This window comes from Gilvimarinus sp. F26214L, from assembly GCF_054401055.1.
In genome coordinates this window covers 1-114,441 of sequence record NZ_JBTIYG010000002.1, presented here as the reverse complement: position 1 = coordinate 114,441, position 114,441 = coordinate 1, and the positions used below count along the sequence as shown (strand labels likewise).

Annotated in this window: 106 protein-coding genes (1 of these 106 only partly in view); 58 read left to right on the top strand and 48 right to left on the bottom strand. The window is 59.9% G+C overall.

The genetic code is table 11. The features are described from left to right. Positions 1-197, top strand: the 3' end of a protein-coding gene (gene yihA / locus ACURWW_RS02755) for a ribosome biogenesis GTP-binding protein YihA/YsxC (protein WP_445615493.1). It extends 439 nt beyond the left edge of the window; the window shows 197 of its 636 coding nt (coding positions 440-636); the start codon falls outside the window, past its left edge; it ends in the stop codon at positions 195-197. Positions 198-736: 539 nt separating this feature from the next. Here yihA and polA read toward each other — a convergent pair. Then, complete coding sequence (polA, locus tag ACURWW_RS02750; RefSeq protein WP_445615492.1) at positions 737-3,463, bottom strand: DNA polymerase I; 2,727 nt, start codon at positions 3,461-3,463, stop codon at positions 737-739. Between the two features lie 123 nt (positions 3,464-3,586). Further along, the gene (locus ACURWW_RS02745) at positions 3,587-4,489 is read right to left on the bottom strand and encodes a zinc ABC transporter substrate-binding protein (protein WP_445615491.1); all 903 of its coding nucleotides are present in this window, start codon (positions 4,487-4,489) and stop codon (positions 3,587-3,589) included. Between the two features lie 62 nt (positions 4,490-4,551). On the opposite strand from ACURWW_RS02745, the gene ACURWW_RS02740 reads away from it, so the two are divergent. From ACURWW_RS02740 to znuB, 3 genes are read left to right on the top strand one after another with little or no spacing between them, the layout of a single operon-like run. After that, positions 4,552-5,031 (top strand): transcriptional repressor, encoded by a 480-nt coding sequence (locus ACURWW_RS02740; RefSeq protein WP_445615490.1) that lies wholly within the window; start codon positions 4,552-4,554, stop codon positions 5,029-5,031. Further along, complete coding sequence (znuC, locus tag ACURWW_RS02735) at positions 5,028-5,768, top strand: zinc ABC transporter ATP-binding protein ZnuC (RefSeq protein ID WP_445615489.1); 741 nt, start codon at positions 5,028-5,030, stop codon at positions 5,766-5,768. The genes ACURWW_RS02740 and znuC overlap by 4 nt, the downstream gene beginning before the upstream one ends. Next, positions 5,768-6,553 carry a zinc ABC transporter permease subunit ZnuB gene (gene znuB / locus ACURWW_RS02730; RefSeq protein WP_445615488.1) on the top strand — a complete coding sequence of 262 codons (786 nt, stop codon included), beginning with the start codon at positions 5,768-5,770 and terminating at the stop codon, positions 6,551-6,553. Before znuC ends, znuB begins: the two co-directional genes overlap by 1 nt. Before the next feature lie 16 nt (positions 6,554-6,569). On the opposite strand, the gene ACURWW_RS02725 is transcribed toward znuB, so the two are convergent. The 4 genes from ACURWW_RS02725 to ACURWW_RS02710 are packed head-to-tail and all read right to left on the bottom strand — an operon-like array spanning position 6,570 to position 9,591. After that, the gene (locus tag ACURWW_RS02725; protein WP_445615487.1) at positions 6,570-7,220 is read right to left on the bottom strand and encodes an SCO family protein; all 651 of its coding nucleotides are present in this window, start codon (positions 7,218-7,220) and stop codon (positions 6,570-6,572) included. A gap of 38 nt (positions 7,221-7,258) precedes the next feature. Continuing rightward, the gene (gene cyoE, locus ACURWW_RS02720) at positions 7,259-8,182 is read right to left on the bottom strand and encodes a heme o synthase (protein WP_445615486.1); all 924 of its coding nucleotides are present in this window, start codon (positions 8,180-8,182) and stop codon (positions 7,259-7,261) included. 46 nt (positions 8,183-8,228) lie between these two features. Next, a complete protein-coding gene (locus ACURWW_RS02715; RefSeq protein WP_445615485.1) occupies positions 8,229-8,831 on the bottom strand; it encodes an SCO family protein in 603 nt (200 codons plus the stop codon). A gap of 34 nt (positions 8,832-8,865) precedes the next feature. Continuing rightward, the gene (locus ACURWW_RS02710; RefSeq protein WP_445615484.1) at positions 8,866-9,591 is read right to left on the bottom strand and encodes an SURF1 family protein; all 726 of its coding nucleotides are present in this window, start codon (positions 9,589-9,591) and stop codon (positions 8,866-8,868) included. A gap of 97 nt (positions 9,592-9,688) precedes the next feature. Here ACURWW_RS02710 and ACURWW_RS02705 point away from each other — a divergent pair, with 97 nt between their 5' ends. Further along, positions 9,689-9,910, top strand: a complete 222-nt coding sequence (locus ACURWW_RS02705; RefSeq protein ID WP_445615483.1) for a DUF2909 domain-containing protein — start codon at positions 9,689-9,691, stop codon at positions 9,908-9,910. An 82-nt stretch (positions 9,911-9,992) separates the two neighbouring features. Here ACURWW_RS02705 and ACURWW_RS02700 read toward each other — a convergent pair whose 3' ends face one another. The 4 genes from ACURWW_RS02700 to coxB form a co-directional block, all read right to left on the bottom strand. Beyond that, positions 9,993-10,895 (bottom strand): cytochrome c oxidase subunit 3, encoded by a 903-nt coding sequence (locus ACURWW_RS02700; RefSeq protein ID WP_445615482.1) that lies wholly within the window; start codon positions 10,893-10,895, stop codon positions 9,993-9,995. Positions 10,896-10,981: 86 nt separating this feature from the next. Beyond that, a complete protein-coding gene (locus ACURWW_RS02695; protein ID WP_445615481.1) occupies positions 10,982-11,539 on the bottom strand; it encodes a cytochrome c oxidase assembly protein in 558 nt (185 codons plus the stop codon). 65 nt (positions 11,540-11,604) lie between these two features. Next, complete coding sequence (ctaD, locus tag ACURWW_RS02690) at positions 11,605-13,158, bottom strand: cytochrome c oxidase subunit I (protein WP_445615480.1); 1,554 nt, start codon at positions 13,156-13,158, stop codon at positions 11,605-11,607. Between the two features lie 12 nt (positions 13,159-13,170). Next, positions 13,171-14,286, bottom strand: coding sequence for a cytochrome c oxidase subunit II (gene coxB / locus ACURWW_RS02685; protein WP_445615731.1), 1,116 nt, complete (start codon positions 14,284-14,286; stop codon positions 13,171-13,173). Positions 14,287-14,989: 703 nt separating this feature from the next. Between coxB and ACURWW_RS02680 the strand changes: the two genes are divergently transcribed. Then, positions 14,990-15,694 carry a hypothetical protein gene (locus ACURWW_RS02680; protein ID WP_445615479.1) on the top strand — a complete coding sequence of 235 codons (705 nt, stop codon included), beginning with the start codon at positions 14,990-14,992 and terminating at the stop codon, positions 15,692-15,694. 45 nt (positions 15,695-15,739) lie between these two features. On the opposite strand, the gene ACURWW_RS02675 is transcribed toward ACURWW_RS02680, so the two are convergent. Next, entirely contained in the window at positions 15,740-15,997 is a 258-nt protein-coding gene (locus ACURWW_RS02675; RefSeq protein WP_445615478.1) for a YheV family putative zinc ribbon protein, read from the bottom strand. Beyond that, the gene (gene prlC, locus ACURWW_RS02670) at positions 15,994-18,090 is read right to left on the bottom strand and encodes an oligopeptidase A (RefSeq protein ID WP_445615477.1); all 2,097 of its coding nucleotides are present in this window, start codon (positions 18,088-18,090) and stop codon (positions 15,994-15,996) included. The genes ACURWW_RS02675 and prlC overlap by 4 nt, the downstream gene beginning before the upstream one ends. A 110-nt stretch (positions 18,091-18,200) precedes the next feature. Between prlC and ACURWW_RS02665 the strand changes: the two genes are divergently transcribed. Then, the gene (locus tag ACURWW_RS02665) at positions 18,201-18,731 is read left to right on the top strand and encodes a gamma carbonic anhydrase family protein (protein WP_445615476.1); all 531 of its coding nucleotides are present in this window, start codon (positions 18,201-18,203) and stop codon (positions 18,729-18,731) included. Here ACURWW_RS02665 and aroE read toward each other — a convergent pair whose 3' ends face one another. The 5 genes from aroE to ACURWW_RS02640 all read right to left on the bottom strand — a co-directional run bounded on the left by aroE (position 18,732) and on the right by ACURWW_RS02640 (position 23,677). Further along, complete coding sequence (aroE, locus tag ACURWW_RS02660; protein WP_445615475.1) at positions 18,732-19,580, bottom strand: shikimate dehydrogenase; 849 nt, start codon at positions 19,578-19,580, stop codon at positions 18,732-18,734. Positions 19,581-19,591: 11 nt separating this feature from the next. Then, a complete protein-coding gene (hemF, locus tag ACURWW_RS02655; protein WP_445615474.1) occupies positions 19,592-20,506 on the bottom strand; it encodes an oxygen-dependent coproporphyrinogen oxidase in 915 nt (304 codons plus the stop codon). A 160-nt stretch (positions 20,507-20,666) separates the two neighbouring features. Continuing rightward, entirely contained in the window at positions 20,667-21,230 is a 564-nt protein-coding gene (locus ACURWW_RS02650; protein ID WP_445615473.1) for an L-threonylcarbamoyladenylate synthase, read from the bottom strand. A gap of 176 nt (positions 21,231-21,406) precedes the next feature. Beyond that, the gene (gene dprA, locus ACURWW_RS02645; protein WP_445615472.1) at positions 21,407-22,561 is read right to left on the bottom strand and encodes a DNA-processing protein DprA; all 1,155 of its coding nucleotides are present in this window, start codon (positions 22,559-22,561) and stop codon (positions 21,407-21,409) included. Positions 22,562-22,627: 66 nt separating this feature from the next. Beyond that, positions 22,628-23,677 carry a LysM peptidoglycan-binding domain-containing protein gene (locus ACURWW_RS02640; protein ID WP_445615471.1) on the bottom strand — a complete coding sequence of 350 codons (1,050 nt, stop codon included), beginning with the start codon at positions 23,675-23,677 and terminating at the stop codon, positions 22,628-22,630. Between the two features lie 223 nt (positions 23,678-23,900). Between ACURWW_RS02640 and def the strand changes: the two genes are divergently transcribed. The 5 genes from def (at position 23,901) to ACURWW_RS02615 (ending at position 29,688) form a co-directional block, all read left to right on the top strand. Further along, the gene (def, locus tag ACURWW_RS02635) at positions 23,901-24,407 is read left to right on the top strand and encodes a peptide deformylase (protein ID WP_445615470.1); all 507 of its coding nucleotides are present in this window, start codon (positions 23,901-23,903) and stop codon (positions 24,405-24,407) included. Between the two features lie 99 nt (positions 24,408-24,506). Continuing rightward, on the top strand, positions 24,507-25,463 hold the full coding sequence (gene fmt / locus ACURWW_RS02630) for a methionyl-tRNA formyltransferase (protein WP_445615469.1): 957 nt from the start codon (positions 24,507-24,509) through the stop codon (positions 25,461-25,463). Next, complete coding sequence (rsmB, locus tag ACURWW_RS02625) at positions 25,460-26,752, top strand: 16S rRNA (cytosine(967)-C(5))-methyltransferase RsmB (protein WP_445615468.1); 1,293 nt, start codon at positions 25,460-25,462, stop codon at positions 26,750-26,752. Before fmt ends, rsmB begins: the two co-directional genes overlap by 4 nt. A gap of 99 nt (positions 26,753-26,851) precedes the next feature. Next, entirely contained in the window at positions 26,852-28,237 is a 1,386-nt protein-coding gene (trkA, locus tag ACURWW_RS02620; RefSeq protein ID WP_445615467.1) for a Trk system potassium transporter TrkA, read from the top strand. 2 nt (positions 28,238-28,239) lie between these two features. After that, entirely contained in the window at positions 28,240-29,688 is a 1,449-nt protein-coding gene (locus ACURWW_RS02615) for a TrkH family potassium uptake protein (protein ID WP_445615466.1), read from the top strand. Between the two features lie 32 nt (positions 29,689-29,720). Here the strand turns inward: ACURWW_RS02615 and ACURWW_RS02610 are convergent, their stop codons facing one another. After that, entirely contained in the window at positions 29,721-30,626 is a 906-nt protein-coding gene (locus tag ACURWW_RS02610) for a lysophospholipid acyltransferase family protein (protein WP_445615465.1), read from the bottom strand. A 172-nt stretch (positions 30,627-30,798) separates the two neighbouring features. On the opposite strand from ACURWW_RS02610, the gene glyQ reads away from it, so the two are divergent. The 4 genes from glyQ (at position 30,799) to ACURWW_RS02590 (ending at position 35,235) form a co-directional block, all read left to right on the top strand. Continuing rightward, positions 30,799-31,752 carry a glycine--tRNA ligase subunit alpha gene (gene glyQ, locus ACURWW_RS02605; protein WP_445615464.1) on the top strand — a complete coding sequence of 318 codons (954 nt, stop codon included), beginning with the start codon at positions 30,799-30,801 and terminating at the stop codon, positions 31,750-31,752. Beyond that, positions 31,752-33,824, top strand: a complete 2,073-nt coding sequence (gene glyS, locus ACURWW_RS02600) for a glycine--tRNA ligase subunit beta (protein WP_445615463.1) — start codon at positions 31,752-31,754, stop codon at positions 33,822-33,824. Before glyQ ends, glyS begins: the two co-directional genes overlap by 1 nt. A 131-nt stretch (positions 33,825-33,955) precedes the next feature. Further along, positions 33,956-34,507: a D-glycero-beta-D-manno-heptose 1,7-bisphosphate 7-phosphatase gene (gmhB, locus tag ACURWW_RS02595; RefSeq protein ID WP_445615462.1), complete on the top strand. Its 552-nt coding sequence runs from the start codon at positions 33,956-33,958 to the stop codon at positions 34,505-34,507. Continuing rightward, positions 34,507-35,235: a lysophospholipid acyltransferase family protein gene (locus ACURWW_RS02590; protein WP_445615461.1), complete on the top strand. Its 729-nt coding sequence runs from the start codon at positions 34,507-34,509 to the stop codon at positions 35,233-35,235. The genes gmhB and ACURWW_RS02590 overlap by 1 nt, the downstream gene beginning before the upstream one ends. Before the next feature lie 189 nt (positions 35,236-35,424). On the opposite strand, the gene gyrB is transcribed toward ACURWW_RS02590, so the two are convergent. The 4 genes from gyrB to dnaA all read right to left on the bottom strand — a co-directional run bounded on the left by gyrB (position 35,425) and on the right by dnaA (position 41,763). Then, positions 35,425-37,842, bottom strand: coding sequence for a DNA topoisomerase (ATP-hydrolyzing) subunit B (gene gyrB, locus ACURWW_RS02585; RefSeq protein ID WP_445615460.1), 2,418 nt, complete (start codon positions 37,840-37,842; stop codon positions 35,425-35,427). An 82-nt stretch (positions 37,843-37,924) separates the two neighbouring features. Beyond that, positions 37,925-39,016, bottom strand: a complete 1,092-nt coding sequence (recF, locus tag ACURWW_RS02580) for a DNA replication/repair protein RecF (RefSeq protein WP_445615459.1) — start codon at positions 39,014-39,016, stop codon at positions 37,925-37,927. Between the two features lie 76 nt (positions 39,017-39,092). Next, on the bottom strand, positions 39,093-40,196 hold the full coding sequence (gene dnaN, locus ACURWW_RS02575; protein ID WP_445615458.1) for a DNA polymerase III subunit beta: 1,104 nt from the start codon (positions 40,194-40,196) through the stop codon (positions 39,093-39,095). 118 nt (positions 40,197-40,314) lie between these two features. Continuing rightward, the gene (dnaA, locus tag ACURWW_RS02570; RefSeq protein WP_445615457.1) at positions 40,315-41,763 is read right to left on the bottom strand and encodes a chromosomal replication initiator protein DnaA; all 1,449 of its coding nucleotides are present in this window, start codon (positions 41,761-41,763) and stop codon (positions 40,315-40,317) included. Positions 41,764-42,516: 753 nt separating this feature from the next. Here dnaA and rpmH point away from each other — a divergent pair. From rpmH to mnmE, 5 genes are read left to right on the top strand one after another with little or no spacing between them, the layout of a single operon-like run. After that, the gene (gene rpmH, locus ACURWW_RS02565) at positions 42,517-42,651 is read left to right on the top strand and encodes a 50S ribosomal protein L34 (protein ID WP_445615456.1); all 135 of its coding nucleotides are present in this window, start codon (positions 42,517-42,519) and stop codon (positions 42,649-42,651) included. 25 nt (positions 42,652-42,676) lie between these two features. Beyond that, entirely contained in the window at positions 42,677-43,057 is a 381-nt protein-coding gene (gene rnpA / locus ACURWW_RS02560) for a ribonuclease P protein component (RefSeq protein WP_445615455.1), read from the top strand. Continuing rightward, positions 43,045-43,317 (top strand): membrane protein insertion efficiency factor YidD, encoded by a 273-nt coding sequence (yidD, locus tag ACURWW_RS02555; RefSeq protein ID WP_445615454.1) that lies wholly within the window; start codon positions 43,045-43,047, stop codon positions 43,315-43,317. The genes rnpA and yidD overlap by 13 nt, the downstream gene beginning before the upstream one ends. Continuing rightward, positions 43,301-45,007, top strand: a complete 1,707-nt coding sequence (yidC, locus tag ACURWW_RS02550; protein ID WP_445615453.1) for a membrane protein insertase YidC — start codon at positions 43,301-43,303, stop codon at positions 45,005-45,007. The genes yidD and yidC overlap by 17 nt, the downstream gene beginning before the upstream one ends. A gap of 17 nt (positions 45,008-45,024) precedes the next feature. Then, complete coding sequence (mnmE, locus tag ACURWW_RS02545; RefSeq protein ID WP_445615452.1) at positions 45,025-46,377, top strand: tRNA uridine-5-carboxymethylaminomethyl(34) synthesis GTPase MnmE; 1,353 nt, start codon at positions 45,025-45,027, stop codon at positions 46,375-46,377. A 141-nt stretch (positions 46,378-46,518) separates the two neighbouring features. Here mnmE and ACURWW_RS02540 read toward each other — a convergent pair whose 3' ends face one another. The 4 genes from ACURWW_RS02540 to kaiC are packed head-to-tail and all read right to left on the bottom strand — an operon-like array spanning position 46,519 to position 50,520. Then, positions 46,519-48,180 carry an ATP-binding protein gene (locus ACURWW_RS02540; RefSeq protein WP_445615451.1) on the bottom strand — a complete coding sequence of 554 codons (1,662 nt, stop codon included), beginning with the start codon at positions 48,178-48,180 and terminating at the stop codon, positions 46,519-46,521. Next, positions 48,155-48,448 carry a circadian clock KaiB family protein gene (locus ACURWW_RS02535; protein WP_445615450.1) on the bottom strand — a complete coding sequence of 98 codons (294 nt, stop codon included), beginning with the start codon at positions 48,446-48,448 and terminating at the stop codon, positions 48,155-48,157. The genes ACURWW_RS02540 and ACURWW_RS02535 overlap by 26 nt, the downstream gene beginning before the upstream one ends. 4 nt (positions 48,449-48,452) lie before the next feature. Beyond that, entirely contained in the window at positions 48,453-48,773 is a 321-nt protein-coding gene (locus ACURWW_RS02530) for a circadian clock KaiB family protein (RefSeq protein WP_445615449.1), read from the bottom strand. A gap of 4 nt (positions 48,774-48,777) precedes the next feature. After that, on the bottom strand, positions 48,778-50,520 hold the full coding sequence (kaiC, locus tag ACURWW_RS02525) for a circadian clock protein KaiC (protein WP_445615448.1): 1,743 nt from the start codon (positions 50,518-50,520) through the stop codon (positions 48,778-48,780). A 788-nt stretch (positions 50,521-51,308) separates the two neighbouring features. Between kaiC and mnmG the strand changes: the two genes are divergently transcribed. The 16 genes from mnmG to glmS all read left to right on the top strand — a co-directional run bounded on the left by mnmG (position 51,309) and on the right by glmS (position 67,450). After that, on the top strand, positions 51,309-53,225 hold the full coding sequence (gene mnmG, locus ACURWW_RS02520; protein WP_445615447.1) for a tRNA uridine-5-carboxymethylaminomethyl(34) synthesis enzyme MnmG: 1,917 nt from the start codon (positions 51,309-51,311) through the stop codon (positions 53,223-53,225). Beyond that, positions 53,222-53,905, top strand: coding sequence for a 16S rRNA (guanine(527)-N(7))-methyltransferase RsmG (rsmG, locus tag ACURWW_RS02515; RefSeq protein WP_445615446.1), 684 nt, complete (start codon positions 53,222-53,224; stop codon positions 53,903-53,905). Before mnmG ends, rsmG begins: the two co-directional genes overlap by 4 nt. A gap of 61 nt (positions 53,906-53,966) precedes the next feature. Beyond that, positions 53,967-54,758: a ParA family protein gene (locus tag ACURWW_RS02510; protein ID WP_445615445.1), complete on the top strand. Its 792-nt coding sequence runs from the start codon at positions 53,967-53,969 to the stop codon at positions 54,756-54,758. 45 nt (positions 54,759-54,803) lie between these two features. Continuing rightward, the gene (locus ACURWW_RS02505) at positions 54,804-55,700 is read left to right on the top strand and encodes a ParB/RepB/Spo0J family partition protein (RefSeq protein ID WP_445615444.1); all 897 of its coding nucleotides are present in this window, start codon (positions 54,804-54,806) and stop codon (positions 55,698-55,700) included. A 174-nt stretch (positions 55,701-55,874) separates the two neighbouring features. Next, complete coding sequence (locus tag ACURWW_RS02500; protein ID WP_445615443.1) at positions 55,875-56,276, top strand: ATP synthase subunit I; 402 nt, start codon at positions 55,875-55,877, stop codon at positions 56,274-56,276. A gap of 25 nt (positions 56,277-56,301) precedes the next feature. Continuing rightward, entirely contained in the window at positions 56,302-57,234 is a 933-nt protein-coding gene (gene atpB / locus ACURWW_RS02495) for a F0F1 ATP synthase subunit A (protein WP_445615442.1), read from the top strand. A gap of 52 nt (positions 57,235-57,286) precedes the next feature. After that, positions 57,287-57,526 (top strand): F0F1 ATP synthase subunit C, encoded by a 240-nt coding sequence (atpE, locus tag ACURWW_RS02490; protein ID WP_445615441.1) that lies wholly within the window; start codon positions 57,287-57,289, stop codon positions 57,524-57,526. A 71-nt stretch (positions 57,527-57,597) separates the two neighbouring features. After that, positions 57,598-58,068: a F0F1 ATP synthase subunit B gene (locus tag ACURWW_RS02485; protein ID WP_445615440.1), complete on the top strand. Its 471-nt coding sequence runs from the start codon at positions 57,598-57,600 to the stop codon at positions 58,066-58,068. Positions 58,069-58,109: 41 nt separating this feature from the next. Then, positions 58,110-58,646: a F0F1 ATP synthase subunit delta gene (locus ACURWW_RS02480; RefSeq protein ID WP_445615439.1), complete on the top strand. Its 537-nt coding sequence runs from the start codon at positions 58,110-58,112 to the stop codon at positions 58,644-58,646. A gap of 45 nt (positions 58,647-58,691) precedes the next feature. Continuing rightward, entirely contained in the window at positions 58,692-60,236 is a 1,545-nt protein-coding gene (atpA, locus tag ACURWW_RS02475; protein ID WP_445615438.1) for a F0F1 ATP synthase subunit alpha, read from the top strand. Between the two features lie 41 nt (positions 60,237-60,277). Next, positions 60,278-61,147 (top strand): F0F1 ATP synthase subunit gamma, encoded by an 870-nt coding sequence (gene atpG, locus ACURWW_RS02470; RefSeq protein WP_445615437.1) that lies wholly within the window; start codon positions 60,278-60,280, stop codon positions 61,145-61,147. A gap of 75 nt (positions 61,148-61,222) precedes the next feature. Beyond that, positions 61,223-62,626, top strand: a complete 1,404-nt coding sequence (gene atpD, locus ACURWW_RS02465) for a F0F1 ATP synthase subunit beta (protein ID WP_445615436.1) — start codon at positions 61,223-61,225, stop codon at positions 62,624-62,626. Positions 62,627-62,674: 48 nt separating this feature from the next. After that, the gene (locus ACURWW_RS02460) at positions 62,675-63,100 is read left to right on the top strand and encodes a F0F1 ATP synthase subunit epsilon (RefSeq protein WP_445615435.1); all 426 of its coding nucleotides are present in this window, start codon (positions 62,675-62,677) and stop codon (positions 63,098-63,100) included. A gap of 211 nt (positions 63,101-63,311) precedes the next feature. Next, positions 63,312-64,673, top strand: coding sequence for a bifunctional UDP-N-acetylglucosamine diphosphorylase/glucosamine-1-phosphate N-acetyltransferase GlmU (gene glmU / locus ACURWW_RS02455; RefSeq protein ID WP_445615434.1), 1,362 nt, complete (start codon positions 63,312-63,314; stop codon positions 64,671-64,673). A gap of 143 nt (positions 64,674-64,816) precedes the next feature. Then, positions 64,817-65,587, top strand: a complete 771-nt coding sequence (locus ACURWW_RS02450; RefSeq protein ID WP_445615433.1) for a DeoR/GlpR family DNA-binding transcription regulator — start codon at positions 64,817-64,819, stop codon at positions 65,585-65,587. A 27-nt stretch (positions 65,588-65,614) separates the two neighbouring features. Then, entirely contained in the window at positions 65,615-67,450 is a 1,836-nt protein-coding gene (gene glmS / locus ACURWW_RS02445) for a glutamine--fructose-6-phosphate transaminase (isomerizing) (RefSeq protein ID WP_445615432.1), read from the top strand. Positions 67,451-67,469: 19 nt separating this feature from the next. Here glmS and ACURWW_RS02440 read toward each other — a convergent pair whose 3' ends face one another. Then, the gene (locus ACURWW_RS02440) at positions 67,470-68,054 is read right to left on the bottom strand and encodes an isochorismatase family protein (protein WP_445615431.1); all 585 of its coding nucleotides are present in this window, start codon (positions 68,052-68,054) and stop codon (positions 67,470-67,472) included. Between the two features lie 521 nt (positions 68,055-68,575). Between ACURWW_RS02440 and ACURWW_RS02435 the strand changes: the two genes are divergently transcribed. Then, complete coding sequence (locus ACURWW_RS02435; protein ID WP_445615430.1) at positions 68,576-70,618, top strand: LTA synthase family protein; 2,043 nt, start codon at positions 68,576-68,578, stop codon at positions 70,616-70,618. A gap of 99 nt (positions 70,619-70,717) precedes the next feature. Here the strand turns inward: ACURWW_RS02435 and ACURWW_RS02430 are convergent, their stop codons facing one another. From ACURWW_RS02430 to ACURWW_RS02420, 3 genes are all read right to left on the bottom strand, one after another. After that, positions 70,718-71,353, bottom strand: a complete 636-nt coding sequence (locus ACURWW_RS02430) for a hypothetical protein (RefSeq protein ID WP_445615429.1) — start codon at positions 71,351-71,353, stop codon at positions 70,718-70,720. Beyond that, complete coding sequence (locus tag ACURWW_RS02425) at positions 71,346-72,524, bottom strand: sialidase family protein (RefSeq protein ID WP_445615428.1); 1,179 nt, start codon at positions 72,522-72,524, stop codon at positions 71,346-71,348. Before ACURWW_RS02425 ends, ACURWW_RS02430 begins: the two co-directional genes overlap by 8 nt. Positions 72,525-72,916: 392 nt before the next feature. Beyond that, positions 72,917-73,732, bottom strand: coding sequence for an ion transporter (locus ACURWW_RS02420; RefSeq protein WP_445615427.1), 816 nt, complete (start codon positions 73,730-73,732; stop codon positions 72,917-72,919). Between the two features lie 694 nt (positions 73,733-74,426). On the opposite strand from ACURWW_RS02420, the gene ACURWW_RS02415 reads away from it, so the two are divergent. The 3 genes from ACURWW_RS02415 to ACURWW_RS02405 all read left to right on the top strand — a co-directional run bounded on the left by ACURWW_RS02415 (position 74,427) and on the right by ACURWW_RS02405 (position 79,515). Next, a complete protein-coding gene (locus ACURWW_RS02415) occupies positions 74,427-76,370 on the top strand; it encodes a copper resistance system multicopper oxidase (protein ID WP_445615426.1) in 1,944 nt (647 codons plus the stop codon). Further along, complete coding sequence (locus ACURWW_RS02410; protein WP_445615425.1) at positions 76,367-77,068, top strand: copper resistance protein B; 702 nt, start codon at positions 76,367-76,369, stop codon at positions 77,066-77,068. Before ACURWW_RS02415 ends, ACURWW_RS02410 begins: the two co-directional genes overlap by 4 nt. Positions 77,069-77,199: 131 nt before the next feature. Continuing rightward, positions 77,200-79,515, top strand: coding sequence for a heavy metal translocating P-type ATPase (locus ACURWW_RS02405; protein WP_445615424.1), 2,316 nt, complete (start codon positions 77,200-77,202; stop codon positions 79,513-79,515). Between the two features lie 20 nt (positions 79,516-79,535). Here the strand turns inward: ACURWW_RS02405 and ACURWW_RS02400 are convergent, their stop codons facing one another. Next, positions 79,536-79,793, bottom strand: a complete 258-nt coding sequence (locus tag ACURWW_RS02400; protein ID WP_445615423.1) for a hypothetical protein — start codon at positions 79,791-79,793, stop codon at positions 79,536-79,538. Positions 79,794-80,151: 358 nt separating this feature from the next. Here ACURWW_RS02400 and ACURWW_RS02395 point away from each other — a divergent pair, with 358 nt between their 5' ends. Next, positions 80,152-80,631: a hypothetical protein gene (locus ACURWW_RS02395; RefSeq protein ID WP_445615422.1), complete on the top strand. Its 480-nt coding sequence runs from the start codon at positions 80,152-80,154 to the stop codon at positions 80,629-80,631. Here the strand turns inward: ACURWW_RS02395 and ACURWW_RS02390 are convergent. Then, entirely contained in the window at positions 80,603-81,664 is a 1,062-nt protein-coding gene (locus ACURWW_RS02390; RefSeq protein ID WP_445615421.1) for a hypothetical protein, read from the bottom strand. The two genes, ACURWW_RS02395 and ACURWW_RS02390, sit on opposite strands and share 29 nt — an antisense overlap. Positions 81,665-81,860: 196 nt before the next feature. Here ACURWW_RS02390 and ACURWW_RS02385 point away from each other — a divergent pair, with 196 nt between their 5' ends. Beyond that, the gene (locus tag ACURWW_RS02385; RefSeq protein ID WP_445615420.1) at positions 81,861-82,337 is read left to right on the top strand and encodes a GrpB family protein; all 477 of its coding nucleotides are present in this window, start codon (positions 81,861-81,863) and stop codon (positions 82,335-82,337) included. 62 nt (positions 82,338-82,399) lie between these two features. Here ACURWW_RS02385 and ACURWW_RS02380 read toward each other — a convergent pair whose 3' ends face one another. Then, positions 82,400-83,839 carry a hypothetical protein gene (locus ACURWW_RS02380; protein ID WP_445615419.1) on the bottom strand — a complete coding sequence of 480 codons (1,440 nt, stop codon included), beginning with the start codon at positions 83,837-83,839 and terminating at the stop codon, positions 82,400-82,402. Positions 83,840-84,190: 351 nt separating this feature from the next. On the opposite strand from ACURWW_RS02380, the gene ACURWW_RS02375 reads away from it, so the two are divergent. The 4 genes from ACURWW_RS02375 (at position 84,191) to ACURWW_RS02360 (ending at position 86,637) form a co-directional block, all read left to right on the top strand. Then, positions 84,191-84,595, top strand: coding sequence for a VOC family protein (locus tag ACURWW_RS02375; RefSeq protein WP_445615418.1), 405 nt, complete (start codon positions 84,191-84,193; stop codon positions 84,593-84,595). 181 nt (positions 84,596-84,776) lie between these two features. After that, the gene (rnk, locus tag ACURWW_RS02370) at positions 84,777-85,193 is read left to right on the top strand and encodes a nucleoside diphosphate kinase regulator (protein ID WP_445615417.1); all 417 of its coding nucleotides are present in this window, start codon (positions 84,777-84,779) and stop codon (positions 85,191-85,193) included. A 75-nt stretch (positions 85,194-85,268) separates the two neighbouring features. Further along, on the top strand, positions 85,269-86,006 hold the full coding sequence (locus ACURWW_RS02365; RefSeq protein ID WP_445615416.1) for a DUF2459 domain-containing protein: 738 nt from the start codon (positions 85,269-85,271) through the stop codon (positions 86,004-86,006). A gap of 103 nt (positions 86,007-86,109) precedes the next feature. Continuing rightward, positions 86,110-86,637, top strand: a complete 528-nt coding sequence (locus ACURWW_RS02360) for a c-type cytochrome (RefSeq protein ID WP_445615415.1) — start codon at positions 86,110-86,112, stop codon at positions 86,635-86,637. Positions 86,638-87,084: 447 nt separating this feature from the next. Here ACURWW_RS02360 and ACURWW_RS02355 read toward each other — a convergent pair whose 3' ends face one another. The 3 genes from ACURWW_RS02355 to ACURWW_RS02345 form a co-directional block, all read right to left on the bottom strand. Further along, positions 87,085-87,690, bottom strand: a complete 606-nt coding sequence (locus ACURWW_RS02355) for a GNAT family N-acetyltransferase (RefSeq protein WP_445615414.1) — start codon at positions 87,688-87,690, stop codon at positions 87,085-87,087. Beyond that, on the bottom strand, positions 87,663-88,118 hold the full coding sequence (locus ACURWW_RS02350; RefSeq protein WP_445615413.1) for a hypothetical protein: 456 nt from the start codon (positions 88,116-88,118) through the stop codon (positions 87,663-87,665). Before ACURWW_RS02350 ends, ACURWW_RS02355 begins: the two co-directional genes overlap by 28 nt. 197 nt (positions 88,119-88,315) lie before the next feature. Then, positions 88,316-88,819 (bottom strand): GNAT family N-acetyltransferase, encoded by a 504-nt coding sequence (locus ACURWW_RS02345; protein ID WP_445615412.1) that lies wholly within the window; start codon positions 88,817-88,819, stop codon positions 88,316-88,318. 179 nt (positions 88,820-88,998) lie between these two features. Between ACURWW_RS02345 and hisC the strand changes: the two genes are divergently transcribed. The 4 genes from hisC (at position 88,999) to ACURWW_RS02325 (ending at position 93,095) form a co-directional block, all read left to right on the top strand. Beyond that, positions 88,999-90,060, top strand: a complete 1,062-nt coding sequence (hisC, locus tag ACURWW_RS02340; RefSeq protein ID WP_445615411.1) for a histidinol-phosphate transaminase — start codon at positions 88,999-89,001, stop codon at positions 90,058-90,060. A gap of 57 nt (positions 90,061-90,117) precedes the next feature. After that, entirely contained in the window at positions 90,118-91,017 is a 900-nt protein-coding gene (locus ACURWW_RS02335; RefSeq protein WP_445615410.1) for a DMT family transporter, read from the top strand. Positions 91,018-91,114: 97 nt separating this feature from the next. Next, the gene (locus ACURWW_RS02330) at positions 91,115-92,299 is read left to right on the top strand and encodes an acyl-CoA dehydrogenase (RefSeq protein ID WP_445615409.1); all 1,185 of its coding nucleotides are present in this window, start codon (positions 91,115-91,117) and stop codon (positions 92,297-92,299) included. Between the two features lie 238 nt (positions 92,300-92,537). Further along, complete coding sequence (locus ACURWW_RS02325; protein ID WP_445615408.1) at positions 92,538-93,095, top strand: NnrU family protein; 558 nt, start codon at positions 92,538-92,540, stop codon at positions 93,093-93,095. A gap of 110 nt (positions 93,096-93,205) precedes the next feature. Here the strand turns inward: ACURWW_RS02325 and phoU are convergent, their stop codons facing one another. From phoU to ACURWW_RS02300, 5 genes are all read right to left on the bottom strand, one after another. Continuing rightward, positions 93,206-93,922, bottom strand: coding sequence for a phosphate signaling complex protein PhoU (gene phoU, locus ACURWW_RS02320; protein WP_445615407.1), 717 nt, complete (start codon positions 93,920-93,922; stop codon positions 93,206-93,208). A 42-nt stretch (positions 93,923-93,964) separates the two neighbouring features. Continuing rightward, complete coding sequence (gene pstB / locus ACURWW_RS02315) at positions 93,965-94,711, bottom strand: phosphate ABC transporter ATP-binding protein PstB (protein WP_445615730.1); 747 nt, start codon at positions 94,709-94,711, stop codon at positions 93,965-93,967. Positions 94,712-94,877: 166 nt separating this feature from the next. Next, positions 94,878-96,176: a phosphate ABC transporter permease PstA gene (gene pstA, locus ACURWW_RS02310; protein ID WP_445615406.1), complete on the bottom strand. Its 1,299-nt coding sequence runs from the start codon at positions 96,174-96,176 to the stop codon at positions 94,878-94,880. Further along, a complete protein-coding gene (gene pstC, locus ACURWW_RS02305) occupies positions 96,169-97,554 on the bottom strand; it encodes a phosphate ABC transporter permease subunit PstC (RefSeq protein ID WP_445615405.1) in 1,386 nt (461 codons plus the stop codon). Before pstC ends, pstA begins: the two co-directional genes overlap by 8 nt. Positions 97,555-97,677: 123 nt before the next feature. Beyond that, positions 97,678-98,721, bottom strand: coding sequence for a PstS family phosphate ABC transporter substrate-binding protein (locus ACURWW_RS02300; protein WP_445615404.1), 1,044 nt, complete (start codon positions 98,719-98,721; stop codon positions 97,678-97,680). A 207-nt stretch (positions 98,722-98,928) separates the two neighbouring features. Between ACURWW_RS02300 and ACURWW_RS02295 the strand changes: the two genes are divergently transcribed. The 3 genes from ACURWW_RS02295 to ACURWW_RS02285 are packed head-to-tail and all read left to right on the top strand — an operon-like array spanning position 98,929 to position 101,309. Next, positions 98,929-99,498 (top strand): TRAP transporter small permease subunit, encoded by a 570-nt coding sequence (locus tag ACURWW_RS02295; RefSeq protein WP_445615403.1) that lies wholly within the window; start codon positions 98,929-98,931, stop codon positions 99,496-99,498. After that, positions 99,495-100,856 carry a TRAP transporter large permease gene (locus ACURWW_RS02290; RefSeq protein WP_445615402.1) on the top strand — a complete coding sequence of 454 codons (1,362 nt, stop codon included), beginning with the start codon at positions 99,495-99,497 and terminating at the stop codon, positions 100,854-100,856. The genes ACURWW_RS02295 and ACURWW_RS02290 overlap by 4 nt, the downstream gene beginning before the upstream one ends. Before the next feature lie 48 nt (positions 100,857-100,904). After that, positions 100,905-101,309 (top strand): acyl-CoA thioesterase, encoded by a 405-nt coding sequence (locus tag ACURWW_RS02285; protein ID WP_445615401.1) that lies wholly within the window; start codon positions 100,905-100,907, stop codon positions 101,307-101,309. A 261-nt stretch (positions 101,310-101,570) separates the two neighbouring features. Here ACURWW_RS02285 and ACURWW_RS02280 read toward each other — a convergent pair whose 3' ends face one another. The 3 genes from ACURWW_RS02280 to ACURWW_RS02270 form a co-directional block, all read right to left on the bottom strand. Beyond that, positions 101,571-102,701 carry a TRAP transporter substrate-binding protein gene (locus tag ACURWW_RS02280; protein ID WP_445615400.1) on the bottom strand — a complete coding sequence of 377 codons (1,131 nt, stop codon included), beginning with the start codon at positions 102,699-102,701 and terminating at the stop codon, positions 101,571-101,573. 47 nt (positions 102,702-102,748) lie between these two features. Continuing rightward, the gene (gene uvrD / locus ACURWW_RS02275) at positions 102,749-104,932 is read right to left on the bottom strand and encodes a DNA helicase II (RefSeq protein WP_445615399.1); all 2,184 of its coding nucleotides are present in this window, start codon (positions 104,930-104,932) and stop codon (positions 102,749-102,751) included. An 87-nt stretch (positions 104,933-105,019) separates the two neighbouring features. Further along, positions 105,020-106,297 (bottom strand): M48 family metalloprotease, encoded by a 1,278-nt coding sequence (locus ACURWW_RS02270; RefSeq protein ID WP_445615398.1) that lies wholly within the window; start codon positions 106,295-106,297, stop codon positions 105,020-105,022. Positions 106,298-106,489: 192 nt separating this feature from the next. On the opposite strand from ACURWW_RS02270, the gene ACURWW_RS02265 reads away from it, so the two are divergent. From ACURWW_RS02265 to ACURWW_RS02255, 3 genes are all read left to right on the top strand, one after another. Next, entirely contained in the window at positions 106,490-106,972 is a 483-nt protein-coding gene (locus ACURWW_RS02265) for a DUF4265 domain-containing protein (RefSeq protein WP_445615397.1), read from the top strand. Between the two features lie 69 nt (positions 106,973-107,041). Then, positions 107,042-107,818, top strand: coding sequence for a peroxide stress protein YaaA (gene yaaA / locus ACURWW_RS02260; protein WP_445615396.1), 777 nt, complete (start codon positions 107,042-107,044; stop codon positions 107,816-107,818). A gap of 190 nt (positions 107,819-108,008) precedes the next feature. Continuing rightward, complete coding sequence (locus tag ACURWW_RS02255) at positions 108,009-108,599, top strand: DUF938 domain-containing protein (protein ID WP_445615395.1); 591 nt, start codon at positions 108,009-108,011, stop codon at positions 108,597-108,599. 48 nt (positions 108,600-108,647) lie between these two features. Here the strand turns inward: ACURWW_RS02255 and ACURWW_RS02250 are convergent, their stop codons facing one another. From ACURWW_RS02250 to ubiA, 4 genes are all read right to left on the bottom strand, one after another. Beyond that, on the bottom strand, positions 108,648-109,820 hold the full coding sequence (locus tag ACURWW_RS02250; protein ID WP_445615394.1) for a GNAT family N-acetyltransferase: 1,173 nt from the start codon (positions 109,818-109,820) through the stop codon (positions 108,648-108,650). Positions 109,821-109,879: 59 nt separating this feature from the next. Continuing rightward, the gene (phoR, locus tag ACURWW_RS02245) at positions 109,880-111,199 is read right to left on the bottom strand and encodes a phosphate regulon sensor histidine kinase PhoR (RefSeq protein ID WP_445615393.1); all 1,320 of its coding nucleotides are present in this window, start codon (positions 111,197-111,199) and stop codon (positions 109,880-109,882) included. A 32-nt stretch (positions 111,200-111,231) separates the two neighbouring features. After that, the gene (gene phoB, locus ACURWW_RS02240; RefSeq protein WP_445615392.1) at positions 111,232-111,936 is read right to left on the bottom strand and encodes a phosphate regulon transcriptional regulator PhoB; all 705 of its coding nucleotides are present in this window, start codon (positions 111,934-111,936) and stop codon (positions 111,232-111,234) included. A 62-nt stretch (positions 111,937-111,998) separates the two neighbouring features. Beyond that, entirely contained in the window at positions 111,999-112,880 is an 882-nt protein-coding gene (gene ubiA / locus ACURWW_RS02235; protein ID WP_445615391.1) for a 4-hydroxybenzoate octaprenyltransferase, read from the bottom strand. Between the two features lie 136 nt (positions 112,881-113,016). Between ubiA and ACURWW_RS02230 the strand changes: the two genes are divergently transcribed. Beyond that, positions 113,017-114,333: a dicarboxylate/amino acid:cation symporter gene (locus ACURWW_RS02230; protein WP_445615729.1), complete on the top strand. Its 1,317-nt coding sequence runs from the start codon at positions 113,017-113,019 to the stop codon at positions 114,331-114,333. Positions 114,334-114,441 lie beyond the last annotated feature (108 nt).

Below are 114,441 nucleotides of genomic sequence, written 5' to 3'. Positions count from 1 at the left end.
AGGCGGACAAACTCAAGAGCGGCCAGCGCAAGAACACTCTGTTCAAGGTCCGGCAGCACCTGGAAGCCGCTCAGGTGCATGATCTGGTTACGGTCCAGTGCTTCTCGTCATTGAAAAAGGAGGGCTTGCAGGAGCTTAAGGGGGTTCTGAACCGGTGGCTGGAGGCGGATCCGGAGCAGAATGCCGCAGATTCCTGAGGAATTTACTTGCCAGGCGCGAATTTCAACTATACTCGGCAGAAGAGTCGCGAAGGCGTTGACCGGGCAAAAAAAAACCCGACAGCTTGGGGCAACCGCCGGGTTCAAATACCAGCACTCTTGGGGCCGAGCACTGGAATCCGACTGAAACACATTGGGCATATGCTTCAGTACGCCACTTAGGACTGGACGGGCTGCAAAATGTTCCGACCGGTCTGGCGGATTCATGAACAATTGGGCGCGAATCGCTGACGCAGGCACAAAAAAAAGCCCTGACCAAGGTGGTCAGGGCGCTTTGCTATCGAGTCAAGTGCTAAGCAAGGCTCACTACAAGCCAGTAATAGGAGAGTAAGACACCAATCGAATTGGTAACTCCTCAGACTGGGTCCTTTGGTTAAAGTTCTCCACAGCCGGCAAATCTTGCCAACTGCATCACAGTGGACGATGTTCTCAAGAGGACAGTCGGCCTTTGCTCAGTGATCCGGGTTGCCGGGCCCCTGAAGCTCAGGCGCCCGCCATTCGAGCACGAGCCAGCCGGGTCAGTGGGCTTCGTCCCAGTTGTCCCCGGTTCCGGCCTCCACCAATAAAGGCACCTTCAGCTCCGCCGCGCCGGTCATCAGCGCCGCCAGCCTTGCGCTGACCGCAGTCACGGCGTCGGCCTTGACCTCCAGCACCAGTTCGTCGTGAACCTGCAGGATCATGCGGGCCGGGATGCTCTCCTCTCGAATCCACTGGTCCACCGAAATCATGGCCCGCTTGATGATATCCGCCGCGCTGCCCTGCATGGGCGCGTTGATGGCCGTGCGTTCGGCGGCCTGGCGGCGCATACCGTTGCGGTCGTTGATTTCCGGCAGGTAGAGCCGGCGCCCGAATATGGTTTGCACGTAGCCCTGCTCCCGGGCCAGCTCCCGGGTATCGTCCATGTAGCGGCGCACGCCGGGATAACGTTGGAAATACAGGTCAATGTACTCCTGCGCCTCCTTGCGGCCGATTCGCAGCTGACGGCCGAGGCCGAAAGCGGACATGCCGTAGATCAGGCCGAAATTGATGGCCTTGGCGCTGCGCCGCTGCTCCTGACTCACCTGATCGAGAGGCACGCCAAAAACTTCGGCTGCGGTCGCCTGGTGGATGTCGAGCCCGTCTGCGAAGGCTTTGAGGAGCCCTTCGTCGCCCGAAAGGTGGGCCATGATCCGCAGCTCGATCTGGGAATAGTCCGCCGCAACAATCTGGTGACCGGGCGGGGCCACAAAGGCCTGACGGATGCGCCGTCCCTCTTCGGTCCGAATAGGGATGTTCTGCAGGTTGGGGTCCGAGGACGACAGTCGACCGGTGGCCGTCACAGCCTGGTGGTAGGACGTGTGCAGGCGACCGGTGCCAGGGTTCACCATCAGAGGCAGTTTGTCCGTATAGGTGGATTTGAGCTTGAACAGGCCACGGTGGTCCATGATGACCTGGGGCAGGGGGTAGTCCAGGGCAAGTTCCTGGAGCACTTCTTCCGCGGTCGACGGAGCGCCTTTGGGCGTCTTCTTGAGCACTGGCAATTTCAGCTTTTCGAACAAAATGGCGCAGAGCTGCTTGGGCGAGCTGAGATTGAAGGTCTCTCCGGCCAGTTCGCAGGCTTGGGCTTCAAGCTGGCGGAGCCGTTCGTCCAGCTGAGCGCTTTGCCGCGCCAGGGCTTCCCGGTCCAGCAGCGCGCCCTGGCGCTCGATGCGCGAGAGCACCGGCACCAGAGGGATCTCCAGATTCTCGAACACACCGCGCAGGGGGGCGATCTTTTGCAGCTGTGGCCAGAGAGCCTGGTGCAGGCGCAGGGTGATGTCGGCGTCCTCTGCCGCGTAGCGGGAGGCATCCTCCAGGGGAATGGAATTGAAGGTCAGCTGTTTGGCGCCCTTGCCCGCGATGTCCTCAAAACGCACGGTCTCATAGTTCAGATGTCGGCTCGCCAGGCTGTCCATATCGTGGCGACTCGCCACGGAATTGAGCACGTAGGATTCGAGCATGGTGTCGAAGGCTATGCCGCGCAGCTCGATGCCGTGATTGGCGAGCACGTTCCGGTCGTACTTCAGGTTCTGCCCCAGTTTGAGCTTATCCGGGTCCTCCAGCAGTGGGCGGAAGCGCTCCAGTACCGTTTCGCGGTCCAGCTGCCCGGGCGCCCCGACATAATCGTGACCAAACGGCAGATATGCGGCCTCGCCAGCGTTTACTGCAAAAGAGAACCCCACGAGACGGGCTTCCATGTAGTTGAGGCTGGTGGTCTCGGTATCGAAGGCAAAGAGAGGCGCGTCTTCCAGCCGCTGGAGCCATTTGCACAGCGCCGCCTCGTCGAGAATGGTTTCGTAGTTGACCGCAACCTTCTCCAGGCTCTGGGCGTGGGCGCCGGGATCGCCGCCCAGCTCCTTCAGCCACTGTTTGAGCTCGTAGCGCTCGCACAGCTCGATGAGGCGGGCGCGATCGGGGTCCGACGCCTTCAGGTCGGCGGGGCCGAACTCCAGTTCCACGTCCGTCTTGATGGTGGCGAGCCGGTGAGACAGGTAGGCCTGCTCCCGGTGCTCCTCCAGCTTTGCCGGAAGGCTCTTGGCGCCCCGTATGGGCAATTGCGGGACCTCTTCCAGACGGCTGTAGATTGCGTCCAGCCCACCCAGACCCTGCACCAATCCCACGGCCGTTTTTTCGCCCACTCCGGGCACGCCGGGAATGTTGTCGGATTTGTCGCCCATGAGGGCGAGGAAGTCGATGATGTGTTCAGGGGGAATCCCGAATTTCTCCACCACGCCGTCCCGGTCCAGGACGGTGTCGTTCATGGTGTTGACGAGGGTAACGTGAGGACTCACCAACTGGGCCATGTCCTTGTCCCCGGTGGAGACCACGGTATGGTGGCCTTCCCGGCTGGCCTGGCAGGCCAGGGTGCCGATCACGTCGTCGGCTTCCACGCCCTCCTCGATGAGAATGGGAAGGCCCATGGCGCCGATCAGGTCGTGGACCGCCTGCACCTGACTGCGGAGCTCGTCCGGCATGGGCGGTCGATGGGATTTGTATTCTGCGAAGATTTCATCGCGGAAGGTCTTGCCCTTGGCGTCGAAGACTACAGCGATCTGGCTGTCCGGATAATCCTTCTGGAGGCGCCGGATCATGTTGGTCACGACCAGGATGGCCCCGGTGGGGCGCCCGTCGGCCGTACGCAGATTCTGACGCTGCATTGCGTGGTATGCCCGGTAGAGGTAGGAAGAACCATCCACCAGTACCAGGGGGTTGTTGCTTGAAGTCATAATCGTCGTCTTCGATGGTAAATAGTTTGCGTGGGTTGAAACGGTCGCGTTAATGGCTGGGGTACAGAACTGCCCATTTTTTCATACCCGGGACCAAGGCGCGACGCACGTTCGCCGATTCGATCAGCGCCCCGAGAGGCAGGACACCATGTCGTTCGCCAATTGCTCCATCAGATCAGAGTAGCTTTCGGCGCCGAGCCCGAGAATGTCCAGGGCTTGCACCTCCAGGCCAAGCTGGCGAGCGAAGCTCCGGGCGGTGGCGGATTCGTGCCCGGTTTCCACAAACAGGCAGCGGGCTTGTTCCCCTGCCGGGAGCTCCCGCAGGCGTTTTTCCAGGTCGTAAAGATGACGTACGCCGGGGGATTGCTCCGGACTCAGGGAAATCCAATCCAGCTGGGTCAGTCCATAGGCAGCGACCAGGTATCCATAACCCCGGTGCTGGACCACGAAGCTCTGTTCTTTCACTTTTGCAAAACGCTCCTCCAGGGTGTGATCGAGGTCCGCGTAGCGCGCAGACAGCGCGGCGAAACGCTGCTGAATGTCATTGGAGCGCCCGGGATACAGTTGCACGAGGCGCTCTGCGATGGCGCGGGCCATCTCGATAGCGTATTCCGGGTCCAGCCACTGGTGCAGGTCCGGGCCGTGCCCGTGGTGCCTCCGGTCGTCGGTATGGGGTTCGGATTCGGACTGGCCGAGCGCCAGGACCCGCTCCTCCGGCAGGGAGTTCAGGGTTTTCGTCAGAAATCGCTCGAGGCTCGGGCCCATCCAGATCACCAGTTCGGCTTGCTGAATCTTCTGACGGTCGGAAACACGCAACGCGAAGTCATGGGGAGACGCCCCGGGGGGCACCTGAATTGCCACCTCTCCGAGACCCGCCAGCAGGTCATTGGCAATGAGGCCCACGGGCTGGATACTTGCCAGGAGTTTAATCGAGGAGGGCTCCTGAGTCCGCGCATCAGCGAGTTGGCTAGCACTCACCGACAGCAGCAGGGACAGCAAGCCCGGAAGGATGCGTAAGCGATACATGATAGGAATCCTTAGTGCGGGTGTTATACAATAACATAACATTTCCACCTGGCCCGCCTTTCATGGACTCCAACCCGTTCACACGGCACGACCATCGGCACTGCATCGAATCCGCGCTTACCCAGGCGCGGCAGCTCTGTGCGGATCGCGGCGTGCGCCTGACCCCACAGCGGGAGCAGGTGCTGCGCCTGGTCTGGCAAAGTCACAAGCCGCTTGGAGCCTATCCCATCATGGACATGCTTGCCGATGCCACCACCCGGCCGGTTGCGCCGCCCACGGTCTACCGGGCTCTGGACTTTTTGACCGAGCAAACCCTGATCCACAAGATTCACTCCCTCAACGCCTTTGTCGGATGTCCCAACCCGGGGCGTAGACACCAGGGGCATTTTCTCATCTGTCGCTCCTGCCGGGTGGCACTGGAATGCGGGGGTGTGGAGCTTAACAACGCCCTGGCGCGGACTGCTTCCACGGCGGGCTTTACCGCGGAACAACAGTCGGTGGAAATTCTGGGACTCTGCCCCGCGTGCAAGGAGTGTCCGTGACTTCGGTCCTGGTCTCAGCCGAGCATGTGGGCGTTCATCGCAATGGTCGTGAGCTCCTGTCCGATGTGAACCTTTCCGTTTCGCGGGGGGAAATGGTCACCCTGATTGGCCCCAATGGGGCCGGCAAATCCACACTGGTTCGCACCATTCTGGGCTTGTTGAAGCCCGACCGGGGCCGGGTGACACGGGCGCAGAACCTGCGGATCGGCTACATGCCCCAGCAGGTTGCCATCGATCCCAGTTTGCCGCTGACCGTGGAGCGCTTTTTGACCCTGCCGGGGAACAATCCCGCCCAGCTCACGCGGTGCCTGGAGCGGACGGGTACCAATCACTTGCGGCGCCAGCCGGTCCAGGCCCTGTCCGGCGGGGAGATGCAGCGGGTACTGCTGGCCCGGGCGCTCTACCGCTCACCGGAATTGCTGGTCCTGGACGAACCGGTACAGGGTGTGGATGTATCCGGCCAGGCGGCGCTCTACGGGCTGATCGGTCAGATCAAGCACGAACTGCATTGCGGCGTACTGATGGTGTCTCACGACCTGCACCTGGTAATGGCTGCGACGGACCGCGTGATTTGCCTCAATCAGCACATTTGTTGCGAAGGAAGCCCGGATAGCGTCAGCAGCAGCCCGGAGTTTCTCAAGCTCTTCGGGGAAAGCCGTTCGGTGGGCATCGCACGCTACACCCACCATCACGACCACACCCATGACAGCCCGGAACCCCCGGTGGAGAAGAACTGATGCTGCCGGAATTCCTGATCAATGCGGTGCTGGCAGGCCTGGGGGTGGCGCTGGTTGCGGGCCCTCTGGGTTCGTTCGTGGTCTGGCGAAGGATGGCTTACCTGGGGGATACCCTGGCCCATTCGGCCTTGCTGGGTGTGGCACTGGGCCTCGCCTTATCAGTGAACATCAACGCGTCGGTGGTGATTGTCTGCGCCAGCCTGGCCCTTGTTTTCGTAGCTCTGCAACGCAACCGAAATCTGGCCACGGACACGCTGCTGGGAATCCTGGCTCACTCCAGCCTTGCACTGGGGCTGGTCTCCGTGGCACTGCTCGGCGGCACCAACGTGGATTTGTACAGCTACCTTTTCGGCGATCTGCTTGCCGTTTCCCGTGACGATGTGGTGGCGATCTTTGCCGTCAGTGCTGTGGTCCTGGCCCTGCTGGGAGTGTTCTGGCGCCGACTGCTGGCCATTACGGTTCACGAAGAGCTTGCGCAGGTTGACGGGGTAAACGTCCCTCTGGTCCGCACGATCCTGATGCTGATCATGGCACTGGTCATCGCCATGGCCATGAGGGCGGTGGGCGTCTTGTTGATTACGGCGCTGCTGATCATTCCCGCGGCGGCCAGCCGCCGTGTCGCCCGGAGCCCTGAGCAGATGGCGGTGTTCGCAGCGGTAATCGCCGCGCTAGCGGTACTGGGCGGGCTCACTGCATCCTTCTACGTGGACACGCCGGCCGGACCGTCGGTGGTGTTGGCAGCGGGAGCCCTCTTTGTGGTCTCGTTACTGAAACCGCAACATTGAGGGACTGATCACTCTTTCACTCGCCGCCGTGGCTGATCACGATGGATTGATAGGTTGCCTTCAGGCGCGCCAGAGTGTGGGGGGGCTTGAAGAAGCCCTGGTACTCGCCCCGCGGATTGATCAGTACGATCTGCTCCCCATGGCTCACCTGGTAGTCCTCTCCCGCATTCGGTGGCTTCTGAAAGGGTACGTTGAGCTGGTTGGCAAGCAGCTTGATCGGCAGGAATTCGCCCGTAACTCCAATGAACCCGGGGTTGAATTTGGGCACGTACTCCGCGAGGACTTCAGGGCTGTCCCGGGAGGGGTCGACACTCACCATCACCACCTGGGTTTGCTCCCGAATCGAGTCTTCGAGCTGGTCGCTCACCGCGTCCAACAGGGCCAGGGTGGTCGGGCAGAAGTGGTGACAGTGGGCGAACCCGAAGAACAGCAGCGTCCACTGACCTTCCAGGTCGTTGTGGGTGAAAGGCTCGCCGGTGTGGTCGACCAGTTCGAAATCGTCGATTGGCCGCGGCTCCTCGAAGGTGATTGCACCGTTGTTCACCAGTTCTTTCACCGACATGACCCGCGGGCTCGTCATGGTGTATACGAAAGCAACCAGCACTGCGACGATAATCAGCAGAACGATTGCAACAGTTTTCAGAATGTTGCGACGAGTTTGATCCATGGTTTCAGAACTTCTCGGATGGGCGAGCGGCTACCGGCTCAGAAGACCGGCGGCCGGGCAGGCACGGGTAAAAGGTAGTGGTCCAGCAACATAATCACGAACAGGACCATGAGGTAGACGATTGAGTATTTGAAGGTGTCCATGCCGGCACTGGGGCGCTCGGTCAGAAGCATCACCAGAGACCAGTAAATGAAGCCCAGGCCCAGCACTACAGCGCCCAGCAAATACAACCAGTTCAGCATGCCGGTGGCATAGGGGAGCAAGGTCACCGCGAACATGATCAGGGTGTAAAGGAAAATGTGGACCTTGGTGTAACGCACGCCATGGGTGACGGGCAGCATGGGGATGTCCGCGCGGGCGTATTCGGCCTTGCGATGCACCGCCAGAGCCCAGAAGTGGGGCGGAGTCCAGGCAAAAATGATCAGGACCAGCAGCAGCGCGTGACCACTGATCTCGCCCGTGACCGCGGTCCAGCCCAGCAAGGGCGGCGCAGCGCCGGCCAGGCCGCCGATAACGATATTCTGCGGGGTGGCCCGTTTCAGGAACATGGTGTAGATGAAGGCGTAACCGACCAGGGACGCCAGAGTGAGCCATGCGGTCAGCGCATTGATGTAGACCAGCAATATGGTCATGCCCATGGCGCCAAGAATCAGGGCGAAGACGCCAGCCTGAACCGGCTCCACCCGGCCCTTGGCCAACGGCCGGTTATGGGTGCGCGCCATTTGCTGGTCCACGCGACGGTCCACCAGGTGGTTGATGGTTGCGGCCGAGCCGGCGCAGAGCGCAATGCCGAGATTGCCCAGAATGAGTACGTCCAGCGGTACCATCCCCGGAACCGCCAGCAGCATCCCGATGAGTGATGTGAGAATCATCAGCGCGACCACGTTGGGCTTGCACATCTCCAGGTAGTCGCGCCAACTGGCGCGGGTAGCTTGCTCCATAGCGATATCGTGTCTGCTCATAGTCGGGTATTCCGGCAAATGCGGTTTGGCGGCCTCGGTCGGGGCTTCAGTTGGAGGTCTTGATCAGAAATTCCAGGTCGTCCAGCAACTGATTGCCACTGTGCTGTTCATTGTAGGCCATCGACAGCGCTCCGTAACGGTGCAGAAGGTAGTACTCGGTGCCATCGAACTCCGGGGAGAGCTCTGGGCGGGTGGAAAACGCCTCCTGCCACTCCTGCGGGTTGCCGGTCAGGTAGCGCAGTCGCGGATGCTCCTCCTTGAGATAAGCGCGGAACTCGGCATCCGCCGGCTCGCCAAGCTGAACGTAGACTCGCTCCAGTTGCTCGGCATTCTTGGAAAGACGGGTGTGCACCTGGCGGGTCAGATACAGGGTTTCCCGGCACGATTCATCGCACGGGCCGCGAACGGGAAGGATCAGGCGGAACTTGGGCTTCTGCTCGCTCAATGCCCAGGCCTGGCCAGCCTCATCCTGAAACTCGAACTCGGACACGACGAAGGGTTCCTGAACCAGAATGCCTTGGTTGGTCGTCTCCGCCGGAACACCGAGTCCCGTGTAGTACATCAAGTAGGGTATGGCTGTGGTCAGGATCGCAATCGCGATGATGATCAGCAGCGGTCGGTTGGTTCGTTTTGGCTGGGATTCTGTCACGGGACTCACAATCAGGTTGAAACGATGGGTGAACTCACGAGCGGCTGCGAATGAGCTGCAGGAGATTGGTGTTGGCAAATACAAACCACACGACCAACGCCGCGGCCATGGTGAACCATTGTACGGCGTAAGCCACATGTTTTTCCGGCTGCTGGTTGATGGCCTGCCACTCCGTGACCAGCGCCCCTGGCGCGCCGCTGTCGAGCCGCACGACATAGGGGAAGAGCTCCCGCTGCAGGGCCTGCTCGAACTTGTCCATTTCCACCGCCTGGATGACCTGAGGCCAGACATCGGGCTTAATGGACTGCTCGGCAAGCAGAAACGGCTCGCCGTCCGGCACGTAGACGGATCCCGACGTTTGCAGTTCGCGCGGGAGTCCCGCAAGCGCCGGAAGCTCACGACGGTCGGGGTTAGCCTTCAGCCAACCCCGGTTAATGATGACCCATCGCCCGCCGGAGGTTTCCACCGGTACAAGCACTTCGTAGCCGACTTGCCCGGCGTGCATCCGGTTATCGAGAAGAAACTGGTGCTTTGTGTCGACCCTGCCCGAGAGAGTCACACGAACGAAGGCAAGATCGGCCGTTGGGTCCAACTCGGAGACCGGTCGTGGAGGCTCCTGCTGCCGAGCGGCAAAGCGCTCCTCGATAACACGCTTTTCCTCTGCCCGCTGAAGCTGCCAATTGCCGAGCCAGAGAAGCACCGGAAGCAAACATACAGTCAGTAGCGTAATGCGTCGATTCAGACCCAGCGACAGTTTCATTGTCCAGCAGATACCTGCGGTCGTTTAGAACGATCGGGTAGGATAGAATGAATCTTCAATTTCCGCCCCATGCCGGGCCCACCATCCGAGATCGAATATGTGGTTGAAGATAATCATCGTCCTTTTGTTCCTCGCGGTGCTCGTAAGTTTGAGCAGCGGCCTGGTGTTTCTCCTGAAGGACATGGGTAACCCGTCCAAAAGGACGCTTTATGCCCTTGGAGTTCGAATCACTCTCGCAGGACTCCTGCTTTTTGCCATCTGGTACGGCTTCCATGCCGGAATACTGACCAATACGGCACCCTGGGCGGGAAAGTACTGAACGGTAAAGATAGTGCAGGTTTCAAGCAACAATAAAAAGCAGGCCGGAGCCTGCTTTTTATTATCGGGCTTGACTCGGAATATCAGGATCCCAGGACGTAAACAAACAGGAACAGTCCGACCCAGACCACGTCCACGAAATGCCAGTACCAGCTCGCCGCTTCAAAACCGAATGCATCGTCGTGTTTGAAGTGGCCCTTCAGCACCGACCGGAGCCACATGATCAGGAGCATGAAAGTACCCAGGAAGACGTGCGCCCCATGGAAACCGGTCAACATAAAGAAGGTGGTGCCATAAACACCTGTCTGCAACGTCAGACCCAGATCCTGATACGCGTGCACGTACTCTTCAACCTGCAAGAACAGGAAGATGATCCCCAGTGCCACAGTCAAACCCAACATGATGTTGAACATCTTCTTGTTGGCGTTTTTCAGGGCGGTATGGGCGAAGTGCACGGTCACACTTGAGGTCAACAGAATCAGGGTGTTGATCAGGGGCAGGCCTTTCCAACCCATCGGTTGTTCCGCGCCGATAAAACGCGCAGCCGCCTCGCCCTCGCGAGCTTGTTCCGGAGTGGTGAGCAGGGGCCACTCGTTTTCAAAACCCTTCCACAGCAATTCGTTGGTCATGGCACTGTCGCCTTCACCGGCGAGCCATGGCACAGACAATTGGCGCAGATAGAAAAGCGCGCCGAAGAACGCGGCGAAAAACATGACTTCGGAGAAGATGAACCAACTCATGCCCCATACATAGGAGCGTTTGAGTTGAGCACTGTTCATGCCGGCCATGTTTTCCTTGATTACAGTGCTGAACCACGTCCACAGAACAGCCGCGAAAACGAGCGCACCCAGGAAGAACACTGTCATGCCGGAGCCGGTGCCTCTGATCCAGCCCGCGGCCCCGAATACGATTAAGAACAGGCCCAGGCTGGCAAAGAGCGGTAGCTTGCTCTGCTCCGGGACGTAGTAGCTGCCTTGAGTCGCCATTTTGTACTTTCTCCACGTTACTCAGTGGCCGGAAACCACTGGACTATTTTTTGAATCTGCTCTGACGCTGCCCTGAACCATTCAGCTTAACGCTGGCTCACTTGCGGCTCCCCATTTGCCGCCTCGGTGATGTCAAAAATGGTGTAGGAAGCGGTAACGTTCGTAATGTGCTTCGGAAGAGCCGGGTCCAGGTAGAACTGCAAGGCCATGTCCGCGCTCTCCCCCGGCGCAAGAGGCTGGTTTTCAAAGCAGAAACACTCAACCTTCTTGAAATGAGTCGCCGCTGATGTGGGAATGAAGTTCGGTACCGCGCGAGACACCATGTAATCGGAAGTGGTGTTTTTTGCGTGGTAACTCACCGTCGCGACCTCGCCCGGATGCAGCTCGACAACTGCAGTGTTGGGCCGGAACTCCCAGGGCATCTCCTCGTTGTTGGTAGCCATGAAAGTGACACGAACGGTGCGGCTTTCATCAACCTGAACACCCGAGTTGTCCGCGGCAATCATGTCCCCCTGACCGTCGATACCCAGTACGTCGCAGAAGACGTCGTAGATGGGTGGCAACACGTAAATTGCGAAGGCAAACATTGCGATTGCCAGAACGACCAGCTTGGCCGCCATTTTCCGAACACCTGCTTCAGCCATGTCACATACCTCTCGAGCCAGCGGGCAAGTCGGCTCCACCCGGTGAGGTGGAGCCGGGAACGTACCTACTTAACCTGGGGCGGGGTGCTGAAGGTGTGATAGGGCGCGGGGGAAGGCACAGTCCACTCAAGACCTTGCGCACCATCCCAAGCCTTATCTTTCTCCGCACGCTTGCCAGCCACAATTGTGCTGATGATGTTGAACAACAGCATCACCTGGGCCAGACCGAACATGAATGCCCCGATACTGGACAACATGTTGAAGTCCGCGAACTGCACCGCATAGTCCGGCACTCGACGCTGCATACCCGCCAGGCCGACAAAGTGCTGGGGGAAGAACGCCAGGTTGAAACCGATGAACGCGATCCAGAACTGGGTCTTGCCCAGGGCTTCGTTATACATGCGACCGGTCCACTTGGGCAGCCAGTAGTAGATGCCCGCTGTGAGACTGAAGATCGCGCCGGCCACCATGGTGTAGTGGAAGTGAGCCACTACGAAGTAGCTGTCGTGGTACTGAATGTCCGCGGGAGCGATGCCCAGCATCAGCCCGGTAAAACCACCCATGGTGAACAGAATCACGAAGGCGATGGCGAACAGCATCGGTGTTTCGAAGCTCAGCGAGCCGCGCCACATGGTGGTAATCCAGTTGAACACTTTCACACCGGTGGGCACCGCGATCAGCATGGTGGCGTACATGAAGTACAGCTCACCCGCGATTGGCATACCCACGGTAAACATGTGGTGCGCCCACACGATGAAGCTCAGGAAGGCGATACTCGCGGTCGCGTAAACCATGGACGAGTAGCCGAAGAGCGGTTTGCGGGAGAATGCGGGGATCACCTGGGAGACCACGCCGAAGCCCGGCAGAATGATGATGTACACCTCGGGGTGCCCGAAGAACCAGAACACGTGCTGGAACAATACCGGATCACCGCCACCGGCCGCGTCAAAGAACGAGGTTCCGAAATGAACATCCATCAGGACCATGGTAACCGCGCCAGCCAATACCGGCATCACCGCAACCAGCAGGAAGGCGGTAATCAACCATGTCCACACGAACAGCGGCATCTTCATCAGGGTCATCCCCGGCGCGCGCAGGTTCAGCACGGTGGCGATGATGTTGATCGCACCCATAATGGACGAAGCACCCATGATGTGGATGGCGAACACGAAAAAGGTCACCGACGGGGGCGCATAGGTGGTGGACAAGGGAGCGTAGAACGTCCACCCGAAGTTCGGCGCACCGCCTTCCATGAAGAAGGTGGAAGACAGCATCAGGAACGCGAACGGGAGGATCCAGAAGCTCCAGTTGTTCATTCGCGGCAGCGCCATATCCGGTGCGCCGATCATCAGGGGAATCATCCAGTTCGCCAGACCGACGAAGGCCGGCATGATGGCCCCGAAAACCATCACCAGGCCATGCATGGTGGTCAGCTGATTGAAAAGCTCAGGCTCGACGATCTGCAGTCCGGGCTGAAAAAGTTCTGCCCGGATAACCATCGCGAAGGCACCGCCAAGCAGGAACATGGCGAAGCTGAACCACATATAAAGTGTGCCGATGTCTTTGTGGTTCGTAGTAAACAACCACCGACTGATGCCTTTAGCAGGACCATGTGCCATTGTTTACCCCTCCTATTGATTTAACTGTAGTACATCGACGGGCTGCACCTGGTCGCCCATGTCGTTGCCAAAGGCATTACGCTGGAAGGTCACGACCGCGGCGATGTCCACCGGAGACAGCTGCGCACCGAAGGCCTGCATCGCAGTTCCCGGTACACCATTGACGACCACATCGAGGTGATCTTCCACAGCCCCGGTGGCAACCGAACTGCCGGCAATGGCGGGGAACGCGCCGGGAACACCCTGACCGTTGGCGCCGTGGCACGCTGCACAGGAGCGGTTGTAAACACCTTCGCCGCGCGAGTAGAGGTCTTCAAAGGTAAAGGTCTGGCCAGCGAGTTCACGCAGTTCCGCTGCCGCCTGCTGTTCCTGTGCCAGCCAGTTGTCGAATTCTTCCTGCTCAACTGCCTTGACGACGATGGGCATGAAACCGTGGTCGCGGCCACAGAGCTCCGCACAGACGCCGCGGTAAATGCCGGGCTCCTCGATGGTGGCCCAGGCTTCCCGAACAAAACCGGGAATCGCGTCCCGCTTGATGGCCAGGTCCGGAACCCACCAGGAGTGGATCACGTCATTGGCGGTCACGAGAAAACGAATCTTCTGATTGACCGGTACTACCAGAGGGCGGTCCACTTCGAGCAGGTAGTTGGGAACAGTCTCGGGATCAATGCCGGAGCCGAGCTGACGGGCAGCATTGCTGTCTTCATCCAGGTTGGAGAAAAAGCTCACATCCTTACCCAGGTACTCGTACTGCCACTTCCACTGGTAGCCCGTCACAACCACGTCCAGGTCAACATCAGTGTCCGTGTCGTAAAGGTTGATCATGGAGCGGGTCGCCGGGATGGCGATGAGGACAAGAATGACGAAGGGGACTGCGGTCCAGAAGATCTCCAGGCCCAGATGCTCGTGGAACTGCGAGGCCTTGCGCTTGTCGGATTTGCGGTGGGCAATCATGGTGTAGACGAGCGCGCCGAACACCAGAACGCCGATGGCCACACAAATCCAGAAAATCAGCATGTGCAGACCGTAAATTTCCTGGCTGACAGGTGTCACGCCTGGGGTCATATTGACCTGCCAACGCTCTACTTCATTCGCCACAGCCTGATGACCGGTTAAGCCCATCAGCATTGCGAACCCAAGCAGTCGGTGGAAAAGCGGTTTTGCTCTTCTCAACATCGCCCGTTGTCTCCGTATTGCCAAATTAAAAATATTCATAGCGACCCGGAGAGCCAAAGGCACCCGCTTCAATCGTCACTATCTCTTATATTCGTGTGTTCTCTCGCTACTGCCTCGTTCCACCTTTCTTACTGGAGAGTGCCGCCTGGCAGCGGGTCAACCCGTATTCGATCACCCGGAACTACAGGCCCACCCCCGGCGAAGGAGCGTCAGGCCCAGCCAAATTAATCGAAGTGTCCTTACTGGGGTTACCCGGAAGGAAGGAGCGGTCTGCGAAGCGCGCATGAGGGCATATTAACCCCATGCGAGCCAAGGTCTTAATGCCGAGACTTTGATCCAGCTCAACTCGGTCGCGTATTGTACAGAGTTCCAGAAAAATTTCAGTATCTATACGCCGGCAAATATCCGAAATAAGAACCTATTATAGACCCGCGTTAGAGCTTCGGAATCGTCTGTTCGCCGCCGGGTTGCCACAGACCCCGGAGCAGAACACAGGACCGGGCTCCCGTTCTGCCGTGACCGCCCGTGCCGCAGACGAGCCCAAGCGAACCATTCGGCGTCGTTTTCTTGTTTTTGCAGAGCTTTGGTTTATGTTTAGGTGACGGACTCGGGGCACTTGCCGCCCAGGCGGTGGGCCCAGAAACTATGGATCACTATGAGCTTTGCAGATACCAGTCAGATACGGGATATCATCAAAGGCAACACCCGCGAGGATGCCCAACTCGCGGATCTCAAACAGATGATCGGTGCCAGCATCCCCCGTCTCCACGCGGCCATTCAGCTTCCCGCGCGCAACGCCGGAGCTGCGCTCGCCGACTTCGTGTTCCGCTACATTCATCACGCCCCGAATTTCATCGATGCACTGCGCGGACTCAGCCAGGAGGCCGGAATAGGCGAGTACGCGGAAGTGTTCCTGCAGATTGCGGAAAGTTTCTTCCTGGATCCGCCCCGGGAGATCGGCCCCCGGACCGACCTTCAGGGGCTTATTTATCAATCCTACCTGTGTCACCGCCTGATTGAGGAAGTTACGGACCGTGTCGTGGGGCGCTGCGGTATTCCCCTCGCCCCGATGAACATGACCCGGGCTAACCTCATCGTTCACCAACTGATCGGCGAGCCCTTCGCCAACGACCTGGATTTCGTGGTGCACTACACCACGGAGCAGCATCTGGACAAGGAGGCACTGCTTGACAACGATACGCTGCAACGCTACGTGCGGGATCGAGAGTCCCGGGGCTGGAGTTCCGAGCTGGACCGCTGGCCCTGCCTCGCGGCGGACCTGGCCATCGGGCTGGCCCTGCCCGGTGCCGAGGGAGCCGGGGTCCCGCAGACAGCACCAGCCCAGGCTGTCTTGCACTGAACTGGCGGAATTGCCAGCGGAGTTGGAGCAAGTTTCTGGCAGATTTTACTTGGCGGGTTCCGGGTCGAGAATTCGCACCACTTGTATGTCCGCTTCCGGCTCGGGGTCGGGCCGATTGACGCGGGTGGGCAGCTCTTTCTGAGGTTGATCGAATCGGGCTTGCTCCCTGAAATCACAGCTTACACACTCGCGATGCTCCCGCCCGTCGCGGCGGAACATTACGATCGTGTCCATCTCGTTACAGCGGGGGCAGACCGCACCGGCAATGAACCGGCGTTTGGTGTTGAGAGGAAGGTCGCTCACAAGGCTTGTTCTCCGTGCTCTTCGATGCCGGAATGACGCAAAAGAGCGTCCACCTGCGGCTCGCGCCCACGGAATTTTACAAACAGGTCCATGGCGTCTTCCGACCCCCCTTTTTCGAGAATATTGTGGAGAAAGCTCTGCGCGGTGGCGGAGTCGAAAATGCCGTGCTCTTCGAAGCTGGAGAACGCATCGCTGGACAGGACTTCCGCCCACTTGTAGCTGTAGTAACCAGCAGCGTAACCACCGGCAAAGATATGGGAAAAGCTGTTCTGAAACTTATTGTAGGACGGCGGGGGCATGACCGCCACCTCGCGGCGCACTTCATCCAGGAGGCTTTGGATATCCCGGGGCGCGTCAGGATCGTATTCCAGGTGCAGGCGGAAGTCGAACAGAGCGAATTCCAGTTGTCGCACCATCTGCATGGCCGTTTGAAAATTCTTGGCCTTGAGGAGCTTGTCGAGCAGGTCCCGCGGAAGCGCCTCGCCCGTCTGGTAATGGGATGATATCAATGGGATAACGCTTTCCTGCCAGCACCAGTTCTCAAGGAACTGACTGGGGAGCTCCACCGCATCCCAGGCCACGCCATTGATGCCACTCACCGCCGGGCAGTCGATCTGGGTCAACATGTGGTGCAAACCATGGCCGAATTCATGGAACAGGGTTGTGACCTCCGAGTGAGTGAGCAGCGATGGGCGATCGTCGGCGGGGGGTGTGAAATTGCAGGTGAGATAGGCCACGGGCAACTGGAGTTCGCCGTGGCTCTTGCGGCGCACCCGACATTCATCCATCCAGGCTCCACCGCGTTTGTTCTCCCTGGCGTAAAGGTCCAGATAAAAGCCGGCCAGCGGTGTTCCGTCCCGTGTGACTCGATAGAACCTTGCGTCCGGGTGCCAGGTTGTCACCTCCGGGTCCGGCACGATCCGCACGTTGAACAGGCGTCCAGCCACCTGGAAAAGCCCCTCCAACACCGTGTCCGCGGGGAAGAAGGGGCGAAGCTCCTCCTCGGACAGATCAAAAACCGCCTGGCGCCGCTTTTCGGAATAATAGGCGACGTCCCATGCGGCCAGTTCGTCCATGCCGAACTCCTGCCGCGCGAACTGTTTCAGCTCTGCCAGCTCTTGCTCTGCCGCTTTGCGTGAAGTTCGGGCAAGGCGCTGCAGGAAATTCAGAACCTCGTCGGTGCTGTCCGCCATCTTCGTAGCGAGTGACCGCTCGGCGTAGTTGGCAAAACCCAGCAACTGGGCGAGCTCATGGCGAAGAGCCAGTATTTCCTCCATAAGCGCCTGATTGTCCCACTCGGCAGGGTCCTTTCCATCCACGGCAAGCCCTTCGGCAGACGCCCGCGTCACGAACGCCTGATACACTTCTTCGCGCAAAGCGCGGTCATCGGCGTAAGTCATCACTGCAATATAGGCCGGTGCGTCCAGGGTTATCACGTAGCCCTCAAGCCCTCTTGATTTCGCGGCCTGGCGGGCGCCTTCCAGGGCGGTCTCCGGGAGGCCGCTCAAAGCGCCTGGGTCCGTCACTGTCTTGTACCAGCCCTGAGTGGCATCGAGCACGTTGTTCGCAAATCGGGTGGATAGTTCAGATAAGCGTTTTTTGATTTCTCCGTAACGCCGTTTTTCCTCGGCCGCCAGGGCGACTCCAGCCAGACGAAAATCCCGCAAGCTGTTGGTGACGGTTTTTTGTTGGGCGACGCTCAGGGATGAGAAGTCGGGCCGCGCAGCCAATGCTTCGAATGCGCGAAACAGTTGTTCGTTCTGCGCAAGCTCTGTGCTGTAAGCGGTCAGCTCCTGTTGCGCTTGCGCATAGGCCTGGCGCAACTCGGGCGAATTCATCACTGCATTCAGGTGACTTACTGGCGACCAGGCTTGGGACAGGCGGTCTTCGCGTTCTTCGAACGGAACGACCAGCTCCTCATAACTGGGCTGGTCGAGGCTGTTTAACTGCACCGCCAGTTCCTGGCGATTGGCCGCAAGGATCGTTTCAATCGCCGGTATCACATGCTCTGCCTTGATTCTGTCGAAAAGCGGCAGTTCCGACTCCGCCAGCAGGGGATTCGAATTGGCAATGTCTGGCCTGGAATTATTCACGCTTCAACGTCCTCGTCTGGTTCTCGGTCATAGTTTGGGGATCAAGTGGCGACGGAGCCTTGTGCTACACTGCCGCCTCTTCCCGATAGTCGTCAATCACGGAAATTTTCATGCAGAATATTCGCCCTTTTCGCGATTTTCACCCACAGCTTGGGGAGCGCGTTTATGTTGATCCGCTCGCCGCGGTGATTGGTGATGTAGAGCTTGGGCAGGACTCTTCCGTCTGGCCTGCCGCTGTTTTGCGCGGCGACGTTAATCACATCCGCATCGGCGAACGCACCAGCATACAGGATGGCAGTATCGGCCATGTTACCCACAAAAGTGAGTCATTGCCGGAAGGCTGGCCACTGATCATCGGTGACGATGTCACGGTTGGACACAAAGTTGTGCTCCATGGTTGCACCGTCGGCAATCGCGTGCTCGTGGGTATGGGCGCGATTGTGCTGGACGGCGCGGTGATCGAGGATGACGTCATGATCGGAGCCGGGACCCTGGTACCGCCCGGAAAAGTTCTGGAAAGGGGCTACCTCTACCTGGGCAGTCCCTGCAAGCAGGTTCGTCGGCTGAGCGAACCGGAGCTGCAACGCCTGCCCTATTCAGCCCGGCATTATGTGCGGCTGAAAAACGATTATCTCGCCTGATTAGTTGCGCAGTGCTTCGATGACCGGTTTGGTGTCGGGCATGACCCCCCGCCATAGGTTGAAGGACTCTGCGGCCTGTTCCACCAACATGCCGAGACCGTCCGCAAGTCGCGTCACTCCGTGCTCTCCGGCCCACCGCAAGAATGCTGTAGGTTCCGCCCCGTAGGCCATGTCATAGCAGGCGGTTTCCGGCCCGAGCTGAGCCGCAGTGAGAGGGGGCGCCTCGCCCCCGAGGCTCATGGAGGTACCGTTGATGATGAGGTCGAAACCTTCTCGCGGTATTGCATCGAGACCGCAGGACCGCACCGGACCGTGAGCTTCGAACAGATGAGCCAACTGGCGAGCCTTTTCCGCTGTGCGATTGGCAACAAGGATTTCTTTCGGACCCTGGTCAAGAAGCGGCCCCAACACTCCACGCACCGCACCACCGGCTCCCAGGATGAGGATACGTTTGTCTTTAAGTGGCCACTCCTGGTTGACCGTCAGATCCCGCACCAGCCCGCATCCGTCGGTGTTGTCACCGAGGATGGTCCGGTCCTGCTCAAGCTTGAGTGTATTGACAGCTCCGGCGAGCCGGGCGCGCGTTGTTAAGCGATCGGCAAACTGGAACGCGTTCTCTTTCAGCGGCAGGGTGATGTTCAGGCCGCTACCCCCGAGTTCGAAAAACTCGCGACACGCCTGCTCAAACCCGGCTGGTTGCACCTCCTGCTTGGTGTAGATCAGATCCTCGCCCGTTTGCCGTGCGAACATTCGATGGATGTCAGGGGACCGGGAATGGGCGATGGGGCTGCCGAATACCGCATAAAGATGGGGCTCCAGCATGAGATCCTTGTCCGGCTCTTTCGGCATGTGGTCCCCCATCAGTTGCTCACCCAGTCCTGGTGGGGCAGGAATTTCTCTGTGAGCTCGGCTTCCGGGCTCCCAGGCTCCGGGTGCCAGTCGTAGCTCCACTTCACGGTGGGAGGCAGGGACATCAGGATGGACTCGGTGCGGCCACCGCTTTGCAGACCGAAAAGGGTACCCCGGTCGTACACCAGATTGAATTCTACATAGCGTCCGCGCCGGTGGAGCTGGAAGGTCTTTTCCCGCTCTCCATAGGCCAGGTTCTTGCGCCGCTGAACGATCGGCTCGTAGGCTTCGATGTAACTGTCGCCCACAGCGCGCATCAGCGCGAAGCTGCGCTCGAAACTCAATTCGTTGAAGTCGTCAAAAAACAGGCCGCCAATCCCGCGCGCCTCGCCACGATGTTTGAGATAGAAGTAGTCGTCGCACCACTTTTTGAAGCGGGGGTAGTACTCGGTTCCGAAGGGCTCAAGCGCATCGCGGGCAGTCTCGTGCCAGGCACGGCAATCGTCTTCGTTGGCATAGTATGGAGTCAGGTCGTATCCGCCCCCGAACCACCATACCGGCTCCTGCCCTTCCCGCTCGGCAATGAAGAAGCGGACATTGGCGTGACTCGTAGGCACATAAGGGTTGTGTGGATGAATCACCAGCGACACCCCCATGGCCTCGAAACTGCGGCCCGCCAGCTCTGGACGGTGGGCAGTTGCGGAAGCCGGCATTTCCGCGCCGTAAACATGGGAGAAGTTCACGCCGCCCTTTTCAATCACCGAACCATCCGCAAGTACCCGCGAACGCCCGCCGCCCCCTCCTTCCCTGCTCCAGGTGTCCTCCACGAAATCCTGGGCTCCGTCCTCCTTTGCCAGGCGCTGGCATATGCGGTCCTGAAGCCCGAGCAGGTAGTCTTTTACCGCCTGTTTGTCGACGCGACTCATGATGGATACTCCTGAGTGAACTGAGCTCTATATATAGAAGGCGCTGATGCACCAACGGGGAATAAGTCGGCATTCTATCCCGGTCGGGGTCGGGTGCGGGCAACGATCGCGGGCCCCGTTTCACACCAGGGCGGCGGATGAAGAGGCCTTTGGGCCGATGTCAGTCGCGAAGGATCGCGCCAGTCATGAGGTCGCGGATTTGCGAAGGCTTGCCCGCCCTTCCCACGCGACCGGGAGCCACCGCGTCCAGTCGGGCTCCAAAGTAGCGGCGCACGGTCGCCCCGTCCCGCGCCTCGCGCCGCCCCGCCGGATTGGCGGATGTGGAGACGATGGGCCCTCCGAACGCGCGACACAGTCCGGCCACCAGGGGGTGAGCACTTACCCTCAATGCCACACTGGCGTGCTCTCCGCGGATCCAACAAGGGGCCCGGCCGTTGTCGGGGATCAACCAGGTCACCGGTCCGGGCCAGGATTTCTGGAGCTGGCGCAGTTGGTCAGCGCTTACTTTTGTCAGGTACGGGGCGAATTGTTCGACGGACGCGGCAACCAGAATCAGGCCCTTGTTCACAGCTCGACCCTTGAGTTCCAGGATCTTGAAGACCGCCTCTGCGTTGTCCGGATCGCACCCCAGGCCCCAGACGGCCTCGGTCGGATAGGCGATCACCTGACCCTCGCGGAGGCGCTGGGCCAGGCGCCGGATGCGCGGGTTCTTAGCCCAGTCCATCGTCGGCGTGGGTTGTTTCGGGCGTGCGATGAGAGCCCTCCGTAACATTCAGGTCGCAGGCCGATTCCGTGAGTACCGCTACAAACGGCTTCACAGTGGGAACGCCTGCCTGGTGGTTGCCAGGGTGGGTGGTTTCTGAGAAAAGCGCGCAAAGTTACCCCAGTTTTGCGACTGTCTCAAGAGCTGGTGGCGACAGAAGGACAGCGCGCATAGCCGCCCGGCGTCTGGGCCAGGCAGCCTTTCAGTTCCAACTCTGTAAGCAGCGATAACAGTCGTCCCGGCTCCATCCCGGTGCGCTGCACCAGGTCGTCCAGCGCACAATCCTCATAACTCAGTGCCTGCAGGATATGTTGTTCCTCGGCGCTGACCGGTTGGGCCATTATTCCCAGCAAGTCCGGCTGGGCCTCGGCCCATTTGAAGGCGAGCATTCCCTGCAACGGTTCTTTCAGGTCGTCGATCTGTTCGACCAGGGTGGCTCCCTCACGCAGCAGAGCGTGGCAGCCGCGACTCATCGGGTTGTGGATGGAGCCGGGAATGGCAAAAACCTCCCGCCCCTGCTGCATTGCATAACGAGCGGTGATCAGCGAACCGCTCCTGACTGCCGCTTCCACCACCAGGACGCCCAGGCTCATGCCGCTGATGATGCGATTGCGGCGGGGGAAGTGATCGGCGTTCGGCCCGGTGCCAAGCGGGAATTCGCTGACTATGCTGCCCCCATTCTCCAGGATATCGTTCCAGAGACCGCGATGCCGACGGGGGTAGACGGTATCGATGCCGGTGCCAAGAACGGCGATCGTTGCTGCGCTCGCCGCCAGCGCCCCTTTGTGCGCCGCACCGTCCACACCAAGCGCCAGCCCGCTGGTGATGGCAAACCCCGCGCGGGCGAGGCCTCGGGCGAAGTCAAAGGCGTTGGTCAATCCGCCGGGGCTGGGGTTGCGACTGCCCACCAGTGCGAGTTGGGGAAGCGCGAGGTTGGCGAGCGAGCCACGTACGTAGAGAAGCGGGGGCCGCTGAGGAATGGTCTTGAGGAGCTCGGGGTAGGCGGCGTGGTCGGCGGAAATAAGGTGCACCCGGTTTTCCGCCAACCATTCCAGATCCCGCTCAGCTTGCCGCGCTGCGGGATGGGTATCGGGCCGGTCCTGGTAGCCGGTCAGAATCCTGCAGGTGGGTTCGTCCAGAATAGCGGAAAGGTGCGCTGGCGGCGCGTGAAGTGCCGCGTGCGCGCTGCCAAAGCGGGCGCGCAGCTTCCAGTAGCGGGCCGGGCCCAGTTCCGCGAGACGGCTGAGGATGAGATTGGCGCGCTGCTCCTGCAACGCAGATCCACTGTCCATGTGTTGTGTACCCGGTAAAGGTTTCAGGGCGCGGAAACATCCCGGTCCGCGCCCCGGTTAAAACGGTCAGGGGTTGCGAACGATGTCCATGGTCGCCAGAGGCAACTCGGCTTCCAGAACCAGGCCGAAACTCAGCTTCTCGAAGCTGCGGAATACCATCAGCAGGCCCGCGCGCTCCTCCGGCAGTTTCACCAGTTCGTTGGTGATGGGGTCCCGGGTCAGGGCCCCCTTCTTGTAAACCGCCAGAACGTTGCCGGGCTGAAGCCCCTCTCGAACGCCCCGGTTGAGAATGACCACGTCCATCTTGCCCACCTGGGAGACGCCCTCCTCGACCGCGAGGATAACCCCTTCCACATCCCCTTCCGGCGGCGATGGCATGAAGCTGGAGTCGATGGGGCGCTCCTCATGGGGAAGCAGCCGATCCTTGACGCGGATTTCCTGGGTGGTGCGGGTTACCGCTGTGGTTCCAATATCACCGTCGACGGCGCGGACCCGAACGGTACCGATGTCCTGAGCCTGAATCCCGAGCACCTCGTCGGTGAAGGGGTCGATGTAGACGTCCCCACGCCGGTAGACGCCGTAGTTGGGAACCCCTTCCTCGAAATCTCCCCGTGCGTAGAGGAAGTCCCCGGCTCCTACAATCAGCCGGTCCCGGCCTCCCGCGATAACGTAGGGCGCAGCGTCCAGCTCTTCGTTGGTCACGATGCGACTGTCAGACAGAAAGGTATCAATGGCGTCCAGGGGAATGGACGGAATGGCGTCCGCCAGAGGAGTAACGCGCACCGAGGGACTCAGCTTCACTGTTCCCGGCTGGACCTTGTAGGTGCGGGATTCGTCCCCACGTTCCACTATCAGGCGCGGCTGTCCGTCCACGTACACGAGGCTGATCACGTCCCCGGGGTAGATCAGATGCGGGTTGGAAATCTGGGGGTTCACATGCCAGATCTCAGGCCACATCCAGGGGTTTTCCAGAAACCGGCCCGAGATGTCCCAGAGAGTATCCCCTTTCACGACCGTGTACCGGGTCGGGTGGTCGTCGCGAAGAATTGCCTCCTGGCCCCATGCGGAGGCGGCGATCATGGACAGGGCCATAATCGTGATGAAGATTTTTTTCATAAAAACCGGTCCTGTTCGAGTCGGCTCGCCGCCTGCTTTGGCGTTATACTACTGTGGCAAGTCGAATATGGCCCCGTTGTTGTTGTCACAGGTGTTGCTTTCGCCGCCTTTTCGTCGGGGGAAGAATAGTGCATACGTGGCATAAATGCAGGGCGATCATCATGTTAGCAGCGGATATTGCCTTTTTACTAGAGCTTTATCACAAAGGGTTTTATTTAGGTCAATGGCACAGTTAGAGATTCTCGAGTTTCCGGACCCCCGCCTGCGCACTCAGGCGAAGCCGGTGGAACAGGTGGACGATCGTATTCGCAAGCTGGTGGCGGACATGTTCGATACCATGTACGCGGCGCCGGGGATCGGCCTGGCTGCGACTCAGGTCAATGTCCACGAGCAAGTGGTGGTCATGGATATCAGCGAAGACCGCTCCCAGCCACTGGTATTCATTAATCCGGAAATCACTGTTCTGGACCAGGAAGTCGCCGACTACGAAGAGGGCTGCCTGTCCGTGCCCGGCTATTCAGAAGCCGTCGCGCGCCCCACCCATATCCAGGTGAAGGCGCTGAACGAGAAAGGCGAGGCTTTTGAACTGCAACCCACCGACCTGCTCGCCGTGTGCATTCAGCACGAGGTGGATCACCTCAAGGGCAAGCTCTTTGTCGATTACCTCTCCCCGCTGAAGCGTCAACGCATCCGCAGCAAGCTGGAGAAGGAACAGCGGGTCCGCGCCTGAGTTTCAGTCCTCCATCGGGCCGGTCGCCGGCCCGTCGGGCAACGGGCTGACCTCCCTGCAATCTCACCAACCAATACACCAACCGAAAGGAGCACACGCGTGCGCGTTGTCTTTGCGGGGACGCCCGATTTTGCCGCCGAATACCTTGCCGCCCTGCTGGATACCGAACACGAGGTGGTGGCGGTCTATACCCAACCAGACCGCCCCGCTGGCCGTGGCAAGAAGTTGAGCCCGAGCCCGGTCAAGGCCCTCGCTCTGGATCATGGTGTTCCCGTCTATCAGCCGGCCACGTTGCGCGACGCCGCGGCCCAGCGCGAGCTGGGGGAGCTCAGCCCCGACGTGATGGTGGTGGTGGCCTACGGCCTCATTCTTCCGCAAGCGGTGCTGGACCTTCCCCGCTACGGTTGTCTGAATGTGCACGCCTCGCTTCTGCCCCGCTGGCGGGGCGCAGCGCCTATCCAGCGGGCCATTGAAGCGGGCGACCGGGAAACCGGCATAACAATCATGCAAATGGACGCGGGACTGGACACGGGGGCAATGCTCGCCGTGGCCCGTTGCCCTATTGAGGAGAATGACACGGCGGGCAGTCTGTTCCAGAAGTTGGCCGCCTTGGGCAGGGATCCTTTGCTGAGTGTGCTGCGAGCCCTTCCCGACGGAACCCTGGTACCCACGGCTCAGGACGACAGTCTGGCCACCTACGCCAAGAAAATTGACAAGACGGAAGCAGCTGTTGACTGGCGGGACGACGCTGCGCTGATTGACCGCAAGGTGCGGGCATTCAATCCCTTTCCCGCGGCCCACACCCAGCTTGGCGGGCAGCGGGTCAAGATCTACGGCGGGCACCCCGTGGACCGGGCAGCCGCCGCCGAAAAAGTCGAAGGCGTCGAGCCCGGTACCATCCTGAGGGCAGACGCTTGCGGGATCGAGGTTCAATGCGGGGACGGAGCGTTCTGCATCGAGCACTTGCAGCTTCCGGGCAAACGCTCCATGAGCGCGAAAGATGTGTTGCTGGGCAATCGGGATCTGCTCGCCCCCGATGAGCGGTTCGGGCGATGATCACCCGCAGTACTGCCGCCGAGGTGATTGCACAGCTACTCAAGGGCAAGGGCTCTTTGTCCACCCTGCTGCCGCAAGCCATCGGCAAGGTTCAGGAGCGGGACCGGGCTCTGCTGCAGGAACTGTGTTTCGGCACCTGCCGCTGGCAACCACGGTTGCACTGTCTGGTTGAGGCACTGTTGGACAAGCCTCTGCGCAACAAGGATATGGATGTTCAGGCCCTGCTGCTGCTGGGCCTTTATCAGCTTGCCTATATGCGAATCCCGGATCACGCGGCCATCAGCAGCACGGTCGCTGCAGCCCAGCGCCTTAAAAAACGCTGGGCCAAGGGCCTGATCAACGGTGTGCTCCGGCGCTACCAGCGAGAGGCGGACCACCTCAATGAGAAACTTCAGGGTCGTCCGCAGTTCCGGCTTGCCCACCCGGGCTGGCTGATTCAAGACATTGAATCCGCATGGCCTGATCAGGCTCAGGCCATCTTCACCGCCAACAACAGCCACCCACCCTTTACCTTGCGCATCAATCGTTGCCAATTCCAGCGCGACAAATATCTGGCCCTGCTGCGGGAGCGCGGTTTGGAAGCCGCTCCCACCCCCTTCAGCGAGGATGGAATCACCCTGACGAAAGCGTCGAGCGTTGAAAGTCTCCCCTTTTTTTCCGAAGGCGCCGTGAGTGTTCAGGACGAGGCTGCCCAACTGAGCGCGGAACTGCTTGACCTGGACGGCGCGGACCGGATTCTGGACGCGTGCTGTGCTCCGGGAGGCAAAACCGCCCATATGGCCGAGCGCTTGAGCAAGGGTCATGTCCTTGGCCTGGACGTGAGCGAACCCAGGCTTGCTCGCACCCGGGAGAACCTCGACCGTCTCAAGCTCGAAGCCGACCTCCGCGTGGGCGACGCCTCGCGGCGGGATTGGTGGGACGGCACCGCGTTCGACCGTATTCTGGTGGATGCACCCTGCTCCGCGACGGGTGTCATCCGTCGCCACCCGGATATCAAACTGCTCCGGACCCGGGAGGAGGTAGCCCGGCTTCAGGCGACTCAGCGCGCCATTCTGAACAACCTGTGGGAGATGCTCGCGCCCGGGGGCCTCCTTGTGTATGCCACCTGTTCCATTCTCCCGCGGGAAAACAGCGAACTCGTGGGTGCTTTTGTCGCCGCCACCCCGGATGCGGTGCAGGTGGAGATCGACTCGGATTGGGGCGTCGCCCAGCCCTATGGCCGGCAGTTGTTCCCGCAGCCCGGCGGCCATGACGGATTCTTTTACGCGAAGCTGGTAAAAAGCGGCTGAATACAGCCCGAATCAGGAAGGTCCCAGTCGTTAGTGCGCGCATTTTACGGATGAGGTGGGTAGAATCGCGCCAAAGTCGCAGTGGTTGGATTCTCTTCCATGAAGATCATCATTTTGGGTGCCGGGCAGGTGGGTGGAACCCTCGCCCAGAACCTCGCCATCGAAGACAACGACATCACGGTGGTGGACGCCAGCGAAACCAAGCTGCAGAGTTTGCGCGATCGTATCGACATCGGCGTGGTGGTCGGTTCCGGCTCCCACCCGGAAGTGCTCATCGACGCAGGTGTTCGCGATGCCGACATGCTGATCGCCGTCACCAATGATGACGAAACCAACATGATCGCCTGCCAGGTAGCCTACAGCCTGTTCCGGACTCCCACCAAGATTGCCCGCATTCGCGCCCAGGCCTATCTGGACAAGCCGGAGCTGTTCAGCAACACCGCCATTCCCATCGATGTCCTGATCAGCCCCGAGCAACTGGTCTCCGATTACATCTTCCGCCTGATCGAGCAACCCGGCGCATTGCAGGTGCTGGACTTTGCCAACGGGCTGGTGCAACTGGTGGCGGTAAAGGCCTATTACGGCGGCCCGCTGGTGGGCCAGGAGCTGCGCTTTCTTCGCCAGCATATGCCCGCGGTGGACACGCGGGTCGCCGCCATTTTCCGGCGCGACCACCCCATAACGCCCACGGGATCGACTGTCATTGAAGCGGACGATGAGGTTTTCTTCATTGCCGCCAAGGCCGACATCCGGGCGGTCATGAGCGAGCTGCGCAGGCTGGAGTCTCCATACAAGCGCATCACCATCGCCGGGGGCGGCAACATCGGCCTTCGGCTCACTCGGCAGTTGGAGTCGCGCTATTCGGTGCGGCTGATCGAGCGGGATGCGGAACGTTGCGTACAACTGTCAGAGCACCTGCAGCGCACCATCGTGCTCAAGGGCAGCGCCTCGGACCAGGATCTGCTGCTGGAAGAAAACATCGAGGATACGGATGTTTTTCTCGCGCTCACCAACGACGACGAGGCCAATATCATGTCCTCCATGCTGGCAAAGCGTCTGGGCGCCCGCAAGGTGATGACCCTGATCAACAATGCGGCCTACGTGGACCTGGTGCAGGGGGGCGAAATCGACATCGCCATTTCACCGCAACTGACCACCATTGGCAGCCTGCTGACCCATGTACGTCGTGGCGATATGGTCAATGTGCATTCTCTGCGGCGAGGCGCTGCCGAGGCCATTGAAATCATCGCCCACGGCGATTCAAGAACCTCCAAGGTAGTAGGCAAAGCGATCGAGGACATACAGCTTCCTCCGGGAGCCAACATCGGAGCGATCGTTCGTGAGCGCAATGGCAAACGCAAGGTAATGATTGCTCATGACGACATTGTGGTTGAAACAGGAGACCATGTGATTCTTTTCCTGGTGGACAAAAAATTCACCCGGGACATCGAGCAGCTGTTCCAGGTTGGCTTCAGCTTTTTCTGATTATGCACGCTGCCGTTATCTCCCGCGTCCTGGGTATTCTTCTGATGGGTTACAGCCTGGTGCTGATCCCGCCCGCCATTCTTTCACTTGTGTTTCAGGACGGGAGCCATCTCGCCTTTCTGATTTCTTTTGTGATTACTCTCTCGGCCGGTGTGTTGTTGTGGACACTTGCCCGCGGTAAGCACGAAGAGCTGCGCACCCGCGACGGGTTTGTGGTAACCGCACTGTTCTGGACGGTTCTCGGCCTGTTTGGGTCGCTGCCCTTTCTGTTCTCCGAGTTCCCCAAGCTGAGCGTGACGGATGCGGTCTTTGAAGCCATTTCGGGGCTGACCACCACCGGAGCCACGGTGATTACCGGTCTTGATTACCTGCCCAAATCCATTCTGTTGTACCGGCAGTTGCTGCAATGGCTGGGGGGAATCGGGATCATTGTTGTGGCCATTGCCATCTTGCCCATGCTGGGTATCGGGGGCATGCAGCTATACCGCGCGGAGATTCCCGGTCCAGTGAAGGACACCAAGCTGACACCCCGGATCACGGAAACGGCGAAAGCTTTGATGCTGGTCTACACGGGTCTTACCATCGTATGCGTGCTGGCCTACTGGTTCGCGGGAATGACTTTTTTCGACGCGGTTGCACACGCTTTTTCCACGGTTGCGATTGGCGGGTTCTCCACCCACGACACCAGCATGGCCTACTTCGACAATCCCGCGATTGTGTGGCTTGCCATTCTTTTCATGTTCGTCGCGGGCATCAACTTCGCCCTGCACTTTTTTGCCTGGCATTCACGCAGCATCAAGCAATACCTGCTCGATCCGGAGTTTCGGTTCTATGCGATCTGCATCTTGCTGGGGGTTGCCATAACCGTCAGTTATCTGATCCACACCGGCACATACAGCCCGGGTGAAAGCCTCACCCATGGCGCCTTTCAGCTCGTAGCCATTGTGACCACCACTGGCTACTCCACTGCGGATTTCAGTCAGTGGCCAACCTTCCTTCCGTTCATGATTTTCATGGGGGCGTTCATGGGCGGTTGTTCCATGTCGACCGCCGGCGGGATGAAAGTAATACGGGTACTGCTCGTTTCCAAACAGGGTTTGCGCGAGATTCACCGGCTCATCCATCCGAACGCAGTGATCCCGATCAAGGTGGGCAAGAAGACCGTTCCCGATCGAGTGGTCGACGCAGTGTGGGGTTTTTTTGCAGTCTACGTTTTTGCGTTCGTGACCATCTTCCTGTTACTGATGGCTACCGGCCTGGACTTCCTGACCGCAATTTCCGCGGTGGGATCGTGCATCAACAATCTCGGGCCGGGAATGGGAGACGTGGCAGAGAACTACAGCAGCATCAACGACACGGCAAAATGGATTCTGATGTTCGCCATGCTGTTGGGTCGCCTGGAAGTGTTTACGCTTCTGGTGTTGTTCACGCCCATGTTCTGGCGGCGCTGATAGTGCAGAGTTGAAATTGCCGGGCCGCCGGCTCAATCGGCGCCTTTGAAGCGCTTGTACTCCCACTGATATTGCTCGGGCGCCTCGCGCACGCAGGTTTCCACACTGCGGTTGAGCGCGTCCAGGCTTTCGGCCATGTCGTCGGCCTTCAAACCCGGTTGTGCCTCCCGAACCACCAGCCGAAAGCCCTCGGGGACCCGTTTGGCATAGATCATCAGCACATCACATTTAGTTCGCTGCACAAGCTTGTAAACAAGGGTCATGGTCAAAGCGTTGTGCCCGAAGAACGGGGCCAGCTCGCCGCCGCCTGCATCGGGCACCTGGTCCGGGAGAATGGACACCACCTCCCCGGCCTGCAGAGCTTTCAGCACCCGGCTGACACCCTGGCGATTGGCCGGTGCCAGTTTGATTCCGTCCTTGCTGCGGCCCTCGATCATGAGCTTGTCCACCGCTTCCATACCCGTGGGCTGATACATGAAGCTGACCGCCGCAAGCCGACGCGGGATCACAGGACCCATGAACTCCCAGTTGCCCAGGTGGGGCGCCAGCAGCAGTAGCCCGCGACCACTGGCCTGCTGTTCCTCGATCAGCTCGAAGCCCTCGACGCTGACCAGGTACCGCTCGAGCCGGCTGAAAGGTTGCGCCCAGATAACCGGAGCTTCCGTTGCCGTCATCGCTGTATGGATCAGGCTTTCCCGCACCAGAGCCTCCCGTTGGTCGGGGGTCAGTTCGGGAAAGCAGCGTTGCAGGTTTTGCCGGCTTACATCCACACTGCGGCCTCCCACTTTATAGGTGATGCGGCCGATCAGGCGGCCCAGGCGGCGCGCGGCCGGGATCGACAGACGCCCCACGCTACGAATGGCGAGGCTCCCGATCGCGGGCCGCAGGCGGCGGGTGGTTCGCTTGAGTTGGCGCTTGCGGGGGCGGCTGACTGGCATGTGGAGTTCGCGATCAGATTCACAAGGTGGGCACAGAGCGGCGCAGCTTACCCAAATTTTTGCTGGAGGGAAGCCACAGCGAAGCGCGGAGCATATCAAACGACCGGTCGGACCGGTATAATTGCGGGCTTTTTCCAGTTATTTGTTCCAATCGCACACAGGGGCGAGTCGAGTGTCGGACAGCAAAGCGAACGATCTTTCTACGTTTCAGGGCTTGATCGGAGCCCTGCAGGACTACTGGGCAGCCCAGGGCTGCGTCATTCTCCAGCCCCTGGATATGCCTGTGGGCGCGGGCACTTTTCACCCGTCCACATTTCTGCGTGCCATCGGCCCGGAGACCTGGAACACGGCTTACGTTCAACCCTGCCGCCGCCCCACCGATGGACGCTATGGCGAGAACCCCAACCGGCTCCAGCATTATTACCAGTTTCAAGTCATCCTCAAGCCTTCGCCGGACAACATTCAGGAGCTCTATCTGGACTCCCTGCGCATGCTTGGCTTTGACCCACTCACTCACGACATCCGCTTCGTGGAGGACAACTGGGAATCTCCCACACTCGGCGCCTGGGGGCTCGGCTGGGAGGTCTGGCTCAATGGCATGGAAGTGACGCAGTTTACCTATTTTCAGCAAGTGGGCGGTCTCGAATGCTATCCGGTCAGCGGCGAAATCACCTACGGACTCGAACGCCTGGCCATGTACATCCAGGGCGTAAATTCGATCTTCGACCTGGTGTGGACGCGCGGCCCGGACGGTACGCCGGTCACCTATGGCGACGTTTTCCACCAGAACGAAGTTGAGATGTCCGCCTTCAATTTCAACGAAGCGAAAGTGGAATTTCTGTTTGAAACCTTTGACGTGTGCGAGGCGGAGAGCAAGCGGCTCGTGGAAAAAGGCCTCCCCCTGCCCGCTTATGAGATGGTGATGCAGGCCTCCCATGCCTTCAATTTATTGGATGCCCGCCACGCCATTTCCGTCACCGAGCGCCAGCGCTTCATTCTGCGGGTACGCACTCTGGCCCGGGCTGTAGCCCGGGCCTACTTCGATGCGCGTATGGGGCTCGGCTTTCCGCTGGCACCGCCGGCCCTGCGTGATGAAGTGTTGGCCGCCAATGGGGAGGATAAGTAATGCCGCTGGATTTTCTTGTTGAAGTCGGCACGGAAGAACTCCCGCCCACTGCGCTGAAAGGCCTGGCCCAGGCTTTCGGAGATGGCATTGAAGCGGAGCTCAGAAAACGTGAGTTCGCTTATGCCCAGGCTGGGGTCTTCGCCACCCCCCGCCGACTGGCGGTGCGGGTACGGCAGCTGGCCGAACAGGCGCCCGACAGAACCATTGAGCTGCTCGGCCCGCCCGTGGCTGCTGCCAAAGACAAGGGCGGCAACTGGAGCAAGGCGGCAGTCGGTTTCGCGAGCAAGAACGGCGTCAAGCCGGAGCAACTGACCGAGGCCGAATCCCCCAAGGGGCCCCGCCTCGCCTTTCGGGAAACCCGCAAGGGAGAGCAGGCCAGTGCCTGTGTCGCGGAGATTGTGGAGCGAGCTCTGGCTGCGCTGCCCATTCCCAAGCGGATGCGCTGGGGTGCAAGTCGCGCGGAGTTTGTTCGGCCCGTTCACTGGCTGCTGATGCTGTTGGGTGAACGTGTGGTGGACGCGGAGCTGTTCGGGCTGAAGGCCGGACGCCAGACCATGGGTCACCGCTTTCACAGCAAGGGCTGGATCGAGGTCCCGGACCCGCTCGCCTACGAATCGATTCTGGAAGATAAAGGCCGCGTGATCCCCGCCTTTGATCGGCGCCGGCAAATGATCCAGGAGCAGGTCGCGGCCGAGGCCGGTAAGCTCGATGCAGAGGTGGTGGTTGACCCGGAGTTGCTCGACGAGGTCACCGGGCTGGTGGAACTTCCGGTTGCGCTGACCGGTTCATTCGACAAAGCCTTTCTGGACGTGCCGGCAGAAGCACTGGTTTCATCCATGAAAGAGCATCAGAAGTATTTTCACGTGGTGAATGATGAAGGCGCCCTGCTCCCCAATTTCGTGTTTATTTCCAACATCGAAAGCCGGGACAGCGCCCAGGTGGTCGAAGGCAACGAACGGGTGATTCGTCCGCGCCTCAGTGATGCCGCCTTCTTTTTCGAGACGGACAAGAAGACCCGCCTGGAAGATCGCGTCGAGCCCCTGGGCAACATCGTCTTCCAGGAAAAGCTTGGCAGTTTGCTGGACAAAACCCGGCGAGTGAAAAAAGTCGCGGGCTTTATTGCGGAGCGCATCGGCTGCGATGCCGATCAGGCGGAGCGGGCCGCGTGGCTTGCGAAGGCGGATCTCGCTTCAGAGATGGTTCTGGAGTTTGATAATCTGCAAGGAATTGCCGGAAGCTATTACGCTCGCCACGACGGTGAGCCGGAACAGGTCGCCCAGGCCATTCGCGAACAGTACCTGCCCCGTTTTGCCGGGGATGATCTACCGGCGAGCCTGACCGGCTGCGCGCTTGCTCTGGCGGATCGACTGGACACGCTGGTGGGGATTTTTGGCATCGGTCAGCCACCCACCGGATCGAAGGACCCCTTTGCTTTGCGGCGCGCCAGTCTGGCGGTTCTGCGTATTCTGGTGGAAAAGCAATTGCCGCTGGACCTTGCGGAATTGCTGGAGAGCGCTCGCGATAATTTCGACGGGCTGCCCGCCAACGACAATGTGGTGAACGAAGTCCTCGGCTACATGATTGAACGCTTCCGGGCCTGGTATGAGGAAGCGGGTATTCCGGTGCAGGTTTTTCAGGCCGTAAGCGCGCGGAATATTACCGTGCCGCTCGACTTCGATTCACGGGTGAAAGCAGTGCACCGCTTCAGCCAACTGCCGGAAGCCCAGGCACTGGCAGCCGCCAACAAGCGGGTGTCCAATATTCTCGCCAAACAGGGGGGCGCGGCCGCCTCCAAGCTGGACACAGGCCTGCTGAAAGAAAATGCGGAACAGAAGCTGGCCCAGTCCCTCGCACAGAAGCAGGAAGAGACATTGCCGCTTTTCGCGGGGCAGAAGTACACCGAAGGGCTGGAATCACTCGCGAGCCTCAGGGAAGGTGTCGATGCGTTCTTCGATTCGGTCATGGTAATGACCGAGGACGAGGCGCTGCGCGGCAATCGTCTGGCCCTGCTGCAACAACTGCGCGACCTGTTTCTGCAGGTGGCGGATATCTCACAGCTCAGCAATGCCTGACCCGTTGCTGTTGCCGTGGCGGGCCGCTGCATAATGCGCATCACCGGCCCGCCAAGCTGAACGACCCGGCTCGCCAATCCACTGCCGCCGTGTGCCGGCTTTCTGGCTTACCTTTTTCTTCGGAACGCTTCATGTCCCTGGTAATCATCGATCGCGACGGTGTGATCAATTACGACTCTGACCACTATGTAAAATCGGCGGCCGAGTTTCAGCCGATTCCGGGCAGTCTCGAGGCCATCGCCAAACTGTCACAGGCGGGCTTTACCGTGGCGGTCGCAACCAACCAGAGCGGACTCGGGCGCGGCCTTTTCGAGCTGGAAGACCTGGAAGCAATGCACGAAAAGCTGACGATGCTGCTGCACGGGCTAGGGGGCGAACTGGGGGGGATTTTCTACTGTCCACATCTGCCCGATGACGACTGTGATTGTCGCAAGCCAAGGTCCGGATTGATTACCGCGATCGAGGCGGAGTTGGGAATGTCAGCACGCGGCGCGCCGCTGGTTGGCGACAGCCAGCGCGACCTGGAAGCGGCACTGAGCAAGGGCTGCGATCCTATTCTGGTCCGAACCGGAAAGGGTAGCAAAACACTTCGCAACATGCCTGAATCCCTTCGCCAGCGTGTGAAGATCCTTGATGATCTTTCCGCTGCGGCCGACTACATACTGGAGCACTATTCACCCTGATGCTTTTACTGCGCTCGGTCCTTTTTTATCTTGGCTATGGTTTCACCGGCATCCTGTTCGGGACATTGAGTCTGGTGCTCTGGCTCCTGCCCGTGAAATCGCGATTCCATGTGGTGCTGGTATGGAATCGCTTCGTGATCTGGTGGCTGCGGATAACCTGCGGAATTCGATTGAATCTGATCGACCACAACCGCGGCAGAATCAACGGGCCGCACGTGATCCTGTCCAAGCACCAGACCATCTGGGAAACTGTTTTCCTCCAGTATTATTTTCAGCCTTTGTGCACGATTCTCAAACGCTCTCTCCTGTTCCTGCCCTTTTTCGGCTGGGGGCTGGCAACCCTGAAACCCATTGCCATTGATCGCAGCTCTCCGATGCAGGCCTTGCGGCAGGTCAAACGGGAGGGGGCCAAACGCATTCGGGATGGGTTCAACCTCCTCGTCTTTCCCGAAGGCACCCGGACCGCTCCGGGAAAGGTCGGCCATTACGCGCGCAGCGGTGTTGATGTCGCCGCAACCGCCGGGGTCTCGGTGATTCCCGTAGCCCACAACGCCGGGGAGTGCTGGCCGGCCAAGACCTTTCTGAAATACCCGGGAACGATTACCGTGGTGATTGGCGAACCGATTGCCACCGGCGGGCGCGACAGCCGTGCTGTGATTGCCGAAGTGAAGGAATGGATTGAAGGTCAGATGGCGGAGATGGCACCAGGGAGAAGACAGGGTTCCTGACAGGCTGTTTTGACTATTCGGTCAGGTCCATCTTCCCTTCTCGCAGAACCCTTGAAGTAGCCCTCCGGCGCGAGATGCTCCGGGCGCGGCAAGTCGACTCGGACCTTTTGTCGCCGGCCCTGGCCCGGACGCCGGAGGGCACGCGACCGTCTGGTCGCCCCGCGAGCAGAGATCACAGCTACCCTTCTGTTAAACGTCCAGATTGGCGACCGCGAGCGCGTTGGTTTCGATGAAGTCGCGGCGCGGCTCCACGTGGTCGCCCATCAATGTCGTAAAAATCTGGTCCGCAGCAATGGCATCTTCAACGGTAACACGCAGCATACGACGGGTATTGGGGTCCATGGTGGTCTCCCAAAGCTGGTCGGGATTCATTTCTCCCAGGCCCTTGTAGCGCTGGACGCTGTAGCCCCGCCGGGATTCATGCATGAGCCAGCCAAGGGCCTCGGTGAACGAGGAAATGGTTGCCCGACGCTCCCCACGTTTAATGTACGCTCCCTCTTCCAGCAAGCCGTTCAGTGCGTCTCCCAGTTTCACGAAGGACTGATATTCGCCCGAGCTGAAGAAATCCTTGGTGATGCGGTAGGTGGTGGGAACCCCGTGGGCGACAATATCCACCTTGGGCAGGTAGAGATGCCGTTCCGAGTCTTCTTCAGCACTGACCACATAACGGTGGCTGCCTGTCTGGTTGTTGGCAACGAGGCGCGCCTGTAACTGCTGACACCAGCTCTCCATCTCGGACCGATCGCCCAGTTGCGCTTCGGTCAGGCCGGGCAGATAGATCATCTGGTCCATGACTTCCCGGGGGTAAAGCCGGGAGAGTCGCTCGATGGTGGCCATCACTGTGCGGTACTGGCTGACCAGCGCTTCCAGCGCCTCGCCGCTGATTCCGGGCGCATCAGGGCTCACGTGCAGGCTGGCGCCGTCCAGGGCGGACTGGGTCAGGAATCGCGTCAGGGCTTCCTCATCCTTCAGGTACTGCTCCTGCTTACCCTTGCTGATCTTGTATAGCGGCGGCTGTGCAATGAATACGTGGCCCCGTTCGACCAGTTCCCGCATTTGCCGGAAGAAGAAGGTCAGCAGCAAGGTACGGATGTGAGAGCCGTCCACGTCCGCGTCCGTCATGATGATAATGCTGTGATAACGCAGTTTGTCCGGATCGAACTCCTCACCGCCGATGCCGCAGCCCAGTGCGGTGATCAGGGTACCGACCTCCGCGGAGGACAGCATCTTGTCGAATCGGGCCTTTTCCACGTTCAGGATCTTGCCCTTGAGCGGGAGGATGGCTTGGGTCCTTCGATCACGCCCCTGCTTGGCCGATCCGCCCGCCGAATCACCCTCCACCAGGTAGATTTCGGAGAGAGCCGGGTCTTTTTCCTGGCAGTCGGCAAGTTTGCCGGGCAGCCCGGCAATGTCCAGTGCGCCCTTTCGTCGCGTCATTTCCCGCGCCTTGCGGGCGGCTTCGCGCGCCTTCGCAGCGTCGATCATTTTGCCGACGATGGCCTTGGCATCCTGGGGGTTTTCCAGCAGATAATCGTTGAAGGCCTTACCCATCTCCTGCTCAACAGCGGTTTTCACCTCGGAAGACACCAGCTTGTCTTTAGTCTGGGAGGAAAACTTGGGGTCCGGTACCTTCACGGAGATGATCGCCGTCAGGCCCTCACGGGCGTCATCGCCGGTGGTGTTGACCTTGTCCTTCTTCGTAACCGCCTCTTTTTCGATATAGCTGTTGAGGCTGCGGGTCAGTGCCGCCCGGAAGCCGGCCAGGTGGGTACCCCCGTCCCGCTGGGGGATGTTATTGGTGTAGCTGTAAATGTTCTCCTGGAAGCTGTCGTTCCACTGCAGGGCAACCTCCACAGCGATGCCGTCTTCCCGCTCGTGGTTGATGTGCATGACCTTGTTGATCGGGGTTTTGGCGTGGTTCAGGAACTCCACAAAGGCTTTGAGCCCGCCCTCGTACTGGTAAATCTCCTCCTTGCCGCTCCGTTCGTCTTTCAGAACGATACGAACGCCGGAATTCAGGAAGGAAAGCTCTCTCAGGCGCTTGGCCAGGTAGTCGAAATGGAAGGCGATGTTGGTGAAGGTTTCCCGAGATGGAACGAAGTGCACGGCGGTCCCGCTGGCGCTGGTCTCGCCGACGACGGCTAGCGGCGCCTGGGGTACACCGTGCTGGTAGACCTGCTCCCACACCTTGCCGCCGCGGCGGATCGTGAGTTTCAAATGCTCCGACAGTGCGTTAACCACCGAGACCCCGACGCCGTGAAGCCCCCCGGAAACCTTGTAGGTATTGTCGTCGAACTTACCGCCCGCGTGGAGTACGGTCATGATCACTTCCGCGGCGGAGACCCCCTCTTCGTGAACCTCGGTCGGAATACCCCGGCCGTTGTCTGATACGGAGACCGACTCATCTGGATGGATGATGACAGTAATTTCTGAGCAGTGGCCGGCCAGAGCCTCGTCAATGGAGTTGTCCACCAATTCGAAGACCATGTGGTGCAGGCCCGTGCCGTCATCGGTATCCCCGATGTACATGCCTGGTCGCTTGCGCACCGCGTCCAGGCCCTTCAGAACCTTGATGCTCGACGAATCGTAGGTGGTTTCACCCGTCATAGATTTCTCCAGATACCGGCTTTCGGAAAGCCTCTTCAAATTACCAATGCCTTGCTTTACGTACGGATCGTGCGCTCGGCGTTTATTCCTGGCTTACTCTGCCGTGTTCCACGTGAAACACATGAGCATGGACCAGTTGATCGCTGGGCCACATTCCCGTCAATGAATCCTTCTCGACGCCAGTGACAAACACCTGGGCATCCAGTTCGTCCAGCCAGGTGCCGAGCTGGCGACTGTGGCTCACGTCCAACTCTGCTGGCAGGTCATCAACCAGATAGACGACCTGCCGTTGGGCCAACCGCTTGAACACCCGGCCCTGCCCCACCACCAGTGCTGCGACAAGGACCTTTTGCTGCCCGCGGGACAGGACCTCAGCCGCGTTCTCGCCGTTAACCGTAATCCGAATGTCGGCGCGGTGCGGTCCCGTTTGCGTAAACCCGCGCTGCAAGTCCGACTCGAGTGATTGTTCGAGAATGGTGCGATAGTCTTCGCCGGCTCTCCACCCCCGTCGGTAACTCATCTCCAGCGAGCCAACACCCGGCAACAGGCTCTCAGGCGGCCCCAGGGCCTCCATCAGCGCGTCAAAACTCGCCCTTCGAATGCCGTCGATATCGGCGGACAGACCACCAAGTTGGAGGTCCCAGGGCTCCAATTCCGCAGTGCTTATTCTACCACGCCGCACAAGACTATTCCGGTGTTTGAGGCAGTGCTGCAGGTTCCGCCAGATACCCATGAAGCTTGGTTCCACGTGGAACGCTATCCAGTCGAGCAGCTGCCTCCGTGGCTTGGGTGGACCGCTCACCAACGCGAAGCTATCGGCGTTCAACGCAAGAACAGGCAGGTGACCCGCGAGCTCCGCTGCAGATACTACGTTCCGGCCATCTACCCGAAGGTGGGTATCACCCTCGCGGCTCTTCTCCACACCGATCCGCGTGCTCTGCCCGTCCCGGTTCAGCTCCCCGAAGACGGTGAGCTTGTCCGCTTCATAGTTGATGAGAGGTTTGGTGCGGTGACTGCGGAAGGAGCGTCCCAGGCCCAACAGGTGCACACCTTCCAGAAGGCTGGTTTTACCGCTCCCGTTCTCGCCATAGATAATGTTGAGCCGGGAGTGGGTGCGCAACTCCACTGCCTGGAGGTTGCGCAGATTGTTGATGATCAGCCGAGTCAAAGGCATGGCTGGGAAGGAGACCTCTCCGTCCGGGAGGTGGAGGGCTGTGGAACAGCCCTGGGAAATGAGCGCGGGGCGAGCTTCAAAGCCGCATGGGCATGATTACATAGGTGGCGTCGCCACCCTCAGGCGATTCAATCAGCGCGCTGGTATTCGCATCCACAAATATCATCTTGATGTTGTCCGTCTGCAGCACATTCGTCACATCCAGCAGATACCCGATATTGAAGCCGATTTCCAGGCGATCGCCGCTATAGTCGACAGTAAGTTGCTCCTCCGCCTCGTCCTGCTCCGGGTTGTTCGCCACCAGCACTATTGAACCGTCGCTGAGCGTCAACCGTACGCCGCGGTACTTCTCGTTCGAGAGGATCGCCACCCGGCTGAACGCCTGGCGCAGTGCCAGCCGATCCGCGAACAGCACGTTGTTCCCGCCACGGGGCAACACCCGTTCGTAGTCGGGGAACTTCCCGTCCACCAGTTTCGAAGTGAAGGTAAATGCCCCAGTGGCCACCTGCACGTGCTTGTCTCCAAGAGTGATTGCGACCGAGCCCTCTTCATCGCCCAACAGGCGGGACAGCTCCAGAATACCCTTGCGCGGCACCACCGCCTGCACGGTTTCGGCCACATTCACATCGGCGGCCTTGGTGCACATGGCCAGCCGATGGCCATCAGTAGCAACGCAGCGAAGCTGCTGGTTCTGAACCTCCCACAGCATACCGTTCAAATAGTAACGAACATCCTGCTGGGCCATCGCGAACGAGGTGCTATCGATCAGATTTTTGATAGTCGCCTGGGGGCAGACAAACTGCAGTTCGCCGGCGCCTTGCTCGACGTTAGGGAAGTTGCTGCTGGGGAGGGTGGACAGTACGAAACGACTGCTGCCACTGCGCAAGGTGACGCGATCTTCTTCTTCCGCAAAATGGATCTCTGCACCCTCTGGCAGCGAGCGGCAGATATCCACAAATTTCTTGGCCGGGACAGTGGTCTCGCCACTCTCCCCTTTCTGAGGCAGCGACACCCGCGCCACGATCTCCACTTCCAGATCCGTGCCCGTGAGCGACAGCTTGTCCCCCTCCAGCACCATCAGAACGTTGGCCAGAACCGGCAGAGTCTGCCGACGCTCCACAACCCCCGCCACCAACTGCAGCGGTTTCAACAAGTTTTCGCGAGACACTGTAAATTTCATTGCTTTATCTCTTTGTTCGACGATTTTTTCCGACGGTGGTCGACCTCAACGATGGCCGGCTCGCGCGAGCCGCAATTATCGAGTGCCGACTTGTGCAAGACAACTGATTTCCGCTAACTCAAGTGGTCAGGGACCGCAGCAGGTTCTTCGCGTCCTCGCGAATATCCGCATCCTCTTCTTTCAAGGTCTTGATCTTTCGGCAGGCGTGCAACACCGTCGTGTGGTCGCGACCACCGAACGCGTCGCCTATTTCCGGAAGGCTATGGTTGGTCAGCTCCTTGGCAAGGGCCATGGCCACCTGTCGCGGTCGCGCAACCGAACGGCTCCGGCGTTTTGATAGCAGATCGCTCACCTTGATCTTGTAATACTCCGCCACCACACGCTGAATATTGTCGATGCTCACCTGCTTGTCCTGCAAAGCCAGCAGATCTTTAAGCGCTTCACGCACCAGATCCACATCGATCTTCCGACCCATGAAGTGGGCGTTGGCGATCACGCGTTTGAGAGCGCCCTCCAGCTCACGGATATTGGAGCGGATCCGCTGAGCGATAAAGAACGCCGCATCGTGCGGCAGATCCATTTTGCTCTCCTCAGCCTTCTTGAGGAGAATGGCCACCCGGGTTTCCAGCTCGGGCGGCTCCACCGCCACGGTCAGCCCCCAGCCAAAGCGCGACTTCAGCCGCTCCTCCAGGCCATTAATCTCCTTGGGGTAGCGGTCGCAGGTCAGAATGATCTGCTGCCCACCCTCAAGAAGCGCATTGAAGGTATGAAAGAACTCCTCCTGGGAGCGGTCCTTGCCCGCGAAGAACTGAATGTCGTCGATCAGAAGGGCATCTACAGAGCGGTAATAACGCTTGAAATCGTTCATCGCGTTGAGTTGGAGCGCCTTGATCATGTCCTGGACGAAACGCTCTGAGTGCAGATAAACCACCTTTGCGTTCGGATCCTTCTCCAGCAACGCATTGCCCACCGCATGCATCAGGTGGGTCTTCCCCAAACCCACCCCGCCGTATATGAACAAGGGGTTGTAAGACCCCCCGGGGTTCTCGGCGACCTGATGCGCCGCAGCCAGCCCCAGTTGGTTCGACTTGCCCTCCACAAAACTCTTGAAGGTGAAATTCTTATTGAGATAGCTCCGGTGCTGGAGCCCCCCCTCCACCTCGGCACGCTGGATAACCGGTTTGGCGATCCCTGCCGGACCCGGTACGGGAGGACGCATAGGCTCTGGAGCAGCCCGCTGCTCGCCGCCACCCGTCCTGGGGGCGGACCGCGGCGGCTGCACGCCCGCGGACTGGCCGTTCAGTACCCCAAGCGCCACCGGCAGGGACTGACCCGCGCAATACTCTCCGACCAGCTCCCGGATCCGATTCAAAAACTTCTCTGAAACCCAATCAAGGATGAAGCGGTTGGGCGCCAGCAGCGTCAGCGAGTCCGCGACGCCAGCTTCCACTCTCAGCGGCCGGATCCAGGTATTGAACTGTTGGGACGGCAGCTCATCGGCCAGATGCGCAGCACACTTGCCCCAAATAGCTTCCGGCACGTCTCTCCCCTCGTCTTCTGTCCTCATATCAGACCAATTCTTAAACTCTCGCATAGCTCCCACGGCTTGAATTCGCCGTCTGTTTTCGCCACCACTTTCCGCAGGGCGCACAAACCCTCGAAACCCGGTCGACGGGCTCGGTGGCCGTACTGATCAATTCGGTTTCTTGGCAATTTAAGGTGGTGGCTGCCGGTTACTGCCAGGCCGGTTGCAAACCCACCGGCCGACCCTGGTAACGACAGTACTGATCGCGCCTTCTTGCCCGTGCGCTCGACTTCTTCTGTGCTGCCCGCCTGATATCCGTTGACACTTGGTGGGGGATTGCACCCCCCCAGGCCGCACCATCCACATCGGCAACAGCAGGCGCTCAGTTTAACCTGAAGGGCGCAACTTATCCACACCACCCGGCACACATTTTTGCTCCTCCGATGCCTCGTTTTAGCTTTCCATTCAGTAGCTTACTACGACAAAACGCGTAGTTATTACCCACAGTGGAAATCGCTTTTATTGTTTGTTTTTTAACCTTCCAGTGTGGATAACATGTTTATAAGCAGTGTGTATACAGCCCCATATCCAGTGGAACCCGCCGTGTCGTGGATTCAAACACCCCAACAAAGAACCAAACTTGCAACCCCCCGCCCGACCGGCACCGATCCAAGCGTTGATTTACCGGGTTCGATTCTTTACAATCCCGCGGCTTTTTGGGGCACTGCCACTTGGCGGTCCCGGGCCATTCAGGCCGTTCGCCAAACTCAGCTGTATAAAAGGCAGGAAGACGTCATGAAAAGAACTTTTCAACCCAGCGTACTCAAGCGCAAGCGCGCCCACGGCTTCCGCGCCCGGATGGCCACCAAAGGCGGTCGTCAGATTCTGGCCCGTCGCCGCGCAAAAGGTCGCAAGCGTCTCTCGGCATAACTTCCGGGACGCCGGTGTATCGGGCGTGGCTGATTTGAGTTTCCGGAAGTCCTCCCGCCTGCTTGGCAGCCCGGACTTCCAGCGCGTATTCAGCCACGCCAAATACAAGGTCTCACACCGTCACCTCCTTATTCTGGCCAGCCCCAACTCCCTTCAGCAGCCAAGGCTGGGTTTGGTGATTGGCAAAAAGAATGTCCGCCTGGCTGTGCAGCGCAACCGCATCAAGCGCCACGCCCGCGAGACTTTCCGCCTGAACCAACACAAACTGCCCGGCGTCGATGCTATAGTGCTCGCCCGCAGCCAACTGGACCGACTCAGCGACCGAGAGCTGAACGCGTTGCTGACCCGGCAGTGGTCCCGGTTAAGCGAAAAAGCGTCCCGAGATACTGCTTCATGCGCAAACTAGCTATCAGCTTCATTCGCGCGTATCGCTACGCCATCAGTCCCCTGCTTGGCGACTGTTGCCGCTTTTACCCAACGTGCTCCCATTATGGCGAAGAAGCCGTTGAACGTTACGGCGTTCTCAAAGGTGGCTGGCTGACTGTCAAACGCCTCGCCAAATGTCACCCTTTGCACCCTGGCGGCATTGACTGGGTACCCGGTTGCGAACGCGCAGTCTCTCAAACCGATCAGACAGAGAAGACAAGCATTGAAAATCGAAACTAACGTGTCCGACTGGCTCCGAACTACCCTCTTGATAGCCATGGCTGGGATCGCCCTCATGCTGGTCATCGAATGGGGCGAGTTTCAGGAGGCGCGTCGCCCCAAACTGGAAACCAGCACCACTCTCAGCGATGTGGACCCGGTTCCAGCGCCCGCGGACACCTCGTCCGACGCTCCGGTGCCCAGCGATGCTGCCCAGGAAATCCCTCAAGCGGTTCAGCCTGAAGCGCCTGCAGCACCCCAGGCCGAAACCGGCGGCGCCCAACTCATCACTGTTCACACGGGCAACCTGGAAGTGGTGATCGATACCCACGGCGGCGATATCGTAAAGGCCGCCCTGCCGCAGCACGACGCTGAGCTGAATAGTGAGGAGCCACTGGTGCTCCTCAATCGCAACCGATCGATGGTATACATCGCCCAGAGCGGCCTGGTCGGTCGCAATGGCACCGACCTGCCCAACGGCGAACGCCCGGTCTATTCTGTTGCTCAGAGCGAGTACCGGATGCCGGACAACGCGGACACCCTGACCGTCGATCTGAGCCTGGAACAGGGCGATGTCACCATCACCAAGCGTTTCATTTTCCACAAGAACGAAAATCTTGTTGATCTCAATTATCTCGTGGACAACCAGGGCAGCGAACCCTGGCTCGCGCACCTCTATGGCCAGATCAAACGGGACGACCACAACCCAAGCCGTCAGGCCGGTTTTGGCATGCGCAGTTTCCTGGGCGTCGCCACCACCCGCCAGGATGAGAACTACCAGAAGTACGACTTCGAAGACATTGCCGACCAGCGCGTGAACTTCGAACGCACCGGTGGCTGGGTGGCCATGGTCCAACACTACTTTATCAGCGCCTGGATTCCCGCTCCCGACGAGAGCCACGCCTACTCGTTCCGCAAATTGCCGGACCGCAACCAATACCTGTTTGGCTTCACCGGACCGGCACACCAGGTGCAGCCGGGGCAGCAGGACGTTATCTCGGCCCAGTTCTACGCCGGCCCCAAGGACATTAACCGGCTGGACGAGATTGCCCCGTATCTGGAACGGACCATCGACTACGGTCCGCTCTGGTTTATCTGCCTCCCATTGTTCTACTTCCTGAGCTGGATTCACGGCTTCGTCGGCAACTGGGGCGTGGCAATCATCCTCCTGGTGGTTGCAGTGAAAGCTGCATTCTTCCACCTCTCCGCCGCGGGCTTCCGGTCCATGGCGAAAATGCGCAAGTTTGCGCCGAGAATGCAGGAGCTCAAGGAGCGGTACGGAGATAACCGCCAGAAGTTCTCCGAAGAAATGATCAAGCTCTACAAGAAAGAGAAGATCAACCCCATGAAGGGCTGCCTGCCCATGCTGCTGCAAATGCCCGTTTTCATCGCCCTGTACTGGGTACTGATGGAGAGCGTCGAACTGCGGCACGCACCCTTCCTCTGGATCGCGGATCTGTCCGTGAAGGATCCTTTCTACATCCTTCCGCTGATCTACGGCGCGACCTTCTGGTTCCAGATGAAGTTGAACCCGCCGGCTCAGGACCCGACTCAACAGAAAGTGATGCAGATGATGCCCGTCGTGTTCACCGTCATGTTCATGTTCTTCCCGGCCGGCCTCGTGCTGTACTGGGTCGTCAACGGAGCTCTCTCCATCGCCCAGCAGTGGTTCATCACCCGTCAGATCGAAAAGGGCGAGGCCAAGGCCTGAGCCCTGCCACGTTTGCCATGAGCACCAGCACCATTGCCGCCATTGCCACTGCCCCCGGTCGCGGGGGCATCGGCATCGTGAGGCTCTCGGGCCCGCAGGCGAAGACCATCGGTGAAGCCATCACCGGTCGCGCTCTCCGACCGCGCTACGCCCATTTTTCCACATTCCGCGATTTTTCCGGCGAGCTCCTGGATGAGGGCCTTGCCATCTACTTTGCCTCGCCCCACTCTTTCACCGGCGAGGACTGCGTGGAACTTCAGGGCCATGGCGGGCCCGTGGTCCTCGACAGCATCCTGCAATCCTGCCTGCAGCGCGGCGCCCATCTGGCCCAACCGGGGGAGTTTTCTCAGCGCGCCTTTCTTAACGACAAACTCGACCTGTCACAGGCGGAAGCCATTGCCGACCTGATTGACGCCAGTTCTCAGCAGAGCGCGCGCAACGCTGTCAATTCCCTCCAGGGTGTTTTCTCCCAACGCATTCACGCCCTCGTTGATTCACTCACACAGCTACGCATCTACGTGGAAGCCGCGATAGATTTCCCCGAGGAGGAAATCGATTTTCTCTCGGACGGCAATATCGCCCGGCAGCTGGAATCCGTGCGCAGCCAATTGCAATTGCTCCTGCGCGAATCCCAGCAGGGCATCATTATGCGCGAAGGCATCCGCGTCGCCATTGCCGGCCGACCGAACGCAGGGAAATCCAGCCTGCTCAACGCGATCGCGCAGAAGAACACCGCCATTGTCACGGACATCGAAGGCACCACCCGGGACGTGCTACGCGAGCATATCCACCTGGACGGCATGCCGCTGCACCTGATCGACACGGCAGGTCTGCGCTCCAACCCCGACGAAGTCGAGCGAATCGGTATCGAACGGGCCCAGGCCGAGTTCACCCAGGCCGACCGCATCCTGCTCGTGGTGGACCTGCAGAAGGAGCCGGATCTCTCTCTTGAAAGCCTCTGGCCGGATTTCGTCGGCGAACTGCCGGACAAATCCAAGGTGACTGTCGTCGCGAACAAAATCGACCTGCGCGACCAGCAGCCAAAAATAACTGATAACGATATCACCAAAGTTTTTCTTTCCGCGAAGAGCGGCGCGGGCCTCGATCTTCTCAAGCAGCATCTGAAGACGGTCGCGGGTTATTCCGGAGCTGGTGAAGGGAGCTTCACCGCCCGGCGTCGCCACCTCAACGCGCTGGAGCGGGCACAAATGTACCTCGACCAGGCCGAGAACCAACTCCGGGCAGGCGCTGGAGAACTGGTGGCGGAGGACTTGCGTTGCAGTCAGCAGGCCCTCGGCGAAATTACAGGGCAGGTGACTGCGGATGACTTGCTTGGAAAGATTTTTTCGAGCTTCTGCATCGGAAAATAACGCCCGTTGAACTTTGTCCCGGGCGAAGCTGCTAGCAGCAGGTTCGGTGATCTTTCCAACCCCTGCGCTTCCGGGACCCTGAAGGCAATTGTTCCTTTGCGGCCAAAAACATTTCATCGACGCAAGGGTTGAACATCAACCTCAACTCTTTCCCGCGAGGCTGGAAATGGCTGCATAAAGTTCGTGCTGGTCAACGGGTTTGGAGATGTGCACCTGATACCCGGCCAGCAGAGCCCGTCGCCGGTCTTCCCGACCGGCAAACGCGGTCAGCGCAATTGCAGGCAATGTGCGGCCGGAGCGTCCCCCGGCGCGGACCTTTCGAATTAGCTCATATCCGTCCATACCGGGCAGCCCGATATCGCTTACCATGAGATCCACCTCCACCTCGCCGAGCACCTGGAGGGCTTCGCCCGCCGTCCCCACGGCCACCACCTGAGCGCCGGCAAGCTGAAGCACCTGGGCCAGCATGTCTCGAGCCACCTCCTCGTCCTCGACAAGCAAGACCCGAGCGCCGGCGAGCTCGTGGCGATGATCTTCGGCGACAGGTTCGACCCGCTCCTGCTCCACGACATTCGCTTCCAGTAGTGGCAGACGCACCACAAAGGTCGATCCTTGGTCCTTGCCGGCGCTCCGGGCAGCCACTGTGCCACCGTGGATTTCAGTGAGCTCCTTCACGATGGCAAGCCCCAGTCCCAGGCCGCCCGTGCGCCGCGTCGTGCTACCTTCGATCTGCCGGTACAACTCGAACATCTGGGGCAGGTATTCCGGCGGTATCCCAATGCCTGTATCAATGACCTGCAACTCCGCTGTGCCGTTCGCTTCCTGCAGGCGAACCGTCACGCGCCCCCCGGTCGGCGTGAATTTAACGGCGTTGGACAGCAGATTGACGATCACCTGCTGCAAACGATCGGGGTCGCCCCGCACCCTCAGCAATTTGTCCGGCTTCTTATACTCAAGCGCGATGTTCTTTGCGTCGGCTTCGGGCTGAATGGTCCCGACACTTGCTTCCACCACGGGCGACAGATCCAAGGGACGAAGATCCAACCGCAGTTTGCCTGCTAGGATTCTCGACACATCTAACAGGTCGTCAATGAGCTGCGCCTGGGCCCAGGCACTGCGCTCGATAATTTGCAGGCCCCGGTCCGCTGCGGATGGCAAGCCCTGCTGCTGGCGCAGCAACTGCGTCCACCCCAGGACGGCGTTCAGCGGTGTGCGCAGTTCGTGGCTCACAACCGCCAGAAACTGGTCCCGCGCCGCGTTGGCTTCCTCCGCTGCCAGCCGGGCGGCCTCCAGCTGCTTGGCGCGCTCCCGCTCGGTCAGGTCGGTGACCACCACCCCGAACATCTGCAGGTCTGTCGACGGCAACGGGTTGAAGGCCAACTGCACCGGCCGACCTTCGCCTCTGCTGTCCATAATCCAGCATTCCCCGCGGTGCACAGTACTTCTGGCCGCCTGGAACATCTCCGTGAAATGGCCCAGGTCCCGGGGAAGAATGTAGGCTTCAATGGACTGGCCGCGAACCTGCTCCAGTGGGCGCCCCACAAGATCCGCAAAAAACCGGTTGCAATAAATGATGGTGCCGTCCCCATTCAGGGTCAACGCGCCTTCCTGCATCTGCTCCACAAACACGCGGAACGGCTCGTCCGGGCTCTGCAAGGTATAGATCTGCTGGCCGCTCGCCCCGTCGACCACCACCGCGTCCACCTCTCCGCCACGGATGGCGGACAGTGTATCCTCGGCCTCAGCCAGCCGCCTGACCAGATTCAGTTCGTTGTCGTCAGGAGTCCAGGTGTTTTGTGTCATCGATTCCAAGGCCTTCGCGGATTCGTTCGTCGGTCAGTCGCCCCACCGTGTGCAGGATCGGCTTGGGACTGCAGCGTACCAGCGCCGGTGTTGCGATAATGCCCGCTTGCTGTACACGCTCTGGATGCTGGTGAATGTCGATCACCTCCAGCTGATAGCTCCCGAGCTCTTTTTCGCAAATTCGGCGCACGGCTTCCACGGCCGCGCTCGAACGAGCCGACTGCCCTTGCACGAAGAGCTCCAGGATGAGTTCGTCCCTGCGGCTCACGGCGCTACTCTTTTTCGAGTTCACTGAGGTCTAGCGCCAGCATGGCCCGCTCCGCATTGGAAAGGTCCCCAATCACCCGCTTCATCGGTTCCGGAATCTTCCGGATCAGAGTGGGGATGGCGAGAATCTGGTCCACCTTCGCAAGTTGGGGATTCTTCATCAGGTCGATCACTTCAATTTCATAATGACCCTCGCCAAGATGACTTTCACAAAGCCGGGTCAGGTTGGTCAGCGCGGTTCGCGATTTCTGGTTCTCGCCCGCAACATATAGCCGCAGGGTCCACGGCGCCTTGCCCTCGGAGGGCGTGTCTTGATTGGAGGTCATTTTGTTACTCCTCGGATTGCTTGCCGGCTTCCTTACGATCCGCACCTCGACGCGCTGCCATCTCGAGGCGATCTTCCCGCAACTGCTCTTCGGCAATCCTTTGCTGGGCAATACTCATTGAAATCTCCTCCTCCTCGGACTCGAACTCCGCTCGCATTGCCTCGATGGAATGTTCCAGTGCCTTGCGCTTGCGCTCCAGCTCGCGCTGTTTGCGTGCGATCTCCTGCTCTCGCATTCGCCGGGCCGCGCGCTCCCTGTCTTCCTGTTGAGCCCGGGCTGAACCGGTCAGCACACCTTCGGGCCCCACATACACCTCCACCAGCTCGATACCGTCAGAAGTGATCACGAATTCACGCACCTGGTGCGAATGATTCATCCCCCGCGACTTCAGCACGTACAACCCGCGGTTACGCTCGCCACTGGACTCCAGGCTGCGCACCAGCAACCAGGTATCCACGATGGACGATATCGCCACTTCCGTGCCTTCTTCCGCCTCCCCCCCTCCGGTGAGGCTGGTCATCACCGCGGTCACTCCGTGGCTCTTCAGATGGTCGATGAGCCGCACCACCATCTGATGCGCATCCTGTTGACTCGCGGCGGAGATCAGATTGCTCACCGGATCCACGACGACCGCCCTCGGCTGAAACTCGCGAATCAGCTTGTGCATGATGGCCAGGTGGGTTTCCAGGCCGTACATGGTTGGACGGGCCGAAACGAACTTCAGCAATCCCTGCTCTTCATGTTTTCCAAGATCCAGGCCAATCGACGCCATGTTGCGCTTGATCTGAGCCGGTGATTCTTCAAAGGCAAAGTACAGGCAGTGTTCCCCCCGTCTGCACGTCGCGTCCGCGAAATGGGCGGAGAGGCTGCTCTTTCCGGCACCCGCCGTGCCGGATACCAGCACGGTGCTGCCCCGGAAGTAACCTTCCCCGCCGAGCATCCCATCCAAACCCGGCACCCCGGTACTGACTCGCTCATCGCTCACGTCGTGTTGCAGACCGGCAGCCGTGATCGGCATGACGGTGATCCCCTCTTCGTCGATGAGAAAGGGATATTCGTTGGTGCCGTGCGTGGTGCCGCGATATTTGACCACTCGTAATCGCCGAGTGGAGACCTGGTCCGTCACCCGGTGGTCCAGCAGGATTACGCAGTCGGAAACATATTCTTCCAGTCCGTGCCGGGTCAGCTGCCCCTCGCCTCGCTCCGCGGTAATTATGGCACTGACTCCCCGATCCTTGAGCCAGCGGAACAAGCGCCGCAACTCGGAACGCAGAATCGCGTAGTCATTCAGGCCGCCGAACAGGGTTTCCAGCGTGTCGATTACCACCCGCTTCGCACCGACAGTTTCGATGGCAAGCTCGAGGCGGAGGAAAAGCCCTTCCAGGTTGTACTCCCCGCTTTCTTCGATCTCGCTGCGCTCAACCCTGATATGGTCCAGTGCCAGCTTCCCCGTCTCCACCAGTTCCCGCAGGTCGAAGCCCAGGGAGGCGACATTCTGGCTCAGGTCCTCTTCGGTCTCCTCGAACGCCAGAAATACTCCGGGTTCGTCATAGTCAATGATGCCGCGCACCAGGAACTGCATCCCGAACAGGGTCTTGCCGGCCCCGGCCGCGCCGCACACCAGGCTCGTCCGGCCATAGGGAAGCCCCCCATGGGTGACCTCATCAAAACCGGGGATCCCGGAGGCAGCTTTGCGAAGGACCGGAAGCGAGTGCTCTGCAGCACCCGGCTGCTCGGATGGATTCATAAAGTATCCTGCTCTCTTATTTGGAGGGTGGTGGGCCCTGTCATGGCGCGAGCAAACCATTACAGCCTAAGGCCCGGATGCAAGATCCTGACCCGGTGGCCCAGGCCCGGTTGGAAAAGCCGCACGCTCCCAATGGTCGCGTTGGCAGAGATCGCAGGCGTTGACGCTTTGGTCAGGTCGCCCACAAGGTGAAAATCTTTATCCACAAGGCCGGAAAACCAAAGCGGAGGCTGAACACCCCGCCGGACGTGGTTCTTCACGCGACTTCTGCGAAACCACACACAACCATCCACACGGTTATTCACAAATTTCCACAGGTTTGCGCTGTAATTGCCTGATCTGCCGACAAATTCCCTATAAGCTGTCCATAAGAGCGGTATATCCCCCTGAATAACCCGGGGATCGAAATGTGGATAAGTGCGCCAATCGGTTCCCCTGTTTATAAACGGGATTTCTGTACACAGTCTGTGTCCAGGCTGAACAGTGTCGGAACACTCCCTTCCAGCGTGGTTGTGCTTCTTACAAGTGTCTGATTTAAAACAGGAAACAACACTTACCAACAGCACGAAGCGCCCCTTATTACCATCACTACTACTAACTTACTCAATACTTCCTATACATATTCCTATTCATACGTTTTGTTATGGAAACGTGATTGCTGAACCCGGTGACCTGAAGCTCGCTGCAGTTCCCGTCGGATTGTTTTTTGAACACGCGCCGCCAGCAACATATAATGGCCGCCCTCTCCCGACCCGGTCGCGACGACCCTGCACAGGAATTCCTCGCTCATGCGCTACCCTGAACATTTCGACGTCATTGTTATCGGCGGCGGCCACGCCGGGACGGAGGCCTGCCTGGCTGCAGCGCGAATGGGATGCAGAACTCTGCTGCTGACTCACAGCATCGAGACCCTGGGCCAAATGTCCTGCAACCCGGCGATCGGGGGTATCGGCAAAAGCCACCTGGTCAAGGAGATCGACGCACTCGGCGGCGCCATGGCCCGCGCCACCGATCAGGCGGGGATCCAGTTCCGCCTGCTGAATGCGCGCAAGGGACCGGCGGTTCGGGCGACTCGCGCCCAGGCCGATCGTGAGCTCTACAAGGCGGCCATCCGGTATCAGCTCGAGAACCAGCCCAATCTCAAGATCTTTCAGCAGGCGGTGGACGATCTGATCGTTGAAGGCGATACAGTCAACGGCGTGGTGACCCAGATGGGGCTCCGCTTTTTCGCCCGCACCGTTGTCCTCACCACAGGCACTTTTCTGGGTGGCGTCATCCACATCGGCCTGGAAAACCATTCCGGAGGGAGGGCCGGCGCGCCGCCCTCCATTGCGCTGGCCCAGCGGCTCCGGGAAATGCCCTTTCGCGTCGGTCGCCTGAAGACTGGAACGCCTCCGCGGATCGATGCCCGCAGCATCGATTTTTCGGAACTGGAAGAGCAGTGGGGTGACGAGCCGCGGCCCACCATGTCTTTGCTCGGCAGCGTCGAAGAACATCCACAGCAACTGTGTTGCTGGATTACCCATACCAATGAGCGCACTCACGAGCTCATCCAGAGCGGGCTCGATCGCTCACCCATGTACACCGGCGTCATCGAAGGGGTCGGACCGCGTTACTGCCCTTCCATCGAGGACAAGGTTCATCGGTTTGCCGATAAGAGTTCCCATCAGATTTTTATTGAGCCCGAAGGGTTGAATACCCACGAGATCTATCCGAACGGTATCTCCACCAGTTTGCCTTTCGATGTGCAGCAGCAGTTTGTACGTTCGGTAAAAGGATTTGAAAACGCGCACATTACACGGCCGGGCTACGCCATTGAGTACGATTTTTTCAATCCGCAGGATTTGCAGTACAGCCTGGAAACCAGGTTCATCAAAGGCCTCTACTTCGCCGGGCAGATCAACGGTACGACCGGTTATGAGGAGGCGGCGGCCCAGGGACTGCTTGCAGGCATCAACGCGGCGCTGCGTATACAGGAAAAAGAGCCCTGGTGCCCCCGTCGCGACCAGGCCTATATCGGCGTGCTGGTTGATGACCTGATCACCATGGGAACCGCCGAGCCTTACCGGATGTTCACCAGTCGTGCCGAATACCGCCTGTTGCTCCGCGAAGACAACGCCGACCTGCGTCTTACTGAAATCGGTCGGGAAATGGGATTGATCACCGATAATCATTGGGCGCACTTCGAAACAAAGCAGGCGGAAATCATTCGGGAAGATCAGCGTCTGCGGAGCACCTGGATTCAGCCCCGCTCACCGGAAGCGGAGCGACTGCGGGCCAAACTGCCCGCTCCGCTTACTCGTGAATACAGCCTTTACGATCTGCTCAAGCGCCCCGAGCTGGGTTACTGCGACCTTGCCAACCTCAAAGGTCAGGCGGTTAGCGATCCGCGCGTGGCTGAACAAGTGGAGATCAGTGCGAAGTATTCCGGCTACATCGATCGCCAGCAGGAAGAAATTGATCGTCTGCGACATTATGAAAACACGCCGTTGCCGGATGACTTCGACTTCACTGTTGTGGATGGCCTGTCCAACGAGGTGAAACAGAAACTGCAGGCAGCGCGCCCGGATTCCCTCGCGCGGGCGTCGCGAATTTCCGGTGTTACGCCTGCTGCGGTCTCACTGTTGCTGGTGTATCTGAAAAAGAAAGGTTTGCTCAAGGGGCAGAACCAGACCGCCACGCGGGCGGAAGCCGCCAATCGATGAGCCGTTCCGCATTTACGATTGATTGGCATAAGCTTGAGGAAGAGCTGACAACGGGTTACCGGTCGCTGAACCTCAAGCTTGATCAGGAACAGGTGTCCGCACTACTGACCTACCTGCAACTGTTTGCCAAATGGAACAAGGCCTACAATCTGTCCGCGGTTCGCGATCCCCTTGCGATGGTGTCGCGCCACCTCTTGGACAGCCTCAGTATTGTTCCCTTCATCCAGGGCGGCCAACGCTGGATCGATGTGGGCACGGGCGGCGGATTGCCTGGCGTCCCTCTCGCAATCATGTTTCCCGGGAAGGACGTCACGCTTCTCGACAGCAACGGAAAGAAGACCCGCTTTCTCTTTCAGGTGAAAACTGAGCTACAGTTGCACCAGGTCAATGTGGTTCAGTCGCGGGTCGAGGCATTCGAACCGGAATTGCCGTACGATGCGGTTTTCAGTCGCGCATTCACCAGCCTGAACGCCTTTTTTACCGGCTGCGTCCACTTGCTCGATCGCAATGGCCGCTTCTACGCCATGAAGGGCCAGTACCCTGAAGACGAGTTGAGGGAAGTTTCAAAACCCTTTAATGTCGAGCAATGCTATCCGCTTCGGGTACCCGGCGAAACGGGGGCACGTCACCTGGTGGTGGCAGGCCGGTCCGTCGATACTCACTCCAACGATAAAATGTAAGGCAGTCATTCTCTTGGAACAGCACACACAGCCTCCGGCAAGCAAATGCAAAGTCTACGCGGTGACCAACCAGAAAGGTGGCGTTGGCAAAACCACCACCTGCGTCAACCTGGCAGCCTCGCTGGTGGCGACTCGAAAAAAAGTCCTTCTGGTGGACATGGATCCCCAGGGTAACGCCACCATGGGGAGCGGTGTGGATAAGAACTCCCTGGATCACTCGGTTTACGACTGCCTCACCAGCTACAAGCCTGCGGATCAGGTGGTGGTTGCGGTAGAGGCGGGTGGTTTTGACATTCTGCCTTCCAATGGGGATCTGACCGCTGCCGAGGTGGAGATGCTCTCCCTGCCGAACAAGGAGCGACGCCTGTTCCAGGTGCTGCAGCCAATTCGCGAGAATTACGATTACGTCCTGATCGATTGTCCGCCGTCCCTGAACATGCTGACCGTCAACGCGCTCACCGCCTGCGACGGTGTGCTCATCCCCATGCAGTGCGAGTACTACGCGCTGGAGGGGCTTTCCGCTCTGGTAGGTACTATCAACCAGATCAAGCAGGTGCTTAACCCCAAACTGGAAATCGAAGGGCTGCTGCGCACCATGTACGACCCCCGCAACAGCCTGACCGCGGACGTATCCGCCCAGCTTACCGAGCATTTCGGCTCGCGCCTGTACCGAACCTGCATCCCCCGCAACGTGCGCCTGGCAGAGGCTCCCAGCTACGGCATGCCCGCACTGGTTTATGACAAGCAGTCCAAGGGTGCCCTCGCCTATCTGACCCTGGCGGGCGAAATCATCCGTCGCAATGAATTGGCGGAAAAGGGAGCCCGCGTTGCGGTAGAATCCGGGCCCAGCTGAGGCTGGCCAGGCAAGCACGTCAGATAATCACACCGGAAAAGCGCCATGAAACGAAAAGGTTTGGGAAAGGGACTCGATGCCCTGCTCGGAGGGATCGATAACCAGCCAGAGGCAGTGTCCATCACTCCGGCTTCGGAGAACGCCGGGAGCCAGACCAGCGGCGGCGAACGGGAGCTCAGCCACGTGCCGCTGGATCTGATCCAGCGCGGCAAGTACCAGCCCCGCCGGGATATTCAGCCCGAGGCCCTGGAGGAGCTGGCGGAATCCATCAAGGCCCAGGGCGTGATGCAGCCCATCGTGCTGCGCCCCATTTCCGGTGAACGTTACGAGATCATCGCTGGGGAGCGCCGCTGGCGGGCGGCTCAACTGGCGGGGCTGGAGCGAATTCCGGCAGTCATCAAGGACGTGTCCGATGAGGCTGCCATCGCCATGGCCCTTATCGAGAACATCCAGCGGGAAGACCTGAACCCCATCGAGGAGGCCTTTGCCCTCAAGCGCTTGCAGGATGAGTTCGAGCTCACCCACCAGGAAGTGGCGGCTGCGGTGGGGAAATCACGCACTACAGTGACAAACCTGCTGCGACTGATCAACCTGGCCGATGAGGTCAAAAAGTTGCTCGAGCACGGCGACCTCGAAATGGGTCATGCCCGCGCGCTCCTTTCCCTGGAAGAGGCCGAGCAACGGGAACTGGCCCGTCAGGTGGTGGCCAAGGACCTGTCCGTTCGCCAGACCGAGGCTCTGGTGCGCCGCTACCAGCAGCAGACCACCAAAGCCGTGCCGGCCGAAAAGGTGGACCCGGACATTCGCAAACTGGAGGAAAGCCTCTCCGAGCAGATCGGGGTTCCGGTCAGTCTTCAGCACAACGCCAAGGGCCGGGGCAAGCTGGTGCTGCGCTACAACAGCCTGGATGAGCTGGATGGAATCCTCGCGCACATCAAGTGAGCGGCCAAAATCCTGGATGTGGCTCAAGCGCAAAAGCGGACCTGCTTCACGTGCACAAATTGACCGCTTTTGGTTGAAGCTCTGATGCATTCTCCCTATAATGCGGCGGCTCGATTGGCTCGGCCCTGCTGCAGATCCGCGCGAGGGCCATCCGGTGCAACCTGAATCGAATTTTTGACCCCGAAATCAAGCCCGACGATCATAGATCGGCCTCCAGTATTATCGCGACTGCTATGGCTCTGGACCGCACTGGCCCTGTTGGCCGGCATCGTCATGCTGGTCGAGGCCAGAATCGGCCTGTCCCTGCTCTGGGGCGTCTCGGTGAGTCTTCTGCCCAGTGCCTGCTTCGCCTGGTACAGCTTCCGGGCCTACGGTGGTGCGCGCCGGTCGGCAGCCATGATCCGCAGCGTCTATCGCGCGGAGGCAATCAAATTCTTGTTGACCGCGGTTTTGTTTGCCGTGGTGTTTAAACAGGTCGGCAGGATAAACCTTCCGGTTTTCTTTTTGGCCTTTGTCTGCGGACAAATTGCTTCCTTGCTGGTGACGGCACGCGCCCTCGACCAGCGGCAGCATTAACACATCTGAGACTTGAGAGACGAGCATGGCGGCGGAAGAGTACGCTCCCACCACGACCGAATACATTCAGCACCACCTCACCAACTGGACCTATGGCAAGTTGCCGGCCGGTACCTATTGTGACGGAACCAGTGTCCGCGAAACCACCGGCTGGACCGTTGCCCATTGCTCCGAGGAAATGAGCGCGATGGGCTTCTATGCGATCCATCTGGATTCCATGCTCTGGTCCATCGGTCTCGGCCTGGTCTTTATTGCCCTGTTTGGCTGGGCGGCCCGCAAGGCCACTAGTGGCATTCCGAGCCGCTTTCTCAGTGCCATCGAGATGATTATCGAGTTCATCGACAAAACCGTCAAAGACGGTTTCCGGCACAAGAGCCCCATGATCGCGCCCATGGCGCTGACCATCTTCGTGTGGATCTTCCTCATGAACCTGATGGACCTCATCCCCGTCGACTGGATCCCGTCACTGGCCATGTGGATCGCGGGCGACTCCCACTTCTACTTCAAGATCGTGCCCACCACCGATCCGAACATCACGCTTTCCATGGGCTTTACTGTGTTCTTCCTGATGATCGGCTACAGTATCGTCAAGAAAGGCTTCATGGGTTTCGTCAAGGAACTGACCCTGCACCCTTTCCACACTGACAAGTGGTACGTGAATATCCTACTGATTCCGATCAATTTCGCTCTTGAGTCGGTTTCCCTGATTGCACGACCGATCTCCCTGGGTTTGCGACTGTTCGGCAACCTCTACGCCGGGGAGATGATCTTCGTTCTGATTGCCACAATGTACGCAGCCGGTCTGATCATCGGTATCTTTGGCGGCGTCCTGCAGTGGGGTTGGGCTGTCTTCCATATTCTGATCATCACCTTGCAGGCCTTCGTCTTCATGGTTCTGACGATTGTCTACATGGCGATGGCCCATGAAGTGGAAGAAGAAGACCAGTTCGCACATTAATCACTAATTTGTTTCAAGTTTATTTTTTGTTTTAACACCGAGGAGAAACACCATGGGTTTAGCTCTTATCTCTGTTGCACTGTTGATTGGTCTGGGTGCTCTGGGTACCGCGATTGGATTCGCCCTGCTGGGTGGCAAGCTGCTGGAAGGTTCTGCACGTCAGCCTGAGCAAGCGCCGCAACTGCAAGGCAAAATGTTCCTGATCGCCGGTCTGCTCGACGCCGTTCCCATGATTGGTGTTGGTATCGGCATGTACATCCTGTTCGTGATCGTGCCGGGCCTGGGTGCTTAAGCAGCCCTGCATCGCGCAATCGAGATTAGCCTGAGGCTTAATCGACTTATCCAAAACAGGGGTTTTACGGCGTGAACATCAACTTGACCTTAATCGGACAGTCCATTGCCTTTATTTTCTTTGTGCTGTTTTGCATGAAGTTCATCTGGCCGTTCATTGTTTCGGCCCTGGCAGAACGCGAAAAGAAAATAGCCGACGGCCTGTTGGCTGCGGAGCGCGCCGAGAAAGATCTCGAACTCGCTCAGCACAAGGTTGCTGAGCGGCTGCGCGAAGCCAAAGAGGAGTCCGCAAAAATCGTTGAGCAGGCGAACAAGCGTGCTCAGCAGATTGTTGAGGAAGCCAAGGAAAAAGCAATTGCCGAAGCCGACCGGCAGAAAGCCGCCGCTCAGGCCGAGATCGAGCAACAGCTCAATCGCGCCCGTGAAGAGCTGCGATCGAGGGTGGCGACTCTGGCCATTGCCGGAGCCGAGAAGATTCTGCAGTCCTCTGTGGATCCCAAAGCCCACGGCAAACTGGTGGACGACCTGGCGGCGCAGCTCTGAGCAGCAGCCACCTTTTCAACCCGAACTAGCCCGGAATCAACATGGCCGAACTCACCACACTAGCCCGTCCGTACGCCAAAGCGGCTTTCGAATTTGCGCGTGATACCAACGCGCTGGATCGCTGGTCCAGCATGTTGGCGACGGTCTCGGCGGTTGTGCAGCAACCGACCGTAATCAAACTGCTGGATTCTCCGAATCTCACGGCAGAGCAGAAGGGTCAGCGCCTGGTGGAGCTTTGCGGCGATTCGCTCGACGAAAAATCCGCAAACTTTGTCCGCTACCTCGCTGTCAACGACCGCCTCGAGCTGTTGCCACAGGTTCGGGTTTTGTTCGAGTTGTTGAAAGCCAATCACGAAAAGACCATCGATGTGGAAGTGGCTACCGCCTTCGAAATGACCGAGGAACAGCAGAACAAGCTGCTGAACTCACTGAAAGCGAAGCTTCAGCGGGAAGTGAATCTGCAAACCGTCGTTGACGATACCCTGATCGGCGGAGTGCTGGTGCGCGCCGGCGATCTGACCATCGACGGCTCGGTACGCGGTCGCCTGGCAAAACTTGCCGAAACGATGAACGTGTAAAAATACACTGCAACGAACAGATATTTTGGGATTGAGGACCAAAGCATGCAGCAGCTGAATCCTTCAGAAATTAGCGAAATTATCAAGAAGCGCATCGATAGTCTCGACGTAAGCACCGAAGCCCGCAACGAAGGGACCATCGTGTCCGTATCGGACGGCATTATCCGTATTCATGGGCTCGCTGACGCCATGTACGGTGAGATGATCGAATTCGAAGGCGGTGTGTTCGGCATGGCACTGAACCTGGAGCGCGACTCCGTCGGTGCGGTGGTCCTCGGTGACGCAGCCTCCCTGGCGGAGGGCCAGGTCGCCCGATGCACCGGCCGGATTCTGGAAGTGCCCGTTGGGCCGGAACTGCTGGGCCGCGTGGTGGACGCTCTCGGTAATCCGATCGATGGCAAAGGCCCGATCAATGCCAAACTGACCGACCCGGTTGAAAAGGTGGCCCCAGGCGTAATTGCCCGCCAATCCGTTGATCAGCCGGTACAGATCGGCCTGAAAGCGGTGGACACCATGGTTCCCATCGGCCGTGGCCAGCGCGAGCTGATCATTGGTGACCGCCAGATCGGTAAGACCGCGATTGCTGTGGACGCCATCATCAACCAGAAGAACTCCGGCATTAAGTGTATCTACGTAGCCATCGGCCAGAAAGCGTCGTCCGTGGCATCCGTAGTGCGCAAGCTGGAAGAGCATGGCGCGATGGCTCACACCACCGTCGTCGCTGCCACAGCTTCTGACGCCGCATCCATGCAGTTCCTGGCGCCCTTCGCCGGCTGTTCCATGGGTGAGTACTACCGCGACCGCGGTGAAGACGCCCTGATCATCTACGATGACCTGACCAAGCAGGCCTGGGCTTATCGTCAGATCTCACTGCTGCTCCGTCGTCCTCCCGGCCGTGAAGCCTATCCCGGTGACATCTTCTATCTGCATTCCCGTCTGCTCGAGCGCGCAGCTCGCGTCAATGCCGAGTATGTCGAGAAGTTCACCGACGGCGAGGTAAAAGGTCAGACCGGCTCCCTAACCGCTCTGCCCCTGATCGAAACCCAGGCGGGTGACGTTTCGGCCTTCGTACCCACCAACGTGATCTCCATTACCGACGGCCAGATCTTCCTGGAATCGGACATGTTCAACGCCGGTATCCGTCCGGCCATGAACGCGGGTATCTCCGTATCCCGAGTGGGTGGCGCCGCACAGACTTCCATTATCAAAAAGCTGTCCGGGGGTATTCGTACCGCTCTGGCCCAGTACCGCGAACTGGCGGCATTCTCCCAGTTTGCCTCGGATCTGGACGAAGCCACCAAGGCCCAGCTGGATCACGGTGAGCGAATCACCGAGCTCATGAAGCAGGGCCAGTACAGCCCCATGTCCGTGGCTGAAATGGCGATCGTCGTTTACGCAGCCAACGAAGGCTACCTAAAGGAAGTGCCCGTCAATAAGGTGCGCGACTTCGAAGCCTCCCTGCTCTCCTACATGAACAGCGAACACGCTGATCTCATGGCGAAGGTGAACGAGAGCGGCAAGTACAGCGACGAGATCGTGAGCAGCTTCAAGGCCGCACTGGAAAAGTTTGTAGCGACTCAAACCTGGTAAGCCCCAACCTCGTTCACAAATAGGTTAAGAGTGTAAAGAGTATGGCAGGCGGTAAAGAAATCCGTACCCAGATTGGCAGCATCAAATCCACGCAGAAGATTACCAGTGCGATGGAAATGGTGGCTGCCAGCAAAATGCGCAAGGCCCAGGAGCACATGGCGCGGGGCAAGCCTTACGCGACGCGGATTCGCGCCGTGGTGGGCCACATTGCCAACGCCAGTTCGGAATACCAGCACACCTACCTGATGGAGCGGGACAACATCTCCCGCGTTGGATACATCATTGTTTCCACCGATCGGGGGCTTTGCGGCGGCCTGAACATCAACCTGTTCAAGCGCGTGGTTCAGGATATGCGCGGCTGGCACGAGCGCGGTGTGGAGTCCGAAATCTGCGCCATTGGCAACAAGGCGGTGAGCTTCTTCAATAGCTACGGTGGCAACATGACCGCTGTCATGAAGGACGTTGGTGACGAACCCCGGGCCGCAGACCTTATCGGCAGCGTGAAGGTCATGCTGGATGCCTTCTCGGAAGGACGGATCGACAAGGTCTACCTGGTCAGCAACGACTTTGTGAACACCATGACCCAGGTTCCGGAAGTTCGCCAGCTGCTTCCTCTCCTGCCGGTCGAAGACGAGCATCTGCAACACACCTGGGATTACATTTACGAGCCGGACGAAGCCGGCGAGTTGCTTGAAGGCCTCCTGACCCGCTACATCGAGTCCCAGGTCTACCAGGGCGTGGTGGAGAACAAGGCCTGCGAACAGGCTGCACGAATGATCGCCATGAAGAACGCGACTGACAACGCGGGCGAACTGATCGACGAGCTGCAGTTGGTGTACAACAAGGCTCGCCAGGCCTCGATCACCCAGGAGCTGTCCGAAATCGTCGGCGGCGCTGCAGCTATTTCCTGATCGACTGCCAGTTTCCGGCGCGCCACACCGGTTGCCAATACAGAATTCAAATTGAAAGTTTAAGAGGAACCCGAAATGAGTAGCGGACGTATCGTACAGATTATCGGTGCGGTTATTGACGTCGAATTCCCTCGCGACGCTGTACCCCAGGTTTACGACGCACTGAAAGTGACCGAAGCAGGCCTTACTCTGGAAGTTCAGCAGCAGTTGGGTGATGGCGTTGTGCGAGCGATCGCCATGGGTTCTTCCGAAGGTCTGCGCCGCGGGCTGGAAGTGGAAAACACCAAGGCACCGATTCAGGTTCCCGTGGGCATCGAAACCCTCGGCCGGATCATGAACGTGCTGGGCGATCCCATCGACGAATGTGGCCCTATCAACGAGAAAGAGCGCGCTTCCATTCACCGCAAGGCACCCGCCTACGACGAACTGGCCGCGTCAGAAGAACTGCTCGAGACCGGCATCAAGGTTATCGACCTGGTCTGCCCCTTTGCGAAAGGCGGTAAAGTCGGCCTGTTCGGCGGCGCCGGTGTGGGCAAGACGGTCAACATGATGGAGCTGATCAACAACATCGCCACCGAGCACAGTGGTCTGTCCGTGTTCGCCGGGGTGGGTGAGCGGACTCGTGAAGGTAACGACTTCTACTACGAGATGCAGGAAGCCAACGTTGTAAACGTTGAAGATTTCAGCCAGTCGAAAGTGGCGATGGTTTACGGCCAGATGAACGAGCCACCCGGTAACCGTCTGCGCGTGGCCCTGACCGGCCTGACCATGGCGGAAAAGTTCCGTGACGAAGGTCGTGACGTACTGTTGTTTATCGACAACATCTATCGTTACACCCTCGCCGGTACCGAAGTATCCGCACTGCTCGGCCGTATGCCCTCAGCGGTAGGCTATCAACCGACTCTGGCGGAAGAAATGGGTGCACTGCAGGAGCGTATCACCTCCACCAAGACAGGCTCCATCACCTCCGTACAGGCGGTATACGTACCCGCGGATGACTTGACGGACCCCTCTCCCGCCACCACCTTCGCGCACCTGGACTCCACCGTTGTATTGAGCCGGGACATTGCCGCGAAAGGTATTTACCCGGCGGTGGACCCCCTGGATTCCACCTCGCGCCAGCTGGACCCGCTGATCATCGGTCAGGAACACTACCAGGTGGCTCGTGGAGTGCAGTCCGTACTCCAGCGCTACAAGGAACTGAAGGACATCATTGCCATCCTTGGTATGGACGAACTGTCCGAGGAAGACAAGCAGACGGTCTACCGCGCGCGCAAGATCGAACGCTTCCTGTCCCAGCCCTTCACCGTGGCGGAAGTTTTCACCGGCGCGCCCGGTAAGTACGTGTCCCTGAAAGACACCATTGCCGGATTCCAGGGCATTCTGAATGGCGATTACGACGACCTGCCCGAGCAGGCCTTCTACATGGTAGGCACCATCGAAGAAGCCGTCGAAAATGCCAAGAAGATGAAGAAGTAAGCCCGCGGGCGACTTTTGTTCAGAATTTCCATCCACGAGAGTTAAAAGATGGCAATGACAATTCACTGTGACATCGTCAGTGCAGAAGAGGAACTCTTTTCCGGTCTGGTCAGGCTGGTTGTCGCCACGGGAACCGAGGGGGACCTGGGTATCACTTATGGCCATGCCCCCCTCCTGACTGCACTGCATCCCGGTCCGGTTCGGCTTGTCAAAGACTCAGGTGAAGAAGAAATCTACTACCTGTCCGGCGGCCATCTGGAAGTACAGCCTCACGTCGTATCCATTCTCGCCGACACCGCGTTGCGCGCGGGAGATATGGACGAAGCTGCGGCGCTGGAAGCCAAGAAGCAGGCCGAACACGCCCTGCATGAGCAAAGCGGGGAATTCGATTATTCCCGCGCAGCGGCACAGTTGGCTGAAGCGGCCGCTCAGCTTCGCACATTGCAGGCCATTCGCCGCAAGACGCGCAAATAAGCCAACGCCGGTCGGGCTGTGCCTTGACCGGCGCGGAGCTTCCGGCCGCGGGCGGTATTTCTCGATCAAAAGGGGTAGCATCGGCTACTCCTTTTTTGTTTGTGAGCCGGGACCCGCTCTGCGCCCAAGCAGCACGGCTGCGGGATACTCAGCCTGATCCAATTGTCCAACCGTACCCCGGACAGTTACAACCCATGGATGCGAGAAGCCTATGTTGAACGTTGTCGTACTCGCTGCGGGTAAAGGCACCCGCATGAAATCCCGTCTGCCCAAAGTGCTCCACCCGGTGGGCGGGCGCCCCCTCCTCCAGCACGTGCTGGATACGGCCCGGCAACTCGAGATCAGGCCGCCGATCAACACCATCATTGGCCATGGCGCCGAGCAGATCGAAGCCGCTCTGACTGCGCCCGAGGTGCGCTTCGTTCTCCAGGCCGAGCAGCTTGGCACGGGCCACGCGGTGCAGCAGGCCCTGCCCTACGTGCAGGCGGAAGACACTGTGTTGATCCTTTACGGTGATGTCCCGCTGACTCGTGCAGCGACCATCCAGCGCCTGACCCGCTGTGTAAGCGAAGACTCACTCGGCTTGCTCACCTTGCACCTGGAGGACCCGGCAGGCTACGGCCGCATCGTCCGCGACGAACAGGGGCGGGTGGTCGCCATCGTGGAGCAAAAAGATGCCAGCACCGAACAGAAAAGCATCAATGAGGTGAACACCGGGATTCTGGCGGTCCGCGGCGCCCACCTGCAGCGCTGGCTGCCTGAATTGTCCAACGACAACGCCCAAGGTGAGTACTACCTGACCGACATCATCGCCCTGGCCAGCCGCGACGGGGTTCGTGTAAACACCGAACAGCCCGAAAAGGAATGGGAGGTTCTGGGGATCAACAATCGCGCGCAACAGGCGGAGCTGGAACGCATCTTCCAGCAGGAGCAGGCGCGCCAATTCATGGCGGATGGTCTTTCCCTCATGGATCCCGCCCGCTTCGACTGTCGCGGTGCCCTCAGCTTCGGCGAGGATGTAGTGATCGACGTGAATTGTGTGCTGGAAGGCACCGTTGAACTGGGGAACAACGTGCGGATCGGACCGAACTGCTGCCTCAGGAACGCCCGCATCGGCGACAACAGCGTGATCAAGGCGAACACCATTGTGGAGGATGCGCAACTGGGCGAGTCCTGTGAAGCCGGCCCCTTTGCCCGCCTCCGCCCCGGCGCCGAACTCAGGAACGGTGCCAAGGTGGGTAACTTTGTGGAGATCAAAAAGGCCCTCCTCGGCGAGGGCAGCAAGGTCAATCACCTGAGCTACATCGGTGACGCAAAAATCGGAAAAAAGGTAAACGTGGGTGCGGGCACCATCACCTGCAACTACGACGGGGTGAACAAAAGCCTTACAGAGATCGGTGACGACGCGTTCATTGGCTCGAATACCGCTTTGGTCGCTCCCGTAAAGGTGGGACGGGGCGCGACCATCGGTGCCGGCTCCACCATTTCCAACGACGTGCCTGACGAGCAACTTTCGGTGGCCCGTGGCCGACAGCGCAACATCGAAGGCTGGGAGCGACCGAAAAAGCGCTAGAATCTAGACAATAACCCGGGCCGATTTCTCTCCCGGCCCGTGCCCTGCCCACCGGATCTCCGCTTCCCTTCGTTGCAATTACCTTTCGGTTGACTACAATATCTTTCGTTTCGAAACTTACCAGGAACAAACGAAAGCTAAAAATGACCAAGCGAAACACCCAACAACGCCGGCGAGCCATACTGGAGCGTCTGGCTGGCGAGGGCGAGGTAAGCGTCGAGGCCCTGGCGGACCAGTTCGTCACCTCGGAAGTGACCATTCGCAAGGACCTGGCGGCTCTCGAAGCGAACGGGTTGTTGTTGAGGCGTTACGGGGGCGCAGTCCCGCTACCGCAAGAGATGATCGCGGACCCGGCAGAAAGTCAGGTCTCCCAGCGCAAACAGGCCATTGCCAGCCGCGCCGCGGATCTGATCCTCGACCACAACCGGATCATTCTCGACAGCGGAAGCACCACCACGGCGGCCCTGCTCCCGGAGTTGTCCCACAAGCAGGGCCTGGTGGTCATGACCAACTCCATCAGCATCGCCAACGCGCTGCGGGAGCTGGAGAACGAGCCGACGATCCTCATGACCGGGGGCACCTGGGACCCCAGATCCGAAGGGTTCCAGGGGCAGTTGGCGGAGCAGATGCTACGCTCCTACAACTTCGACCAGTTTTTTATCGGCGCCGATGGGCTGGACCTGGATCGCGGCACCACAACTTTCAATGAACTGTACAGCCTGAGCCGGGTCATGGCAGAAGTGAGCCGGGAAGTCATTGTCCTGGCGGAATCGGAAAAAATAGGCCGGAAGATTCACAACCTGGAATTGCCCTGGTCCACCGTCAAGACGTTGGTGACCGACAATCGCATCGCCCCGGAGCACCGGGAGCAGATCGAACGACAGGGCGTGGAAGTCATCACCGCAACTATCTGATGCTCGGATAATCTGGAGAATCAACCTATGTGTGGAATCGTTGGTGCGGCTGCGCAACGAAACATTACCGCCATCCTTGTGGAGGGCCTGAAGCGCCTGGAATACCGGGGCTACGACTCCGCGGGTGTTGCGGTGGTCGACAAGGATCGCCAGATGCAGATCCGCAAAGCGGCAGGCAAGGTGGCCAGTTTGGAGGCGAGACTGCACGAGGCGCCAATCAAAGGCGGTGTGGGGATTGCCCATACCCGCTGGGCCACTCATGGGCAGCCCAGTGAAGCGAATGCCCATCCCCATTACTCGCGCAATCAGAAGGTGGCACTGGTCCATAACGGCATCATCGAGAACTTCGCCGAATTGCGCAGCGGTTTGCTGGACAAAGGGGTGGAGTTTCTATCCGACACCGACACCGAAGTCATCGCCCACCTGATTCACGACTACCTTGAGCAGGGGGAAGATCTCCTCAGCGCTGTGCAGCGCACGACCGACCAATGCGAAGGCGCGTACGGCCTCGCGGTGGTCCACGCGGATGAACCGGATCGGATCGTGGTCGCGCGCAGCGGCAGCCCTCTCGTAATCGGTGTGGGCATCGAGGAAAACTTCATAGCCTCGGACCAGTTGGCCCTCCGTCAGGTCACCGACCGGTTTGTTTTTCTCGAGGAAGGTGACACAGCGGAAATCAGCCGCGACAGCTACAGGATCTTCGACGCCGACAAGCACGAAGTGCGTCGCCCGGTTGTTCAGCTCACCGACGGTGTCGAATCCGCCGACCGCGGACGCTTCCGTCACTACATGCTCAAGGAGATCTACGAGCAGCCGGACGTCATCAAGAACACCCTGACCGGCCGCATCGGCAAAAACAGAGTGCTTGAAGAGGCCTTTGGCACCAATGCCCGGGAGATTTTCGAACAGGTAGAGAACGTCCAGATCGTGGCTTGCGGCACCAGCTACCACGCGGGGCTGGTGGCCAAGTACTGGCTGGAGGACTGGGGCGGCCTGCCCTGTTCCGTGGAAGTGGCCAGCGAGTTTCGCTACCGCCGCACTGTGGTGCCCAAAAACTGCCTGTTCGTCACCATCTCCCAATCCGGTGAAACGGCCGACACACTGGCGGCTCTGCGCGGTGCGAAAAAAGCCGGCTACCTCGCCGGCCTCGCCATCTGCAACGTGGCCAACAGCTCACTGGTGCGCGAGTCGGACCTGGTGCTCATGACCCAGGCCGGCCCGGAGATCGGCGTGGCGTCCACCAAGGCCTTTACCACTCAGCTTGCCGCTCTGCAGCTGTTGGCCATTGTTCTCGGCCGCCGTCACGGCGTGACCCCGGAAACCGAAGCAGAGATGGTGCAGGCCCTTCACCAGCTTCCGCAACTTTGCGAGCAGGCGCTGGCGCTGGACAAAGTAATCGAAAAAACCAGCGAAGCCTTCGCAGAAAAGCACCATGCGCTCTTCCTGGGTCGGGGCATCGAATACCCGATAGCGCTCGAGGGTGCGCTGAAGCTGAAAGAGATCTCCTACATTCACGCGGAGGCCTACCCGGCCGGTGAACTGAAGCACGGTCCGCTGGCGCTGGTGGATGCGGACATGCCCGTGGTCGCCGTCGCGCCGAACAATGAACTGCTGGAAAAGCTCAAATCCAACCTGGAGGTCGTTCAGGCACGGGGCGGCAAACTCTTTGTCTTTGCAGACACGGAAGCGGGCTTTGAAAATGACGCCGACAGTACGGTGATCAATTTGCCCCACGTGCCCGCCAATCTGGCGCCCATTATCTACACCATTCCACTCCAGTTGCTTTCGTACCATGTGGCAGTGCTAAAGGGTACAGACGTGGATCAGCCGCGCAACCTGGCGAAGTCGGTGACCGTGGAGTAATTGCCCGGGCGACCCGGCCTCAACTGTTGGACGGGCTTTTTCGGGAGGCGGCGCCGGCTTTGCGCATGGCTTTGGCGGCTTGTTTGTGGCCGGCAGCGGTGACAGGCCGGGTGCCGTCTTCGATCACCACCACATCAAAACCTTCGCGGCGCGCATCCAGAACGGTTGCCTGAACGCCGACATCTTCCGCCAGGCCACCCACCCACAGGCGCCTGATTCCATTGCGGCGGAGCTGCTCGGCCAAACCCGTTTCATCGAGCGCTGAATTCTGGTCCCGGTCGAAGCGGGTCCCCTTCGAGACCTTGATTGCAGAGCCGGGCAGATGAAGGCCTGGGTGAAAGCGAGCGCCGGTGCTGTCCTGAACACAGTGCGGCGGCCAGGGGCCCCCCTGCTCCACAAAGCTCGGATGCTGGAGCGGATGCCAATCTCGGGACGCATAGATGGGCACCTGCTTGCGCAGCGCCGCCTCGATCCAGCGATTCAGCACTGGCACCACCTCGTCGCCGTGTTCGATGGGCAGGGCCCCGCCCGGGCAGAAGTCGTTCTGGACGTCCACCAGCAGCAGCGCGTCCCCCGTATCCAGGAAATCTTCGATCGCCGCCATCTTCGCACCCACAATCAAAGGACTTACAGGCCGCTTGCTACCTTGGGCATTGACCCCGCGTGTAGTGCGCCAAATCCGGTTGTCAACGCTCCGCAGGCGGGCGGGTAACCGACCTGCCGCCGTGCGTTCACAAGCAAAATCCAGCTCCGGTCCGTCACTGATTCAATCCCATACTGTTCCGCCAGCCGCAGGGCCTTGCGATAACAACAGCCAAGCAATTCAGCGGCCGGTTCATCCCCCGTAAGCGGGACCGAGACAATGGATAACGTGGGGGCTGGGCGACCACCGGTCAGGAGGGCCTGCCCGGCCCCGGCGGCCCGATGCAGGGCCGAAATCTCCCTGGCAGCACTCCACGGTAACGCCGGACAGAACCCTGCTGCTCATTGTCTCCTCCCTTTGTGTTTTCTCTTCCTGAGCATTAAACGCCCGTTTCCGCGGCAAAGTGCAATTGCCACCACGGCACCGGCCCGAATGAACTAGTATTATCCCGTTTACCACCATAGCAATAACACGGATTATCTATGATTTGGCTTCAATCCCGGCGACTGCGCTACCTGGCGGGCAGTGCAGCCCTGTTCTTTCTCCTCTTTGCTTTTCTCCGCGCTATTTTCGTGTGGGGGTTTGCCGACGTTGATTCCAGCCAATTTGGCGTAGCGGACCATTTCTGGTCCACCTTCCTGGTGGGACTGCGCTTCGATCTCCGTCTGGCGATCCTGGCAACTCTGCCACTGGTGCTCCTGGCCTACCTTCCGTTTGTCAATCTGGTTCGCCACGGCTGGATGCGCCTGCTGGCGCGGGGCTACCTGCTGGCTGCGGTACTCGCGTTAGTGCTGTTGTACTTCCTTGATTTTGGCCATTACGATTACCTGGGCGTGCGCCTAAACGCCACCGTCTTTCGTTTTGCCGGTAACGCCGACATCTCCACCAGCATGTTGTGGCAGAGCTATCCTGTGGTCTGGATCACCCTGGGCTGGCTGGCGCTTTCAGGACTGATGTTCGCGGCGTTCCTGTTTCTGGAGCGGCGCAGTCTCGGCGCCACCGCGGTGCAGATCCCTCGCAAGCAGGTGGTTTTTGCGGCAACTGCGGTAACCATTCTGGTGTTCTTCGGTCTGCTTGGGCGGTTAAGCGTGAATCTGTCCAACCCCGTTCCCTTGCGCTGGAGTGACGCGTTCTTTTCGGGTAACGCGGAGCTCGCGGCCATCGGCCTGAACCCGGTGATCTTCCTCTTTGATACGGCGGGCATGGAAACCTCACCCTACGACCGTGACGTGGTGGCCGAGCACTACGAAGTGGTGGCGGACTATCTGGGTGTATCCGAGCCCAACCGTGAAGAGCTCAACTTCACCCGTCGCCACGGTGCCCAGTCTCACAGCATGGTCCAGCCGGGCCAGCGCCCACCGAACGTGGTGTTCGTAATGCTCGAATCCCTGGGCGCGAGCCGCGTGGGGGCCTACGGCAATCCTCTGGACACCACGCCCAACCTGGACCGTCTGGCACGAGAGGGTTGGTTCTTCGAACGCTTCTTTGTTCCCGTCAGCGGCACGGCAAAAACCGTTTGGGCCAGTATCACTGGCATCCCCGATGTGACACGCGAGGAAACCGCGTCCCGCAACCCGCTCATCAGTCGTCAACACACCGTGATGAACGCGTTCCGGGATCACAGCAAGCACTACCTCATCGGGGGCAGCGCGGGTTGGGCCAATATCAGCGCCGTTATCACCAACAGCATTGACGGCATTGAACTGCGGGAAGAAGGCGACTGGAAGGGACCCAACGTGGACGTATGGGGCATTTCGGACTTGCAGCTGTTCCGGGAAGCTGACGAGATCCTGCGTGAACTTCCCAAGGACAAGCCCTTCTTCGCCTACATTCAGACGGCGGGCAACCATCGCCCCTTCACGATTCCCGAAGACCGGGGGGATTTCGAAGAGCATTTTCCGTCGGAAGACGAAGTGGAAAAATGGGGGTTCCGCAGCCTGGCCCAATACAACGCCGTTCGCTTTCTGGACTACAACATCGGCGAATTCATGAAGATGGCCAAGGCAAGTGGCTACCATGACAACACCATCTTCGTGTTCTTCGGCGATCACAATAACCGCATCACCCAGCTGCCTCACATGCCGCCGATTTACGACCAGATGTGGCTGGAGAGCAATCACGTCCCCCACATCATCTACGCACCAAACCTGTTGCAACCACGGGTGGTCGAGGAAGCCACAAGTCTCGTGGACATGCTGCCCACCGTTGCGGGTGTCATGGGGTTGGAGTATGAAAACCACGGCATGGGGCGGGACTTCCAGTTGCACAAACCGGGACGGGACAGAGCTGTGCCGGTGGTTCTCCTGGAAGGCAGTTACCCCATCGTGGGCATGGTCTCCAAAAGCTTCCTGCTGAAAATGAACTATGACGGCAGCGAACCCAGCCTCCATGCAATGGACAGCGCGGAGCCCAGCGAAGACGTTTCCGCCCAGCACCCGGAAACATTCGAGTACTTGCGAAACCTGACCCGGGGCACCTACGAGACTTCTCGCTACATGCTGTATGGAAACGTGCGGGGAGAATAACGCGGACTACAGGACGGCAGTCCTGCGGTACAAAAAAAGCCGGGCCCTAGCGCCCGGCTTTTTTTATTCAGCAACCGATATTGGCTAGACCCGGATGGCTCAGCTCTTTGCCGCGACAGGAACGTACTTTCGCAAGCTGCGCAGTGATGGAAACGGGACGCGGGCCCAGAGGAATTGCGAGCCGCGATTGAGCAGGACGGCAATCGAGTAGATCCCCAGTACGGGATCGATCAGGTAGTCCCAGTAGTTATCCGAGTGCTTCACGTCCAGAAGGTAGGCGGCAGTGGCCAGGGACACGAGCGAGAGGGCCAGATAGTTGCGTTGCCACCAGAAGAATACGCAGACAATCCACATTGCGACAAACAGGCCCGCCGGTGAGAAACCCAGGCGGTAAGGATCAAGCTGTGACATGCCCAGTGTGGCCGGGTACAGGAACAGGGCCATACCTGCGAAGCAAAGCACCACCTGCAATTGGTGTCGTACGCACAGGGAGCTGTTGCACCGAATCCGGGCCTGGGCGCACCACATGAACCAAAGCATGGTGGTAATCGCCAGTTCATCAAAATAACTGCGCGCATAATCCGCCAAGGTCAATCCATCGACCGTTACAAAGCTCAGGGCACCGACCGCGGCGAGAATGGCCAGCCGCAACGGCAGGGCCAAGGCCCGGGTGGGCAGGAGCAGAAAGAACAGCAGCGAAAAAGAAAGGTGAGTGAGGACAACGGAACTAGTCATGAAGCTCTTTTAGCCAGGCATTATTAAAATAAACATGCTTGATCAGGGCATTGTTCCAGGAATAAACCAGATGGAAGTACCCGTCCCGCGCACGGATGATTGTGGGATATTCGAATTTGAACTCGCAGTTGCCTTCGTCATTGCAGGCCCGCTGCTCCACATAATGCACGAGGTCGGCGAGGCGAGCCTGCTCTACCGGATCTCCCTGGGCGACATCCATGAAATCGGCTTCCAGGCCCTGCCGGAACAGATCGGCCTCGACCAACTCCGAGGGGATTGGGGATTCGTCAAGCACCCGCACCGGCTCCCAGTTCTTCAGCTCGGAGTCGGTGTGATAAAGGCTGAGCCGGAAGCGGCCGTCCCGGAGGTCATTGAGAGCGACCAAAATGTCGTTGTTGCCTTCGTTGACCGCCCCGACCGCGGAATTGGGGTTCCAGGCGTCTGCCGGAGCCATCTCGCTCCAGGTTTCCCCCCGGTCGTTGCTGAAACTGGTCAGCACCTTGCCGTGGGCCCGCCCCGCATTGCGAAGCACGGCAACAGCGGAATCCCCATCCAGGGGAACCACGCTGGGTTGCAGGGAGTCGTCCCCGTCGCTGATGCGAAACTTGTCGATGATCTCGCCGTCGGGACTGAGGTAGAGGTATTCGGCAAACTTCCCCAGAAATTCATGATAGATGGGCAAACCAATGGAGCCGTCCTCATGAAACACCGGAGGATTGCGCACCAGAGTACTGATGTTGAAGAAGGGCGAGGTAATCAGTCGCTTGGGCGTGGACCAGGTGTTCCCCGCGTCGTCGGAATACATGGCATTGATAGCACTGCCGGCCCAGCCGCCCACGGAAACCGAAACGTAGAAAAGCCACAGCCGATCGTCCGGTGCCAGGGCGATCACCGGGTTACCCAGCTTGCGAATATCCCGCCGCAGCATCTTCTCGGTCGTAGCCCGCGAAATCAGTCTGAACTCCGGGCCCCACTCCCGTGTCCGCGGGTCGAAGCGCGAGCCGCGAATGTTCACGTCGTGGGCACCTTCGCGAGAGCCCGCAAACCACGCGGCGATCAACCCCCCATCGGGCAGGGGCGAGATGGACGCGGAATGAACGTGCTGGTGAACACTGGTCGACGCAAATTGGACCCCGAATTCCGGGATTGTGGACTCGGGGGTCTCCTGCATTGTTGCAAAAGCAGCGATCGAGGGGTCTTTCGCAGACCACAGCGCAGTGGCAAACAGTGAGCTGACAAGCACCAACGCCGAATTACGAATCGTGACCAGATGGCGCCACGAACTGGCTTCGCGTATCGAACGAATGGGAAAATCCTCCAACAAACCTGGCGGGATACTTTGGATGAACCGTTTATCGATGATTATCGGCCAAACCCGGCGTTTATTTATCTTTTTCGTTCCGATCGGACGACCTTTTTGGCCGATCGCTGGACGATCTGAAAAGAATAGCCTCTGGGCGGATCCGGAGGTGGTCCGCGCCGCGGAATGTGAACCACGTCAAATTATAAAGCGCTGAACGGACGGAAATCGAGTGACTCTCATCGGAGTTTGCCCATTCACACTCAATGGTCCGGGAACTCGGCCCCACAAAACCGGCAATAGCGAGCATCCCGCTCATGCCCCATCTGTCCGCAATTGGGGCAGACCTTCAGGCTGCGCTCGCGCTGCATCTCGTTGGCCAGTTCCGCCGTGACGATGCCCGTGGGCACCGCGATGATGGAATAACCGAGAAGCATAGTGAAGGAAGCCAGAGCCTTGCCCAGCGGGGTCATAGGAATGATGTCCCCGTAACCCACCGTGGTAATTGTGACGATCGTCCAGTAGATGCTCATGGGAATACTGGTGAAACCCCGGGCCCGCCCTTCGATCAGGAACATCAGGGAGCCGATGATGACTGCTATTACCAGCACGGTAGCGAAGAACACCAGCACTTTGCGGCGGGAGGTCATCATGGCCCGGAGCAAAATATTGGACTCCCCCACATATCGAACCAGCTTCAGGATTCGAAACACCCGCAGCACCCGCAACAGACGGATGACCAGCAGCGAGCGGGCGCCGGGGAACAAAAAGGCCAGGTAGCTGGGGAGGATCGACAGCAGATCGACGATGCCGTAGAAGCTGCGCACATAGGCCAGGGGATTGGGAGAAATCCAGATGCGCAGCGCGTATTCAAAGGTGAACAGGATGGTAAAGAACCACTCGACAGCCCGCAGCTCGGGACCCCAGGCCTCCTGGTAAGCCTCCACAGAATCCAGCATCACAGCCAGAACACTGGCCAGAATGGCGGCGATCAGAAATACATCGAAATACTTGCCAGCCCTCGACTCGGTACCGAAGACAATATCGTATAAAGATTCTCGCAGGCGCTGTCCGGTCACACAATCTCCTATTGCTCAAGCACAGCGGGGCGTTCCGGGCCTTACTGCGGTTCATAGACTAAACGGAACCGGCGCAATGGGATAGTCCGACCACCACACGGTCTGGAAACATTCGTCTTGCACCGAGCTCCAAGCTGACGTTATCTTAACGCCCTCTCGCACATTGTCGGAGTTTCCTTGGTTCTGTTGTCGCGTCTTGTCTTGTCCTTGCTGCTGCTGGTCTCTTTGGGCCCGGGGGCACATGCGGCCATGGAAAAGGGCGCCACTCCAGAGGGGGCCAGTCATTGCAGCACCCATGCGCCTGAGGAAGGACACGCGCACCATCCAGCTCCGGATCACGGCCACCACCAAGCGGGCGCGAGCTCTTGCGAACTCTCAAACGACGGTCCCGCAGCCTTCGATCTTCACCATGATGGCAGCGAAAACTGCTGTCAGGATTGTGACTGCAGCCATAATTGTTCTTCCTCATTGCTCTCTGAAGCTTCGGTCGACCCCGCGATCTGGAGTCGATGGCGCGTCCTTGCGCCCAGCGACCGGCTCCCTAACGCCTCTCCCAAAAATCTCCTTCGTCCTCCCATTTCCGCCTGAACAGGGTCAGTGCGCCCGCGATTTGGCTTCCAGCCGGCGGGTGACCCCTCTGTAAACGCCTAGTTTTGGGAAAAGCGGTCGTTGCCGCGCGAAAGAGATTACCACCATGAAAAACAATTCCATCGACCGGTCCCGGCGCCGCTTTGTGCTGGGTGCCGGAACTCTTGCCCTGTCCGCCCTGCCTTTCGCCCGGGCAGCCTGGGCCAGCCTGCCCAGCGCGGGCCTTGCGCCTGCGGTTAATACCGAACCGCAGCTGCGCATCGGTCAGCAAACCGTCAACATCACCGGCCGGGAACGACTGGCCACCACCATTAATAACAGCCTCCCAGCGCCGCTGCTGCGCTGGCGCGAGGGGGACCGGGTCCGCATTCAGGTGCGCAATGACCTGGACAGCACCAGCTCCATCCATTGGCACGGCCTGATTCTCCCCAGCCATATGGACGGGGTGCCGGGGCTGAGTTTCGATGGCATTGCCCCGGGAAAGAGCTTCACCTATGAGTTCACACTCCAGCAAAACGGCACCTACTGGTACCACAGCCATTCCGGGTTCCAGGAGCAGACCGGCCTGTACGGGCCCATCATCATTGATCCCGCAGAGCCCGAGCCCTTCCACTTTGACCGGGAGCATCTGGTGGTGCTGTCCGACTGGAGTGACGAAGCGCCGGAAGCCATCTTCGCCAAGCTCAAGAAGGAGAGCCACTACTACAATTTTCGCGCTCGAACCGTGGGTGATCTGGCGGCCGATGTAAAAGACAAGGGTTTGCTGCAAACCTGGCGAGACCGGGCCATGTGGAACCGCATGCGCATGAGCGACACGGACCTGGCCGACGTGACCGGCTACACCTACACCTACCTCATGAACGGTGTCGCCCCGGGCCAGGGTTGGCAGGGTTTGTTCACACCCGGTGAAAGAGTGCGGCTGCGGGTGATCAATGCGGCGGCCATGACCCTGTTCGACATCCGGATCCCGGGATTGAAGATGACCGTGGTGGCTGCGGACGGACAGCATGTTCAGCCGGTGGACGTGGACGAGTTTCGCATCGGCCCCGCCGAAACCTACGACGTGATTGTCGAGCCGGAGCGGGAAGGCGCCTACACCATTTTCGCCCAGAGCATGGACCGCAGCGGTTTTGCCCGGGGCACCCTCGGCAGCAGTGCGGACCTGCTTGGCGAGATTCCGCCGATGGACCCGCCGCCCACCCTGGGCCACCGGGATATGGGAATGGATCACGGAACCGCGGGCAATCACCAGGGGCATCAGGCGTCCCGCTCTCGCGCTGATCAGGTCGCCGGGGAGCACAAGCCCATGGGAGACCACACCGGACATGCCCAGACAGAGCATCATCAGCATGGGGGAGCCCAGACGCAGTCGCACGGAACCCATGACATGCACAAGGAGAACGCTCATCACAGCAGCCACGCTGAACCCGCAAAAAGTCACCGGGGTCACGGCTCCTCTGCGCCGGTCGCAAGCCATCTCGGCCTGGCCGGTTTCGGGAGCGTGGCGGAGCTCAAACACAGCAGTGAGGAGTTCGGCGCGCAGGTGGACATGCGCGCCGAGTCGGCCCCGAACGGGGTGGACGATCCGGGGATCGGGCTGCGCGAACACCACGCGCTGGGCCGACGGGTGCTCCGCTACAGCGACCTGCGCGGGCTTCACCCCACTCGCGACCGGCGGCAGCCGGGCCGGGAAATCCAGCTGCACCTCACCGGCAATATGGAACGCTATCTCTGGTCAATCGACGGCGTTCCCTTCGAACGGGCCGAACCCATCGAGCTGAGTTATGGAGAGCGGGTACGCATCCATCTGGTAAACGACACCATGATGGTCCACCCCATCCATTTGCACGGACTCTGGAGCGAGCTGGAAACCGGTGATCCCGGCCATATCCCCCGCAAGCACACGGTTCTGGTTCAGCCCGGCTCGAGCATCAGCTACCTGGTGACCGCTGATGCGCCGGGTCGCTGGGCGTTCCACTGCCATCTGATGTACCACATGCACGGCATGATGCGCGAGGTGCGAGTTCTTCCCGGGGAGGCGACAACATGAATGCCAAACAGTACGGCTTAACGGTGATGCTGGTGGCGCTCAGTCAACTTGCCCTGGCGATGGATGGAGAGCCTTGGGTCACTTCCGTCATGATAGACCAGCTGGAACATCGCCAGAGCGGCTCCGAGGAGAGCCGCGTATTGGAAGGCGAGGCCTGGATCGGGAAGGAACTCGATAAATTCTGGCTCTCGGCCGAGGTGGAGGATGGACCTCACGGCACCGAAGAGGCGGAGATACAGGCCCTCTTCAGCCGGGGGATCGCTTCATATTGGGATTTGCAAGCGGGTCTGCGCCACGACTTCGAACCGGGGCCCGGGCGGAGTTGGGGAGTGGTCGGTCTCAAGGGGTTGGCACCTTACTTTTTCGAAGTGGACGCAACCTTGTTTGTGGGCGGGGCCGGGCGCACCGCGCTGCGCCTGGAAGCGGAATACGATCTCCTGCTGACCCAGCGCTTGATTCTCAGCCCCGAGCTCGAAGTCAACGTCTACGGCAAGGATGATGCGGACATGGGCGTAGGCAGTGGTCTGAGTGAGATGGAAGCCGGTTTGCGGCTGCGTTATGAGATCCGCCGAGAGTTCGCGCCCTACATCGGTGTCAGTCGCAGCCGCCTGTTCGGGGATAGCGCCGACTTCGCGCGGGCCGACGGGGAGAGGTCTGCCACGACCCAGTGGCTGGTGGGGCTCCGTACCTGGTTTTGAAGCGGGCTCCTTAGGCACAAAAGAGATTCACCGTGGGGTGACCCACGGTTGTCAATTATGGATACAGCTCCAGACAATGGGGTTTGGAGATAACGCCGCCTTCACTGCGGTCGCTCACGGAGTATGGCCATATGGATCACAAAGAGACCTCCAGCTGCGCGCATGACCACAACCAGCACGCTCCGACGGAACTGAAAGATCCGGTCTGCGGCATGAGTGTCACTGTCGAATCACCCCACCACTATGAACACCACGGCGAGGACTTCTATTTTTGCAGCGCCACCTGCAAGGACAAGTTCGCCGCCGATCCCGACAAATACCTGAACGGCGAGCCCGAGCCCGGCAATGAAAACGCCTGGTACACCTGCCCCATGCACCCAGAGGTGCGGCAGCTCGGCCCGGGAACCTGCCCCAAATGCGGCATGGCCCTGGAGGCGGAGGCACCGAGCTTGGAGGACAGGGAGGACCCTGAGCTTACCGATTTTCGGCGCCGCTTCTGGTGGAGTCTGCCGCTCACAGTGGCGGTGGTTGCGCTCGCCATGCTCGGCCACGGCTATCTGCCGATCAGTGGTGGCGTCCGCGTCTGGATCGAGCTGGTGCTCACCACCCCTGTGGTGCTGTGGGCCGGGTTTCCGTTTTACGTCCGCGGCTTCCAGTCCATTGTCAATCGCAGTCCCAATATGTGGACGCTTATCATGCTGGGTACGGGCGCCGCCTACATTTACAGTGTGGTTGCCACTGTGGCGCCGGGGGTGTTCCCTCAGTCCTTCGCCATGAACGGAGAAGTGGGGGTGTACTTTGAGGCGGCAGCGGCCATCATCTCCCTCACCCTTATGGGCCAGATGTTCGAGCTCAAAGCCCGCGCCAAAACCTCTACCGCCATCAAAGCCCTGCTTCAACTGGCTCCCAAAACGGCCCGCCGAATCAATGCCGACGGCAGTGAGGAAGATGTGGAACTGGAGCAGGTGCAGGTGGGCGACCGCCTGCGAGTGCGCCCCGGCGAGAAGATCCCTGTGGACGGCGTGGTGGAAGACGGGGGTAGCGCCGTGGATGAATCCATGCTCACGGGCGAACCTCTCCCGGTCAGCAAAAAAAATGGCGACAAGGTTATTGGGGCGACCCAGAACACCAGCGGCAGTCTGATTATTCGATCCGAACGGGTGGGCCAGGAAACCACGCTCTCCCAGATCGTCAATCTGGTGGCCCAGGCACAGCGCTCCCGCGCGCCCATGCAGCGCATGGCGGACGTGGTATCCGGATATTTCGTGGTGATCGTCGCGGTTATCGCAGTACTGACGTTTTTCGCCTGGGGAATCTGGGGACCGTCACCAAGTTGGGCGTTTGGTCTGATCAACGCGGTGGCCGTGCTGATTATCGCCTGCCCCTGCGCCCTGGGCCTAGCCACTCCCATGTCCATCATGGTGGCCACCGGCAAGGCGGCGTCCCAGGGAGTCCTGTTCCGCGATGCCAGCGCCATAGAAGCCCTGCGCAAAGTGGACGCGATCATGGTAGACAAGACCGGAACGCTGACCGAAGGCAAGCCACGGTTTGATTCAACGGTTGCCGCGAACGGATTCAATGAGACCGACGTGCTCCGTATGGCCGCCAGCCTGGATCAGGGCAGCGAGCATCCCTTGGCGCGCGCCATCGTGGACGCCGCCCGTGAACAGGGCATCGCACTTGAACCGGCGGAGGATTTCGATTCGGCCAGTGGCGTTGGCGTGACCGGTACGGTGGGTGGAAAACAGATTGTGCTGGGCAATACGACACTGATGCAGCGCCACCGCATCGCGCCCGATTCCCTGACCGAAGAGGGAGACACGCTTCGCGCGCGAGGCGCCAGTGTGATCTACCTGGGAGTGGATGGGCAATTCGCGGGCATACTTGCGGTGGCGGATCCCATCAAGCCATCCACGTTCAAAGCGCTCCAGGATTTACGCAAACGTGGTGCACGGATCGTGATGGCCACCGGAGACGGCGAAATAACCGCCCGGGCGGTGGGTCGGGAACTGGGCATCGATGAAGTGCACGGCAGCATGACTCCGGATGCAAAGCTCCGGCTCGTGGAAAAGCTGCAAGCAGAAGGGCTGCGGGTTGCCATGGCCGGCGACGGCATTAACGATTCACCGGCGCTCGCGAAAGCGGACGTGGGTATCGCCATGGGCACCGGCACCGATGTGGCCATCGGCAGCGCCCAGCTGACTTTGGTGAAAGGCGATCTGCAAGGCATTGTCCACGCGCTGCGCCTCTCGGAACTAACCGTGAAGAACATGCGCCAGAATCTCGGCTTTGCCTTCCTCTACAACTCCATCGGCGTGCCCATTGCGGCCGGGGTGCTTTACCCTTTTGTGGGCTTGCTGCTCTCCCCGATGATCGCCGCCGCCGCCATGAGTTTCAGCTCAGTTTCCGTGGTCAGCAATGCCTTGCGTTTGCGTTATCAGAAATAAACGTTTGAAGCGCGGCTGGGTCAGGCGTCCCGGTCGCGCAAAATCTCGTACTGCAGGAGCGCTTCTTCCGGCTCACTGACGCCTCGGGCCCCGCGGTCTTCTATCGCCTCCCCCGGGTGGAAGACCTTCTCAGGATTGCACAGGCGTGAAGGATTGACGTAGTCGTTGAGAACCATCCAATTGATCAACGCCGAAACACACGCCTCGCGTGAAGAGAAATCTCCAGACTCCACGGCCTTGTTCACCAGGTTCTCCACTGCGGCAAGTTCTTGGCGCATGACACTTACTCCTCGGTAGATTCTGCTGCTGTTACGACGCCGGGAATGATCCGGTGTTCCAGCGGCCCTGTTGCACCGATCTGTCGCTTCAATTGCAAGAACTTGCGCAACATTTACAAATCAGCGAGCCCCGGCCTGGCATTGGGCGAACGGTGTCCGCGGCGCCTGGGCTCGCGCTTGGCGCGCACGCACCCGGCACGCTTCTTGTAATCCGGGTTGCTCCCGTGCTCCAGGACGAGTGCAGGAACCTGAACTTCTTCGCCAGCACTCCTACTCTGCCTCAGACGGATCTGTGTCGGTCTGCCGCGCACCGACAGGCGCCGCGGCTTCCCTTCAACCAGTCAGAAGGATACGCATCATGTTCATCGACGAGATTCAGACCGGGGACCTCAACTTCCCTTCCTACGTGGTGGGTGACGGGGTCCAGGCCGCAGCCATTAATCCGCCGTCCGATATCAATGCCTGCATTCAGGCGGCCCGGCTTCGGGGCGCGCAAATCACTCACGTTGTTTTGACCGCGAGCGACAAGGGGCTGAAGGTCTCAGCGGCTCGTCTGGCAGCTGCTACCAGTTCCAGACTGATCGCCGGCCCCTTGCACACGGGGTGGACCCCCCCGGAAGATGAGCGGTTCACACTCGGGGGAATGACTCTGGTGGTCCGCGCTACGAACGGTGCAGACCCAAACGGCCTGACGATTGTGGTACTCGACGCCGAGTTCTCCGAAGAACTGGCTGTGATCGGCGACCGCTCAATGCCCGGCACCGCTGAAGCTCCGTGGACGATGCCTCTCCTCTCCTCCCATCGTTCACCTATTCGCACTGTTCCAGGGGTTCCATGAGGGGCGCTGTGTGAACCTGGTACTGAAAGCCGAAGGAGGTTTCGCCGGCGCCGGGTAGCGGTCGAAGAGCGAGCACGACGGGGCAGGACACATAGCTGGTGTCCACCCCGAAGCGGGCGTTGCCCCTCGTCTCAACTCGATTCAATGCCCTGACCTCGGGAAGGGGCTGCTGCTCCACGAACGCGCGGGCCAGTGCCACCGCTTCATTCACGCACATCAACTCTGCCAGCATGGGGCCGTCCCCCTCGATGTTCACCGCGAACTGGCGGGGGTCCACGTCGTATGGCCCGTCAAGGATGAGCCCACCCTCGTGCATGTACGCCTGGATGCTCTCCTCCTGCATGTCCGGCTCCGCTGCGTCCTCACCGTTGATCCCCAGGCCCACATCGAGACGTCCGGTGCAGAAGTTCAGGCTGGCGGTAAAGCCCTCGCTGAATTTCTCCTTTAGATTCTCCCTGCCGACAGCCTGCAATTGCTCGCGAGCGCGGTCATCCGGTGAGCGAGAGAACAAAGAGGCGGCGCCACCCACTACCGAGGACCACAGCCCTTCGGTATCAACATCCACATCACCGATGGGCCGAAAGCTTACGGTCGGTTCGTCCAGAGGTTTGAACCAGAAGTGAAAAATCCTGTTCTCCTCGTCATAGCCCGCATCAAGGTTGCCCTCCACCCGAACATCGACCGCGAAGGTGGCATACTGGCTCAGCTCGAAATCGGCTCCGGCCTGCTGCTTTACCCGATACACCCAACGCCAACCCTGGCCGCCGAGGGCAATGCTCAGACGGGTACCGTCCACGTGGGCCGCACAGTCTTCCATCCACAGCGTCCCGCTTGTTGCCGATTCCCCTTCCCGGCTGCCGGTCTCCAGGTTGCGAAACCGATCGCGCATGTGGTCGCACACGTGCATCCCCGCCATCTGCGCCAGAGCTAATAGCAGATTGCTATCCCGTCCGCCGTCGGTTGCCTGTGCCCATCCTGGCGTGCCCGCCGCCAATCCCACAAGCAGGGTCACGACCGGCAAGAATCCCTTCATGTTCGAGTCCTGTTCCAGTTGCGCACGCACAAGCGCACTTCGGCAATGAAAGCACAGCAAACCTCTGCAGATTTGCATGGGGTGTGCCAGAAAAGCCCGGGGGTTAATGCAGGTCTGCGGCGTTTGCTACAATCCGTTGTGGTCGCAACCGGTGGGCGGCATTCTTCACACCCAACTGCTTCGAAAAGGACTTCCGATGCCGAGCCTGTTTTCATCTGCGGAAATTCGAGCCGCAACCAGTGCAGTGTATGCATCCCTGCGTTCAGAGCTTCTGCAGCTTCTTCCCAACGCCAACATTCAGGAAATCGGTTCGAGTTCAATCGTTGGTGCGTTGACCAAGGGGGACGTGGATATTCTCGTGTGTGTCCCCGAGAGTCAGTTCAATGTGGCAGTGGCTGCGATGCTACACCGGTTCGAGACCAACACTGGAATGGAAGATGTTCCGCAATTCGCCAGTTTCAAGGGAGTGCTCGACGACGTGGAATTCGGCATCCAACTCGCCTGTGACCACTGTCAGTTCGGGTTTGTCGCCTTCCGTGACCGTTTGAATTCAAGCCCTGATCTGGTGGAAGAGTACAACCGGGTAAAGCTGGCCGCGGCGGGATTGTCAATGAAGGAATACCGGGACCGGAAGTGGGAATTTATTGAGCGGGTGCTTTCTGCCGCCACGTAAACCGAGTCAAGAGCGAGCGCTTGAGAAGCGCCACGCCCTTGAACTGAAGCTGTGGTTCGGGTCTACTTGGTAACCGGCCAACTGAACTCGGTAGTGAAGCCATCAGGCGTTTCCACGGTCAGTTTGAGTGTTCCCGGGTCGGTATTTTCCCCCGGTAACAATGTCACCGGTCCGATTTCGGTTGCGCTGTTTGTATTCGGGAGGACCTCCCATTCAGATTTTCCTTGAATCTCCACGTTCTCGCCCGAGAAGGTCATTCGTGTTCCACCCGGGAGTGAATTGCCAAGGATATGGCACGGCAGGGCGGCACGGGGTGTACTGTCCGCGACAAAAAATTCAGGGAGGGTGTCGTCCACCTGCAGGTTGATGGTAGTTCCGGGTGCGGGGTTCAGCACTTCACGGGTCGGCCCAGGGGAAATACAATTCTCGATCCTGGGAATGGTGCCAGTGTACTTGAAGAGGACGGCATCGTCTCGCGATCTGGACAGGACAATCACTGCCTCTTCCCAGATCGTCACCGACGACGCCCCGGCGCATCCACCGCTCTTCAAACACGGACCATCCCAAACTTGACCGAGGTTCTCGGCGGGATCCCAATCTCCTTGGATTCCGCGTTCGGCGCTTTCGGAGTCAACAAAATCGTCGACGGCCGGATCAAACTGGCCATTTTCATCGAAATCAGCCCAGGCCTCGCTCAGGTCGGTGAAGTCCTCCCCTTGGTCGTAAATGCCGTTGTCGTTTTCGTCTTTGAAGTATTCCGCTCCGTTCGTGAATGCGAGCAAAGTAATCCGGCCGTCCCATGGTGTGTTGTCTCCATTGAGGCTCGTCCATGACACGGTGCAGGCGCCCCCTTCCAATGTGCACGACGGCGGTATCATCCCGGATTCGAGAGAGCGAAAGCTGACCTCCGTACCGTCGAAAGCAGGATTGCCGTACTGGTCAGCCCCCCGAATCGTTACTTCCACAGGAATGCCGTCCGTGTATGCCGCCCCCGTAGGTGCATAGTCGGAAAGTGAAATGTTGAAGCGGTCAGAGGCGGGAAGCCCAGTAGAAATTACGATATTTCGCGAGCGGCCCTCCCCACCTGTTCGGTCGTGTTTGGCGATAACCTGGATGGGTCCCTGGACGGTGCCGCTTACCAGATGAACCATGGCATTTCCGGAATCATCCGTATAGACCGTTTCGCTTGTCGGGTTCCCGTCCCGGTCCGGCTCCAAGGCGACACCGCCAGAATCTCGACTGAGGGAGAAGGTGACCGCATCATTTGCGATCGGCAAACCCGAGCGGTCGAGCAGCTGAAAAGTCACAGCGCTGGTTTGTTGCCCACCCATTCCCCGCAGGTGAAGCTGGGGAGGTTCGGCACCCACGAAGACAGGCGCGAGTCCTCGAGCGCCATCGCCCGTGCCGCCGCCATCACCGGTGGAGCCGTCCTGGCTGTCTTCGGCGTCTCCACCGGCACCTCCAAGGATAAGCCCCAATCGAATCAATGCCGTGCTGCGCATACCGCACTTCCTCTTGCTTTTGTGATAACCAGAGGTGTGCGAAACGCCGACCCCTGGCGATTTGTGAATTCCTTCAAAGTTTGACGACAATATCCCGCAGCACTTCAGGCCCGCGCAATGGTCGAGGTGGAATAAATAGATGACTGGCGCGAATAGGGGACGAGCTGCTTCGCAAGCGGGAACTTGTTGCATGACAAGGGCTTGCAGTCAAAAGTGAAGGTAAACTATCGATTTGCCATGATAGGGGGCAGGACGCCCGGCCACTGTCTGGCACCAACCATCGCGCCGGGCCGAACGGCTGGGTGTAGACTTGCTTGAAAGCTCCTTACGAAGATGGAAGGCTGAGCCCACATGGATTTTCTCGTTAACATTGATGTGGATGACCTGGAAAAGGCCATTCACTTCTACGAGGAGGCATTCGACTTTCACGTGGGACGCCGATTCGGAGCTGCCGGCGCGGAGCTGCTGGGCGGATCGGCGCCTGTTTACCTGCTTGCCAAGGAAGCCGGCACTCCGGTCTGCGAACACAGCACAGAGACACGACAATACAAGCGTCACTGGACTCCAACCCATCTGGACTTTGTGGTGAAGGACATCCACAAGGCGATTGAAAAGGCGCGCCGCTCCGGTGCTCTGCTCGAGAAACCCGTTGCGGTCCAGGCCTGGGGTAAACTCGCCTTGATGGCGGACCCGTTTGGCAACGGCTTTTGCCTTGTCCAGTTCCTGGGCCGGGGTTACGACGAAATCGCCGACTGAGCGCTGTTTTCGAACCCCCTCACAGGAGCAGGAGCGCACTGGGGCGGTCACAATATCAAAAGGCCTCACCACGGGACCTCAGCCGCCATTGCCAGACTCTTCGCGCCGGGCTATGGTTCGCGTTTTTCGGCTCCAAAACAGACGGCCCGCAGGCCACCCTTTGTTGACCAAGAGACTCTCAATGAAAAACAAACCCAACATCACGATTTCCACTCTGGACGCGGAACGCCTGGAGAACCTGCTCGATTCTCTGCCGGGTAATGCCTTTCCGGGCAAGCAGGCCCTTGAGGACGAGCTGGCCCGGGCCGACGTGGTGGAACCGCGCGATGTTCCCCCCACGGTGGTGACGATGAACTCCACCGTCCGGTTTAACGTAGTCTCGTCCGACGAAGAGTTTGAACTGACGCTGGTCTACCCAAAGGACGTGGACGCCAGTGGCAAAACCATCTCCATTCTGGCCCCCGTTGGGAGCGCACTCCTTGGCCTGTCACAAGGCGACGAAATCGAATGGCCCAGCCCGGGCCGCCGGGGTGTAATTACGGTGCGCATCGGCGAGGTCCTCTACCAGCCCGAAAGAGCGGGCGAGTATCACCGCTGATCGCGGGCCGGCGTCCACGGGAATAGAGCTGGAGTTGCCGCACGCAGGCTGACGCTCGTGGGGGCCGATCCCTTTATGGACAAGGCACTCAGATTCGAGACCCTTCGCAGATTCGTTCACTCCGGCGCCACAGCGACGCACTTCTGGTGCCTTTCCGTCGTGCTGAGTACCGGCCTGCTCAGTGCCTGCTCCTTCGGGCCCGCCGCTGTGACGGCACCCGGTGATTTTCAGGGCGGCGGCGATTACCCGGTCTTTGTCGTCAACCACGGTTGGCACACCGGGATCATTGTTCCCGCCCAATCCATCCGCCCCGCTCTTCTCGAACTCACCGCCCACTTTCCCGGCGCCGATTCGCTGGAGTTTGGCTGGGGCGACAAGGACTTCTACCAGGCGGATCAAGTAAGTTGGGGGCTGGCGGTCAAGGCGGCACTGTTGCCCACTGCAACAGTCGTGCGTGTCCGCTCGCTTCCCGAGCGCATGCAGTCCTATCTGGAAGCGACGGGCGCCGTCAAACTTTGCCTCGACCCTGCGGAGCTGGCCACCCTGGTCGCCTTTGTTCAGGGTAGCTTCAGCCGAGAGAGTGGTGAGATCGCCTCCCTGGGCGACAGCCTTCGCGACGGCAGTCGTTTCTATGATGGCAGTGGTCGTTACCACCTGTTCAACACCTGCAACTCCTGGACGGCCCGCGCCCTGAAAAGCCTGGGCATGGACTCCCACCCCTTCTGGAAACTGCGGGCGGAGAGCGTCATGGATTACCTGTACCAGAACTCCGCAGCCACACGGGTTTCCGCCACGGGCATGGTGTGCCCCTGATCCCGGCTTGAGATAGGCGGCTCGGGCCTGCGCCGACCGGAACCATTGTGCGCCGCCAATGCTCCATTGCTTGTCTTTATTCCTCTGGCAATGGAGTGTCTAAGTGAGATACTTTCTATACGGATTCGCCAGTGCCATCGCGCTCCTCGCCTTGACCATAGCCTTGATCATTTACAGCGGGCGCGCTCCCGTGTCGGCGGCCACCGCAAACACGCCACTGCTCGACTGGTTGCTTCACACCGGCTACGAACAAGCTCTGGCGCGACACGCTCCCGAGGTGGACATTCCACCCGACCTGGAAGCAGGTACGTTCCTGTTTCGCGGCGCGAGAAATTTCGAAGCCATGTGCCGGGGTTGCCATCTTCCTCCCGGTGCCCGGCCAACCGCGCTCAGCCGCGGCTTGAAACCCGCGCCCCCCGAGCTGACCCACATCATGCGCGAACGAACGCCGGCGGAGGCGTTCTGGGTTCTGCAAAACGGCGTTCACTTCACCGGCATGCCCGCCATCGGCCGGAGTCATTCAGACGAAGATCTGTGGGCACTGGTAGAATTCCTCCAACGCGCCAAGAACATGAGCCCCGAGGACTATGCCCGGGTGGTGGAGCTGGCCGGGCCGTTGGAGGATGGTTGATCGGCTTGGTTCGGGGATTCTGATCCGTTTGGCGATGAAGGCCGGCGTTTCGAAAACGCGGTGAATCCATCCCTGGAGCTCCCTCGCGTGGTCCCTCACGCGAGGGTTTCGAAACGCCGGCCTTCATCACCAAACTCCCATTGTGCGAAATTTGGGTTTCGCACATCGTTCCAGCTAATCAGCATTCGTGCGCGTAGGTTGGGTTAGGCGCAGCCGTAACCCAACATTTTGGTAGAGCATGAAGCGAGTTTGGAAATATGGTCAAACCATGGGCCACGGCCACGGACGCAATAAGGCCGCAGGTGGGAATAGTTTTTCACAGCATGGCTGAGAAAGAGGCTGTTCGGTAACACGATCTGATTGCCGGACAAGGCTCCGCTCGAAAGTTGTTGCCGCGATTCGGAACGTCGCACCGGGTGCAAGCCTCACCCGTTGAGATTCGGCTGTTTATTGTCGAAGCCTGGCGAACTGGCACAAGTCCATCACGTGCCCGTTTTTAAGCACCGCTTTGCGCTGTACCCCTTCGAGTTCATAGCCACATTTGAGCAGCACCTGCTGAGAGGCCACGTTGGGTGAAAAGACCTGGGCGTGCACGCGCAGCAGGTCGGTGGTATCGAAGACCTGTTCGGTCATTTGCCTTACGGCCTGGGTCGCGATTCCCCGTCCCCAGAAGTCCCGTCCCAGCCAATAGCCTATTTCGCCGCTCAGTTGCGCCTCGGCCTGGCCGAACACCACGCTGACGCCTCCGATGCAGATCCCATCGTAAGTGATGGCCGCATGCACGGCCTCGCTCTTGATTCCCTTGGTCAACCACCAGTAGGCATCCCGCATCGAATAGGGGTACGGGAATTGATCGCGAAGGTAGGTGCTAATTTCCGGGTGATTGGCGGCGGCGACCAGATCGTGAATGTCCGACAATCGAAAGGGGCGTAATTTGATCGGCATCCGATTGGCCGTCAATACTCCACTGTATTGGTTCAGCTCCAGGGGTTTGCCTTTGGTGGTGCGAATTCCGCCCGTGGACATCACCTGCTCTCGCCCTTCTTCTTCCACAGTTGGGGGCGCTTATACGCGTACAGATTCAGGGCGTACAGCCGCAACACCACGTAGCCCAACTCCAACAGATAAAAGGCATCGAAATAAAATTCACGCCCGTAACGGGGAACGCCCAGCAGCGGCAGGAAGAAGCAAAAGGCAATAGCCTCGAACAGGGCCAGATAAAAGAAGTAGCGCCAGAAAACCACATTGTAAAGGCGCACCGCATAGGTGAACCCATAAATGCCGAGTACGGAGACCAGGGTGACGCCGAAGTCCAGCACATCCATATAGCTGAGCTGGCGCATGGTGGGAACGTACACCGAGGTGGCAATGGCTACATAGAGGCTGAAAATGAAGTAGCCCTTCCAGAGAAACTGATAGCGTTGAGACGCTCGTTTCTCGCTGACTTTGGAACCTGGCGGCTCGAACGGATTTCGACTCATGACTACAGTATCCAAATTCCGCGTTTCCTGCTCCCTGGTCTCGCTAACCCGCCGTGGCGGGAGCGCGCCCAAGGTTGATGCATTCCCTTGCGGAATCAGTATTGCAACATGCTTGCCGGTGTCGGAAAAAAGTGCGGTATAGAGCGCTTATATTTTTTTGCGGCTGACCGCTGGGAGCGCTATCACGGGGAATGGCATTACCAGGGGAGGCTGTCCACGGCGATGCTACCGCGGGGCCATTCACCACGCAGTGGAAACACCATGACCTGAGTGGGGCACGGAATCATCCCCTGAGGCTGGAGAATCACAACGGTTTCGTCGAGTCGCTGCCAGCCGTGCCGTTGGTAAAAAGGCACCAGGGCTTCCCTGCAAAAAAGCATACCGGCGTCGAGGGACCATTCCTCTTTGAAGATGCGCAGGGCCTCGGTTAACACCCTGCCTGCATAGCCCCAGCCCTGCAGATCCGGGGGCGTTGCCACACCGCCAATGCCGCCGACCTCCAGCGTGCGTTCGCCCACGCGAACGCTCTGGCGAATGAGGCCACAAGTACTCAAAGGGCTGTTTTGCTGATGGAGAACAAGGCTGACCTGCTTGGGGCGCCATATGAGGTGCAGGCCCTCGGAACGGAAGATGTCGTGCCCCCAGCCGTAAAGGCGGCGCCTTTCCTCCTCGGAAAGGGAGACACAGCGTTTGAATTCCATGAGTCCACCTGTCGCCCGAGCGGGCCTCACCGGATGTGCGGCAACGCATCTGCCGAAGAAGGATTGCAGAAGCTCCGGAGTAAGTAAAGCCAGGCTCCGGTCCCGCTCTGTCGCGCCTTGATTCACGGGTTCGGCCCAATCATACTGGGCAGTTCCCCTTCCCCATCGAAGATTCCGTCATGAGCCAGTACTGGAGCGACATCGTTCACCAGCTCACGCCCTATGTGCCGGGCGAACAACCGAAGCTGAGCAATCTCGTCAAGCTCAACACCAACGAGAGCCCCTACGGCCCTTCGCCTGCTGTCATCGCCGCCATGCAGGCCGCCTTGGGCGATGAGCTTCGCCTGTATCCGGACCCCGGTTCCGACGGGTTGAAGCGGGCCATTGCCCGCTACTACGATTTGCAACCGGAGCAGGTTTTCGTGGGGAATGGCTCCGACGAAATTCTTGCGCACACCTTCAAGGCCCTGCTCAAGCACCGGGAACCGCTCCTCTTTCCCGATATCAGCTACAGCTTTTACCCGGTGTACTGCAAGTTGTACGAAATCGAGGCGCGCCCCGTGCCACTGAGGGACGACTTTTCAATAGCCGTGGACGATTTTCATTCGCCCAACGGTGGCGTCATTCTGCCCAACCCCAATGCTCCCACAGGTCGCCTGTTGCCGCTGTCCGACATCGAAGCGCTGCTGCAAGCCAACAGCCAGTCCGTTGTGGTGATCGACGAAGCCTACATCGACTTCGGCGGGGAGAGCGCCGCTTCCCTGGTAACTCGCTACCCGAACCTGCTGGTAATCCAGACCCTGTCCAAATCCCGGGCCCTCGCCGGGCTGCGGGTCGGTTTCGCGTTGGGGGACGCGGGGCTCATCGAAGGTCTGGAGCGAGTGAAGGACAGTTTCAACTCCTATCCGCTCGGAAGAGTCGCCCAGGCGGGCGCGATTGCCGCCATGGAAGACCGGGAGTACTTCGAAACCACCTGCGCCAAGGTGATCGCCACCCGCGAAACCCTGTCGGCCGGCCTTACGAAACTGGGCTTTGAGGTGATCCCCTCCGCGGCCAACTTTGTGTTCACTCGCCGCCCGGGGTGGGGTGCTGCGGACCTGGCCGCGCGCCTGCGGGAGGATGGCATCATTGTCCGCCACTTCCGGCAGCCCCGAGTCGAGGACTACTTGCGAATCAGTGTTGGGACTGATGCCGAGATCGAGCGCCTGCTCGCCTCCCTGCAACACATTCTCGCGGGGTAAGTGCCCCGTGACTGTGCAGGGACGGAGTTCGGGGAAGCCCGACTCCCGGGCGCTGGCATGAGCCCGGTCGCACGCCGGCTGCTGCCGGTCATTCTTGTCTTTATTCTCGGTTCGCTCTGGGGGCTGCATTTCTCCCTCATCAAGATCGCCAGCGAATCCGACCTGCCGCCACCGCTGATCACCGTGGTCACGACCCTGGGGGTGAGTCTGGTTTACATCCTCATCGGCCTCAGCCGGGGCCGCTATCCGGTGTTTGCTCCGGCACCGGTGGTGTTTTACGCCAGCTGTGCCCTGCTCGGCTATGTCCTCCCCATCTTTGTGGAATTGTTTGTCGCACGCCACATGGCGGCGGGCCTGCTCACGCTTATTGTGTCCACCACACCCGTGTTCACACTGGTAATGGCGCTGACCGCGAAGACCGAGCCGGTCAGCCCCAAGCGGATGCTGGGCGTCGCAGTGGGCGCCGGTGCGGCCGCCATGATCCTGCTGCCCCGGGCCTTCGGCACCGCCTCCGCCGGTTTCAGTTGGGTCGCCCTCGCCTTCATCGTTCCCTTGAGTTACGGGATCTTCCACAACTACGTGGCCAGAGCCTGGCCCGAGGGAATGGACACCTGGCAGGTGGGGGCGGGCCAGATGGTGGCGGCACTGGTGATGATGCTGCCTTTATACCTCCTGTTCGCCGATCCGCTCACCCCGGACTTCAGCTCCTGGCGGCAGGTGCACTGGGCCATCGCCGCCATGATCGTGTTTGCCGTGGCAGAGGTTTACCTCTACTTCACTATCATTCGCATGGCTGGCGCGGTGGTGGTGTCCCTGTCCAACTTCATTACCATCGCCGCGGGTGTGATCTGGGGGATGCTCATCTTCAACGAACAGCCTACCGCCTGGGACTGGATCTGCGTGGCCATTCTCATGCTCTCCCTGGGCCTGGTCATCGAGTATCGTAAACGCGGGTAAAGGTCCGGGCCGCGCGGGCCCGGGGCGCTGACTTGACTGGCGGTTCTTGCTATAGTGCCCCGCTATTTTTTTGACGCATCTTTTGGAGGTAAGCCGCATGTCCGGTACTCAATGGGCGAAATTCAACTGGGAAGACCCCTTCCTGCTGGACGACCAGCTGACGGAAGAAGAGCGCATGGTCCGCGACACGGCTCATCAATATTGTCAGTCCAAACTCCTGCCTCGTGTGCGGGATGCCTTCCGCACCGAAACCACCGACCCGGCCATCTTCCGTGAGATGGGCGAGCTGGGTCTGCTGGGCGCGCCCATCGAAGGTTACGGCTGTCCCGGCGTGAACTACGTAAGCTACGGCTTAATTGCGCGGGAAGTGGAGCGGGTCGATTCCGGCTACCGCTCCATGATGAGTGTGCAGTCCAGTCTGGTCATGTTCCCCATCTATAACTACGGCAGCGAAGAGCAGAAGCAGAAGTACCTGCCCAAGCTGGCCAGTGGTGAATACATCGGCTGTTTCGGTCTCACTGAGCCGGACCACGGCTCGGACCCCGGTGGCATGGTCACGCGTGCCAAGAAGGTGGCGGGCGGCTACCAGCTCAACGGCGCCAAGATGTGGATCAGCAACTCCCCCATCGCCGATGTGTTCGTGGTCTGGGCCAAGACCGAGGACAATGTCATCCGCGGTTTCATCCTGGACAAGGGCATGAAAGGCCTGTCCGCCCCCAAGATCGAAGGCAAGCTGGCACTGCGGGCCTCCATCACCGGCGAAATCGTGATGGACAACGTCTTCGTCCCGGAAGAGAACCTGCTGCCGGGCGTTGAAGGCCTGAAGGGTCCATTTGGCTGCCTGAACAGTGCCCGCCTGGGTATCTCCTGGGGCGCCCTGGGAGCGGCGGAGGCCTGCTGGCACGCGGCCCGCGAATACACCATGGACCGCAAGCAGTTCGGCCGCCCCCTGGCCGCCAACCAGCTCATCCAGAAGAAGCTGGCGGTCATGCAGACGGAAATCAGCCTGGGCCTGCAGGGCTGCCTGCGCGCGACCCGTATGAAAGACGAGGGCAAGCTGGCGCCGGAAGTCATCTCCCTGCTCAAGCGCAACAGCTGCGTCAAGGCTCTGAACGTGGCGCGCGAAGCCCGCGACATGCACGGCGGTAACGGAATTTCCGACGAATATCCGGTCATGCGCCACATGGTGAATCTGGAAGTGGTGAATACCTATGAAGGTACTCAGGACATTCACGCCCTGATCCTGGGCCGCGGCCAGACGGGCATTCAGGCTTTCTTCTAGGCCTGGCAGCACGCGTCGTGGGGCGCCGGCCCATGGCTGGCGGGCGCGGAAACATGCCGGGATAAACGCTGGCCGGAGCGGCCGGTGAAACATCCTGTCGCCGGGGAACTCGTTCCCTTGAGGATTTTCCAAGAATTACGGGACCCGCCGATACAAAAGTGCGCAGGGACGCGCAACAACAAACTCTGAAACCGGCGGCCGCCTCCCGGCCGGCTGCCCTTCACATTGGGGAGCCTCCATGGCCGTACTCATCGTTGGTCTGATCGTCTTTTTCGCAATCCACTCGTTGCCCACCTTCGTCCCGCTCAGGGCGTCCCTGGTGCAACGTTTTGGGCTCAAGGGTTACAAGCTCGGCTTCACGGCCGTGGCCCTGGTGGGCTTTATTCTCATCATTATCGGCAAGGCCCAGGCCGAATTCATCCACGTGTACGCTCCGCCGGCCTGGGGGCGTCACGCGGCCATGCTGCTGGTGCTGATCGCCTTCATACTGCTGCCCGCGGCTCACATGCCCACCAACATCAAACGCTTCACCCGCCATCCCATGCTCTGGGGTGTGGTCGCCTGGGCGACCGCCCACCTGCTGGCCAACGGGGACCAGGCTTCGCTGCTTCTGTTTGGCAGTTTCCTGGTGTATTCACTGCTGGACATGGTTTCCGCGAACCTGCGCGGTGCCCAGTTCCAGAAAGACAAGCTTGCCTTCAGCAAGGATGCACGGGTGATCGTGGCGGGGCTGGTTGCCTACGGCATCTTCCTGGTCGCCCATCCTTATCTGTTCGGGCCCAAGCTGGTCGGCTAGAGAGCGGCAAAACAGGAAGGCGGCGCCCAATAGAAGACGCCGCTGCACCGTGAGCAGGCGCTTGAGGGTGAGCAAGTGCTTACGTTCACCTGCTCACAGGTGGACGAAGGTCAGGGTTTGCGCACCTGGGCTTCCATCTCCGAAAGGGTGGCGTGCCGGACATCCTTGCCCTTGACCAGGTAGATCAGGTGCTCCGCCAGATTGCGGGCATGGTCGCCGATGCGCTCCAGCGAGCGCAGGGCCCAGAGCAGGTTCATGACCCGGGAAATGGAGCGCGGGTCCTCCATCATGTAGGTCACGAGCTCGCGCAGGGCGGTCTTGTAGTCCCGGTCCACCGCCTGATCCTCGCGCACCACCCCCAGAGCGGCCTCGGCGTCATAGCGCGCAAAGGCATCCAGGGCATGTCGCAGCATGGTGAGAACGCCCGATCCGATATGGCGCAGTTCCACGAAGCCGCCGGGGGCCTTGCCGTGCTCGGACAGGGCAATGGCCATGTGGGCCACCTTCTGGGCTTCATCTCCCATGCGCTCCAGATCCCGTACCGCTTTCGCAACCGCCAGTACCATGCGCAGGTCCGAAGCCGCCGGCTGGCGCTTGGCCAGCACCAGGGTGCACTGCTCGTCAATGCTGACCTCGAGCTCGTCGATTTCCGGTTCGTTCTCCAGCACCCGCTGAGCGAGGCCACTGTCCAGTTCTTCGATACTGCGGATGGCATCGCTGATCTGATTTTCCACCCGGCCGCCCATCTCCAGAAGCTGGGTCTTCAGGCCCTCCAGATCGGAGTTGAATTGCTGGGAAATGTGTTTGTCGAGGCTGAGCTTATCCATGATCCGGCTCCGCAATGCGCAATTATTGATGAGGCAAAAGTATTAACCGAAACGGCCTGTGATATAGGCCTCGGTCAGCTTGTGTTCCGGGTTGGTGAAAACCATCTCCGTATCATTCACCTCAATGAGCTTGCCAAGGTGAAAGTAGGCCGTCCGCGACGAGACACGAGCCGCCTGCTGCATGGAGTGGGTGACGATGGCGATGGTGAAATTTTCGCTCAGCTCCGCGATCAACTCTTCGATTCGGGCGGTGGCAATGGGGTCCAGGGCCGAACAGGGTTCATCCATCAGGATCACTTCGGGGCTCACCGCAATGGTGCGGGCAATGCACAGCCGCTGCTGCTGGCCGCCTGAAAGCCCGGTCCCCGGCTGGTGCAGCCTATCCTTCACTTCATCCCACAAACCGGCTCGCTGGAGGCTGGTCTCCACCACTTCATCCAGTTCCGCGCGGTGATCCACCAGGCCGTGAATGCGCGGGCCGTAGGCAACATTGTCGTAGATGGATTTCGGGAAGGGGTTGGGCTTCTGGAACACCATGCCCACCTGCGCCCGGAGGGGCACCACGTCCAGCTTCGGGTCGTAGATGTCCTGGCCATCCAGCCGGATGTCGCCTTCAATCCGGGCCGACTCGATGGTGTCATTCATTCGGTTCAGGCAGCGCAGGAAAGTGGATTTGCCGCAGCCGGAGGGGCCGATCATGGCAATCACTTCGTTGCGGCCGATATCCAGGTTTACGTCGAACAGCACCTGTTTGTCGCTGTAGAACACCCGGACATCCCGTGCAGACATCTTCGCGGAGTCCACCAGGGGCTGTCCAACAGTGCGCTCTGCGGGCTCTTGGGTGGGGTCGAGTGAGGATGACGAATTATCCACAGGCTCTCGCGGGGCTGAGGGGGGTTGGGCGGTTTCCGCCTTTCGCTCTTCGATAGTTGCCATATCAGTAAATTCCAGAAAATTACCAGCGACGTTCCAGGCGCTTGCGCATCCAAACGGCCAGGGCGTTCATCAGAATCAGAAATGCCAGCAGCACCATGATGGCCGCCGAAGTGCGCTCCACAAAGGCGCGCTCGGGGCTGTCCGCCCACAGGAAGATCTGCACCGGCAGAACAGTCGCGGGGTCGGTCACTCCTGCCGGCAGGTCCACAATAAAGGCCACCATTCCAATCATCAGCAGGGGCGCGGTCTCCCCGAGGGCCTGGGCCATGCCGATGATGGTTCCGGTCAGCATCCCCGGCATGGCCAACGGCAGCACGTGGTGTAGCACCACCTGCATTCGCGACGCGCCGATCCCCATGGCTGCCTCGCGAATCGAGGGAGGCACTGCTTTGATGGCTGCGCGGCTCGAAATGATGATGGTAGGCAGGGTCATCAGACTGAGTACCAGCCCGCCCACGAGGGGTACAGAGCGTGGCAAGCCGAACCAGTTGATGAAGATGGCCAGACCCAGCAGCCCGAAGATGATCGAGGGCACCGCCGCCAGGTTGTTGATGTTCACTTCGATGAGTTCAGTCAGCCGGTTGCGCGGGGCATATTCTTCCAGGTAGACCGCCGCGGCCACGCCAATGGGAAACGACAGGGCCAGGGTCACGGCCAGGGTCAGCAGCGAGCCCAGGGCGGCGCCGGCAATCCCCGCCTGCTCCGGCTCCCGAGAGTCGCTGGCCGTGAAAAAAGTGGTGTTGAACTTGCGCTCCAGATCACCGCTGGCGATGAGAGATTCGATCCACTGCACCTGCTCCTCACTGAGCATGCCGGCAAAGCCCTGCCCGTCGCGCCGGCTTTTGAAGTAAGTATCCACGTCGTCGTCGGCAGGCAACCACAGGGTTACGGTCTCGCCGAGGAGCTCAGGTTGTTCCGTCAGAAGCTGGCGCAGCTCGTAGCCGGCCCCGTTGCTCACCAGCGCATTGAGGCTGCGCCGGGCGGAGCGCCCGCTGACTTCCGGGAAGCGCTCCGACAGCGCGTCGCGCACCGCCGCTTCGTAGTAAGCCTGGCGAATCTGCTCCGGGTCCTGGGGATCATCGATCTCCAGCAGCTCCGCATCCAGCGTCACCTCCAGCCGGACCTCGGTTTGCAAAAATGCCGAATGGCCCTTGCCGATAATGTCCGTGAACAGAATCACCAGCGCGGCCAGACCGAAGAGAATGGACAGCACACCATAGGTGCGAAAGCGCCGCTCGGCCCGGTAACGCCGGGCCAGGCTGCGCTCGACCCGTGAGCGGATGCCGGGGCTTGGATTGGAGTCGGAAGGCTTATTCATAGTGCTCGCGATACTTTTTCACTACGTGGAGGGCCAGGAAGTTCAGGCACAAAGTGACCGCGAACAGCATGAGGCCGAGGGCAAAGGCGGAGAGGGTCTTCGGGCTGTTAAATTCCTGATCCCCCACCAGCAGGGTCACAATCTGTACGGTGACGGTGGTGACCGTTTCCAGGGGGTTGGCGGTGAGATTGGCCGCCAGTCCCGCAGCCATCACCACAATCATGGTCTCGCCGATTGCGCGGGATACCGCCAGCAGCACCCCGCCCACGATGCCCGGCAAGGCTGCCGGCACCACCACCTGCTTGATGGTTTCAGAGCGGGTGGCACCCAGGGCGAGGGCGCCGTCCCGAAGGCTTTGGGGCACGGCGCTGATCACATCGTCCGCCAGGGAGGAGATGAAGGGAATGATCATGACTCCCATCACCAGGCCCGCCGCCAGCGCGCTTTCGGATGATGCGTCCAGGCCCAGGGCAGCGCCCAAATCCCGAATAAAGGGGGCCACCGTCAGGGCGGCAAAAAAACCGTACACCACGGTGGGAATACCGGCAAGAATCTCCAGGGCCGGTTTGACCAGATCCCGTACCCGCCGGGACGAGTACTCGGCCAGATAGATTGCAGCCATGAGCCCCACCGGTACCGCGACCAGCATGGCGATGGCGGAAATCAACAGCGTGCCCACGAACAGTGGCACCGCGCCAAAGCTGCCGGAGCTTCCCACTTGGTCGGCGCGGATCGCGGTCTGCGGGCTCCACTCCAGCCCGAACACGAACTCTGTAAACGGCACCGCGCGGAAAAACCGCAGGGACTCGAACAGCACCGAGAGGACAATACCGGCCGTCGTGGCAATGGCGATCAGGGAGCAGAGCAGCAATCCGAGCCGGAACGCCCGCTCCACCTGGACCCGCGCCTTGAGGTGGGGTGAAACGCGCAGCCACGCGATGATGGAGGAGGCGCAGCCCAGGCTGATGGCCAGGGCCGCGAGGCTCCAGCGGCTGATCTCCTGCAGGCGCGAGAGCCGCTCTGCCGCCTGTTGCAGCGCCGGCTCCACATCGCCGAAGAACGCGCCGCCGGCGATATTCTGCAGCTGGTTCAGCAGCAGACCCTGCTGGGCCGGCGAAAGATTCTGGTACTGCTCCGGCAAACCCGCGATCACCACACTGCGGATGATGGCATCGTCGAAGGCAATCCAGGTCAGGAAGATGAGCAGGCTGGGAACCGCGCACCAGATCGCGGTGAGGGCTCCGTAATAGAACGGCAGGGAGTTGAGCGTGCGCACACCGCCCTGGGCACTTGCGAGCTGAACCGAGCGCTGCCGCCCCAACACATAGGCGAGGCCCGCCAGAACAACTAATACGGCGAGTAGTGTGGAGAGGTTCATCCAGCGCTTACCTTCAAGGTCATAAAGGGCTCACATCAGGTCTTCAAAAATGGCAGCGGCCCGTGCAAACGGGCCACTGTGCAGGTCCAGCGCTTACCGCGCTGCAGCCATTGGGCTTGCAGCTTACAGCTGCAGGTCGTTCAGTTTCTTTACGTCCCGGCCCACTTCCCGACGCTTCTCGCGCGAGAGCGGTATCATCCCCTTGTCGGCCAGATAGCCGTCATCGCCCCAGGCCCGCTCGCGGGTGAACTCTTCCAGATACTGGCGAATCCCGGGAACCACGCCCACATGGGCCTTCTTAACGTAGAAGTACAGGGGGCGCGAAACCGGGTAACTCCCCTCGGCGATGGTGTCGAAGGTGGGCTCGGTGCCGTCGATGCGGGACCCCTGAACCTTGTCGGAGTTCTGGTCCAGAAAGCTGAATCCGAAAATACCCAGTGCCTTCGGGTTTGCTTCCAGCTTCTGGACAATCAGGTTATCGTTCTCGCCGGCCTCCACGTAGCGGCCATCCTCGCGCACACTACGGCACAATTGTTTGTGTTTGCTGCTGTTGGACTCTTCCAACTCCGCGATGGCGGGAAGCTCGTTGCAACCCTCCTCCATCACCAGCTCCACAAAGGCATCCCGCGTCCCCGAAGTGGGTGGCGGCCCCATGACCTCGATGGCCGTGGCGGGCAGCGCGGGGTTCACATCCTTCCAGGTGCGATAGGGGTTGGCCACGAACTCGCCTGAGCCCTTCGGGTCCGGGACCTGTTTGGCCAGCGCCAGATACAGATCCTTGCGGCTGAAATCCAGTTGTTCCGTGCTTCGGGAGTTGGCGATCACAATGCCGTCATAGCCGATCAGCACTTCAACAATGCCCTTTACCCCGTTCCGCTCGCAGAGCTCCACTTCGGACTGCTTGATGCGCCGCGAAGCGTTGGCGATGTCCGGGTGGCTGACACCGATCCCCTGGCAAAAGAGCTTGAGCCCGCCGCCGGAGCCGGTGGACTCCACTTTCGGGGTCTTGAACTGACTGCCGCGGCCAAAGCGCTCGGCAACCACGGTGGAAAACGGATACACAGTCGAGGAACCGACGATGCTGATATAGTCCCGGCCCTGCGCCATCAGCGCGGGTGAGCTGACTAGGGCGCCGGCCAGCGTGAGGGAGAGAAGAGCTTTCTTCACGTTAATCTCCTGAGTTGCCTCTGTTCTGATTTCCCGGGCACTTTAAGACGGAACCGTGACAAGTTTATGAATGCAATGTGACAACCGTGTTACAAAACCGCCCGGGCGCCGCCGCGGGCCTCCGGACGGGCCGGTCGGGAGGCCACTGCCCGGGACAGGTATAATGTCCCTGCGCCCGGCACGATAAAAACAAGGCTTTGCTCTTCCATGACGCTCCCCCCCACCCATTCCGATCCACCTCCCCGGCTTCGATTCCTCGAGCGCCTGATTTCGTCCATCGATGCGTTCACCGCGTGGACAGGGCGCCTCGTGGCCTGGTTGACCCTGCTGATGGGAGCCATCACGGGCATCGTGGTGGTGACGCGATACGTTCTGGGGCTCAACTCCATCGCCCTGCAGGAATCGGTGATCTACATGCACGCCGCCGTGTTCATGCTGGGTGCGGCCTACACCCTTCAACAGGACGGGCATGTCCGGGTGGACATCTTCTATCGACGATTCACCCCCCAGACCCGGGCCTGGGTCAACAGCGTCGGCGGTGTTGTCTTCCTGCTGCCCATCTGCGCCTTCATCGTGATCACCAGCTGGGACTATGTGCTCGCCTCCTGGCGCATCCGCGAGGTCTCCGCGGACGCGGGTGGCATTCCGGCGCTCTTCCTGTTGAAAAGCCTGATTGTCCTGTTTGCGCTCACTCTCGGCGCGCAGGCCATTGCCGAGGTACTGCGTAACCTTCTTCGCCTCATGACGGGCGAGCCACACAAGCCCGGGCACTCATGATCGAACTCATTCCGCTCCTGTTGTTTTTCTGCGTCTGCGGCTTCCTCATGTTCGGCTATCCGGTGGCCTTCACCCTGGGTGGCACCGCACTGCTGTTCGCGGGCCTGGGCATAATCACCGGCACCTTCCACCCGAACCTGCTGTTCGTCTTCCCGGACCGCCTCTTCGGTACCATGAGCAACTACACTCTGGTGGCGGTGCCCTTGTTTGTGCTGATGGGGGTGATGCTGGAAAAGTCCCGATTGGCGGAAGGTCTTTTGCAGGACATGGAAAAAGCCTGCGGCCGTCTTCCGGGTGGCCTGGGCCTCGCGGTGATAGCGGTGGGCATGTTGCTGGCCGCAAGCACGGGCATCGTCGGCGCCAGCGTGGTCACCATGGGGCTCATGTCCCTGCCCACCATGCTCAAACGTGGCTATGATCCCGCCCTGGCCACCGGAACTCTTTGCGCGACCGGCACACTCGGGCAAATCATTCCACCTTCCATTGCTCTGGTTCTCCTGGGCGATACCCTCTCCAGCGCCTACCAGCAGGCCCAGCTCAACGCCGGCGTCAGCAACCCGGCCACGGTTTCGGTGGACGATCTTTTTATCGGCGCCCTGGTGCCCGGCCTGTTGCTGGTGATCTTCTACGGGATCTATGTCATGGCGCGGGCGCGCATTCAGCCGGCGCTCGCGCCGCCGGTCCGCGAAGAGCAACGACCAGAACTCCGCCGCCTGATGTTCAACCTGTTGCCACCGGTGCTGCTGATCCTCGCGGTGCTCGGCTCCATTATTGCCGGCGCGGCCACACCCACCGAAGCGGCCGGCGTCGGTGCCTTGGGTGCGACGTTTCTGGCCCTCGCAAAAAAACAGTTGAACCGCCGACAACTGCGTGAAGTCAGCCTTTCCACGCTGCGTATCAGTGCCATGGTATTCGCCATCCTGATCGGCGCTTCCCTGTTCACGCTCGTGTTTCGCGGTTTTGGCGGGGACGTGCTGGTAGAAGAGTTTTTTGCGGATTTACCGGGCGGCCGCTTTTCGGCAGTACTCCTGGTAATGCTGGTCATTTTTGTTCTGGGGTTCATCCTCGACTTTATCGAAATCACCTTTGTGGTGGTGCCCATCGTCGGCCCCATTCTGCTGGCTATGGGGGTGGACCCGGTCTGGCTCGGCATTATGATCGCCATCAACTTGCAAACTTCATTTTTGACACCACCTTTTGGTTTCGCGCTTTTCTACCTGCGCGGCGTCGCGCCACCGGAGGTCCCAACTTGGGCGATTTATCGTGGCGCGGTGCCTTTTATTATGATCCAATTGCTCCTGCTCGCGGCCCTGGCGCTCTGGCCTGAGTTGGCCACCTGGCTGCCGGCGCGACTGTGATTCTGGACGCAAATTAGAATTCGAAGTATCCGATGAGGTGGTTGTTGAATGCCCGAGATTGATGACGATCCGGTTCCCACGGGAACCCTCACCCTCCAGACCCTGGCCATGCCGGCGGACACCAATTCCAACGGGGACGTTTTTGGGGGTTGGCTTCTTTCGCAGATGGACCTGGCGGGTTCCATTCTTGCCCACGAGTATGCACGCGGTCGGGTGACTACAGTGGCGGTCGGTGGAATGAGCTTCTTGCGTCCGGTTCCGGTCGGGTCCACGGTCAGCTGTTATGCGCAGGCCCTGGAAACCGGCCGTTCTTCAATTCGAGCGCTGGTGGAAGTGTGGATCCGCTCCCGCACCACCTGGGAAATCGAAAAAGTCACCGAGGGCGAGTTTGTCTACGTGGCAATTGACGATAAGGGCCGGACGCGACCTTTGCAGCGGCATTTGGACGATTAAACAGTCCGGTCCGATGATCCGACGCTGGCACAGTCTGTCAGCATCAGGCTCCCGTGGTGGCGAGAATAGCGAGCGGGAGTTTTGTTTCAGACCCGGAGCCCTGGGTCAGGACGAATGCGGCAGACCCATTTGTTGGGTTACGGCTGCGCCTAACCCAACCTACACAGCCGTCCCCCGAAACACCTCCCGATCCCGTAGGTTGGGTTAGCGAAGCGTAACCCAACAGCTGGCGAGCTGTGGCAGCAGATCCAGAACCTCGCGTCAATCAGAAGACCGCAATTGGTAATACGCTTCTTCGGTAATGGCGTGATAGGGGCGGACTTCTTCCAGGTAGCTCCAATAAGCTTCGGAGACCCGGGCGAAGGTGGGGTCATTGGCGGCGGTTTCGGAGTCGATGGCCAGCGATACTTCACGGAACCTGTTCAGCACATCATCCGGTAAGCGCCGGATCTCCACCTTGCCTGTGTTGCGCAACTGTTGAAGCGCCCGGGTGTTGCGGGTGGTGTACTCGTCCAGCATGTCCTGGTTGACGCTGCGCGCCGCCAGGGCGATGATCTTCTGCAAATCCTCCGGCAGTGATTCATAAGCTGCCTTGTTAACCGTGATTTCCAGCGCGGGGCCCGGTTCCTGCCAGCCGGGGTAATAATAGTAGCGGGCCACCTTATGCAGACCGAAGGCTACATCGTTGTAGGGGCCGATCCAGTCCACCGCATCGATTACCCCCGTCTGCATGGCTGTATAGACTTCCCCGCCCGCTACATTCACCGCTGTGCCGCCCGCGCGGCGAAACACCTCGCCCCCAAGGCCCGGAATGCGCATGCGCAAGCCGCGCAAATCCGCCAGTGAATTGATCTCCTTGTTGAACCAGCCTGCCATCTGCACACCCGTACTGCCGCCCGGGAAGGGAATCAGATTGAATGGTTCGTAAATTTCCCGCCACAATTCCAGGCCGCCCCCATGGAACAGCCAGCCGTTCATCTCCTGTGCGTTCATACCAAAGGGAACGGCGGTAAAGAACTGGGCTGCGGGTATCTTGCCTTTCCAGTAGTAGGCGGCGCTGTGGCCCATTTCGACGCTGCCGGAGGAGACCGCATCGAACACGCCCATGGCCGGAACAAGTTCGTCCGCACCATAAACGCGAATCACTAACCGGCCACCGCTCGCTTCATTCACGAAACGGGCGAAATTTTCGGCGCCCACTCCAGTGCCCGGAAGATTCTTCGGCCAGGACGTAACCATGCTCCAGCGAAACTGCTGTTGCTCACCGGCGGCGAAACCGCTGCCGCGATTTTCAGGCTTCGCTTTCTCCCCCACATAGAGGCCGAACAGCACCACAAGAGCGGCCAGCAGGAAGAGCGTTACTGCGGGAAGAATGCGGATGTTGTTGGCCATATCAGTCCGATTGTTTTGGTGGGTGGGCTCTTCCCGGGTTCAGTCAGCTATAGCGCTTCGAGCTTCGCGTACTGCAGCACCAGCCATTTGCTGCCTTCGCCGTCGAAGTTCACCTGTACGCGCGCGCCACCGCCCTGCCCTTCGAAATGTACCACCACACCTTCACCGAACAGAGAGTGGCGAACGCGCTGGCCCAGTTGCAGACCTTCACAGCTTGTCGGGCTCACGGGCATGCTGCTCGCGTAGGGGCGATAGCTGACCGGCCGGCTGATGCTGCTGTTGATGCGGATTTCATTGATGAGGTCGGTGGGGATTTCCCGCACAAAACGAGACAGGCGATTGAAACTCTCCTTGCCGTGCAGGCGCCGCGCTTCGGCGTGGGTGATGATGAGTTTCTCCATGCCCCGGGTTATCCCGACGTAGCAGAGGCGGCGCTCTTCTTCGAGGCGATCCGGGTCCTCGGCAGACATGCGGTGGGGGAAGAGGTTTTCCTCCATACCGGCGAGGATCACCAGGGGAAACTCCAGCCCCTTGGCCGAGTGCAGGGTCATCATCTGCACCGCGTCTTCGAACTCGTCGGCCTGGGTGTCGCCAGCGTCCAGCGCCACAGTGTCGAGAAACTCCTGCAGTTGGCTGCGCTCCTCTTCGTCTTCAGCGCGGGCTTCGGGGGTGAACACCCGGCAGGCATTCACCAGTTCTTCCAGGTTCTCCACCCGGGCCTGGCCCTTCTCGCCTTTTTCGTTGCCGTGGTAGTCGTAGAGGCCGGTCGACTGCAGGGTTTGCTCGGCCAGCTCTTCCAGGGTGAGTTCCTGTCCCTCCCGGTCCAGGCGATCCACCAGGTCGATAAAACTGCGCACGGCGTTGGCGGCGCGGGCGGTCAGCCCCGAACCGGCGAGCATTTTCTTGCTGGCTTCCCACAGGGAACAGCCTTCGTCCCGCGCGCGTTCGCGCAGGGTGTCCAGTGTTTTGCCGCCGATGCCCCGTGGCGGAGTGTTGATGACCCGCTCGAAGGCGGCGTCGTCGAAGCGGTTGGCGATCAGGCGCAGATAGGCAAGTGCGTTGCGAATCTCGAGGCGTTCATAGAAGCGCTGCCCGCCGTAGATCCGGTAGGCGACCCCCTCGGTGAGGAAGGCCTCCTCCAGCACCCGCGACTGGGCGTTGGAGCGATAGAGCACCGCCGTATCCCGGTAGGAGTTGCCCTGCTGCACGAAGTCCTTGATGCGCTCGACGATGAACCGCGCTTCATCCTGCTCGTTGAAGGCGCTGTAGAGGTCGATAAGCTCGCCGTCCTTGCTGTCGGACCACAGCTCCTTGCCGAGCCGGGAGGCATTATTGGCAATCACCGCATTGGCTGCTTTGAGGATGGCGTTGGTCGAGCGGTAGTTCTGTTCCAACCGGGTGACAACCGTATCGGGAAAGTCCTTGCTGAACTGGTGGATGTTTTCGATGCGCGCGCCCCGCCAGCCGTAAATGCTCTGGTCGTCGTCGCCCACGGCCGTGACAAAGCACTGGTCTCCTGCCAGAACCCGAAGCCAGGCGTACTGCACCGCGTTGGTGTCCTGAAACTCGTCCACAAGAATAAACGGGAAGCGCTGCTGATAGTGGCGCAGCAAGGCGGGATTGTTCAGCCAGAGCTCGTGGGCCCGCAGCAACATCTCTGCAAAGTCCACCATGCCGCCGCGCTGGCAGGCCTCTTCGTAGGCCCGGTAAATCTGCAGCATGGTCCGCTGGAACAGGTCGCCGCCGGATTCCTGAATATGGTGGGGGCGCAGTCCCTCGTCCTTCTGGGAGTTGATGAACCACTGACTTTGACGGGCGGGCCAGCGGCTGTCGTCCAGGCCGAGGCTCTGGCTCACCCGCTTGACCAGCCGCAGCTGATCGTCGCTGTCGAGGATCTGAAAATTCTGAGGGAGACCCGCCTCCTGCCAGTGGGCCTTGAGCAGGCGATGGGCCAGCCCGTGAAAGGTGCCCACCCACAATCCCCGCGGAGCGATGCCCAGCAGGTCTTCAAGCCGGCTGCGCATTTCCCGCGCTGCCTTGTTGGTGAAGGTCACGGCCATCACGCTGTAGGGAGACACCCTTTCCACCTGAATCAGCCAGGCGATGCGGTGCACCAGTACGCGGGTTTTGCCACTGCCCGCGCCTGCGAGAATCAGTTGATGGCCGGGACGCGCGGCCACAGCCTGGCGCTGCGCGTCGTTGAGAGAGTCGAGTAGTGGAGAAACGTCCATCCGGTGATTGTACCGAAAGGTGTACAAAATTACAGGAATTGGCCCGACGGCCCGCACAGCAAAGTCGCGAGCCGTCGGTGGCCGCCACTACTGAGCGGCGGGGGCAACTCCCATCTGCTGCAGTTGAGCCCGGGCGGCCTGGCCCACTTCGCCGCCGGCGGAAGCGGCAACCTGGAAGTACTGCACGGCCTCGCGCGTCTCGCCCAGTTCGCGGCTCACCTGGCCCAGGAAGTAGTTGGTTATGGGCGTATCCAGGTATTGCTGGCTCTGGAGCAGGTCCGTTTTGGCGGCGCGCGGGTTGCCGCTGGCCTGATGCACGGAAGCACGGCCGATGTACGGGCTGAAATACTCCGGATAGAGTTCGATGGCATGGTCATAGGCATCCAGGGCTTCGTCTGGCTGCTTTTTTGCGGCCAGTATGTAGCCCTTGGTTTCCCAGAAGTGGCTTTCCCGCGGCTGGCGCTCAATGGCACGATTGACCAGGGCGAGGCCCTGATCCAGATCCTTGTCGTTCACGGCGGCGACCGCTTGCTGGTGGACGTCATAAGCTTCCTTGTCCTGACGAATCCGCGCCGTGGCACGCTGGAATGCCTCCTTGTTGCGCGCGCTGCCGGCAAGATTGCGGGCATGCTGTCGATTGGCTTCCACCCGCTCCTGGGACGGCGGATGGCTCGCGAACAGCCCGGATAGAAAGTCCTGGCGCTGATTGTTGCTCAACTGAACGAAGGTCTCCTGCAATTCAACGGCGCCCCGCGGGTCGTAGCCCGCCCGCGCCATGTATTCCATGCCGTAGCGGTCCGATTCCAGTTCGTGGTTGCGCCCGTAGCGGGCCTGCCAGGCCGCCGCGGAAAGGCCGGTCCCCAATGCAATCAGCTGGTTGTAATCCGAGTCCCGCGCCACCTGGCCAATCACCTGGCTACCGATGCCGAGCAACGCTCCCTGGGTCATCTGGTTGGCGGAATGACGGGCCGCTGCGTGGACGATCTCATGGGCCAGTACGGCGGCCAGCTGAGACTCGTCCTGAAGGTGCAGCAGCAGTCCGCGGTTGACGGCGATCTTGCCGCCGGGGAGGGCCCAGGCGTTGGGCACGTCGTTGTTGAGCACCACGAACTCGTAGGGCAGGTTCGGCCGGTCGCTCACTTCCGCCAGCTTCTGACCCACACTGTTCACATAGGGCGTCAGGTCCGGGTCCACCATGTAGCGGCCACCCTGTGCCTGCACGCTGGGCTGATAATTCTGTTGGCCGATGGCCACTTCCTGCTGAGCCGAAATCAGGCTGAACTCCGACTCCCCGGTAACGGGGTTTTCCGAACAACCACTCAGCAGAACGGCTGAAGCCACGCAGGCGGCAAGAAACTTGCGCAAGGTTTGGTCTCCTATCTCTACTATTGCCGGGGTTCAACCCCCGGCGCTGTATACCCGCTTCCCGATCACTTAAACTAGCAGGCTGTTGAAAAGTCGTTCTCGGCGGCTTGCCGGGCCGTGCTGAGCCAGACATGAGGCTGAGCAGCGGTCGCTCCATTCTATCAGTCCGATTCACCAACCAGGAGCTCTGTAATGCAGTCCCTACAGGAACTCGAACTACTCGCCGGCTACGACCCGGAGGGCAAACCGGTGGCGGAGCGCTTGCAGGTCAAAGTGAACGAAGATGGCAACTATCAGCTGGTTCGTTCCCCCGCCTTCGTCCGCGGGCTTGCCAGCGGCGATATTATCAAGCTCGACTCAGACAGCCAGCAGTTTGAGATTGTTCAGCACAGCGGCAACCTGGCGATCTGCATTTACAGCCGCGAAAATGCCACCCGGCTCAGCGAGGCCCTGACTCCCCAGCTCGAAAAACTGGGTGGCCACCTGGACCTGGAAACGGAACGCATGCTGGTTTATTCCATCCATGTGAGCATCGGTTTCAAGAACATTGAGGAATTGCTGAACCAGCACGTTACGGCCGAGAGCCAGAGCGTCTGGCAATACGGAAACGTCTACGACCCGGAGGACGGACAAACTCCACTGAACTGGTGGCTCGACATTCTGAAACCACAATGAGTGCGGACCGAACTCCCGGTCGTCGGGAGTGTTGCCGAACCAACTGAAGGATACGCAAAGAGAACCAACATGCTGATTGTGATCTCCCCCGCAAAAACCCTGGATTACGAAACTCCCCCGGTGACGGACCTGCACACCACACCGGAGTTTATCCCCGAGAGCAAGAAGCTCATCAAAGCACTGCGGGAGCTGGCTCCACAGGACATCTCCAAACTGATGGGCATCAGCGACAAACTCGGGACACTCAATTACGACCGGTTTCACAACTGGAAGCCCACATTCACGGAAAAGAACTCCAAGCAGGCGATCCTCGCTTTCAAGGGCGATGTTTATACGGGCCTGGAGGCGGACACCTTCAAGGCGGCGGATTTCAATTTTGCCCAGAAACACCTGCGCATTCTTTCGGGGCTCTACGGCCTGCTGCGTCCACTGGATCTGATGCAGCCCTACCGCCTGGAAATGGGAACCAAATTTCGCGTGGGGGAGGCCAAAGACCTGTACAGTTTCTGGGGGAGCAAAATCACCGAGAAGCTCAACGAAGACCTGAAGGCGGTGAAGTCCCACCTGTTGGTGAACCTGGCTTCCAACGAGTACTTCAAAGCCGTCCAGCCACGCAAACTGGAAGCGGATCTGGTCTCGCCCGTATACAAGGATTGGAAAAACGGTCAGTACAAGATCATCAGCTTCTACGCCAAAAAAGCCCGGGGCATGATGAGCGCGTTCATCATCCGCAACCGCATCACGGAAGCCGACGACCTCAAGGATTTCGATTGGGACGGCTACGCCTTCGCCCCCAAGTTATCCAAGCCCGGCGAGCCGGTATTTACTCGCAAGGCCGCCCCGTAACCCGTCGCGATGGTCGTGCTGAAATGTTGGGTTACGGCTTCGCCTAACCCAACCTACGAGGGCACCGAGGTCATGTGTGTAGGTTGGGTTAGCGCAGCGTAACCCAACAATCGGGCATCAAACTCGGCGGGGGTGTAGGTTGGGTTAGCGCAGCGTAACCCAACACAACGAAACACAGGGGAGCAGCTTCATGAAACCGTTTTCTCAAGCCTGCGAGAACAACAAGCAGCCAATCCTGGATGTTCTGCAGCGCGTCTTCGCAGATCGCACGCAGGTGCTGGAAATCGGCAGCGGTACCGGCCAGCACGCTGTTTATTTTGCGGAGAAGATGCCGCACCTGCATTGGCAGACCAGCGACTTGCCCGAAAACCATCCGGGCATTGTCGAATGGCTGAATGACGCCAAGCTGCCTAACCTGAGCAAGCCCATCGTCCTCGACGCGGACCAGCAGCCCTGGCGTGTGGAACCGGTGGATGCCGTGTTCAGCGCCAACACCCTTCACATCATGTCCTGGACCCAGGTGCAGCGATTCTTCAAAGCCCTTCCCTCCGTAACCAGGCCCGGTGCCGTGATCGCCATCTACGGCCCCATGAACTACAACGGCAATTTCACCAGCGACAGCAACCGCAACTTCGACGCCTGGCTGAAGCAGCGCGGAGCACATCAGGGCATTCGGGATTTCGAATCGGTCAATGCCCTGGCCGAAGAGGCAGGTCTGAACCTCCTGGAAGACAATCCGATGCCGGCGAACAACCGATTATTGGTTTGGAAGAAAAGCTGAGATGCGAGATCTCGCGGACGACGAAACCGTGCGCCTCCTGCGACCCGTTCACTTTCGACCCTTGTCCTGAGTCTCTCCGCTTTTAAACGGCAATACGCTTCGCGCTTCCGCCATATACATCTCGATCCCCGGACGCTCCCGCTCCAGAAAATCCTCGATCGCGGCGCGAAACTGGGGGTGGGCGATCCAGTGATTGGACCAGGTGGCCACCGGGGTAAAACCGCGCTGAATCTTGTGCTCGCCCTGGGCACCGGGGTCGAAACGCTTGAAGCCATTGCGAATCGCATAGTCGATGCCCTGGTAGTAACAGGCTTCGAAATGCAGAAACTCGTACTCGCGGCTGCAACCCCAATAGCGCCCGTACAGGGTGTCCCCTCCCTGGAAGAACAGGGACGCCGCGACCATCTCCTGCCCCTCCCGGGCGATCACCATGACAATCTGTTCGGGCATGGTCTCGGCGAGGGTAAGAAAAAAGCCCTCGTTCAGGTAGCCGTGGCGGCCGCTGCGCTTGAAGTAAGTAAGGTGGTAAAACAGATAGAATTCCCGCCATTCCCCGGCGGTGATATCCCGTCCATTCTTGACCTCCAGCTCCAGGCCCTGTTCGGCAACCCGCCGCCGCTCCCGCTTCAGGTTCTTGCGTTTGCGTGAACTGAAGGTGGAGAGGAAATCCTCGAAATCACGATAGCCTTCGTTGAGCCAATGAAACTGGCAACCCATGCGCCGCGACGCGCCCGCCCCTTCCAGGCGGGTGCACAGCTCTTCCTCAGGAAAGAGACAATGCCAGGAGGAGGCGCCAATGGAGCGGCCCTCTTCCGTGATGGCGGAGACAAAGGTTTGCGTCGCTGCCGCTAGGTCTACCTCACCCGCCAGGCACAGCCGCGGTCCCGTGGCCGGCGTAAAGGGAATGGCCGTGACCAGTTTCGGATAATAGGGAAAGCCGTGGCGGTGGTAAGCATCCGCCCAGGCCCAGTCGAAGACGTACTCACCAAACGAATCCAGCTTTTTATAGAGCGGCATGATCCCCACCACATCACTCCCTTCTTTGAGCAGCGCATGGTGACCTTGCCAGGGCGTATCGGCGCCCACACAGCCGGCACTTTCAAGCGCGGCGAGAAAGGCGTGGTTGAGGAATGGATAGTCCGTAGCCCAGAGCCCGTTCCAGGTCTCCCGCGGAACTTCGGTGACGGCGGGTACGAATTCGACTTTCCGGGATGGCTGCATGGCAAACTTCTGGTTGGCTTGCGACGGGTTCTGCAGCGACCAGTTGGCACCGCATCGGGCTAGCCGGGCAAATCCAGGTGCTGCCGGTCGCCCTCCGCGCGCACCCGGCTCAGGGGGAAGCTGCAGGTAAAGGTGCTGCCCTTGCCGGGCGAACTCTCAATGCTGAGTTTGCCATCGTGGCGCAGCAGGACGTGTTTGACAATAGCCAGCCCCAGTCCGGTTCCCCCGCTTTTGGCGGTGCGGCCGGAATCCACCCGGTAAAAGCGCTCCGTGAGGCGCGGCAGATGAACGGGGTCGATGCCCACCCCGTTGTCGCTGACAGCAATGTGCAGCCCCCTGTCGTCACGGTACACGCGCAGGCTCACCACGGTGCCGGGTGGTGAGTAATTGATGGCATTCACCACCAGGTTGGAAATGGCGCTGTGCAGTTCCTTTTCGCGACCGCGAATCGCCACGTTCTGATCAGCATCCAGTTTGATCACGTAGCTGTCCCCCCCTATGGCAAGAGCTTCGTCCTTGATCGTTCGGAGCAGGGTCGCGACGGAGATCAGCGTCTGCTCTTTTTCGGGCTCTTCGGTTTCCAGCCGCGACAGGGTGATCAGGTCATTGACCAACAAGCTCATCCGTTCGCTCTGCTGCTGCATCGGGGTGAGGGCCTTCTCCCACTGGGGCGCCACGTCGGGAGCCTGATCGGCCAGAGTTTCCAGGTAGCCCTTAAGAACGGTGAGGGGTGTGCGCAGCTCGTGGGATACGTTGGCCACAAAATCCCGGCGCACCTGTTCGAGGCGGTGCAGGCGCGTTACATCACGGATCATCACCAGGCGCTCGTCCTGGCCGTAACGGGTAATCTGAAACTGAAGGCGGCGGGCGTCGTCCTGGGGTGATGGAATGGTGATGGGTTCCCGATAGTTGCCGGCCTCGAAATAGGCAACAAACTGAGGATTACGGATGAAGTTGAGCAAAGCTTGATGGCGGTCACCGGGCTCGAAGGCCAGCAGTTCGGTGGCCGCTTCGTTCCACCAGTTCATGTTGCCCCGTTTGTCGAGCACGATCGCGGCATCGGGCAGGGCCGCGGTGGCTTCCTGAACCCAATCGAGAGTCGCCTTCAGCCGCGCTTTTTCCTTCTCCCGGCGTTTCTGCAAGTGGTAAAGGCGATCGAAAACTTCCCCCCAGAAGCCGCTCGCGTCCGGTGGCAAGCCCGGCTCGCGCTCGCGGATCCAGCGCTCCAGGCGATAGATCTGCCAAAGCGTCCAGGCCATGTAGAGGGCGCCGCCCGCAATCAGGGTCCAACTCAGGTAGCCGTTCAGCAACCCGAAGCCGATGCAGACGATGGTGATGATCAGTACCCGCCGGATTTCGGCGGCAAATCCCCGATACAAGCTGGTGACCTACATGTGAGGGACGCGTTTGCTCACGCGTCCAGTGGGATCTTGGTGGAAAACCGGTAACCGGCGCCGCGCACCGTTTGCACGTAGCGGTCATGGCCATCAAGGCTCAATGCCTTGCGCAGGCGACGGATGTGAACGTCCACAGTCCGCTCCTCGACGTACACGTTGCCGCCCCAGACGTGGTCAAGCAACTGGCTGCGAGTGTACACCCGTTCCTGGTGGGTAAGAAAAAACTGGAGCAGGCGGTATTCCGTGGGGCCGATTTGCACCGGCTGATCGTTAATGGTGACCCGGTGGCTGGCCGGATCCAGGCAGAGCCCTTCGACCCGCAGGGGCTCCGCTTCTTCCTCGGGTCCCGCGCGCCGCAGAACGGCCTTCAGGCGCGCCACCAGTTCACGGGGTGAGAAAGGTTTGGTGATGTAGTCATCGGCACCCACTTCCAGGCCCTGGATCTTGTTGTCTTCCTCACCCTTGGCAGTCAGCATGATGATGGGGGTGCGGGCGGTGACTTCGTCGCGCTTCAGGCGCCGGGCCAGTTCGATGCCGCTGGTTTGGGGCAGCATCCAGTCCAGCAAAATCAAGTCGGGATTTTCGTCGATAATCAGGCCGTGTGCCTGTTGCGCGTCCTCGGCTTCCAGGCAGCGATAGTCCGCCATCTCCAGCGCGACCCGTAACATGTCGCGGATGGGCGCTTCATCGTCGACGATCAGAATGGTTTTTTTGGCCATGAGTCTGGTGGTGTCCCCCGTACGTCTCTGGCACACCATTAAAGAGACAATCTGTTACAGCTTTATGACACGGCTCCGCCTGCGACCGTGTCGGCCAGCACGCCAACGAATACCGCCATGCCCACCCAGTTGTTGTTCATGAAGGCGCGAAAGCACTGCTGGCGGTCCCGGTTCCTGATCAAATACTGCTGATACGCAAAGAGCCCCGCCACAGCAATCAGACTGAGCTTATACAAGAGCCCAAGCTCGAAACGCGAGCCCATCACCAGCAAGGCGCCCAATGTCATCACCTGGAGCATGGCGGTAATGCTGCGGTCGTTCTCGCCAAAGAGGATGGCTGTGGATTTAATGCCTATTTTCAGATCGTCGGGCCGATCCACCATTCCGTAAAAGGTATCGTAGACCACCGTCCACAGCAGGTTGGCGATATAAATCACCCACACTTCGCTCGGCAGTTCGCCGGTCTGCGCCGCATAGGCCATGGGAATCGACCAGGAGAAGGCTGCGCCCAGCACTATCTGGGGCAGGTGGGTGTAGCGCTTGGCAAAGGGATAACAGAAGGCCAGCGCCAACCCGCCGAGGGATAGCTTTATGGTGAGGGCATTGGTCAGCAGCACCAGCAGAAAGGCCAGCAGGCACAGCCCCACGAAAATACCGATGGCTTCCTTCGAGGTCACCAACCCCTTGGCCATGGGCCGGTTGCGGGTGCGCTCCACGTGGCCGTCGAAGTTGCGGTCCGCAAAGTCGTTGATCACACAACCGGCGGCCCGCATCACAATGGTGCCGAGCACGAAGATCACCACCACCCCCCAGTGCGGACTACCCTCCCCGGCGATCCACAGGGTCCAGAGCGACGGCCACAGCAGCAGCAAGGTGCCGATGGGCCGGTCGAAACGCATGAGCTGGATGTAGGGCGTAAAGCGGTCGAGCTGGATGGTGGTCATAGGTCGCGGGGGAATGAACAAAATGTAGGCGGCACTATAGCATTTTGCGCCGCAGGGGGCTCAAACCCATCCAATCTTGTATTTGGCACGAGTTTTAGCCTAAGGTCTCCCGAATATAAAAAGGAGAGAGACCGTGATCACACGCATTCCCCTGCATTGGCAGATCCTCATCGCCATCGTTGCCGCTTTCGTCGCCGGGAGCCTCACCACCCCCGACACGAGCGTGCTGGGCATTCCCGCCCTCAGCGCCGTTGATTTCATCGGCACCTTGTTCCTGAACGGGCTGACGATGATCATCGTGCCCCTGGTGCTCTCATCCATCATCTGCGGTGTGTCGGGCATGGGCAGCGGCGAGGACATCGGCCGTCTCGGTGCCAAGACTCTTGGGTTCTACCTGCTCTCCAGCCTCGCGGCCATCCTCATCGGTCTGGCGGTGGTCAATACCATTCAGCCGGGCTACATCAACGGCGAGTCGGCGGGCGACAGAATGAACCTGGTGCCCGCCGAGCAAGTCGCCGCGGAAATCCAGCGCGCCGAAGGCCGAGACGCGGGGGACATTGTCGAGGTCTTCCTACGCATGGTGCCGCCCAACATCGTCGCGGCGGCCAGCGAGGGGCAAATGCTGGGGATCATCTTCTTCGGCCTGCTGTTCGGTTACTTCATGACCCGCGTCGCGGGCGCACACAAGCAGACTCTGCTGGATTTCTGGCAGGCGGTCTTCGACACCATGATGGGCATTACCATGTTTATCATGAAGTTCGCGCCCATCGGTGTGTTCGGACTGGTGGCGGAGACCATCGCCAATACCGGCTTCGAAGCCATCCGCATCATGGGCTGGTTCTTCGTTACGGTGGTGATCGCCCTTGGGCTGCACATCTTTTTAACCCTGCCCCTGGTCCTCCGCTACGTGGCCCGGGTCAGCCCGCTGCGGCACTACCGCGCCATGGCGCCCGCCATGCTGACGGCATTTTCGACCGCGAGCTCCTCCGGCACTTTGCCCCTGACCATGGAATGTGTGGAGAAGAACGCAGGGGTATCCAACCGCACCAGCTCGTTTGTGCTGCCACTGGGGGCGACCGTGAACATGGACGGCACCGCGCTCTATGAATGTGTGGCGGTGATCTTCATCGCCCAGGCCTATGGAGCCGATCTTTCATTCGCTTCGCAGTTGACCGTGGTGATCATTGCTCTGCTCACCTCAATCGGAGTGGCCGGCATTCCGGCGGCCAGCCTGGTGGCCATCATGGTCATCATGACCGCGCTGGATCTGCCCCTGGAATTGGTGGGCCTATTGATGGTGACCGACCGCCTGCTGGATATGATGCGCACCGCAGTGAACGTGTTCAGCGACAGTTGCGCGGCGGTGGTGATTGCGAAATCCGAAGGGGAGCAAACGGTCCTTACCGGCCCGCAACCGGCCGCCGGGCACATCCAGAATTACAGCGAGAGTTGAGCAAAAAAGTTTTGTTGGGTTACGGCCTTCGGCCTAACCCAACCTTGTATCTGTCCTGCGACTCTGGCTAGCTACCGGGGCGCGAATGAGGGGCAGGTAAGTTCGACC

What these genes read in the sequence shown, in the direction of transcription:
- polA (WP_445615492.1), bottom strand. Translation starts at nt 3,463, where the DNA reads ATGACTTCAAGCAACAACCCCCTGGTACTGGTGGATGGTTCTTCCTAC.
- ACURWW_RS02745 (WP_445615491.1), bottom strand. Translation starts at nt 4,489, where the DNA reads ATGTATCGCTTACGCATCCTTCCGGGCTTGCTGTCCCTGCTGCTGTCG.
- ACURWW_RS02740 (WP_445615490.1), top strand. Translation starts at nt 4,552, where the DNA reads ATGGACTCCAACCCGTTCACACGGCACGACCATCGGCACTGCATCGAA.
- znuB (WP_445615488.1), top strand. Translation starts at nt 5,768, where the DNA reads ATGCTGCCGGAATTCCTGATCAATGCGGTGCTGGCAGGCCTGGGGGTG.
- ACURWW_RS02725 (WP_445615487.1), bottom strand. Translation starts at nt 7,220, where the DNA reads ATGGATCAAACTCGTCGCAACATTCTGAAAACTGTTGCAATCGTTCTG.
- cyoE (WP_445615486.1), bottom strand. Translation starts at nt 8,182, where the DNA reads ATGAGCAGACACGATATCGCTATGGAGCAAGCTACCCGCGCCAGTTGG.
- ACURWW_RS02710 (WP_445615484.1), bottom strand. Translation starts at nt 9,591, where the DNA reads ATGAAACTGTCGCTGGGTCTGAATCGACGCATTACGCTACTGACTGTA.
- ACURWW_RS02705 (WP_445615483.1), top strand. Translation starts at nt 9,689, where the DNA reads ATGTGGTTGAAGATAATCATCGTCCTTTTGTTCCTCGCGGTGCTCGTA.
- ACURWW_RS02700 (WP_445615482.1), bottom strand. Translation starts at nt 10,895, where the DNA reads ATGGCGACTCAAGGCAGCTACTACGTCCCGGAGCAGAGCAAGCTACCG.
- ACURWW_RS02695 (WP_445615481.1), bottom strand. Translation starts at nt 11,539, where the DNA reads ATGGCTGAAGCAGGTGTTCGGAAAATGGCGGCCAAGCTGGTCGTTCTG.
- ctaD (WP_445615480.1), bottom strand. Translation starts at nt 13,158, where the DNA reads ATGGCACATGGTCCTGCTAAAGGCATCAGTCGGTGGTTGTTTACTACG.
- coxB (WP_445615731.1), bottom strand. Translation starts at nt 14,286, where the DNA reads ATGCTGATGGGCTTAACCGGTCATCAGGCTGTGGCGAATGAAGTAGAG.
- ACURWW_RS02680 (WP_445615479.1), top strand. Translation starts at nt 14,990, where the DNA reads ATGAGCTTTGCAGATACCAGTCAGATACGGGATATCATCAAAGGCAAC.
- ACURWW_RS02665 (WP_445615476.1), top strand. Translation starts at nt 18,201, where the DNA reads ATGCAGAATATTCGCCCTTTTCGCGATTTTCACCCACAGCTTGGGGAG.
- aroE (WP_445615475.1), bottom strand. Translation starts at nt 19,580, where the DNA reads ATGCCGAAAGAGCCGGACAAGGATCTCATGCTGGAGCCCCATCTTTAT.
- hemF (WP_445615474.1), bottom strand. Translation starts at nt 20,506, where the DNA reads ATGAGTCGCGTCGACAAACAGGCGGTAAAAGACTACCTGCTCGGGCTT.
- ACURWW_RS02650 (WP_445615473.1), bottom strand. Translation starts at nt 21,230, where the DNA reads ATGGACTGGGCTAAGAACCCGCGCATCCGGCGCCTGGCCCAGCGCCTC.
- dprA (WP_445615472.1), bottom strand. Translation starts at nt 22,561, where the DNA reads ATGGACAGTGGATCTGCGTTGCAGGAGCAGCGCGCCAATCTCATCCTC.
- ACURWW_RS02640 (WP_445615471.1), bottom strand. Translation starts at nt 23,677, where the DNA reads ATGAAAAAAATCTTCATCACGATTATGGCCCTGTCCATGATCGCCGCC.
- def (WP_445615470.1), top strand. Translation starts at nt 23,901, where the DNA reads ATGGCACAGTTAGAGATTCTCGAGTTTCCGGACCCCCGCCTGCGCACT.
- rsmB (WP_445615468.1), top strand. Translation starts at nt 25,460, where the DNA reads ATGATCACCCGCAGTACTGCCGCCGAGGTGATTGCACAGCTACTCAAG.
- trkA (WP_445615467.1), top strand. Translation starts at nt 26,852, where the DNA reads ATGAAGATCATCATTTTGGGTGCCGGGCAGGTGGGTGGAACCCTCGCC.
- ACURWW_RS02615 (WP_445615466.1), top strand. Translation starts at nt 28,240, where the DNA reads ATGCACGCTGCCGTTATCTCCCGCGTCCTGGGTATTCTTCTGATGGGT.
- ACURWW_RS02610 (WP_445615465.1), bottom strand. Translation starts at nt 30,626, where the DNA reads ATGCCAGTCAGCCGCCCCCGCAAGCGCCAACTCAAGCGAACCACCCGC.
- glyS (WP_445615463.1), top strand. Translation starts at nt 31,752, where the DNA reads ATGCCGCTGGATTTTCTTGTTGAAGTCGGCACGGAAGAACTCCCGCCC.
- gmhB (WP_445615462.1), top strand. Translation starts at nt 33,956, where the DNA reads ATGTCCCTGGTAATCATCGATCGCGACGGTGTGATCAATTACGACTCT.
- ACURWW_RS02590 (WP_445615461.1), top strand. Translation starts at nt 34,507, where the DNA reads ATGCTTTTACTGCGCTCGGTCCTTTTTTATCTTGGCTATGGTTTCACC.
- gyrB (WP_445615460.1), bottom strand. Translation starts at nt 37,842, where the DNA reads ATGACGGGTGAAACCACCTACGATTCGTCGAGCATCAAGGTTCTGAAG.
- recF (WP_445615459.1), bottom strand. Translation starts at nt 39,016, where the DNA reads ATGCCTTTGACTCGGCTGATCATCAACAATCTGCGCAACCTCCAGGCA.
- dnaN (WP_445615458.1), bottom strand. Translation starts at nt 40,196, where the DNA reads ATGAAATTTACAGTGTCTCGCGAAAACTTGTTGAAACCGCTGCAGTTG.
- dnaA (WP_445615457.1), bottom strand. Translation starts at nt 41,763, where the DNA reads ATGAGGACAGAAGACGAGGGGAGAGACGTGCCGGAAGCTATTTGGGGC.
- rpmH (WP_445615456.1), top strand. Translation starts at nt 42,517, where the DNA reads ATGAAAAGAACTTTTCAACCCAGCGTACTCAAGCGCAAGCGCGCCCAC.
- yidD (WP_445615454.1), top strand. Translation starts at nt 43,045, where the DNA reads ATGCGCAAACTAGCTATCAGCTTCATTCGCGCGTATCGCTACGCCATC.
- mnmE (WP_445615452.1), top strand. Translation starts at nt 45,025, where the DNA reads ATGAGCACCAGCACCATTGCCGCCATTGCCACTGCCCCCGGTCGCGGG.
- ACURWW_RS02540 (WP_445615451.1), bottom strand. Translation starts at nt 48,180, where the DNA reads ATGACACAAAACACCTGGACTCCTGACGACAACGAACTGAATCTGGTC.
- ACURWW_RS02530 (WP_445615449.1), bottom strand. Translation starts at nt 48,773, where the DNA reads ATGACCTCCAATCAAGACACGCCCTCCGAGGGCAAGGCGCCGTGGACC.
- kaiC (WP_445615448.1), bottom strand. Translation starts at nt 50,520, where the DNA reads ATGAATCCATCCGAGCAGCCGGGTGCTGCAGAGCACTCGCTTCCGGTC.
- mnmG (WP_445615447.1), top strand. Translation starts at nt 51,309, where the DNA reads ATGCGCTACCCTGAACATTTCGACGTCATTGTTATCGGCGGCGGCCAC.
- rsmG (WP_445615446.1), top strand. Translation starts at nt 53,222, where the DNA reads ATGAGCCGTTCCGCATTTACGATTGATTGGCATAAGCTTGAGGAAGAG.
- ACURWW_RS02505 (WP_445615444.1), top strand. Translation starts at nt 54,804, where the DNA reads ATGAAACGAAAAGGTTTGGGAAAGGGACTCGATGCCCTGCTCGGAGGG.
- atpB (WP_445615442.1), top strand. Translation starts at nt 56,302, where the DNA reads ATGGCGGCGGAAGAGTACGCTCCCACCACGACCGAATACATTCAGCAC.
- atpE (WP_445615441.1), top strand. Translation starts at nt 57,287, where the DNA reads ATGGGTTTAGCTCTTATCTCTGTTGCACTGTTGATTGGTCTGGGTGCT.
- ACURWW_RS02480 (WP_445615439.1), top strand. Translation starts at nt 58,110, where the DNA reads ATGGCCGAACTCACCACACTAGCCCGTCCGTACGCCAAAGCGGCTTTC.
- atpA (WP_445615438.1), top strand. Translation starts at nt 58,692, where the DNA reads ATGCAGCAGCTGAATCCTTCAGAAATTAGCGAAATTATCAAGAAGCGC.
- atpG (WP_445615437.1), top strand. Translation starts at nt 60,278, where the DNA reads ATGGCAGGCGGTAAAGAAATCCGTACCCAGATTGGCAGCATCAAATCC.
- atpD (WP_445615436.1), top strand. Translation starts at nt 61,223, where the DNA reads ATGAGTAGCGGACGTATCGTACAGATTATCGGTGCGGTTATTGACGTC.
- ACURWW_RS02460 (WP_445615435.1), top strand. Translation starts at nt 62,675, where the DNA reads ATGGCAATGACAATTCACTGTGACATCGTCAGTGCAGAAGAGGAACTC.
- glmU (WP_445615434.1), top strand. Translation starts at nt 63,312, where the DNA reads ATGTTGAACGTTGTCGTACTCGCTGCGGGTAAAGGCACCCGCATGAAA.
- ACURWW_RS02450 (WP_445615433.1), top strand. Translation starts at nt 64,817, where the DNA reads ATGACCAAGCGAAACACCCAACAACGCCGGCGAGCCATACTGGAGCGT.
- glmS (WP_445615432.1), top strand. Translation starts at nt 65,615, where the DNA reads ATGTGTGGAATCGTTGGTGCGGCTGCGCAACGAAACATTACCGCCATC.
- ACURWW_RS02440 (WP_445615431.1), bottom strand. Translation starts at nt 68,054, where the DNA reads ATGGCGGCGATCGAAGATTTCCTGGATACGGGGGACGCGCTGCTGCTG.
- ACURWW_RS02435 (WP_445615430.1), top strand. Translation starts at nt 68,576, where the DNA reads ATGATTTGGCTTCAATCCCGGCGACTGCGCTACCTGGCGGGCAGTGCA.
- ACURWW_RS02430 (WP_445615429.1), bottom strand. Translation starts at nt 71,353, where the DNA reads ATGACTAGTTCCGTTGTCCTCACTCACCTTTCTTTTTCGCTGCTGTTC.
- ACURWW_RS02425 (WP_445615428.1), bottom strand. Translation starts at nt 72,524, where the DNA reads ATGCAGGAGACCCCCGAGTCCACAATCCCGGAATTCGGGGTCCAATTT.
- ACURWW_RS02415 (WP_445615426.1), top strand. Translation starts at nt 74,427, where the DNA reads ATGAAAAACAATTCCATCGACCGGTCCCGGCGCCGCTTTGTGCTGGGT.
- ACURWW_RS02410 (WP_445615425.1), top strand. Translation starts at nt 76,367, where the DNA reads ATGAATGCCAAACAGTACGGCTTAACGGTGATGCTGGTGGCGCTCAGT.
- ACURWW_RS02405 (WP_445615424.1), top strand. Translation starts at nt 77,200, where the DNA reads ATGGATCACAAAGAGACCTCCAGCTGCGCGCATGACCACAACCAGCAC.
- ACURWW_RS02400 (WP_445615423.1), bottom strand. Translation starts at nt 79,793, where the DNA reads ATGCGCCAAGAACTTGCCGCAGTGGAGAACCTGGTGAACAAGGCCGTG.
- ACURWW_RS02395 (WP_445615422.1), top strand. Translation starts at nt 80,152, where the DNA reads ATGTTCATCGACGAGATTCAGACCGGGGACCTCAACTTCCCTTCCTAC.
- ACURWW_RS02390 (WP_445615421.1), bottom strand. Translation starts at nt 81,664, where the DNA reads ATGAAGGGATTCTTGCCGGTCGTGACCCTGCTTGTGGGATTGGCGGCG.
- ACURWW_RS02385 (WP_445615420.1), top strand. Translation starts at nt 81,861, where the DNA reads ATGCCGAGCCTGTTTTCATCTGCGGAAATTCGAGCCGCAACCAGTGCA.
- ACURWW_RS02380 (WP_445615419.1), bottom strand. Translation starts at nt 83,839, where the DNA reads ATGCGCAGCACGGCATTGATTCGATTGGGGCTTATCCTTGGAGGTGCC.
- ACURWW_RS02375 (WP_445615418.1), top strand. Translation starts at nt 84,191, where the DNA reads ATGGATTTTCTCGTTAACATTGATGTGGATGACCTGGAAAAGGCCATT.
- rnk (WP_445615417.1), top strand. Translation starts at nt 84,777, where the DNA reads ATGAAAAACAAACCCAACATCACGATTTCCACTCTGGACGCGGAACGC.
- ACURWW_RS02365 (WP_445615416.1), top strand. Translation starts at nt 85,269, where the DNA reads ATGGACAAGGCACTCAGATTCGAGACCCTTCGCAGATTCGTTCACTCC.
- ACURWW_RS02350 (WP_445615413.1), bottom strand. Translation starts at nt 88,118, where the DNA reads ATGAGTCGAAATCCGTTCGAGCCGCCAGGTTCCAAAGTCAGCGAGAAA.
- ACURWW_RS02345 (WP_445615412.1), bottom strand. Translation starts at nt 88,819, where the DNA reads ATGGAATTCAAACGCTGTGTCTCCCTTTCCGAGGAGGAAAGGCGCCGC.
- hisC (WP_445615411.1), top strand. Translation starts at nt 88,999, where the DNA reads ATGAGCCAGTACTGGAGCGACATCGTTCACCAGCTCACGCCCTATGTG.
- ACURWW_RS02335 (WP_445615410.1), top strand. Translation starts at nt 90,118, where the DNA reads ATGAGCCCGGTCGCACGCCGGCTGCTGCCGGTCATTCTTGTCTTTATT.
- ACURWW_RS02330 (WP_445615409.1), top strand. Translation starts at nt 91,115, where the DNA reads ATGTCCGGTACTCAATGGGCGAAATTCAACTGGGAAGACCCCTTCCTG.
- ACURWW_RS02325 (WP_445615408.1), top strand. Translation starts at nt 92,538, where the DNA reads ATGGCCGTACTCATCGTTGGTCTGATCGTCTTTTTCGCAATCCACTCG.
- phoU (WP_445615407.1), bottom strand. Translation starts at nt 93,922, where the DNA reads ATGGATAAGCTCAGCCTCGACAAACACATTTCCCAGCAATTCAACTCC.
- pstB (WP_445615730.1), bottom strand. Translation starts at nt 94,711, where the DNA reads ATGTCTGCACGGGATGTCCGGGTGTTCTACAGCGACAAACAGGTGCTG.
- pstA (WP_445615406.1), bottom strand. Translation starts at nt 96,176, where the DNA reads ATGAATAAGCCTTCCGACTCCAATCCAAGCCCCGGCATCCGCTCACGG.
- pstC (WP_445615405.1), bottom strand. Translation starts at nt 97,554, where the DNA reads ATGAACCTCTCCACACTACTCGCCGTATTAGTTGTTCTGGCGGGCCTC.
- ACURWW_RS02295 (WP_445615403.1), top strand. Translation starts at nt 98,929, where the DNA reads ATGACGCTCCCCCCCACCCATTCCGATCCACCTCCCCGGCTTCGATTC.
- ACURWW_RS02290 (WP_445615402.1), top strand. Translation starts at nt 99,495, where the DNA reads ATGATCGAACTCATTCCGCTCCTGTTGTTTTTCTGCGTCTGCGGCTTC.
- ACURWW_RS02285 (WP_445615401.1), top strand. Translation starts at nt 100,905, where the DNA reads ATGCCCGAGATTGATGACGATCCGGTTCCCACGGGAACCCTCACCCTC.
- ACURWW_RS02280 (WP_445615400.1), bottom strand. Translation starts at nt 102,701, where the DNA reads ATGGCCAACAACATCCGCATTCTTCCCGCAGTAACGCTCTTCCTGCTG.
- uvrD (WP_445615399.1), bottom strand. Translation starts at nt 104,932, where the DNA reads ATGGACGTTTCTCCACTACTCGACTCTCTCAACGACGCGCAGCGCCAG.
- ACURWW_RS02265 (WP_445615397.1), top strand. Translation starts at nt 106,490, where the DNA reads ATGCAGTCCCTACAGGAACTCGAACTACTCGCCGGCTACGACCCGGAG.
- yaaA (WP_445615396.1), top strand. Translation starts at nt 107,042, where the DNA reads ATGCTGATTGTGATCTCCCCCGCAAAAACCCTGGATTACGAAACTCCC.
- ACURWW_RS02255 (WP_445615395.1), top strand. Translation starts at nt 108,009, where the DNA reads ATGAAACCGTTTTCTCAAGCCTGCGAGAACAACAAGCAGCCAATCCTG.
- ACURWW_RS02250 (WP_445615394.1), bottom strand. Translation starts at nt 109,820, where the DNA reads ATGCAGCCATCCCGGAAAGTCGAATTCGTACCCGCCGTCACCGAAGTT.
- phoB (WP_445615392.1), bottom strand. Translation starts at nt 111,936, where the DNA reads ATGGCCAAAAAAACCATTCTGATCGTCGACGATGAAGCGCCCATCCGC.
- ubiA (WP_445615391.1), bottom strand. Translation starts at nt 112,880, where the DNA reads ATGACCACCATCCAGCTCGACCGCTTTACGCCCTACATCCAGCTCATG.